The organism is Alcanivorax sp. DG881, assembly GCF_000155615.1.
Lineage (GTDB): Bacteria > Pseudomonadota > Gammaproteobacteria > Pseudomonadales > Alcanivoracaceae > Alcanivorax.
This window is the reverse complement of sequence record NZ_DS989915.1, coordinates 2,574,332-2,681,626: the sequence shown is the minus strand read 5'-3', so window position 1 is coordinate 2,681,626 and position 107,295 is coordinate 2,574,332. Positions and strand designations below refer to the sequence as shown.

At 58.9% G+C, this 107,295-nt stretch carries 96 protein-coding genes and 1 other RNA gene; 31 read left to right on the top strand and 66 right to left on the bottom strand.

Annotation, left to right across the window (positions count from 1 at the left end):
* Positions 1-272 precede the first annotated feature (272 nt).
* The 11 genes from ADG881_RS12140 to ADG881_RS12090 form a co-directional block, all read right to left on the bottom strand.
* The gene (locus ADG881_RS12140; protein WP_007149805.1) at positions 273-1,529 is read right to left on the bottom strand and encodes an RNA polymerase sigma factor; all 1,257 of its coding nucleotides are present in this window, start codon (positions 1,527-1,529) and stop codon (positions 273-275) included.
* A 16-nt stretch (positions 1,530-1,545) separates the two neighbouring features.
* On the bottom strand, positions 1,546-1,929 hold the full coding sequence (locus ADG881_RS12135; protein WP_007149158.1) for a sirohydrochlorin chelatase: 384 nt from the start codon (positions 1,927-1,929) through the stop codon (positions 1,546-1,548).
* A gap of 177 nt (positions 1,930-2,106) precedes the next feature.
* Positions 2,107-2,952, bottom strand: a complete 846-nt coding sequence (locus ADG881_RS12130; RefSeq protein ID WP_198005009.1) for a histone deacetylase — start codon at positions 2,950-2,952, stop codon at positions 2,107-2,109.
* A gap of 136 nt (positions 2,953-3,088) precedes the next feature.
* Positions 3,089-4,462, bottom strand: a complete 1,374-nt coding sequence (locus ADG881_RS12125) for an efflux transporter outer membrane subunit (RefSeq protein WP_007148796.1) — start codon at positions 4,460-4,462, stop codon at positions 3,089-3,091.
* 289 nt (positions 4,463-4,751) lie between these two features.
* On the bottom strand, positions 4,752-6,686 hold the full coding sequence (locus ADG881_RS12120; protein ID WP_007150354.1) for a MacB family efflux pump subunit: 1,935 nt from the start codon (positions 6,684-6,686) through the stop codon (positions 4,752-4,754).
* Positions 6,686-7,849: an efflux RND transporter periplasmic adaptor subunit gene (locus ADG881_RS12115; RefSeq protein WP_039926714.1), complete on the bottom strand. Its 1,164-nt coding sequence runs from the start codon at positions 7,847-7,849 to the stop codon at positions 6,686-6,688. The genes ADG881_RS12120 and ADG881_RS12115 overlap by 1 nt, the downstream gene beginning before the upstream one ends.
* Before the next feature lie 270 nt (positions 7,850-8,119).
* On the bottom strand, positions 8,120-8,800 hold the full coding sequence (locus tag ADG881_RS12110) for a DUF4336 domain-containing protein (RefSeq protein WP_039926712.1): 681 nt from the start codon (positions 8,798-8,800) through the stop codon (positions 8,120-8,122).
* Between the two features lie 59 nt (positions 8,801-8,859).
* Positions 8,860-9,075, bottom strand: coding sequence for a DUF3820 family protein (locus ADG881_RS12105; RefSeq protein ID WP_007149068.1), 216 nt, complete (start codon positions 9,073-9,075; stop codon positions 8,860-8,862).
* Positions 9,076-9,187: 112 nt separating this feature from the next.
* Positions 9,188-9,808, bottom strand: coding sequence for a cation diffusion facilitator family transporter (locus ADG881_RS12100; RefSeq protein ID WP_050760156.1), 621 nt, complete (start codon positions 9,806-9,808; stop codon positions 9,188-9,190).
* Entirely contained in the window at positions 9,808-10,734 is a 927-nt protein-coding gene (locus ADG881_RS12095; protein ID WP_039927437.1) for a cation diffusion facilitator family transporter, read from the bottom strand. The genes ADG881_RS12100 and ADG881_RS12095 overlap by 1 nt, the downstream gene beginning before the upstream one ends.
* Positions 10,734-11,075 (bottom strand): DUF3703 domain-containing protein, encoded by a 342-nt coding sequence (locus ADG881_RS12090; RefSeq protein WP_007149208.1) that lies wholly within the window; start codon positions 11,073-11,075, stop codon positions 10,734-10,736. The genes ADG881_RS12095 and ADG881_RS12090 overlap by 1 nt, the downstream gene beginning before the upstream one ends.
* A 96-nt stretch (positions 11,076-11,171) precedes the next feature.
* On the opposite strand from ADG881_RS12090, the gene ADG881_RS12085 reads away from it, so the two are divergent.
* On the top strand, positions 11,172-11,585 hold the full coding sequence (locus tag ADG881_RS12085; RefSeq protein ID WP_007149155.1) for a helix-turn-helix domain-containing protein: 414 nt from the start codon (positions 11,172-11,174) through the stop codon (positions 11,583-11,585).
* A 168-nt stretch (positions 11,586-11,753) separates the two neighbouring features.
* A complete protein-coding gene (locus tag ADG881_RS12080; RefSeq protein ID WP_007148686.1) occupies positions 11,754-12,146 on the top strand; it encodes a hypothetical protein in 393 nt (130 codons plus the stop codon).
* 194 nt (positions 12,147-12,340) lie between these two features.
* On the opposite strand, the gene ADG881_RS12075 is transcribed toward ADG881_RS12080, so the two are convergent.
* The 4 genes from ADG881_RS12075 to ADG881_RS12060 all read right to left on the bottom strand — a co-directional run bounded on the left by ADG881_RS12075 (position 12,341) and on the right by ADG881_RS12060 (position 17,452).
* The gene (locus ADG881_RS12075) at positions 12,341-13,453 is read right to left on the bottom strand and encodes a DUF1513 domain-containing protein (protein ID WP_039926710.1); all 1,113 of its coding nucleotides are present in this window, start codon (positions 13,451-13,453) and stop codon (positions 12,341-12,343) included.
* Positions 13,454-13,580: 127 nt separating this feature from the next.
* Positions 13,581-14,615 (bottom strand): imelysin family protein, encoded by a 1,035-nt coding sequence (locus tag ADG881_RS12070; protein WP_007149075.1) that lies wholly within the window; start codon positions 14,613-14,615, stop codon positions 13,581-13,583.
* A 37-nt stretch (positions 14,616-14,652) separates the two neighbouring features.
* Positions 14,653-16,047: a di-heme oxidoredictase family protein gene (locus ADG881_RS12065; protein ID WP_007150731.1), complete on the bottom strand. Its 1,395-nt coding sequence runs from the start codon at positions 16,045-16,047 to the stop codon at positions 14,653-14,655.
* 115 nt (positions 16,048-16,162) lie between these two features.
* Complete coding sequence (locus ADG881_RS12060) at positions 16,163-17,452, bottom strand: imelysin family protein (protein ID WP_007149492.1); 1,290 nt, start codon at positions 17,450-17,452, stop codon at positions 16,163-16,165.
* Positions 17,453-17,732: 280 nt separating this feature from the next.
* On the opposite strand from ADG881_RS12060, the gene nhaD reads away from it, so the two are divergent.
* Positions 17,733-18,962 (top strand): sodium:proton antiporter NhaD, encoded by a 1,230-nt coding sequence (gene nhaD, locus ADG881_RS12055; protein ID WP_007148570.1) that lies wholly within the window; start codon positions 17,733-17,735, stop codon positions 18,960-18,962.
* Positions 18,963-19,001: 39 nt separating this feature from the next.
* On the opposite strand, the gene ADG881_RS12050 is transcribed toward nhaD, so the two are convergent.
* Together ADG881_RS12050 and ADG881_RS12045 are read right to left on the bottom strand one after the other, a co-directional pair.
* Positions 19,002-19,535: a hypothetical protein gene (locus ADG881_RS12050; protein WP_007149665.1), complete on the bottom strand. Its 534-nt coding sequence runs from the start codon at positions 19,533-19,535 to the stop codon at positions 19,002-19,004.
* An 85-nt stretch (positions 19,536-19,620) separates the two neighbouring features.
* Positions 19,621-19,896 (bottom strand): hypothetical protein, encoded by a 276-nt coding sequence (locus tag ADG881_RS12045; protein ID WP_156790407.1) that lies wholly within the window; start codon positions 19,894-19,896, stop codon positions 19,621-19,623.
* A 221-nt stretch (positions 19,897-20,117) separates the two neighbouring features.
* On the opposite strand from ADG881_RS12045, the gene ADG881_RS12040 reads away from it, so the two are divergent.
* Positions 20,118-20,426 carry a hypothetical protein gene (locus ADG881_RS12040; protein WP_039926707.1) on the top strand — a complete coding sequence of 103 codons (309 nt, stop codon included), beginning with the start codon at positions 20,118-20,120 and terminating at the stop codon, positions 20,424-20,426.
* Here the strand turns inward: ADG881_RS12040 and ADG881_RS12035 are convergent, their stop codons facing one another.
* Complete coding sequence (locus ADG881_RS12035; RefSeq protein ID WP_156790406.1) at positions 20,427-21,575, bottom strand: BamA/TamA family outer membrane protein; 1,149 nt, start codon at positions 21,573-21,575, stop codon at positions 20,427-20,429.
* 122 nt (positions 21,576-21,697) lie between these two features.
* Between ADG881_RS12035 and ADG881_RS12030 the strand changes: the two genes are divergently transcribed.
* Entirely contained in the window at positions 21,698-23,266 is a 1,569-nt protein-coding gene (locus ADG881_RS12030) for a phospholipase D family protein (RefSeq protein ID WP_156790405.1), read from the top strand.
* A gap of 49 nt (positions 23,267-23,315) precedes the next feature.
* Here ADG881_RS12030 and ADG881_RS12025 read toward each other — a convergent pair whose 3' ends face one another.
* Both ADG881_RS12025 and ADG881_RS12020 read right to left on the bottom strand, forming a co-directional pair.
* Positions 23,316-23,855, bottom strand: a complete 540-nt coding sequence (locus ADG881_RS12025; RefSeq protein WP_007148367.1) for a DinB family protein — start codon at positions 23,853-23,855, stop codon at positions 23,316-23,318.
* 13 nt (positions 23,856-23,868) lie between these two features.
* On the bottom strand, positions 23,869-24,114 hold the full coding sequence (locus ADG881_RS12020) for a hypothetical protein (RefSeq protein ID WP_007151595.1): 246 nt from the start codon (positions 24,112-24,114) through the stop codon (positions 23,869-23,871).
* Between the two features lie 250 nt (positions 24,115-24,364).
* On the opposite strand from ADG881_RS12020, the gene ADG881_RS12015 reads away from it, so the two are divergent.
* Genes ADG881_RS12015 through ADG881_RS12000 form a run of 4 tightly spaced genes read left to right on the top strand, consistent with a single transcriptional unit; the run spans position 24,365 to position 28,719 of the window.
* On the top strand, positions 24,365-25,156 hold the full coding sequence (locus tag ADG881_RS12015; protein WP_232211724.1) for a DUF3348 domain-containing protein: 792 nt from the start codon (positions 24,365-24,367) through the stop codon (positions 25,154-25,156).
* Positions 25,153-27,399, top strand: coding sequence for a DUF802 domain-containing protein (locus tag ADG881_RS12010; protein WP_007151481.1), 2,247 nt, complete (start codon positions 25,153-25,155; stop codon positions 27,397-27,399). Before ADG881_RS12015 ends, ADG881_RS12010 begins: the two co-directional genes overlap by 4 nt.
* Positions 27,399-28,037 carry an OmpA family protein gene (locus ADG881_RS12005; protein WP_007149668.1) on the top strand — a complete coding sequence of 213 codons (639 nt, stop codon included), beginning with the start codon at positions 27,399-27,401 and terminating at the stop codon, positions 28,035-28,037. Before ADG881_RS12010 ends, ADG881_RS12005 begins: the two co-directional genes overlap by 1 nt.
* Entirely contained in the window at positions 28,027-28,719 is a 693-nt protein-coding gene (locus ADG881_RS12000; protein WP_007151129.1) for a DUF2894 domain-containing protein, read from the top strand. The genes ADG881_RS12005 and ADG881_RS12000 overlap by 11 nt, the downstream gene beginning before the upstream one ends.
* 213 nt (positions 28,720-28,932) lie before the next feature.
* Here ADG881_RS12000 and ADG881_RS11995 read toward each other — a convergent pair whose 3' ends face one another.
* The 13 genes from ADG881_RS11995 to ADG881_RS17760 all read right to left on the bottom strand — a co-directional run bounded on the left by ADG881_RS11995 (position 28,933) and on the right by ADG881_RS17760 (position 37,666).
* The gene (locus tag ADG881_RS11995; protein WP_007149994.1) at positions 28,933-31,017 is read right to left on the bottom strand and encodes a BCCT family transporter; all 2,085 of its coding nucleotides are present in this window, start codon (positions 31,015-31,017) and stop codon (positions 28,933-28,935) included.
* Positions 31,018-31,096: 79 nt separating this feature from the next.
* Positions 31,097-31,669 carry a DUF502 domain-containing protein gene (locus ADG881_RS11990; RefSeq protein ID WP_007151388.1) on the bottom strand — a complete coding sequence of 191 codons (573 nt, stop codon included), beginning with the start codon at positions 31,667-31,669 and terminating at the stop codon, positions 31,097-31,099.
* Between the two features lie 133 nt (positions 31,670-31,802).
* Positions 31,803-32,180: a VOC family protein gene (locus ADG881_RS11985; protein ID WP_007151050.1), complete on the bottom strand. Its 378-nt coding sequence runs from the start codon at positions 32,178-32,180 to the stop codon at positions 31,803-31,805.
* 108 nt (positions 32,181-32,288) lie between these two features.
* Complete coding sequence (map, locus tag ADG881_RS11980; RefSeq protein ID WP_039926704.1) at positions 32,289-33,062, bottom strand: type I methionyl aminopeptidase; 774 nt, start codon at positions 33,060-33,062, stop codon at positions 32,289-32,291.
* Positions 33,055-33,261, bottom strand: a complete 207-nt coding sequence (locus ADG881_RS11975; protein ID WP_028303883.1) for a ParD-like family protein — start codon at positions 33,259-33,261, stop codon at positions 33,055-33,057. The genes map and ADG881_RS11975 overlap by 8 nt, the downstream gene beginning before the upstream one ends.
* A 159-nt stretch (positions 33,262-33,420) precedes the next feature.
* Positions 33,421-33,813 carry an SMI1/KNR4 family protein gene (locus ADG881_RS11970; protein WP_039926702.1) on the bottom strand — a complete coding sequence of 131 codons (393 nt, stop codon included), beginning with the start codon at positions 33,811-33,813 and terminating at the stop codon, positions 33,421-33,423.
* Positions 33,814-33,923: 110 nt separating this feature from the next.
* Positions 33,924-34,172 carry a hypothetical protein gene (locus ADG881_RS11965; RefSeq protein WP_039926699.1) on the bottom strand — a complete coding sequence of 83 codons (249 nt, stop codon included), beginning with the start codon at positions 34,170-34,172 and terminating at the stop codon, positions 33,924-33,926.
* 95 nt (positions 34,173-34,267) lie between these two features.
* Positions 34,268-35,074, bottom strand: a complete 807-nt coding sequence (locus tag ADG881_RS11960) for a hypothetical protein (RefSeq protein ID WP_050760155.1) — start codon at positions 35,072-35,074, stop codon at positions 34,268-34,270.
* A gap of 64 nt (positions 35,075-35,138) precedes the next feature.
* Entirely contained in the window at positions 35,139-35,981 is an 843-nt protein-coding gene (locus ADG881_RS11955) for an IS3 family transposase (RefSeq protein ID WP_232211766.1), read from the bottom strand.
* An 11-nt stretch (positions 35,982-35,992) separates the two neighbouring features.
* Positions 35,993-36,361 (bottom strand): transposase, encoded by a 369-nt coding sequence (locus ADG881_RS11950; RefSeq protein ID WP_232211718.1) that lies wholly within the window; start codon positions 36,359-36,361, stop codon positions 35,993-35,995.
* Between the two features lie 103 nt (positions 36,362-36,464).
* A complete protein-coding gene (locus ADG881_RS11945) occupies positions 36,465-36,917 on the bottom strand; it encodes a hypothetical protein (RefSeq protein ID WP_039926697.1) in 453 nt (150 codons plus the stop codon).
* 61 nt (positions 36,918-36,978) lie between these two features.
* Positions 36,979-37,314 carry a hypothetical protein gene (locus tag ADG881_RS11940; protein WP_039926695.1) on the bottom strand — a complete coding sequence of 112 codons (336 nt, stop codon included), beginning with the start codon at positions 37,312-37,314 and terminating at the stop codon, positions 36,979-36,981.
* A gap of 103 nt (positions 37,315-37,417) precedes the next feature.
* The gene (locus ADG881_RS17760) at positions 37,418-37,666 is read right to left on the bottom strand and encodes a hypothetical protein (RefSeq protein WP_232211723.1); all 249 of its coding nucleotides are present in this window, start codon (positions 37,664-37,666) and stop codon (positions 37,418-37,420) included.
* A 337-nt stretch (positions 37,667-38,003) separates the two neighbouring features.
* Between ADG881_RS17760 and ADG881_RS11935 the strand changes: the two genes are divergently transcribed.
* On the top strand, positions 38,004-38,990 hold the full coding sequence (locus tag ADG881_RS11935) for an integron integrase (RefSeq protein ID WP_007148552.1): 987 nt from the start codon (positions 38,004-38,006) through the stop codon (positions 38,988-38,990).
* A gap of 389 nt (positions 38,991-39,379) precedes the next feature.
* Here ADG881_RS11935 and gcvPB read toward each other — a convergent pair whose 3' ends face one another.
* The 18 genes from gcvPB to ADG881_RS11840 form a co-directional block, all read right to left on the bottom strand.
* Positions 39,380-40,846: an aminomethyl-transferring glycine dehydrogenase subunit GcvPB gene (gcvPB, locus tag ADG881_RS11930; RefSeq protein ID WP_007150901.1), complete on the bottom strand. Its 1,467-nt coding sequence runs from the start codon at positions 40,844-40,846 to the stop codon at positions 39,380-39,382.
* Positions 40,843-42,219, bottom strand: a complete 1,377-nt coding sequence (gene gcvPA / locus ADG881_RS11925) for an aminomethyl-transferring glycine dehydrogenase subunit GcvPA (RefSeq protein ID WP_007151582.1) — start codon at positions 42,217-42,219, stop codon at positions 40,843-40,845. The genes gcvPB and gcvPA overlap by 4 nt, the downstream gene beginning before the upstream one ends.
* A gap of 146 nt (positions 42,220-42,365) precedes the next feature.
* Entirely contained in the window at positions 42,366-42,752 is a 387-nt protein-coding gene (gene gcvH, locus ADG881_RS11920) for a glycine cleavage system protein GcvH (RefSeq protein ID WP_007151349.1), read from the bottom strand.
* Between the two features lie 184 nt (positions 42,753-42,936).
* Positions 42,937-44,016 carry a glycine cleavage system aminomethyltransferase GcvT gene (gcvT, locus tag ADG881_RS11915; protein ID WP_039926692.1) on the bottom strand — a complete coding sequence of 360 codons (1,080 nt, stop codon included), beginning with the start codon at positions 44,014-44,016 and terminating at the stop codon, positions 42,937-42,939.
* Positions 44,017-44,437: 421 nt separating this feature from the next.
* Positions 44,438-47,398: an Ig-like domain-containing protein gene (locus ADG881_RS11910; RefSeq protein WP_007150101.1), complete on the bottom strand. Its 2,961-nt coding sequence runs from the start codon at positions 47,396-47,398 to the stop codon at positions 44,438-44,440.
* 18 nt (positions 47,399-47,416) lie between these two features.
* A complete protein-coding gene (locus tag ADG881_RS11905; RefSeq protein ID WP_007148683.1) occupies positions 47,417-48,775 on the bottom strand; it encodes an OmpP1/FadL family transporter in 1,359 nt (452 codons plus the stop codon).
* Between the two features lie 321 nt (positions 48,776-49,096).
* Entirely contained in the window at positions 49,097-52,339 is a 3,243-nt protein-coding gene (locus ADG881_RS11895; protein ID WP_007150186.1) for an Ig-like domain-containing protein, read from the bottom strand.
* A 12-nt stretch (positions 52,340-52,351) separates the two neighbouring features.
* Positions 52,352-53,707: an outer membrane protein transport protein gene (locus ADG881_RS11890; protein WP_007150394.1), complete on the bottom strand. Its 1,356-nt coding sequence runs from the start codon at positions 53,705-53,707 to the stop codon at positions 52,352-52,354.
* 717 nt (positions 53,708-54,424) lie between these two features.
* The gene (locus ADG881_RS11885; protein ID WP_007149871.1) at positions 54,425-57,598 is read right to left on the bottom strand and encodes an Ig-like domain-containing protein; all 3,174 of its coding nucleotides are present in this window, start codon (positions 57,596-57,598) and stop codon (positions 54,425-54,427) included.
* Positions 57,599-57,604: 6 nt separating this feature from the next.
* Complete coding sequence (locus ADG881_RS11880) at positions 57,605-58,969, bottom strand: outer membrane protein transport protein (RefSeq protein WP_039926687.1); 1,365 nt, start codon at positions 58,967-58,969, stop codon at positions 57,605-57,607.
* A gap of 427 nt (positions 58,970-59,396) precedes the next feature.
* On the bottom strand, positions 59,397-60,779 hold the full coding sequence (locus tag ADG881_RS11875; protein WP_007150006.1) for an OmpP1/FadL family transporter: 1,383 nt from the start codon (positions 60,777-60,779) through the stop codon (positions 59,397-59,399).
* Positions 60,780-60,879: 100 nt separating this feature from the next.
* Positions 60,880-64,173, bottom strand: coding sequence for an Ig-like domain-containing protein (locus ADG881_RS11870; RefSeq protein WP_007150207.1), 3,294 nt, complete (start codon positions 64,171-64,173; stop codon positions 60,880-60,882).
* A 298-nt stretch (positions 64,174-64,471) separates the two neighbouring features.
* Positions 64,472-66,007, bottom strand: a complete 1,536-nt coding sequence (locus tag ADG881_RS11865) for an iron ABC transporter permease (protein WP_232211722.1) — start codon at positions 66,005-66,007, stop codon at positions 64,472-64,474.
* Between the two features lie 42 nt (positions 66,008-66,049).
* Positions 66,050-67,060, bottom strand: a complete 1,011-nt coding sequence (locus ADG881_RS11860; protein WP_039927433.1) for an extracellular solute-binding protein — start codon at positions 67,058-67,060, stop codon at positions 66,050-66,052.
* Positions 67,061-67,120: 60 nt separating this feature from the next.
* Positions 67,121-68,389, bottom strand: coding sequence for a UbiH/UbiF/VisC/COQ6 family ubiquinone biosynthesis hydroxylase (locus ADG881_RS11855; RefSeq protein WP_007151363.1), 1,269 nt, complete (start codon positions 68,387-68,389; stop codon positions 67,121-67,123).
* A 148-nt stretch (positions 68,390-68,537) separates the two neighbouring features.
* Positions 68,538-69,710: an FAD-dependent monooxygenase gene (locus tag ADG881_RS11850; RefSeq protein ID WP_007149956.1), complete on the bottom strand. Its 1,173-nt coding sequence runs from the start codon at positions 69,708-69,710 to the stop codon at positions 68,538-68,540.
* Positions 69,711-69,821: 111 nt separating this feature from the next.
* The gene (gene pepP, locus ADG881_RS11845) at positions 69,822-71,144 is read right to left on the bottom strand and encodes a Xaa-Pro aminopeptidase (protein ID WP_007150336.1); all 1,323 of its coding nucleotides are present in this window, start codon (positions 71,142-71,144) and stop codon (positions 69,822-69,824) included.
* Between the two features lie 69 nt (positions 71,145-71,213).
* The gene (locus ADG881_RS11840) at positions 71,214-71,804 is read right to left on the bottom strand and encodes a UPF0149 family protein (RefSeq protein ID WP_007149171.1); all 591 of its coding nucleotides are present in this window, start codon (positions 71,802-71,804) and stop codon (positions 71,214-71,216) included.
* A 234-nt stretch (positions 71,805-72,038) separates the two neighbouring features.
* On the opposite strand from ADG881_RS11840, the gene ADG881_RS11835 reads away from it, so the two are divergent.
* The 4 genes from ADG881_RS11835 to ADG881_RS11825 all read left to right on the top strand — a co-directional run bounded on the left by ADG881_RS11835 (position 72,039) and on the right by ADG881_RS11825 (position 73,555).
* The gene (locus ADG881_RS11835) at positions 72,039-72,251 is read left to right on the top strand and encodes a TIGR02449 family protein (RefSeq protein ID WP_007148702.1); all 213 of its coding nucleotides are present in this window, start codon (positions 72,039-72,041) and stop codon (positions 72,249-72,251) included.
* 51 nt (positions 72,252-72,302) lie between these two features.
* Complete coding sequence (locus tag ADG881_RS11830) at positions 72,303-72,614, top strand: cell division protein ZapA (RefSeq protein WP_007149380.1); 312 nt, start codon at positions 72,303-72,305, stop codon at positions 72,612-72,614.
* Positions 72,615-72,742: 128 nt separating this feature from the next.
* Positions 72,743-72,926: non-coding RNA, 6S RNA (gene ssrS, locus ADG881_RS17395), on the top strand.
* Between the two features lie 29 nt (positions 72,927-72,955).
* Positions 72,956-73,555, top strand: a complete 600-nt coding sequence (locus tag ADG881_RS11825; RefSeq protein ID WP_007149088.1) for a 5-formyltetrahydrofolate cyclo-ligase — start codon at positions 72,956-72,958, stop codon at positions 73,553-73,555.
* Here the strand turns inward: ADG881_RS11825 and ADG881_RS17590 are convergent.
* Together ADG881_RS17590 and ilvA are read right to left on the bottom strand one after the other, a co-directional pair.
* Positions 73,536-73,685 (bottom strand): hypothetical protein, encoded by a 150-nt coding sequence (locus tag ADG881_RS17590; RefSeq protein ID WP_156790401.1) that lies wholly within the window; start codon positions 73,683-73,685, stop codon positions 73,536-73,538. The genes ADG881_RS11825 and ADG881_RS17590 overlap by 20 nt on opposite strands.
* Positions 73,686-74,024: 339 nt before the next feature.
* Positions 74,025-75,560 carry a threonine ammonia-lyase, biosynthetic gene (gene ilvA / locus ADG881_RS11820; protein WP_007149560.1) on the bottom strand — a complete coding sequence of 512 codons (1,536 nt, stop codon included), beginning with the start codon at positions 75,558-75,560 and terminating at the stop codon, positions 74,025-74,027.
* A gap of 138 nt (positions 75,561-75,698) precedes the next feature.
* Here ilvA and rpiA point away from each other — a divergent pair, with 138 nt between their 5' ends.
* Positions 75,699-76,352: a ribose-5-phosphate isomerase RpiA gene (gene rpiA, locus ADG881_RS11815; protein ID WP_007151392.1), complete on the top strand. Its 654-nt coding sequence runs from the start codon at positions 75,699-75,701 to the stop codon at positions 76,350-76,352.
* Positions 76,353-76,449: 97 nt separating this feature from the next.
* On the opposite strand, the gene ADG881_RS11810 is transcribed toward rpiA, so the two are convergent.
* Both ADG881_RS11810 and ADG881_RS11805 read right to left on the bottom strand, forming a co-directional pair.
* Positions 76,450-76,974 carry a hypothetical protein gene (locus ADG881_RS11810; RefSeq protein ID WP_007149731.1) on the bottom strand — a complete coding sequence of 175 codons (525 nt, stop codon included), beginning with the start codon at positions 76,972-76,974 and terminating at the stop codon, positions 76,450-76,452.
* A 104-nt stretch (positions 76,975-77,078) separates the two neighbouring features.
* Complete coding sequence (locus ADG881_RS11805; RefSeq protein WP_007149669.1) at positions 77,079-78,038, bottom strand: alpha/beta hydrolase; 960 nt, start codon at positions 78,036-78,038, stop codon at positions 77,079-77,081.
* Positions 78,039-78,108: 70 nt separating this feature from the next.
* Here ADG881_RS11805 and ADG881_RS11800 point away from each other — a divergent pair, with 70 nt between their 5' ends.
* Positions 78,109-78,753, top strand: a complete 645-nt coding sequence (locus tag ADG881_RS11800) for a flavin reductase family protein (protein WP_007150961.1) — start codon at positions 78,109-78,111, stop codon at positions 78,751-78,753.
* Here ADG881_RS11800 and ADG881_RS11795 read toward each other — a convergent pair whose 3' ends face one another.
* Positions 78,754-79,080 carry a hypothetical protein gene (locus ADG881_RS11795; RefSeq protein WP_039926683.1) on the bottom strand — a complete coding sequence of 109 codons (327 nt, stop codon included), beginning with the start codon at positions 79,078-79,080 and terminating at the stop codon, positions 78,754-78,756.
* 198 nt (positions 79,081-79,278) lie between these two features.
* Between ADG881_RS11795 and ADG881_RS11790 the strand changes: the two genes are divergently transcribed.
* Positions 79,279-79,707, top strand: coding sequence for an META domain-containing protein (locus ADG881_RS11790; RefSeq protein WP_039926681.1), 429 nt, complete (start codon positions 79,279-79,281; stop codon positions 79,705-79,707).
* Positions 79,708-79,839: 132 nt separating this feature from the next.
* On the opposite strand, the gene fba is transcribed toward ADG881_RS11790, so the two are convergent.
* From fba to tkt, 4 genes are all read right to left on the bottom strand, one after another.
* Positions 79,840-80,904, bottom strand: coding sequence for a class II fructose-bisphosphate aldolase (fba, locus tag ADG881_RS11785; protein ID WP_039926679.1), 1,065 nt, complete (start codon positions 80,902-80,904; stop codon positions 79,840-79,842).
* A 138-nt stretch (positions 80,905-81,042) separates the two neighbouring features.
* Complete coding sequence (locus tag ADG881_RS11780) at positions 81,043-82,206, bottom strand: phosphoglycerate kinase (protein ID WP_007149926.1); 1,164 nt, start codon at positions 82,204-82,206, stop codon at positions 81,043-81,045.
* Positions 82,207-82,272: 66 nt separating this feature from the next.
* Positions 82,273-83,310, bottom strand: coding sequence for a type I glyceraldehyde-3-phosphate dehydrogenase (locus ADG881_RS11775; protein WP_007148833.1), 1,038 nt, complete (start codon positions 83,308-83,310; stop codon positions 82,273-82,275).
* Positions 83,311-83,392: 82 nt separating this feature from the next.
* Positions 83,393-85,393: a transketolase gene (gene tkt / locus ADG881_RS11770; RefSeq protein ID WP_007149729.1), complete on the bottom strand. Its 2,001-nt coding sequence runs from the start codon at positions 85,391-85,393 to the stop codon at positions 83,393-83,395.
* A gap of 207 nt (positions 85,394-85,600) precedes the next feature.
* On the opposite strand from tkt, the gene ADG881_RS11765 reads away from it, so the two are divergent.
* The 11 genes from ADG881_RS11765 (at position 85,601) to ADG881_RS11710 (ending at position 97,387) form a co-directional block, all read left to right on the top strand.
* Positions 85,601-86,608, top strand: coding sequence for a metalloregulator ArsR/SmtB family transcription factor (locus ADG881_RS11765; protein WP_007149472.1), 1,008 nt, complete (start codon positions 85,601-85,603; stop codon positions 86,606-86,608).
* A 126-nt stretch (positions 86,609-86,734) separates the two neighbouring features.
* On the top strand, positions 86,735-87,883 hold the full coding sequence (metK, locus tag ADG881_RS11760; protein WP_007149486.1) for a methionine adenosyltransferase: 1,149 nt from the start codon (positions 86,735-86,737) through the stop codon (positions 87,881-87,883).
* A gap of 60 nt (positions 87,884-87,943) precedes the next feature.
* Positions 87,944-88,294: a four helix bundle protein gene (locus tag ADG881_RS11755; RefSeq protein ID WP_198005008.1), complete on the top strand. Its 351-nt coding sequence runs from the start codon at positions 87,944-87,946 to the stop codon at positions 88,292-88,294.
* A gap of 51 nt (positions 88,295-88,345) precedes the next feature.
* The gene (gene ahcY, locus ADG881_RS11750) at positions 88,346-89,734 is read left to right on the top strand and encodes an adenosylhomocysteinase (RefSeq protein WP_007148609.1); all 1,389 of its coding nucleotides are present in this window, start codon (positions 88,346-88,348) and stop codon (positions 89,732-89,734) included.
* Between the two features lie 69 nt (positions 89,735-89,803).
* Complete coding sequence (metF, locus tag ADG881_RS11745; protein ID WP_007150295.1) at positions 89,804-90,631, top strand: methylenetetrahydrofolate reductase [NAD(P)H]; 828 nt, start codon at positions 89,804-89,806, stop codon at positions 90,629-90,631.
* 496 nt (positions 90,632-91,127) lie between these two features.
* On the top strand, positions 91,128-91,595 hold the full coding sequence (locus ADG881_RS11735; protein ID WP_007150313.1) for an aminoacyl-tRNA deacylase: 468 nt from the start codon (positions 91,128-91,130) through the stop codon (positions 91,593-91,595).
* A gap of 415 nt (positions 91,596-92,010) precedes the next feature.
* Positions 92,011-93,504 carry a pyruvate kinase gene (gene pyk, locus ADG881_RS11730; protein ID WP_007150129.1) on the top strand — a complete coding sequence of 498 codons (1,494 nt, stop codon included), beginning with the start codon at positions 92,011-92,013 and terminating at the stop codon, positions 93,502-93,504.
* Between the two features lie 251 nt (positions 93,505-93,755).
* Positions 93,756-94,697, top strand: a complete 942-nt coding sequence (locus ADG881_RS11725) for a DegV family protein (protein ID WP_007148390.1) — start codon at positions 93,756-93,758, stop codon at positions 94,695-94,697.
* A gap of 173 nt (positions 94,698-94,870) precedes the next feature.
* Positions 94,871-95,812, top strand: coding sequence for a DegV family protein (locus ADG881_RS11720; protein ID WP_007150720.1), 942 nt, complete (start codon positions 94,871-94,873; stop codon positions 95,810-95,812).
* Positions 95,813-95,995: 183 nt separating this feature from the next.
* Positions 95,996-96,214, top strand: coding sequence for a hypothetical protein (locus tag ADG881_RS11715; RefSeq protein WP_007151188.1), 219 nt, complete (start codon positions 95,996-95,998; stop codon positions 96,212-96,214).
* A gap of 18 nt (positions 96,215-96,232) precedes the next feature.
* Positions 96,233-97,387 (top strand): hypothetical protein, encoded by a 1,155-nt coding sequence (locus ADG881_RS11710; protein WP_007148603.1) that lies wholly within the window; start codon positions 96,233-96,235, stop codon positions 97,385-97,387.
* A gap of 56 nt (positions 97,388-97,443) precedes the next feature.
* Here the strand turns inward: ADG881_RS11710 and ADG881_RS11705 are convergent, their stop codons facing one another.
* The gene (locus ADG881_RS11705; protein WP_198005007.1) at positions 97,444-97,842 is read right to left on the bottom strand and encodes a GFA family protein; all 399 of its coding nucleotides are present in this window, start codon (positions 97,840-97,842) and stop codon (positions 97,444-97,446) included.
* Positions 97,843-98,040: 198 nt separating this feature from the next.
* On the bottom strand, positions 98,041-98,913 hold the full coding sequence (locus ADG881_RS11700; RefSeq protein WP_007148345.1) for a LysR family transcriptional regulator: 873 nt from the start codon (positions 98,911-98,913) through the stop codon (positions 98,041-98,043).
* A gap of 176 nt (positions 98,914-99,089) precedes the next feature.
* Between ADG881_RS11700 and ADG881_RS11695 the strand changes: the two genes are divergently transcribed.
* Both ADG881_RS11695 and fghA read left to right on the top strand, forming a co-directional pair.
* On the top strand, positions 99,090-100,199 hold the full coding sequence (locus tag ADG881_RS11695; protein ID WP_007150147.1) for an S-(hydroxymethyl)glutathione dehydrogenase/class III alcohol dehydrogenase: 1,110 nt from the start codon (positions 99,090-99,092) through the stop codon (positions 100,197-100,199).
* Between the two features lie 187 nt (positions 100,200-100,386).
* Positions 100,387-101,238 carry an S-formylglutathione hydrolase gene (fghA, locus tag ADG881_RS11690; protein ID WP_007148479.1) on the top strand — a complete coding sequence of 284 codons (852 nt, stop codon included), beginning with the start codon at positions 100,387-100,389 and terminating at the stop codon, positions 101,236-101,238.
* Between the two features lie 61 nt (positions 101,239-101,299).
* On the opposite strand, the gene ADG881_RS11685 is transcribed toward fghA, so the two are convergent.
* From ADG881_RS11685 to ADG881_RS11670, 4 genes are all read right to left on the bottom strand, one after another.
* A complete protein-coding gene (locus ADG881_RS11685; RefSeq protein ID WP_007151141.1) occupies positions 101,300-102,649 on the bottom strand; it encodes an amidohydrolase in 1,350 nt (449 codons plus the stop codon).
* Between the two features lie 83 nt (positions 102,650-102,732).
* Positions 102,733-103,335, bottom strand: coding sequence for a glutathione S-transferase family protein (locus tag ADG881_RS11680; protein WP_007150110.1), 603 nt, complete (start codon positions 103,333-103,335; stop codon positions 102,733-102,735).
* 592 nt (positions 103,336-103,927) lie between these two features.
* Positions 103,928-104,908: a nitronate monooxygenase family protein gene (locus ADG881_RS11675; RefSeq protein WP_007150081.1), complete on the bottom strand. Its 981-nt coding sequence runs from the start codon at positions 104,906-104,908 to the stop codon at positions 103,928-103,930.
* A gap of 244 nt (positions 104,909-105,152) precedes the next feature.
* Entirely contained in the window at positions 105,153-106,175 is a 1,023-nt protein-coding gene (locus tag ADG881_RS11670; protein WP_007149523.1) for an AraC family transcriptional regulator, read from the bottom strand.
* Between the two features lie 143 nt (positions 106,176-106,318).
* Here ADG881_RS11670 and ADG881_RS11665 point away from each other — a divergent pair, with 143 nt between their 5' ends.
* The gene (locus tag ADG881_RS11665) at positions 106,319-107,242 is read left to right on the top strand and encodes a sterol desaturase family protein (protein ID WP_007148858.1); all 924 of its coding nucleotides are present in this window, start codon (positions 106,319-106,321) and stop codon (positions 107,240-107,242) included.
* Positions 107,243-107,295: the final 53 nt, after the last annotated feature.

The following is a 107,295-nucleotide window of genomic DNA, read 5'->3' as shown; positions in this document are numbered from 1 at the left end:
TGATGTTTGGTGACTCCAAATAAGTGACGAATAACGACGAGTGACGGCTTTTGGGGCTCAACCCGAAGGGCTGGTCCCTTTTCCCGCCCAGCAGTGCCATCCGCTGTTTATGTAGAATGACTACACGGCACACCGGCTGACACCACTGGACGAAAAAATGCATCCAGCAGGCGTTATCTCGATAGCGTTAACAAGCCCTAGTCGAACCTGAAACCCCGCTTTCGACAACGCACCCCATTTTTTCACGACGCCGCTGCCCGTGAAGAAAGCCGCTACCCGGAAAGGGCCGCAAGCCGTTGTTGCAGAAAGCGCTTTTCCGCCGGCTGGGTCGCCAATGCCAACGCTTGCGTGTAGGCCTGAGCCGCCGCGTCCTGATGGCCCAACTGCCGGTGCATATCTGCCAGGGCGGCATGGGCCAGGTGATACCCTTTCAGGGCCTTGTTCTCCATCAGCGGCTCCAGTGCCTGCAAGCCGGCCTCCGGGCCATCACGCATGGCCAGCGCCGCCGCCCGGTTAAGCGCCACAATGGGCGTCGGCATATGCTGCATCAACAGATCATAGAGCCCGACGATTTCCTGCCAGTCGGTCTCCGCACTGCTGGGTGACTGTGCATGCACTGCCGCAATGGCAGCCTGCAGGGTATAAGGCCCAAAGCGCCGTGACAGCAAGGCCTGGCGCACCAGTTGATCCGCGCGCTGGATTTCCTGTCGGTCCCAGAGACTGCGCTGCTGGTTTTCCAGTAACACCAGCTCGCCTTGCGCATCCGTGCGCGTCGCCCGACGGGCATGGTGAAGCAGCATCAGCGCCAGCAGGCCCTGGCATTCCGGGTCCGGCTGGTCGGTGCGTTCCGCCAGCAAGGCCAGCACCAGCTCCGCCAGACGAATGGCTTCCTCACTGAGATCATGACGCAGCGCCTGCTCGCCGGACGACGCCAGATAGCCTTCGTTGAACACCAGATAGATCACCTGCAGGACCGACTGCAGACGCTCCGCCAATGCTGCGCCTTCCGGCACCTCGTAGGGAATCTTCGCATCGCGGATCTTGCCCTTGGCGCGGACAATGCGCTGGGCCACAGTGGCGGGTTTGCTGAGAAAGGCACGGGCGATGGCTTCCGTGGTGAGCCCACACACTTCCCGTAATGTCAGCGCCACTTGTGCTTGCGGCGCCAGCCCCGGGTGGCAACAGGTGAAGATCAGGCGCAGCCGGTCATCCTCGATGGCGGCATTCTCAATCTCCATTTCCACCGTCGCCTGGGCGGCAAGGTGATCCGCCTGCTCACGCAATAGCGCGTCGTAACGGGCACGGCGGCGTAACTGATCGATGGCCTTGAAACGCCCCGCAGAGACCAGCCAGGCACGGGGGTTGTCTGGCACGCCGTCTTCCGGCCATTGCTTCAGGGCAGCGACAAATGCTTCCTGCAAGGCATCTTCTGCCAGGTCGAAATCCCCCAGCAGACGAATCAGCGTCGCCAGTACCCGGCGGGACTCGCTGGCAAAAATCCGCTGAAGCGTAGTTTCCATGTCATCCATGACAGCCGGTTCCGGGTCAGTTTTCCTGTTCCTGAAGATGCTGCACCACCAGCGGTGCGAGCCCGGCGGCACTGCCGAAATAACGCATCAATTCGATATCCAGATCCGGAAACCGCTCGCGGGCCTCTTCAATCTGTGCCGGAATATCCTTGCCCACGTGCTTGCCCTTGTTAAAGAACAACGGGTAAAGCTGCACGGTTTTCACCGGCTGATGCTCCAGCTGTTGGATCGCTTCGATCAAAGAGGGTGTCGCCAACTCGAGAAAACAGGGCAACACGGCCACGTATTCCTGCCCGGCGGCGTGGGCAGATTCCGCCACGGTGTCCACCAGCGCACGAAACTCGTCGTTGGCCGTTTCACTGCGGCTGCCATGGGCCATGATCAACAAGGCTTTGGACATGCAATAACCTCCAGGCTCTTTGCAGGAGCGTCGCTGGCAGTGCGAAATAGCAAATTCGAAATACGGGTTGCGAGAAGCGAGTTGCGAAAATCTGAAATTTCCGTTCTTTAAAACTTTGCTTTTCGAGACTCGCTTCTCGCAACTCGCGACTGCTGTTTCGCGCCGCCAGCGACGCTCCTACAAAAAGGAATGTACTTCAGACGCAGCTTCAACAACGATTGCATGGCGCTGCGCCAGCGCGTCACGATCATCATCGTAGCCGCCCCCGATCACCGTGGCCACAGGAACGTTACGCTGACGGCAGCGGGCAAGGACACCCCGGTCGCGATCGGCGATACCCTGCTCGGAAATATGCAGGCGCCCCAACGGATCGTGCTGAAAGATATCCACGCCGGCGTCATAAAAAACCAGATCCGGCTGCACCAGATCCAGCAATCGATCCAGCGTCTCAAACACCGTGTCCAGATAATCCTGATCCGTCATACCCAGCGGCAACCCCACATCCAGATCGCTTTTCATCTTGCGCACCGGAAAATTTTTCTCGCAATGAATGGAGCAGGTAAAAGCCCGGGGTTCATCGGCCAGCATGGCCGCGGTGCCATCGCCCTGATGCACATCACAATCAAACATCAGTGCTTTTTTCACCACGCCCCGGTCCAGCAACTGGCGCACCGCAAACGCCTGATCATTGAAGATGCAGAAACCGGAACCGAAATTGTAATGGGCGTGATGGGTGCCGCCGGCCAGATGACAGGCGACACCCTGCTGCAGTGCCAGCTGGGCTGTCATCAAGGTGCCCATGGGCGCAATGCAGGAGCGCTTCATCAAGGCTTCGCTCCACGGCAACCCCATGCGCCGTAGCGCCCTGGCATCCAGCGTCCCGTCCACCATGGCCGAGACGTATTGCGGGCAATGCGCCTGACTTAACAGTGTCGCCTTGGCCCGGCCGGGGCGGAACTCGTTATCGCCATGGGCAATACCCCGGCTGCGCAGATGGCCATGCAGCCGAGCAAATTTCTCCATGGGAAAACGGTGTTTGCCGGGAAAGGGAAAGCTGTATTCGGGATGATAAACAAGCGGCAGCACGGGCGACCTGACAGGCTGGAGTCGATCGCCGTATTGTGTCGGTTAGCGGGTCAAGCGGCAAACCAGGGGCACGTCAGGGTTCCGCAGACGCCTCGCCCCCTTCACCCCGTTCACCCCCTTCACCCAATACCCGGTACAGGGTGATACGCGACTGATACTGGTTGTAGATCAGATCCAGGCTGTTCTGGCGCGCACTGTTAAAGCTGCTTTGCGCGCTGAGCACGTCGGTGAGCTCGGTTTCGCCTTCCTGATAACGCACCTGCGCCACCCGATAGGCTTCCTCGGCTTGCTGGTATGCCTCTTCACGATACTGCTGCTGCTCCGCCAGCCCCTGCACATTACTCAGCGATTGTTCCACTTCCTGCAGGGCCACCAGCAAGGTGCCGGTGTAACTGGCCACCTGCTCTTGCCAGGCGGCCTTGCTCTGATCGATCCGGGCATTGCGGGCGCCGCCATCGAACAAGGTTTGCGCCAACGACACGCCCAGGCTGTACAGCGCATCGCCATTGAACAACGACGACAGGGCGCTGCTGGCATAACCGCCACTGCCGGTGAGCGTGATGGACGGCCAGTAGTCCGCCCGGGCGGCGGCCACGGAATAGTCCGCCGCCATCAGGCTGGCCTGGGCCTGGGCAATATCCGGGCGCTGGGCCAGCACCTGATCCGGCAAACCGGCCTGAATCTCCGGCAGCTGCAGATTGCTCAGGGTGCCGCCGCCCACCTGGAATGCCTGCGGCATTTCTCCCACCAATACCGCCAGCGCATAACGGCTTTGCCGCAGCTGGTGACGCAAGGACGGTAGCTGCGCTTTCACATTGGCGACCACGGTTTTCTGCTGGGCCAGATCCTGGGGAGAGACGGCACCGTTCTCTACCTTGGCCTGCACCACATCCAGCACTTGTTGGGCCAGCGCCAGGTTCTCTTCCGACAGCGCCAGGTTGTCCTGCAGATACAGCACCTGCAGATAGGTATTCACCACACTGGCAATCACGGTGAGCTGCACGGTATCGCGACTGAACTGGCTGGCCAGCAGGGAGGCCCGCGCCACATCACGGCTATTGCGAAGCTGCCCCCACAGGTCCAGCTCGTAGCTGGCACTCACGGAGGCGTTGTAGCTTTCACTGCTACCGCTTTCGCCGAATACACCACTGCGGCTGCCCCCGGCACCCAGCCCCAGGGCCGGGAACAGGGCCGAACCCGCCTGACTGAGTTGCGCATCCGCCTGCTCGACCCGCGCCGTCGCCGCCAGCAAATCCGTATTGGCCGCCAGCGCCTGGTCCACCAATTGATTCAGTTCCGCACTGTTGAACTGCTGCCACCATTGCGGGTGATGCACCATGGCTTCGCTGGCCTGCTGCTGGTTAAGCCATTGTGCCGGCATGCTTTGTTCGGGCGCCTCCAGCCCGGACTGCATGGCGCAGCCGGATAACAGAACAAAAACCGTCACCCATACCAGCCTGTTTATTGCCTTAGGGAACCTCTGAATAACTCCTTGCATGCTCAGCGTGGTCTGAAGCGTGCAGCTGTTACGTCTTGGCTCGATGGTCAGGGTGGTTCCCTTTCCGAGAGGCAAGGCGCGGCAGATGTGCGCTTCAGGCCTCGCCCTTCGGGTCTTCCAGGCTGGCCCGCACTCGTTGTTGCGCTTTTTCGATGGATGGACATACACCTTCAAAAGCGCGCCTAGATTGCGAACCAGCCTGAAAGACTGAGTACGCAAGGAGTTATTCAGAGGTTCCCTAGTCATTACTGAGTGCCTCCACAGGATTCAGACGCGCGGCCTTCAACGCGGGGGCAAAGCCAAACAACAGACCGATGCCGGCGGCACAAACAAACGCGGCGACCATCACCGGTACCGAGAACACAATGGCCATGCCGAAAGCGTCCAGCAGCCAGCCCACCAATACCCCAATCACCACACCGATCACCCCGCCCAGCGCAGACACCACCACCGCTTCGGTAAGAAACTGCTGCAGGATATTGCGCTGACGAGCGCCGGTGGCCATGCGGATACCGATTTCGTGGATACGCTCGGTGACACTCACCAGCATGATGTTCATCACCCCGATCCCCCCCACCAATAATGAAATCGCCGCGATGGAGCCCAACAGCAACGTCAGGGTGTTCTGGGTTTCCGAGACCATGTCCAGCAGGGAGGCCATATTGAAAACCCGCACATCCTCCTTGCCGTGACGCTGGGTCAATAGGTTAACCGCCGCGGTTTCGGTCTCATCGATGGCGGTAACGTCATCCACTGCCAGGGTGATGGAACGCAGATAATTCTGGCCGAACAATCGCAGGGTGCCGGTCGACAAGGGCACGAACACCACATCGTCCTGATCGTCTCCCCAGTCGGTGGCACCCTGGCTACCCATCACGCCGATAACCTGAAACGGGATGCTGTCGAGCAACAAAAACTGGCCCAAAGGATCACTGTCCGGGAACAGGTTGTCTTTCACTGTCTGCCCAATCACCGCCACCGGCGCGTAGCTGGCTTCATCACTGCTGTTGAAATACACCCCTTGCACCGGCTGCCAGTCGCGCAAGCTGGGGTAATCGGCACTCACTGCCTGCACGCTGGTAGAAATGTCCTTGCCGTTGGCCCGGGCCGTCACGCTGCCGGAAATTTCCGGCACGGCAACGCGAATATTGGGCAGGGCTTTCAGGGCTTCGGCATCCTCCGGCACCAGGGTGGCGATCACCCCGTCGGCAACACGCTGCTGACCCCGGTCCGGCCGGATCACCAGCAAGTTCACGCCGCGCTCGCCAATGCGCGCCACCACGTCTTCCTTGGCGCCCTGACCAATGGCCAGCATCACCACCACCGAGCCCACACCAATCACGATGCCAAGCAAGGTAAGCAAAGTGCGCAGCCAGTTGGCGTGCAATGAGCGCAACGCCATTACCACCGATTCCAGCACTTCACCCAGGTCAGGAAAGCGGCTTTCCTGTGGCGGTTCCGGCACCGCATGGGCCGCTTCTACCCGGTGCGGGCGGCGACGGCGATCATCAATCACGTTACCGTCGCGGATTTCCACTATCCGGTCCGCGTGCTCGGCCACCAACCCATCGTGGGTAATCACGATCACCGTGTGGCCCTGTTCCGCCAGCGCCTTGAGCTGGCCCATCACCGCCTCGCCACTGACACTGTCCAGCGCGCCGGTGGGCTCATCGGCGAGAATCACCTTGCCGCCATTCATCAAGGCACGGGCAATGGACACCCGCTGCTGCTGGCCACCGGATAATTGGTTGGGGCGGTTTTCCAGTTTGTCGTGCAGCCCCAGATCACTGAGCAGAGCCTGCGCCCGTTGCTTGCGATCATCCCGGGGCAGCCCCGCATAAATGGCCGGCAAGGCCACATTTTCCCAGGCACTGGCAGTGCCTATCAGGTGATAGCTCTGAAACACGAAACCGAACATCTCCCGGCGCAACCAGGCCAGTTGCTCGTGGTCCATGTCGGTCACCGCCCGCCCGGCAAAGTGGTAAGCACCGTCGCTGGGTTGATCCAGGCAACCCAGAATGTGCATCAAGGTAGATTTACCGGAGCCGGAGCTGCCCATGATGGCAACGAATTCCCCGGCCTCGATGGACAGATCAATGCCGTGCAACACCTCCACATCCTGCTCACCAGCCGGGTAGCGCTTGCGGATGCCCGTCAGTTCGATCAACGCCATCAGAACAACCCACCGCGACGGCGCCCGCCTTTTTCGGCCTCACCTGCCGGGCTGGCCTGTGCCTGCCCCAACACCACGATGTCACCTTCCTGCAGGCCATCTTGAATCACCGTGCGTACCCGGTTGCTGATGCCTGCTGTCACCGGCTGGTTTTGTGGCTTGCCTTCGCGGCCCAGTCTTTGCACCTGCCATTGACCGCGACCGCCACGCTTCACTGCGGCCACGGGCACATGCAGAACATCCCTGGCCGAATCCACCACGAAGAACACCTGGGCGGTCATGCCGGACATCAGTCGGCCTTGCGGGTTATCGATATCGAATTCAGCGGTGTACAGCACCACGTTGTTGACCACTTCCGGGGTGGGCAGCACCTGGCGCAGGGTACTGTCATAACGCACATCACCATTGCCCAGGGTATTGAAGTACACCGGCATCCCCGCAGAGAGGCTATCCACATCGGCCTCGGACACCTGAGTGGAAATGGTCATGGTGGTCAGATCTGCAATCCGCATCAGCGTGGGGGTGGTTTGGTTGGCGTTAAGAGTCTGCCCTTCACGGGCCTCCAGGCTGACCACGGTTCCACTGCGTGGCGCATAGATTTTTGCGTACCCCAGGTTGGCCTGGTCGCCTTCCACGCTGGCCTGCTTCTGGCGGATCTGGGCTTTCAGTACCTTGATCTGGGCACGGGTAATGGCCAGCGTTGAACGGGCACTCTGGAAGGCATCATCGCTGGTAGCATTGGCCTCTCGCAGCCGCTGCTGACGCTGATACTGCAACTCGGCCAGCTCCAGCTCCGCCTGCTGCTGTTCCCGCTGGGCACGCAGGGCTTCCAGTTCCGCCAACCCTGCATCGACCTGTGTCTGCTGTACCGACGCATCAATTTCCGCCAGCAACTGGCCCTGCTCAACGCTGTCCCCCACATCCACGTGCAGCTGCGTCAGCTGGCCGGAGACCTGCGCCCCCACGTCCACATAATCCCCCGGTTCCAGGGTACCCAGCGCGGTGACCAGCTCTTCCACATCGCCACGCTCCACCGTGGCCGTTTTCCACTGAATCGCTGGCGCCGACGCGAATCCCCAGCGCCAGCCCACAAGCAGCAAGCACACAATCAGAATGACAAACGAAAGAGCCGTTTTCGGATAACGGCGAATCCAGCGGGACATGGGCAATTCCACAAACCAGTAATGATGGTTGGGGAATATAGCGGGAAAAGTTGCAAGAAATGTGGAGGGGGCGGGCGGGGCCACTCAAGGGCCATAGGAGCGAACAGGCGGCGCGATTCAAAAGGTCGTATTTGCCGGCAAGCAAAACCTGTCGAGCACTGGAAGGCCTGCTCGCCCTGTGGTCGATTGCCTTGCTTCGCAAGGTCGCGCCGCCAGCGACGCTCCTACAGCGGCTTCGTAGAAAGCCCTTACCGCCACGCTAACTCGCCTCTAAAACAACCACTCCATCCCATGACGGACCTGGTTGCGGGCGTTGTCGGTGATCACCTCACCGTGGGCCAGACTGAGTTTTTCGAAGGGCCACTCCAGAATACGGGTAACGCTGGCGCGGGCCTTGCGACGATTCAGGTACACCAGGCGCAGCATTGGATGCCAGCCCGGGACTTTCCACAAACCGCCCAGCTTCAAATACCAGCGGGTGAAACCGTGGTCGCATTGATGAAAGTTTTCAATCAAATCCGCCGCAATCAGGGTTTTGCTGGCCTGATGGTAGAACACCGTCTCGTGCAACATGGAGCCTTCAATAAAGACCAGCTCAAAGTCATCGCCCCAGTCCGGATGTGGTGTTTCCGACAGCACCGCATCCAGCGACAGATCCTTGCGCTTGCTCGCCAGTTTCGCCGGCCCGTGCAGCACCGCCTGCGGATAGCGCTGCTTCACATCGGCGGCAAAAACATGGTGAAAAAGATTGGGGCAAACAATGTGGGTCACCTCGCCCAACGCCGCCAGCTCCTGGGCCAGAGGCTCATCCACCGGCACCGGGGAATGCAGCAGCAAACCGCCAGCAGACAATTTGACCACTGTCATGCGGGCGCCCACGTGTAGCCCCATAAAACTATGGGGAACCGAATACGCCCACACATTATTGGCAACAACATCGAGTAACGGCACAGCTGGCTCCTGAACAGGGTAATGGCCTCAGGATACCTGCTTGATTCAGCGGATACAGCCTATTTACGCAACGGTTCCAGCAGGTTTTCCGTGCCGTCCATTTTCAGCATCAAGGCCAGCGCCATCAGCCGCCCCAACTCGCCCTTCGGAAAGCCTTTTTTGGTGAACCACAGCAGATAAGGCTCAGGGAGATCAATCAGCACCCGCCCGGCATATTTACCAAACGGCATGGTGCGTTCGACCAGAGCGGTCAGGTCTTCCTGTTTGAAATCCATAGGTCTCAATCGTGATGGCAGAGGGAAAAGCCGTGGAGGCTGGCAGCGGCGCCGCCAATACGGCCATGCAGCGTACCGCCCTGCTCACTCACCGCCAAGCCCCATCGCACACTCAACCCTCGCATCGACTCTCCATCGCCGATTCGCTGCCGGCCTGACGCAGAATCGAGATGGCACTGTGGGTGAACAGGCCGGCAATCGCCACGGCCACCAGCAGGTCCGGCCAACGGCTGTCCAGCCAGAACACCAGGCTGCCAGACATCAGTACCGCCAGATTGGCCAGCGCATCGTTGCGCGAACACAACCAGGCGGAACGGATATTGGCATCCCCCTGACGGTGACGCAGTAGCAATAACGCACTGATCACATTGGCCGCCAGCGCCACACTGGCCACCCCCATCATCAGCTCACCCTGTGGCGCACTGCCCTGCAACAGCGCCCAAACGCTGTTCGACAGCACGATCACGCCCATTACCAATAACGACATCCCTTTAATGCGCGCGGCACGTACCCGCCAGGCCATCGACTGCCCCAGCGCCCAGAGGGTTAACCCATAGGTGGCGGTATCGCCCAGGAAATCCAGTGCATCGGCCTGCAACGCCCGTGAATCCGCCAGCACCCCCGATGCCGCTTCCACCACAAACATCACCGCATTAATGGCCAATACGATCCATAGCACTCGCTGGTAAGCCGGGGCCGAGTTTTCCACTATCTGGTGATCACAACACCCCATCATCCACTCCTTTCACCACTCTGCTCCAGGTTACGGCACACCTCGTCCGGCCATTCCAGTTCGATGGTGGAATGGGCAAAACCGTATTCCTTCACCAGCGCACTGAAGCGGGCTTTCAATCCCCGCACTTGCTCCATGGGCGGCTCACAGCCCAACTTGATATGGGCGCTGAACACATGCTGCTGACCGTCCAGGCTCCACACATGCACATGGTGCACCTCAGCCACCGCTTCCGGTGCCTGCAGTGCAGCAACCAGGGCCTCGGTATCTATCTCGCCAGGCACCGCTTGCAGGAAGACCTTCAACGATGCCCATACATTGCGCACCACATTGAACAGAATGAACAGGGTGAAACCGATGGACAGAATGGGATCGAGAATCGGGATTTCCCAGACCATCAGCACCAGCGACACCACCAGCACGGCCACCCAGCCCAGCACATCCTCCAGCAGATGCCAGCGAATCACACTGGCATTCAACGAGGACTGGCGCAGTAACCGCCAGGCACCAATACCGTTTACCGTCACCCCGAGAATGGCCAACGCCAGCATGCCGGTGGCATTGGGCATTTCCGGTGCCCACAGGCGGGGAATGGCTTCGCTGATCACGAAGATCGACCCGGCAATTAGCACCAGCGCATTGAGCAACGCAGCCAGCACTGACAACCGCTGGTAGCCATAGCTGAATCGCTGGTCCGCCTGTTTGCGGCTGACTTTGCCCAGCACCCACCCCATGCCGATGGCCAGGGTATCGCCCAGGTCGTGTACCGCATCGGACAGAATCGCCACCGAATTCACCATCAGCCCACCGACAAATTCGATGATGGTGAAGGTGAAATTCAGCCAGAACGCCATTCCGATGGCCCGGTCCTCATCACCGTGACCGTGGGTATGTGAATGTGGCGCATGTGAAGAGTGATCATGCATCATCGTTCCTCCATCACGTCGCGCAGCGCATCGGGAATCGGCATGGGCTGCAGCGGGTTCACATTGGCCCCACCGGTATTGCCGGTGGGCACCCACAAGCGCGACATCAGCAGGGCCGCCAGCAATCGTAGCCCCTGACCACGCATTTCCCGGCCATCCCGGCGCTGCCAACCCACTTTCAGCATCCACCAGTGAGTCAGGGTATGGGCGCCAACCCGCCGCTGACCCAGAATATGCGCCCGCTCCAGTTGCGCGAACGCCCGGCTCCAGTCCTGCCTGGCATAGGCACACCGTGCCGCTTCCATGGCGGCGTCAAACGCCCGTCGCTGTCTCTCCTGCATCGCCCTGCTCCTTGATTCTGTTTCACCTTGGCCCCATTTAAAAAGCTATAGTGACTACAGGTTCAAGTCCGATTCTCCCTTTGTAATGAGGTCATCATGTCTACCCTCTTTTCCATCGGCACCCTCAGCAGCGCCACCGGCTGCAAGGTGGAGACCATCCGCTATTACGAAAAAATTGGCCTGATGCCCGAACCCGCCCGCAGTGAAGGCGGCCAACGGCGCTATCACCGCAACCATCGGGAACGGCTGCAGTTTATTCGTCACAGCCGGGAACTGGGGTTCACACTGGAAGACATTCGTGAACTGTTAACCATGAGCGAACAGCATGGTTGCGCTGATGATATCGCCCGCCGTCACCGGGACGCCGTACAAAACCGCATCAGCGCACTGACCGCCCTGCGCAATGAGCTGGACCGGATGATTAGTGAATGCGAGCAAGGGCAACCGGGCGAATGCCGGGTGATTGAGGTGCTGAGCGACCACGAACAATGCCTGAACGACCACAGCTAATCCCACCGCAGCTCCCTGAGCGGCTGGACGCTGACACTTTTACAACAGGTTCCATACCGATATACCCCATATGGGTGAGGCGGATTTTTACCAGCTTCCTACAATTATTGTGACGGGCTCGTCGACTGAATCGATGATGTCGATAACGAAGGGAACAAGGGGAAAATCATGAAATGGACCATTGGCATTGCCGCACTATTCGCCTCACAGTTTGCTGCCGCTGATTATTATTCCAGCGTCGACGACGACACCTGCTGGGATGCCCGCAACAGTAGCGGTGGCCCCTGCATGGTGGTGCACAAAACCAAATGGAGTGAATACAGCAAGGACAACTTCATCATTACCTACCGCAACACCTGCAGCCACCGCATCTATGCCCGCTTCTGCAACGAGCGCAAGAACGGTTCCGAGGATTGCGGCGCTTCCGGCATCGGCGCGGGCAACACCAAAAGCTGGTCTACCCACAATGCCAATGGCCGCTACAGCTACAACTCCATTGGTGTGGTAAAAGGCTCCAAGGACTGGGTGTGCTCCGGCAAGGTGTCCAACTGGCACGACTGACACCCGCATGGCAGATAGTGAAAAACGATAACGTTTAAGCCCGGCTTTCCGGGCTTAAACGCATTGCCGGTTTCCCGCTCTGAGGTTCGCGCCTCAAGAGGCACTCCTACCGAAAAGCCGACGTCCCCTGACTGGTGAGAACGGTGGTCCCACCGCGATGCAAACGACGTTGGTTAAGCGGCAGGATGCACGCCTTAACTCAGCCACAGGTGGTTATCCCACCACCCCCCCGGCAATTCCAGCCACTGGCTTTGTACCTCTGCGGTGCGGCTATCGTAGTAGCGGCATTTGCCCTGCCCCGAGGTCACCGCAAAACCGCCCGGCACCGCGCCAACACCGGCACAGTCAGACATGGGCGCATCCAGCAGCGTGTCACCGCTATCCAGATCCCAGATAAAGAAACGGTTTCCCCGTGGCGCGGTCATGGCCACTTGCCGCTGCTCGCTGTGAATGGCAATGCTGGCCGTGTATTGATCCATCATCGCCAGTTGCGTCCGGCTGACCGGGAACGGTTGATAGGCTTCCCCGGGCCGCTTGATCGCCAGTAACGGCACACTGTTGTAGGCCGGGCCATGGTACTGCTGGCCGGTAATCACGGTGCCATCGGCAGCCACATCCAGGTGGCGGATGCTGCTTTGAGCGTCGGCCAAAGTTTCCTTGCTGATCAATTCGCCATGACGGCTCATGATCACCAGGCTGGGCGCCATGGCGCCCAGGTTCATTTCCTCACGGCTGCCGCCTTCGGTACGAATCCCCCCATTACCGATCACCAGGGATTCGCCGTCCGGCATCCAGGCCAGCTCGTGGGGACCTACACCGTGGGTGGTCGCCTCGCCGTCATGGACTAGCTGCAAAGCAGCGCGATCCAACTGGTACCGCCCCAGCACACCGCGCCCTGGTTCGCGGGTATCGTTTTCGGTGGTGTATAGCCACTCGCCGCGGGCATGGAATACGGCATGGCCATAGAAGTGCCGATCCGGCTGACTGTGCAGGGTTTGCAGCAGTCGGCCATCGCGCAGGTCAATCAAGTAACTTTCCCGGGCCGGGCGGCGCCCCACATACAACGCCACCGGCAGAAACGGATGGCGGGCCACCGCGTGGCAGCGCTCGGGCACCGGCGTGGCAAACGCCCGTTTGCCGTTCAGGTAGTAACCCACGGCATAGTGCTGACCGTCGTCATCGTTGCGCGCGGAAAGCAGCAGGGGTGATTCACCCGCCGTGCCGGTCCACAGTGACCAGCCACCCAAGGCGGCCAGGCCGGCCATCGCCGCACCAGCCCCCAGCAACTTCCGTCGTGTTAGTGGCATAACGCTCTCCGCAAACCCGCTATGGCATCGCAATGAAGCGCGGGCACGACGTTGAATTATCGACACACCCTCCCGCGCTTTTTTAGCTTTTAACTCGCAACTCGCAACTCGCAACTCGCAACTGACTCTAATCCCCATCGTTGGCGTTAAAACCGATCTGGATATTGAGATTGCGAGCCAACTCCGTCTGCTGACGGTTTTCCAGATTATCCAGCGCGGCATAGAGCGTCGTCAGCGTCTCGCTGTGTTGCGGCGCCTGCACCAGCTCCATCAACGGCGCAGGCAAGGCCGCAAGCTGGTTGGCCACATCCGCATAGGCCTGGTCGATGTCTTTCACCAGGGCCGCATCACTCACCAGCGAACGGACCCGCTCCCATACCGCCTGCGCACCCTGCAACGACGCCTGCAGATTTTCAATGGACTGCCGGCTACGCCACGCTTCCGCCTGGTAAGGCTGCGCCACGCCCTGATTCAGCCGCCCCATGGGGGTGCCCAATTTTTTCTTCAGCACATCCACCCCGGTGATCTGCGTGCGCAGAATTGCCGCCAGGCCTTCATCCGCCGTGGCGTAACGCTCATTGGGGAAGTCGCGCAACTGCGCCAGCATGCCGCCCGGCTCATTCCACAGCGCCAGCACCGACTCGGACAGCGCCAGCTGGTGGCGGGCAATGCCGGTGAGCAGCGGGCAGTAGCGGTCATGCTTCTCCGCCAGGGCGACCGATTGATCAAACAGCACATACTCAAACGCCGTCAGCCCCTGCACCACCACGCTGGCCTTCTCCAGCTGCTCACCGGTCAACGAATCCGTCTCGTCCAGCAACGATTCCGTCTGGCGAACCACCATGTTGCGTTTGTCCGGCCAGAACTGAACCTGCCAGCTGCGGTTGCCTTCGGATAACGGCCCGACCATTAACGGTTGCAGGTGCGACCACCGGGACTGGGCCTGATAAAACGCGGTTTCCAGATCACCCACGGATGCCTGTGGAGCTGTGCAGTACGCCTCCACGGCATCCACCAGGGCAGCATTGCTGTCGCGCCACTGCTGATGGGCCGGCAGTAGCACATCGTTGGCCAGCTGCACGGTGACTTCCTGACGTGGGTTACTGCACGCCGTCAGCAGCACCGACAAGGAAACTGACACCAGCACAATCAAAGCACGCATGATCCATCCTCAACCTTAAAACCGTTACAGAAAAAAATCACAAAGAGTTCAGAAACGCCAACAGCGCAGCCCGTTGCTCGGCGTCAAACGCCAGTACCGCGTCCCGCGACCCGGCTGCTTCGCCACCATGCCAGAGGATCGCCTCCATCAGGTTGCGGGCGCGGCCATCGTGCAAGAACTGGGTGTGGCCATTCACCGCCTCGGTGAGGCCGATACCCCAGAGCGGCGGCGTGCGCCATTCCTGACCATTGGCCAGGAACTCCGGGCGACCGTCTGCAAGCCCCGGCCCCATGTCATGCAGCAACATGTCGGTGTAAGGCCGGATGGTCTGATTGGCCAGCTCCGGTTCGGCGGCGTCGGACCCGGTGGTGAACACCGGCACATGGCAGCCCTGGCAGTTAGCCTGGAAGAACAGGCTCTTGCCCGCCAGCACCAGTGCATCATCCACATCCCGGCGGGCGGGAACGGCCAGATTGCGGGTATAGAAAGTGACGTTGTCGAGAATCGAGTCGCTCACTTCTAGCTCGCCGCCATTGGGCATGGCCAGGCAATCGGGCTGGGCCGAGGAACAGGAATCCGTCGGCACCAGATGACTGCTCAGCCCCATGTCATTGGCGAAGGCTTCCGCATTCTGCTGGCGCAAACTGGGCTGGCCGGCTTTCCAGCCGAAGCGCCCCATGGCGGTGGTGTTGTTGCTGCGATCCCAGACCCGGTTGGCCCGACCGCTGATACCATCACCGTCCTTGTCTTGCGGGTCGGCGTGGGCCAGCAGGTCCGCTTCCGGGATCGCTTCCAGCAGCCCCAGTCCAATCACTGGTGGAGCAATACGCGCGGAAAACAGGGTCGCCGGGTGCATCTCTCCATAGGCCAGGTTGCTGAAGCTCAGGCGAGGCTCGCGCAACTCCACCTGATGGCCATCCTCAAAGGTGATCGTGCGGGGGCGGTACTCCACCCGTACCCGCCCCTCCGGTTCAACACCCGGGATGGCCGCATCCTGAAACTGCCCGCCGTAGATCGGCTCAGGCATCAATCCGCCCTGGGTCAGGTCATCGTCGGCCGCCGCCGGCACGGACAACCGCACCAGCATGGAGACCGCCTGCTTGGCGTCAGGCCCGGGCGGGTGCCCGCGGCCATCCTTGATATGACAGTTCTGGCAGGCATTGGTATTGAACAGCGGCCCCAGCCCGTCACGGGCATCGGTGGATGCTGGCGCAATCACCCAGGGGTTGCGAAAAAAACTGTTGCCCACACTGAAGTCCAGCCGCCGCGACGGCGACAAATTGGCCAGCGGCAGAGAGAAGGCGTTCTGGTCGGTCTTGGTCACCGTGGCGTCGCCTGCTGATAACTGCTCGCCGGGTTCGGCCTGGGTAAAGGAGGGACCGGTGTCACACGCCGCCAGCAGGGCAGCAAACGTCAGCGGGAGATATCGCAAGAGCAGGGCTTCCTTCTTTCTTGATGGCTGGCGGGCAGCTGGCTACAGGAGCGCGCCTGCACCCCAGAGAGGCCTCTGCCCCCTTGCGTGCATGCGCGCCTTTCAGGTTCTAACGTCAGAAGCTGTGATTGGCTGTATCCGGGTTCAGGGCCTGAATGTTCAGCACCCGCGCCGCTTTTTCAATGCTGGTGGTTTGCACGACCAGGGCGTCAATGGCGGCATTCACCGTGTCGGCACCCTGCGCATTGCCCGGGGCAATCAGCTGGTCGAAATGGGTGCCCTGGTTGGCGCTGTCTACCAGCACCTGCAGCGCCGCTTCGCTGGCGTTCAGGTCGGTTTTCAGCTGGCTGTCCGCCGCCGGCTGGTTCGCCGCCACCAGGTCGCTCAGCGAAGGGCCGGCCAGGGTTTCCCCGTTGGTCCGCTGATACTCGCCCAGGTACACATTGCGAATGCCCTTGCCGTTATAGAAGTGCGACGCATGGGTGTTATCGCTGAAGCAGTCGTGCTCGTCTTCCGGGGAGTGCGCCGCCAGCGCCACTTTCATGCGCTCGCCGGCCAGCTCGCCCAAGGACAGGCTGCCCATGCCGAACAGCATCTTGCGCAGGCCGTTTTCCACGCTGTCCGCTTCCAGTTCGGCCCGGTAGTTTTCTTCACCCGGTCGCCATTCATCCACCATCACTTCCAGATCGTCGATAAGCAGATCGGTGACCACCGACAGGTATTCGCGGCGCCGCTCGTTGTGACCGCCCGTTGCGTCCGGGCCGGTGGCGAAATCCGTTGCCGGGCGCTGGCCGGCACCGGCGTCAGTACCGTTCAGATCCTGGCCCCACAGCAAGAATTCAATGGCGTGGTAACCGGTAGCCACGTTCACCTCGGAACCGCCCAGTTCGTTGAGGCTGGCCAGCAGTTCCGCGTTCAGGTCGGTCAGGTCCAGGGTCTGTTCACCGATTTTCAGTGACTCGCTGGCAATGATATTGGCGCGGGCCCCGGGGTTGCCCATCACCGCCTGATAGTCCTCGTCCACGTAATCGATCAGGCCTTCATCCAGCGGCCAGGCATTCACCTGCCCCTCCCATTCATCCACCACGGCATTGCCGAAGCGGAATACTTCAGTCTGCATGTAGGGCACCCGCGCGGCACGCCAGGCATCGCGAGCGGCGGCCAGGTTGGCCTCGGTGGGCGCCGCCAACAGGGCATCGATCTGTGTTTTCAAGGCGCGGGCACCGGACAGTGCGTCGCCAAAGGTGGCCAGCGCCACATCAGCGTAATGGCTCACCACCCGCTTGCCCTGTGCCTGGTCATAGGCCGGAGCCGTGTCGGCGTCGGTGGATTGCGGGTCGTCGCTGCAGGCAGACAAGAACAGGGAAGCCAGTAGCAGGCCCCCGGCGGACAGGCGGGTCAGCATGAAAATTCCTCGATGACATCAGGCACAATAAGCAAAATGAATAAGCAAAACGCACCGGCACACCGATGCGAAAGCAATCAGGGTGCACATAATGCGAATTATTCTCATCTTTTTAAAGGGGGACGGGCAAAATTTGCCCACCTTTGCCCGTTTTTCGTCCACAATTGGCCGGATAACCACGGATAAACAGGCCGTTTCCGGTGAACCCTGTTCACAAAACGCCTAATATAGCGCCGCCCTCCACTCTCCACCTTCTGCCTACAAGTGCGAGTCGCCCGTTATGACTACCGTTTTGCTGATCCTGGTGGCGCTGGGCTTTTTGTCCATCGTCGTCGAAGACATCGTTCATATTGATAAAGCGAAAACCACCCTGTTTTTCGGGTCGTTCGCCTGGCTGTTGTTCTTTATTGCCCCCCCGGCCCACCTCAGCCACGACGCGCTGATGGAAAGCCTGAACGAAAACCTGCTGGATATTGCCACCCTGTGGCTGTTCCTGATGGCCGCCATGACCTTTGTGGCCTACCTGTCCAGCAAGGGCATTATCGATAGCCTGGTCAACAAGCTGCTGCCCGAGCACATCAGCGAACGCAAATTGATGTTGCTCACCGGCCTGTTTGCTTTCCTGTTCTCTTCCATGGCCGACAACATCACCGCCACCCTGGTATGTATCGCCGTGCTGATGAACCTGAACCTGCCGGCCAAAAAGCTGATGCGCTACGTGGTGCTGGTGGTGTTCTCGGTGAATGCCGGCGGCACTGCCCTGATCACCGGCGACGTCACCACGTTGATGATCTTTCTGGCCGGCAAAGTGGAAATTCCGGACCTGCTGTTACTCAGCCTGCCCGCTGCCGGCGCCGTGGCCGTGCTCGCCTTCATGCTCTCGCTGGGCCTCAGTGGCGACGTGCATATACAGAAAAAAAGCAGCGCCATTGAGCGCGGCGACAAGGTCATTGCCCTGCTGTTCTTCGCCACCATTGTCGGCACCATCGCCGCCAACGTGGCGTTCGGCATTCCGCCGGTGCTGTGCTTCCTGTTCGGCCTGTCACTGATGTTCATGGTGGTGCAGTTCCTGAACAAGGACGAACCGGTTCTGGAATACATTCGCAAGATCGAGTTCGACACCCTGCTGTTCTTCCTGGGCGTATTACTGCTGGTCGGCATGCTCAAGGAGCTGGGGATGCTCGCCTACTTCCCGGCGCTTTATGAAGTGATGCCGCCGGTGGCCGCCAACTTCCTGGTGGGCCTGGCGTCGGCGCTGTTTGATAACGTTCCGCTCACCGCCGCCCTGCTCAATTCCGGCATCGAAATGAACCTGGCCCAGTGGCTGTCGCTGACCTATTCGGTGGGCGTGGGTGGTGCACTTCTTGTCATCGGCTCCGCCGCCGGGGTGATCGCCATGAGCAAGATCGAGGCGCTGACGTTCGGCAGCTACCTGCGGTACTTCGGCTATCTGTTGGTGGCGTATAGCGTTGGGTTTGTCGCTGTACTGGGGCTCGGCCAGCTGCTGTAGGCTCAGGCCCCACGCCGGACCGGGGCGGCCCGGCCCGGCCTACCAGCGGCCTTCGCGCTGTAGCTGATTTTTCCATTTTCGCCAGCGGGGTTCTGCATACGCCGGGCGTGGCTTGAGTGCCCGTAACGGCGCCCAGTCATTCTCACCCAGCCGGCTCACCCATTCCTCATCGGGCAGAACCGCCTCCCCTTCATGGGGTTGCCCATGGCAGCTATAACGGAAACGCAGCAACCACAGCGTTTCCTCTCCGTCCTCTGGCTCATTGTATTGCGTCACTGACAACACCGACCCATCCACATTGGTGCCGTGCTCTCTGAGCAAGGCCCGCTCGTAGTAATAGCCAATGCTGCTGACACTGGTGACCAGCGCCATGATCATGACCCCAATGCCGATCAGCGCAAAGAAGGCCCCGCCAAACGCCGCCCCCCAATCATCGCCACCTTCAAACCAAAGCAGGCCGACGCCAACCGCCGCAAACGGCAAGCCGAGAAAGAAGAAGAGCATGAAGAAAAGGGAAAAATGCCGGCGCGCCGACTGCAGCAGCAGCGGCCAGCTGAGCGGCCCAATGGCCATAGAGTGACTCCCGTCCCTGGAAAAACCAGACAGAAGCATACCGAAAAAGCCCCCGGCCCCCGAGGGCTAATAGGCGGTCATCGAATCAGTTGGCGCCGTAAAGATCGCTGTCCAGATCCTTCAGGTCCTTGTCCAGCTGGTGCCAGTTAGCCTGGCCATCCACGCTGTCTGCCCCGGTCAGTTCATGGTACTCATCAATGCGTTGCTGCAATTCTGTCAGCACATCCTGCAAAGCCAGCTGATGTCGCTCCGCTTCGGTGCTGCGGTCTCCAGCCCCCTGCTTTTCCAGTTGATCCAGCTCGGCTTCCAGTTCATCCAGCTTGCCTTTGATATCGGCAATCATTTGTTTACCGGTTTCCATAATCGCAACTCCTTGTTCGATCAGGGATTCACAGGTGAACCCGGTTTCAGAGTGGCCCCATTTATTGAACAGGGTCAAGTCTGTCACCGGCAACGGTACAGACGGTCAGACAATCGGGCATCAATACGTGTTCCCGGGGCCCATAATGGTTATGGTCGTTGTTAAAGGTTTCCGCTACATTGCGGAACAGTCCCTTACCCGATTGACCATGCAGGCCAACAATGAAAAAAACAGCAGAACGAGCAGAGCTGCTCAAGGACATGATTCAGGAAGCCATTGAAGATGGCGCTACCACCGTGGAAGACGTGCACCAGCATATTGCCGGGCTACCGTTTGACGCGCTGGAGAAGCTGGGCCTCTTTGAAGACAAGGCCCCGGCACTGAAAGAAAAACAGCGCAAAACCATTGGCCTGGTGTACGACACCATTCGCAAGGTGAATCAGGAAGTGGGTGCGCTGATCTCCGAACAGTTTGCGGCGCTGGAAGATGCCCGCACCGCAGCCAAAAACATGGACGAAAAAGAAGACTGATCAGCGCCAGCTGGACCCCGCCTGAATATACCAGGCGGTCTCCTCTGGCCCCCGGGCAATATCCACCCCCATTGTCATCCCGTACCGGCGAGCAATCAGATAGCGAAACCCGGTACCGTAGCTGTTGGCCACCTCGGCGTCTGACAAATCCGAAAAGCTTTCTGCGGCACGTCCACCGCCACCGAAAAAGTTGAACCGCCAACGGGGACTGGCTTTCCAGATCGCCTCCACTTCTGCCACCGCGACCGCCTTACCCTGATAGCGCACCGCCGGAATGCCGCGCATATCCACATAAGGCAACACATAAGGTGGCAATCGGGTACTGTCGCTCACATCGACACCGTCATACTGAAGGCGCAGGGCAAAATTGAAATGCTCGTTGGCATTCCAGTAATTCAGACCCTCCAGCGTATAGCTGCCAAAGTTGATATCACTGCCAACACTGTCCCCGTACCACACGTAATTACCGGCATAGTAGAGCCCGGACTGGGGGGCCAGAGGGTTATCCCGGCTATCGTATTCCGCCAGCACACCCAACCCGGAGGTATGAATCTTATCCCCCAGATTGTTGCGCAAAAAGGTATTCACCGCTTGCTCCAGGCGCGGGTTGGGTAATGAAATATCTTCCTCAAGAGACAGCTCAACCTGCCGGTAAACCTGCCTTGCCCCCAACATCCAGCGGCTTGCGCCGAGCCTGAACTTCAACTCCTGGACCGCCGCTGGCCCTTTCACATTCAGCTCGACAGGGTCACGGAGGTCACGCCCGCCCAATGAATAAAAATCCAGATTCAAATCAGGGAACAAGGCAAAGCCGCGATAGCGAATGCGGTCATTATGCCAGAAGCCCATGTGCCCCAGCCCCGCCGCGCGCGTTCCATTTTCCGTGGCACCCAGCCCCACCACACTGATGTTATTCGGCAAAATGGCCGGACTGTTACCAGACACCCGCTGCTTTTTCTGCTCTTCACTTTCGTGGAAAAAAATCGCGCCCATGCCCAGGCCCGCGCCCACTGCAGGTTCGGTGATAATCATCGGAATCGGCAAGAACCCCTGGGGCACCTCGGAAAGATAACGGCTACCATCCAGCATGCCGTCTTCCGGGTCGATCATGTAATCCTGAAAGAAATCGGCCTGGACCGTTCCCGTCATCAGACCTGCAACTATCGCCAGCATCCCTCGCTTCAACATGGCCCGTTCCCTGTTTGCGTTCAGTTTGAAATTATTGCGCTGTTGCGCTTTGATAATCGCAGACTTGCTGCGATGACTCCACCATGCCTCATATGCCACCCCTGATCGGGCTATTACTGATCACCCTGCTCTCCACCGCCTGCCAGGCACAGCCCGGCTATGACCCAGGCAGCCGCCCTGCCAGCACCGCCCTGCCCAGCCCAGCGGAGGGGCCTATCGCCGCAGGCCTGGAACAACTTCACGCAAACCCCGAGCATGAAGATCAATCCGGCTTTTACCTGTTGCACGAAGGGCTGTCCGCCTTTGTGGCACGCGTTGCCCTGATCGAAGTGGCCCAGTCCTCGCTGGATCTGCAGTACTATATTGTTTCCGACGACACCTCGTCGCGCATCATTGTCGCAAAATTGCTGGAAGCAGCAGATCGGGGTGTTCGGGTACGTCTTCTGGTCGACGATCTGGGCACGCGTGTGGCAGAGCCCCTCGTTGCCACCCTCGAACAACATCCCAACATTCATATCCGCATTTTCAACCCGGTTGCTGCCCGCAGCGGCATTAGCCGGGCGTTTCAAATGGCCAGACACTTCGGGCGCACCAACCACCGCATGCATAACAAATTGATGGTGGCAGACGGCAGCGTCATGATCACTGGCGGGCGCAATCTGGGCGACGAGTATTTTTCCAATACCAATGTGGATTTTCAGGATGTGGATGTGATGGCCGTGGGCAAGATTGTCCCTGACGGTGTTGCCAGTTTTGATCAGTACTGGAACACGCCCGCCTCGGTGCCGATCAATCGCGTTCTTGATGCCGACGATGCAGACATGGACCTGCCCACCCTGCAACGCACGCTGCTCCGCTTTCTGGATGAACAAAAGAACAGCGAATTTGCCAGCGCCCTCTCCGGCTCCAGCCTGGGCCGCCGGCTTGTGGAAGGGAAAGTGCCACTGGACTGGGGGCAGGCTACCCTCTATGCCGACCCACCGGAAAAAGCCACCGCCCGCGACACACTGAGCCGCGATGACTATCTGGGCGCCTCTCTCAAGACCATTCTCGAAAGCGCCCGGCAACGACTGCAGATCAGTTCGGCGTATTTTGTACCCGGCGATGCCGGAGTGGCATTGTTCTCGGCACTGTCTGAACGCGGCGTAAACATTGGCATTCTTACCAACTCACTCAGCACCACCGACGTGGCCATCGTGCACAGTGGTTATGTGAATTACCGCAAACCGCTACTGGAAAATGGCATCACCCTGTGGGAGCTTCGCGCCGAAGCCGGGCAACAGGAACGCATTCACTGGTTCAAGGGAAAATCCCGCGCCAGCCTGCACGCCAAAACCTTTGTGATTGATGACGACCGCACCTTCATCGGCTCCGTGAACCTGGACGGCCGCTCGATTTTGCAAAATACAGAAGTTGGTTTATTGATTGAAAGCGAATCACTGAATCAACAACTCAGCCAGCTGTTTGCCAGCTGGGTCAGCGACGATTCAGCGTGGCATGTCAGCCTTGATGACGAGGGAGAACTGCAATGGCAGGCGAGAGATGCAGACGACCACACCCCACTGACCCTGGACCACGACCCTGAGACGTCCCGCTGGCAACGCATGAAGGTGTGGATGCTGTCGTGGCTGCCCATTGAATCGCAAATTTGACGCTGACCTGTAGCAACCCGCTACGGGTTAGCGTCGTCAGCTTTTTTGTTCACTGCAACTCATCCGGAATACGCACCAGCAAGTCCGTCACGCCAACATCCACACCCGCTTGCGACAGCAACGTGGTCACCTGCCCGCGGTGATGAGTCTGATGATTGAAAAAATGCGTCAGCAAGCTACCGAACCGTCGCCGCGCCGCAACACCCTTGCTGTTACGATACGACAGCAGGTAATCCAGATCGGCGTCACGTAAATCGCCACACCAATCCACTATTTGTTGATCCAGCCATAGCCGGTGCAAATGCAGTTCGGCAAAGGTCTCCCGCACGGGGGCATCCAGCGCCGGCGGTGTGGGCAGCAGGGTGATCGGCGCAAGGCTGTCGATACACGCAGGATGCACCGCAAACCGCTTCAACCACAGCGTGTCCGCCACCAGCAAATGATTCAGCGTGTTCTCAATGGAACCGAAAAAAGCGCCCCGGTCTTCCTGGCGCACGGCCTCAGGCAGGGTGGCGGTGGCCTCATAGAGGCGCCCGTTCATCCATTGGTTATAGTCCGCCAGCATGCGGATGGCGCTCAACTCACTCATGACACCCTGCGTTTTACTGGTCTGTTGCCGAATCGGTGCAAAACGCCTCGAACCCGGCCTGGGTATTGTCGAAGCCGCGGGCCTCAGCCAGTTCCCACGGGCGCTCACAGGCCCCGGTAGCCGGGCACCACTGATAACCCGCAGAAGGCAGGCAGCCGAAACGATCACGGTCACCACCTGCCACCTTGTCCGGCTCGCAGCCGCTGAGTAGTCCCGCTACCAGCAGCAGGGCAGGCATCGCCGTCGTCATTGCCTTCATATCACACTCCTTTGCTTGTCGATTCATCGGTTTTGGCAGAGGCGCTCGTCACCTCTCTCCGCCCTGCCCCCAGTCTACGACGGATTTCGCAACTCATCTCTCAACCGACCAGCGCATTATCATCGCCGGCCTTTCCCGATTAGAATGGGCGGCTGGCCCACCGATCCATTCCAATCGGCACAGGCAGCGCCTCGCTGCGGCCACCGACAAGCCCGTTTTTACAGTACCTGCAGTCGCCATGGACAACAGTATGCATAGGACGCAAACACCCGCGCAAACCGGCCCCGCCGGCAGCCGGCTGGTACAGCTGCTCGCCAGCCTGGACCCGAAAGCCGCCGCGTCCTCTCACCCCTGTTTTGCCGAACGGCTGGGACGCCTGTTTGACCTGTCCGACACCATTGCCCTGGATGCCGCCACCCAGCACCGTCCCAACGGCCCGTTTACCCCCCGGGACGATATCACCGACACCCTGCAGGCCGACCTGCTGAAAACCCGTAACACCCTGCTGGAGAACCTGAGCCACAGCTTCGCCGGCAAACAGGCGGCTTCGGTGATCAGCCTGCCCACCGTCGATCTCGACGCCCCGGCAGACAAGCGCCCCAGCTTTGGCCCCTACGAACGCTTCCACCAGGCCCACCAGCGGCAAATGATCGCCGCACTGACCAACCTGCGCCTGCGCGCCCGCCGCCAGCTCACCGCACACAGTGCCGAGCTGGCACGGCTGGCCGAGCTGGATGCGGTGTTCGAGCACAGCCTCTCGGCCTACGTTCGCCGCTGCTTTACCGCCCTGCCCGCCTTTCTGGAAAAGCGTTACCGCACGCTCTGGCAGCAGGGCCAACACACACCACCGCAGGACTGGATGGCCGCCAACGGCTGGCTAGCGCAGTTCTGTCAGGAAATTCAAATGCTGTTGCTGGCTGAACTGGACGCCCGCCAGGAGCCCATTCTGGGCCTGCTGGGCGCAGCCACCGCCGCGTCCTGCGACGCAACCACCGGCTCCACGTTCGCCGACATTGATCACAAGGAAAGCACCACCCCATGAGACGTTTTTTATTTGCTCTGCCCTTTGCCCTTGGCGCCGTGGCCGTTATCTGGATTGGCGCCACCTTTTTGCGCAATCCGGTGGCCCTCACCGTTACCCTGCTGATCGCCGCCGTCTACGGGCTCGGCTTTCTGGAACTGCTGCGCTATCGCCGCGACACCGCCCGGCTGGATCAACAACTGCAGCAGCTCCCCGAGCCCGATGCCGGCCGGGACTCCCTGACCCGCTGGCTCACCGACCTGCCCGGCACGTTGCGCCATGCCGTGCAACGCCGCGTCGACGGCCATCCCGCCGCCCTGCCCGGCCCGGTGTTGACCCCTTACCTCACCGGCCTGCTGGTGATGCTCGGCCTGCTCGGCACCTTTGTGGGCATGATCGTGACCCTGAAAGGCGCCGCCACCGCCCTGGACGGCAGCAGCGAACTGACCGCCATCCGCAGCGCCCTGTCCGCGCCCATCGCCGGCCTGAGCCTGGCCTTCGGCACCTCCATTGCCGGGGTAGCCGCCTCCGCCATGCTGGGGCTCACCGCCACCCTGTGTCGCCGCGATCGCATGGACGTATCCCGCCAGCTCGATGATGCGGTGGATGGCCAGCTGTACCGCTTTTCCCTGAACCATCAACGTGAAGCCGCCTACGCCGCCCTGCAAAGTCAGTCACAGGTGTTCCCGGAACTGGTCACCGCCCTGCAGACCCTCACCGGGCGCATGGAGCAAATGGGCGAGCAGCTCACCGGCAATCAACAAGCCTTCCACAACGGACTCCAGGAGCAATACCAGGGACTGGCACGCTCCGTGGGCGACTCCCTGCGTGACACCCTCGCCGACAGCAGCCGCCTGGCGGCGGAAAGTGTGCAACCGATCATGGCCCAGTCACTGGCCAGCCTCAGCGAGCAGGTTCAGGGCACCCACGAAAAGCTCAACGCCATCACCGAACAGCAGCTCGGCACACTCACCGAGCGCTTCCGCGACACCACCGAAAACGCCGCCGAACAATGGCGCGCCGGCCTCGCCGAGCACCAGCAAACCAGCGCCCGGCTGGTCAACGACATCAGCACCTCCCTGGCCGCTCACCACGACCAGTTCCAGCACAACAGCAACACCCTGCTGCAACAGGTCCGCGATACCCAGCAACAACTGGGCAGTGCCAGCGAGCAACAGCTGGCCAGCATCACCGGTGAATTCCAGGCCGCCACCCGTCAGGCACTACAAGACTGGAACGCCGGACTGGAAGCCCACCGGGCCAGCGGCGCGGACCTGCTTGAACAGCTACAGAGCAGCCAACAGGCCGTAGCCGAACACAGCGAGAAGCAGTTTGCCGCCATCGCCGGACAATTCCAGGCCAGCACCGAACAGGCCGCCCAGCACTGGCAAACCGGCCTCGGCGAACAACAGCGCACCGTGGCCACGCTGGTCAGCGAGATTCGTAGCGCCCTGCACGAACACAACAGCGAATTCCGCGACAGCGCCGCCGGGCTGCTCAGCGGCCAGCAAACCGGCATGGATAGCCTGATCACCCAGCTGGGTGAACAGTTGAATGCCCTGCGCGACCAGGAAGCGGCCCGCGGGGACGCCGCCAGCGAACGCCTGGCCGGGCTGGAGGCCACCGTCACCGAGCATTTGGGCCGCTTGGGCACCGCCCTGGAAGCCCCCATGACTCGCCTTATCGAAACCGCTTCGGAAACCCCCAAAGCAGCCGCGGAAGTGATCACCCGTCTGCGCGAGGAAATGACCCATAGCAGCGAGCGGGATAACGAACTGCTGGAAGAGCGCCGCCGCATCATGGCCGAGCTGGACACCCTACTCACTGGCCAGCAAGCCGCCGCCGGCGCCCAACGCGACGCCATCGACACCCTGATCCGCACCTCCAGCGAGACGCTCAGCCAGGTCAGCGACACCTTCTCGCAGCAGGTCAGCGACCAGGCCAGCCGCCTTAATCAGGTGGCCGGCGACGTCACCGGCAGCGCCGCCGAAGTGGCCAGCCTCAGCGACGCCTTTGCCGCTGCCGTGCAGGTGTTCAGCAGCGCCAACGACACCCTGCTGGACAACCTGCAGCAGGTGGAAACCTCGCTGGAGAAATCGTCCGCCCGCGCCGACGAGCAACTGGGCTATTACGTGGAGCAGGCCCGCGAGGTAATCGAGCTGAGCATGGCCTCACAGAAAGACGTGATCGATGCCCTGACCAGCCTGCGCCATAGCGAAGCGCCTGCGCAGGATGGCCAGCGCCCGGCTTCCGAGGTCAATTGATGGACGAATTACACGACAGCGATGCCCAGGCCTCGCCGGTCTGGGCCATCTTCTCGGATCTGATGGCCGCCCTGGTGGGCATTCTGGTGCTGTTGCTGGTGTGGGTGATCGGCATCCAGCTGGAACTGAGCCAGTCCCTGGAGCAGGAAAAAGCCAAACGGCTGGCCGAAGAACAGCGCCGCATGGCACTGGAAGAAGCGCTGGCCGACCCGTTGGCCAGCGGCCGGGTGACCTTTCACAACGGCCGCATCGGCATCAGCGGCAGCGTGCTGTTCCAGCTCAACTCCGACCAGCTGCAACCGGAAGGCGAAGCCCTGCTCAGCGACCTGGTCAAACCGCTACAGGTGTTCCTCAGCCAGCATGACGACATGCTCATGGTCAGCGGCTTCACCGACGACCTGCCCATCAACCGGGGCAACGGCCGTTACGCGGATAACTGGGGCTTGTCCGCCCAGCGAGCACTTACTGTCACCCGCACCCTGATCGAACAGGGCATGCCGGCCGACCAGGTTTTCGCCGCCGCCTTCGGCGACAACCAGCCGGTGGCCCCCAACGACGACGCCGACAGCCGTGCCCGTAACCGCCGGGTGGAGCTGACCACGGTGCCAAGGCAGAGCGAGGAAGCCGATGCACCCTGATCACGTCGCGCCCTCGCCCACACTCGGCGCCCTGCTGGATCGGCTAACCGCTCTGCGTGAACAGGGCGCGGAACATTTCGAGCCTGTGCAGTTCCATTACCTAGACAGCCTGGCCCAGCGGCTGGCTGCCCTGCCTGAGCCCCCCATCGGCACACAGGGCAAACTGGCCGCCCAACTGGCCGAGTACGAAGATGCGCTGCATCAGGCAAAAGAGACCCTGCAACGCGCCGGGGAACCCACCGACAACCCCGGCCAGTTCCGTTCCCTGCTACGGCGGCGCCAGCCGGCACAAGCGTCACCGTTTGCGCCCTTACAGCAGGCTTATAGCAACCCACCAACGGATGACAGCCCGGAAGAGGGCAACACCCTGGCAGGCTTGCTGAAACAACAGGAAACCCGGGTACTGGCAGATAATGGCGCCAGCGCCCCTCCCCCGCCGCCCAGGCAGCGGGAGCTGAGCGCCCTGCGCCAGCTTCGCCACCAGCGCCAGGCACACCGGGCACGCCAGCGCATCGACGATGCCATCACCCAGACCCCCAGCGACGCCGGCCCGCTCAACTCCCACCGGCTGGTCACCCGCTCCATCGAAACCCTGCGCGAGCTGTCGCCTGCGTATCTGGAACACTTCGTGAACTATCTGGATACCCTGATGAGCCTGGAAAAACTGGCGCGCAAACGCTGAACTCTCACCCTTCGAGTTTTGACGACCCTAAATGTTGGATTACGCCTTTCAGGCTAATTCAACCTACAAAACCAGAGAGTCGTCTGGTTTTGCAGGTCAGATTTACCCAAGGGCACAGAGAGCCTAAAGGCGTAATCCGACTTCGCCCTGAAACGAAAGACGCCCCAACATGTGGGGCGTCCAGCCGATAACAGCGTTTCGGTTAGTGCCTCATTACACCGGCTTTACGCTGCCATCGTCTTCTCCGTCATTGCCTTCACTGTCGTCACCGGGCTGATCGCGCAGCAGATCGTCGTGCTCCGCCATTTCCCAGGGCAGCTTGCCCGGGGCCACATTCAGGAAGTGCAGGTAGTTTTCAAACTGGTCGAGCATGTCGCGGATGATATCCACCTCATCGTAACCGAACACATCGTAGGAACGGCCACCACGACGCAGGAACACCTCGGCGCGGCAATACTCATGGGCATCGCTCACCTTGGCCTCGCGGCTACTGTAGGCATATTCCGGCACCGGCGTGGTAATCAGGCGGATGTCATAGATAAAGCCCACATGCTCATCGCGGTTCACCACCAGCTCGGCACGGATAAACTGCTCGTCGAAATTCACCGTGGCATCCCAACCGGCCTTGCGTAGCTCTTCCACTACCTTGTTCATGCTGGACATGGCCGTTTCACGAATAAAGGATTCCACCTCCTCGCGGGTGGGGTAACGGATCATGGCGGTGAGGCGATGGCGCCACTGGCTGCCGGTCATATGCCGGCTATGGGCCATGTGCGCCTGCAAACTGGTTTCCCGATGCCCCTCGATCACCAGCGCCCGCCACATCCCCACGGCGGCCAGCAGAATGATGATCGCAAACGGCAACGCACTTACCATGGTCATGGTTTGCAGTGCGCTCAAACCGCCGGCCAACAACAGCACAGACGCGATGGCGCCTTCCAGTACCGCCCAGAAAATCCGCTGCCAGGCCGGGGTTTCCAGCACACCACCGGACGCCAGGGAATCCACAACAAGCGAGCCGGAATCCGACGACGTCACAAAGAAGGTCACAATCAGGCACACCGCCAGGAACGACACCAGCGTGGACCAGGGCAAGTGATCAAACAGCTGGAACAGCGCCACCGCCTTGTCCGCCTGCACCTGAGTGACCAGCTCGGTATAGCCTTGTTCCATGATCGCGTTCAGTGCCGTATCGCCAAACACCGAGAACCACAGGAAGGTAAAGATACTGGGCACCAGCATCACCCCGACCACAAACTGGCGAATGGTCCGGCCACGGCTGATTTTCGCAATAAACAAGCCCACGAAGGGCGCCCAGGCGATGGTCCAGCTGAAAATAAACAGGGTCCAGTTGCCGATCCAGTCACTGTGGGTGTAGGCCTGCAGGTTGAAAGTGCGCTCGACAATATTGCTCAGGTAGCTACCCGTGTTCTGCACAAAGCTTTCCAGAATATGCACCGTCGGGCCAACCACAAACACAAACAGCATCAGCACCACGGCCAGCACCATGTTCAGAATCGACAGACGTTTCACGCCCTTGTCCATCCCGGCCACCACCGACACCGTCGCCAGCGCGGTAACAATGACAATGGCGCTGATCTGCACCGTGTTGCCCACCGGAACATCCCACAGGTAATTCAGCCCGGCATTAATCTGCGCCGCAGACAGGCCCAGCGTAGTCGCAATACCAAACATGGTGCCGAGAATGGCAAACACGTCGATGGCATGGCCGATCGGGCCGTAAATTTTTTCACCAATAAGGGGATAAAACGCCGAACGCATGGACAACGGCAAACCGTGACGGAAAGCGAAATATGCCATCACCAGGCCGACCAGGCCGTAAATCGCCCAGATATGAAAGCCCCAGTGGAAGAATGCAATCTGCATGGCCTGTTTCGCCGCATCCACCGTTTGCGCAGCGCCCACTGGCGGTTCGGCATAATGCAGCACGGGCTCGGCCACACCAAAGAACAACAGCGCGATGCCATAACCCGCCGAAAACAACATGGCGAACCATTCCGGAAACGAATACTCCGCTTCACAATGGTCGGGCCCCAACTTGATGTTGCCCCAGGAAGTCAGGCTGATGCCGACGATAAAAATAAAGAACAGTGCCACCACCAGCATATAGAACCAGCCGAAGTTAACGGTGATCCAGGACTGGGCAGCCGAAAACGCCTCCCCCGCCAGCTTCGGATCACTGATGGTCCCAATAATCAGTAATAACGCAACGATAACCGCCGGCACGAACACCGGCACAAGAATGGTTGAATTTCGCAACACAGCATTCTTCGCCATACAAAACATCCCTATTCGGCAAACAGACTGGTCAGTGGTAGCCGCACAAACCCCAGGTTCTCTATGACCATACAGACCGTTAACTCGCCTTTCCAGCACCCCGCTCACGGCCCAGGTTACGAATATAACTCACCGCCTGCGGCATACTGATGGTCAGCCGTTCAACACGATCCGCGGCGACCCGAATCAGCGAACCCGACCAGGGATCCGGCGCACCAGGCAGATAAATCGTCACCTCGCCGTCATCGCCGCGCCCCACCTCAAAACACAGTTGCGAATAATCATCAAAACGCACCTGCACCGGCACCATTAATGCCTCGCCGCTTGCGTCCAGCGACAAGGACTGGGAAAAGGATTTGATAAAGGCATAACCGGGCAACAGCATTAACAGCCCATCGAGACGATGGTAAAACCGCCGCGCCACCCGGCTCATGGCAAACAGGCCAGCGAGGAAGCACACCAGCACCATCGCCAAAACGGCCACCAGGTCCGCCACCGCAACCCCGCCAATCGACTCCAGTGGCACAAAGCGCTGCACCGGCGCCGCCAGGCGCGACATAAGCTCAAACGCCTTGCCAAACACCACCATGAGCACAACAACCGGGATAAGAAATGCCACCCCGCCAATCAAGGTTGCCTTGAGAAAATGCATCCGTTCATCCTCATTGCTGAATGACTTCTGGATAGCATATTAATGGCCGGGGAACTAGCGGGGAGGGGACGTGTTCACTAAAACGAAGAATGAGGGGCCTGGCGTGCAGCCCCGTAAGTCGTATCGGCCTAATTTACGGCCCGTCTGAATCAATATCTTCACCAAACATGATCCGGTGACCGTCCGGTGTGGCTACGCCAAACTCACGCAATCCCCATGGCTTATCCGCGATCTCCTGAAAAATATCAGCGCCACGCTTCTGATAATCCTGGTAAAGGTCGTCGATGGACTCACAGTTCACATAGGCGAAATACGAATGTTCATTGGTATCACCGGCAGACATTTCGTCCGGGCAATGGCCTACCATTAGATGAAAACTGCCCAGGCTCAGGAAGGACCAACCATCCACACGAAAACGCACCGAGAATCCAAGCTTGTCCAGAAAGTAGTTTTCCGTGGCTTCGAGATCCTTGACTGCCAGCACATGCTGGGTTGCTTTTACTTTAAACACCGGTGATTCCTTTCAGGGGTTTACTTGGCGGCATAACGCCCGCAGCACGCGCGACTTTTCAGTGAAGGCGTAGCCGCAACGGAAAAGCCGTCGACGTGCCTGCGATTGTTAAATTCGTTCTTCGGCTCTGAGCGTCAGAACCTCGTAACCATCGGAGGTAACGGCGACCGTATGCTCCCACTGAGCAGATAATTTCTTATCGCTGGTGACAACGGTCCACCCATCTTTCTTCAACTTAACCTTGGCCTTACCCTGGTTAATCATGGGCTCTATTGTAAACACCATCCCTTCCTTCAGAGCCAAACCTTTACCGGGCTGGCCATAGTGCAGAACCTGTGGCTCTTCATGCATTTCTCGCCCAATTCCATGCCCACAATATTCGCGAACAACAGAATAGCCATGCTTATGGGCGTGACTCTGAATGGCATGACCAACATCACCAAGGGTCGCGCCAGGCTTTACAATCCGGATCCCCTCCCACATTGCCTCATAGGTCTTATCGACCAAACGCCTAGCGATCGGAGTCACGTTACCGATCATGTACATTTTGCTCGAGTCAGCTATAAATCCGCCCTGCTCCAACGTTATATCAACGTTGATAATATCACCTGATTTCAGCTTTTGAGTGGTTGAAGGAACACCATGGCATACAACGCGATTTACAGAGCTATTCAGAACATACTGATACCCATACTGACCTTTACTCGCTGGTCGAGCATGTAGCTGATCTATGATAAACCTCTCCGCCAAATCGTTGATATCCATCGTTGAGACACCAACTTCGATACGGCCATCAAGGTAATCAAAAACCCTTGCCAGAAGCCGACCGGACTCCCGCATTACACCCAATTCTTCGGCACTTTTCAGTTTTATGCTAGCCACCGACAACCTTCCTTAGGTCTACTTCGGCCAGCTTCATTTGGTCTCGCATGATGTCAGAAAAAGTCATGCTGGGATTCGCCTCGGCGAGCATGCCAATCTTTATCCAATACTCAGCCTGAGCATTGATAGAGCGAACCATAACTGAGCTCGCCTTGCGAATCTCCCCATGTAGTTCGTCGTCAATCTTAACTATTCCCATAGCAAGCCCTCTATATACGATATATATACGAATCATATATCGCTAATGTCTGGCTGGCAACATGGTCAGTGAGGAATTTAACGCAGAGCACAGCGGCAGCCTGCGGCGAAGCCGCGTCTAGGCTGTCCAGCCCCGAAGGGGCGATGCTGGTGCGTTTTGTTATAGCTTTTCGATTTCATTAAATGTTGCCGCTAACTCTTGCAGTTCTCCGGTTTCGTGAAGCCACAAAAACACTTTGTTTAGTAACTGGCCCGACTCTTTGATGAATACCATTTGATCGCCTAGACCGTTGTTTGCAATTGCTATCGCTCCTTCTGGGAAATTGCCAAAGCCTTTACATGACTCAGTTTCATTGATTATGTGATTGCAAGTACGTGAAAGCCTCTTTTTATCAGAGGTATCTCTAATGGGGTAAAACTCCCAATCATCCTCTTCTGTTGATGCTTCCCCGCCATTATCCAATTTCATTGCTTCACGATATTCGTACGGCAATTTTGCTCCCAATTCTTTTTCAGTTTGGGCTAATTGATCTTCTGACAAGTTAAAAGGCACTTATGTCTCCGAGGCTATAACGCCCGGCGCAGCAGGCAAATTGGAGCGACGAAGGAGCGGAAATTTGGTCTGCCTGCCGCCGCTTGTTATGTGAACTGCCTGCGTAGTATTTAGCCATTATCTTTATCTCTTTTAAGTAGCGCCCTTGATAAAGCGAGCAAAGCCACCCCGAGTAAAAGAGCCAATAGCCCCTCATTTTCAGCCATCTCCGCTGGCACAATTCGATTGTATGCACCTGGCTCACGACCTATGACGAGATCAACGGCTGACTGCCAAAAGCCAACCGGAAGAAGGCCTAAAAAATGGAGGGCTGCATAAATAATGCATAGAACTCCCAACCCAAAAGAAAACCACTTCATCAGCCTGCACCTAGCCCGAGCACACATAACGCCTGGGCTCAGCGGCCGATTTGGAGGCGCGCCGCGCCGGAAAAGCGGTCCGCTGCAGCCCCTGGTTAAGTTGCATTTTCCACCATATTCTCGAATTGGGACTGGTATTTTTCCAGTTTTTTGGGGTTACAATCCGGGCATACAAACGGCTTGCGTTTACCTATGACCATTGCCTGACCAGAGCCGCAGTTGCTGCACTTTAGTCCACTGTAGATATAGGGGGCAAAATGGGTACATTTAACGTCACCACATTTGGCTTTTAAAGCTGCATATTCTTCCGTTGGAAATTGGTTTGATACCTGTAGCTCCTTGAGACTGCGCAGATGTTCTACGAAAGCGAGACTTTCATCTGCAACTTTCAAATTGGTGATATGCAGTAATTCGAGGTGTTTCAAGTTACCAAGCGGTGAAAGCGTATCCAGCTTTAAAGCTGTATCCATACTCCCGGTCAAGCAGAGCATTTCCAGACCCTCAAGCGATGCTATCTCATCTATGCTTCTGACCTTAGGAAAGTGCTCTAACCCCAGAACACGAAGTGATTTCAGAGCAGATAATTCCGTCAGCTTGCTCGCCTTAGTATTCCCCCAGATTAGAAGCGTTCGGAGGTCCGGAAAGTTACTCAGTATTGAAAGCGTTGGCGTACGAAGGTCATGAATGATTAAGATCTCGACTCTATCCATCTTTGGTACAAGAGCTGCTTGCTTTTCATTGACCCCAGAAAGCCAGAGACACTTCAGCGCAGAGAATTTCTCTAAGGCCGCTATATTTTTGGACTTGCCAAAACAGGCAATATATCTCGAATCAAGCGGTAGCTCAGATAAATCATCTGATACGGCAGCTTCTGATTTTGTAAGCTCAAAAGGGAACTGCATTACTTTCCTTGCAACTTAACGCTGCGAGCAGCGGCGTGATCTGCTACCACTTTCGTGGACACTTTCAGGCACACGCCCGCACATAGCTTGCCGGACTTTGGTACCCAATCCCAGAGTGAAGCCGCTCGCGATTATAGAATTCGATAAACTCAACAATCCCGGCAACCGCTTCAATATCATTCTCAAACTTACGCAGATGAACCAATTCCGTCTTTAGTGTATGGAAGAACGACTCCACCATCGCATTATCCAGGGGCGTTGTCTTTCGGCTCATACTCCTGCGCAATCCCGCAGCAGCCACCAGATCTCGATATGCATGAGCGGCATATTCAATGCCCTGATCCGAGTGAAAAACACAACCCAAGCGAGGCTGCTCACGTGACAGCGCCATTCTTAACGCACTCTTGGTCAGCTCGCTGTTTCGCTTACGGCTGAATGACCAACCCACAACCCTGCGGCTATATAGATCCACGACTACCGCGTGATAAAGCCAACCCGAGCCCGTTCGGATATAGGTAAAGTCTCCGGCCCAGTGCTTGCCCTCACTGTCAGCAGATTCCTCCGCCCCCAGCACATTCCCTGCTGAACTGTAGAACTCATGCCTTCCGGGATTCCAGACGTACAATCCTTTGCTGGAAGCATGAATTCCGGCTTCTTTCATCAACCGCGATACCCGACGGACACTGCAGGTGAAGCCATTTTTGCGGAGTTGCTGGTGAAGTCGTCTAGCGCCATAGGCTCGCCGAAATCCCTGATGCAGCTCGACCATGGCCTCTTTCAGCCTTCCGTCATACTGACTTCGCTCACTCTCAGACCGTGAACGCCAGGCATAATAGCCACTCCTCGACACGCCAAGAAGCTGACATAAACGACGCACATTCCGACCTTGGCGGTTCTTCTCAACCAGCTCATAGAGCCTTACTTTTTCCGCTGGAAGAACCGCTCGGCCTTTTTTAGTAAATCGATCTCATCGTTTCGGTTTTCAAGCTCTCGCTCGAGCTTTTTGATGCGCTTTTCAGCTGCCGCGAGCTTCTCCTCTGCTTCCTTCGCAGGATCCGCTCTGCTGGCACGACGTTTCGGGGGTGGCGATGACGATTTCATGTGCTTGTTCTCCCTGAGCTCCCCTCGCCGGTGCTCCATCTGCCAGCGATAAAGCATGACCGGGTGGATACCCAGAGACTCTGCCACATCCTTGGACCTAACGTCAGGGTGATTAGCTAATTTAACGGCTTGGAGTTTATAAGCCAGGGTATAACGGTCGTAATTTCTCTTTCTTGTGTGTCCCACACTACACCTCTCTTATGAACAGAAAACTCTGTCCACAAAAGTGGTTACAGATCAGCGAGCGTTAGCGAGTCCAGCTGCGTAGCAGCGATGCAACATTGCCTTGTTAAGTGCTGACATTGGCACAATTGACCTGCAATTCTTTTGAAATAGAATCTTGGAATTTTCCCGTAAGAAACTGGCCCCATGTTCTTCCTTCGACAAATTCACCCTTCTTGGGGTCGACAAAGAAAACACTTTGTACAATTGCCCATTGGTTATCTACTTTGGCGACATAATCTTTAGGAGATAAGTTTTCTTTGGTAATGCCGGGACAAAGTATTACTACCTGAACGCCTAAGTCCCACAGCAAAGGAAAGAAACCTACCTTAAAAGCAACTCTGGTTCTTAAACTGCTTATGTAAGAATTAATATCACTTGGAATCTCTGGCAGCTGAACAACACAAACAGCCCGGTTGGTATTAATAGTTTGCCTTTTCAAAAGGCAGATACACTCGGGGATTTTATCTTTATATCCCTGAACAGCTTTGAAATCATGCTCACTTAATGATAATTGCATTGACTATTTCCTATAAGCACTTAACGCCGGCCATCATGCGCTTGTCGCATGCATGGCATTGTTAGGTGTTGAATACAATGTACGCTCCAGGTAGCTCAAGCGCCTCGGGGCTATTGGCAGCCTCACTGGTTAATGGAACAATAAATTCCACACCCGACCCAAACCGAATAATGAAGTGCAGTCCCTCAAAGAGCCCGGCCTCTTGAATTGACTGGCCAATCTGGGACACCAATTTATCGCAAAACCCCACGTCAGCTTGATCAATAGTGGCCCCTGAAGGCAGGCTAAGCTTAGGAGTATTAAAAACGGTTACCCGCTGCTCTTGAAAATGAAGCTGAATATAGTCATGAACAAAACACACTTGTGAAAGCGGCTCGCCACAATCCAGTTGATTCATCATAGACACCTAACGCCCCGCGCAGCGGGCAAATTGTAGCGAGGAACGAGCGGATATTTGATCCGCCTGCCGCGGCTTGTTATGTGAATAGCTTGCCCAATAATCACCCATTATCTTGGCCTCTTTTCAGTGGCCACCTTGATAAAGCGAGAAAAACCACCCCGAGCGAAAGAGCCAATAGCCCCTCATATCCAGCCGTCTCCGTTGGCACAATTTGATAATATGCATCTGGCTCACGACCTATGACCAGATCAATAGTTGACTGCCAGAAATCAACTGGAAGAAGGCCTAGAAAATAGAGCCCGGCATAAATAATGCAAAGAACTCCCAACCCAAACGAAAACCACTTCATAAAGCCACACCTAGCCTTCGTACACATAACAGCGTATTAGTTAGAACGTTCCGCATAACTCGGCTCCTCATAACTCTGAAACCAAGGAGCGTCGTCCCGAGGAAAATCCTGCCATAACAATAGGTTAAGATGCTATAGCCAATCTCCTACACGGAGTTATGCGGAACGTTCCTCATAACTCTGCACTCCGACAGCCAAGTCCTTTTTTTATTTTCCCCATATACATCAACAAGATAGCCATGAGGCAAGCATCATGATTTCGAAATAAACGCTGCTTCCGTTGAAAAAGGGCAGGGCAACTGCACTATACTGTCATTTTGAACAGTAAGGAGTTGTCATGGATGACATCCCTCACCCTCTTCCTGCAAAGCCAGTAAAGCTGATGGACCAGTTCCGGTTTTGGCTCAGGCAAAACCAGTACAGCTATCGTACAGAACAGACCTATGTACTCTGGGTGGTTCGATACATCCGCTATAATCAACTGCGCCATCCTTCTACCATGGGGGCCAAGGAAATACAGGCATTCCTGTCCTATATGTCTGTCCAGCGGCATTGCAGCCCCTCAACTCAGAAAATTGTTCTGAATGCTTTGAATTGTTTCTATCGTCGATTTTTGCAGCAGGATTATGGTGAATTGAATTTTCGCCAATCCAAGCGTAAACCTCGAATTCCTGCTGTTTTTTCTGAGCAGGAAGCTCAGGCGGTGATCGCCTTGCTCTCTGAACCGTCTCAACTTATCTGTGAACTGCTTTATGGCGCAGGACTAAGGGTGTCAGAAGCACTTCGCATTCGTATCAAGGATCTCGATTTTGATCGGATGATCATTACTGTGCATCAAGGTAAAGGCGACAAGGACAGGAGAACACTGCTCCCCAAGTCTTGTGAGGAGCGTCTGCGCCAGCAAATCGCAATTGCATCCAACCTTTATGAGATGGACCGAAAAAATGGCGTTGGCCCTGCCTGGATGCCGCATGCATTGAGCCGAAAATATTCAGGGGCAGGCTCGCAACGAATCTGGCAATTTATCTTCCCCTCCAAAGAGCCCGCCAGAGATCCTGAAACCGGCATTATCCGCCGCCATCACTATCATCAGGACAATGTTCGCAAGCATGTAAAGCAGGCAGCCGCTGAAGCAGAGATCACCAAACTCTGTGGCCCCCACACCTTCCGCCATTCGTTCGCCACTCACTTGCTGGAAAAGGGTTACGACATACGCACCGTCCAAGAGCTACTGGGCCACAGCGACGTGTCCACCACCGAGCGCTATCTGCATGTGATGAATCGAGGAGGCCTGGGCGTGATCAGCCCACTGGATCGGGGTTAGGCGGGCGGACTGGGTCTGACCTCCGACGGTTCTTGCCCTAAAAAAATAAAATCTTCATTGCGGGTTTGAAGGAATGTGCCACTCCAGCGCTTTACTCCACCCTGAGTGAAATCGATGCCAGGTGGGAGATTCAGCTTGCCGAACGAAGGGTCTTTGATCCTGGGTTTTGTTCGCCCCTCCAGCGGGGCTCCTACAGCGAGAACAGCAATACTCCGAAATCCACCCTCCGTGAACTCTGAGCCCTCTGTGGTAAATCCGCTTTTGATCTTTGCGTGCTGCATGTTGCGTAAAGCGTGTTGCAGCCGCGAAGCGGCATAAAAAAACCCGGCTTTCGCCGGGTTTTAATCACTTCATGCGTGTTGCACGAAGCCTGTTGCGTGCTGCGTCTCTTATTCGCTCCAGGTCAGATCCAGCTCGCGGGCCGCCTTCACATCATCCAGGCGACGGACCGGTTGGGTGAAGGGCGCTTCTTTCACCATGTCCGGTTCGGTTCGCGCTTCTTCCAGGATGGCGGCCATGGCGTCCACGAACTCGTCCAGGGCTTCCTTGCTTTCGGTTTCGGTGGGCTCGATGAGGAAGCACTCCGGCACCAGCAGCGGGAAGTAGGTGGTGGGCGCGTGCTGGTTGTAGTCCAGCAGGCGCTTGGCGATATCCATGGCGGTGACACCCAGCTCTTTCGCTTCTTTGGCAAAGGTGAGGATGAACTCGTGGCTGGCGCGGCGATCCGGGTAAGCGGCGGTGCAGCCTACGGCCTCCAGACGCTTGAGCAGGTAGTTGGCCGCCAGGGTGGAGAATTCGCCCACGCGGATCATGCCTTCGCGGCCCAGGGAGCGAGCGTAGAAATAGGCGCGCAGCAGCACACCGGCATTGCCCATGAAGGCACTGAGGTGACCAATACTGGTATCCAGAGTATCGGTATCGATCCAGTGGTAGCTGCCGTCGTCCCGCTGGCCAGCCATGGGTGTGGGCAAGTAAGGCAACAAACGCTCGGACACACCCACCGGGCCGGCACCGGGACCGCCGCCGCCGTGTGGGGTGGCGAAGGTCTTGTGCAGGTTCATGTGAATAACGTCGAAGCCCATGTCACCGGGGCGAACTTTACCGAGGATGGCGTTCAGGTTGGCGCCATCGTAATAGAGCAGCCCGCCGGCTTCGTGGACGGCTTTGGCGATATCTTCAATCTGCCGTTCGAACACGCCACAGGTGGACGGATTGGTCATCATCAGGCCGGCGGTCTGTGGGCCGCAGGCTTCTTTCAGGGCGTCCAGGTCCACGTCGCCATCCGGGCCGACCGGCACTTCACGGACCTTGTAGCCACACATAACGGCAGTGGCCGGGTTGGTGCCGTGGGCGGCGTTGGGGATCAGGATTTCAGTACGCTGATCGTCGCCACGGGCATCGTGGTAGGCACGGATCATGGCCACGCCGGCAAACTCACCCTGGGCACCGGCCATGGGGGCGAGGGAGACGCCTTTCATGCCGGTGACTTCTTTCAGGAAGTTTTGCAGTTCGAACATGCAGCTAAGGAAACCCTGGCTGTGGCTTTCCGGCGCCAGCGGGTGACGATTGAGAAAGCCCGGCAGCATGGCGGCCCGGTTGGCACCACGGGGGTTGTACTTCATGGTGCACGAACCCAGCGGATAGAACTGCTTGTCGATGGCGAAGTTCTTGCTGGACAGGTTGGTGTAGTGGCGCACCACCTGCATTTCAGACACTTCCGGCAGGCCCGGCTTTTCCTTGCGACGCAGGTGCGCAGGAATGGCGGACAGCTTGTCCTCCGCCAGCGCCTTGGGCGCCTGGGAGGTGGCGCTACGGCCCGGGTGAGACAGTTGGAAAATCAGTTGTGTCTCGCTCATGCCATTTCCCTCCACTCGTTGAGGACACTCTTCAGGGCTTGTTCGAACAGCTGCAAATCCTGCTCGGAATGGACCTCGGTGGCGTTCACCAGGATCGCATTGTTCATGTCATAGTCGCCGGCCAGGCTCACACCGCCCAGCACGTCTTTCTCGGCCAGGGCCGCCAGCACCTGATCCGCCGGTTTCGGCAGGGTCAGCACCACTTCGTGGAAGGTGGGCGCGGTGAAGGCACGCTCTACACCGTCGATGGCGGTGAGCTTGTCGGCCAGCGCCTGGGTGTTGGCATGGCAATGGGCCGCCACATTGCCGAGGCCGTCCGGCCCAAGCAGGGAGGTATAAATGGTCGCCGCCGTCATGGCCAGGCCCTGGTTGGTACAGATGTTACTGGTGGCCTTGGAGCGGCGAATATGTTGTTCGCGGGCCTGCAATGTCAGGGTGAAACCCTGCTTGCCTTCCATATCCACGGTGCGGCCGATGATCCGGCCCGGCATTTGCCGAACGTGTTTTTGCTTGCAGCACATGAAGCCGAAGTACGGACCACCGGAGGACAACGGCACACCCAGCGGCTGCCCTTCACCCACAACGATATCCGCACCTTCTGTGCCCCATTCACCGGGAGGCGTCAGCAGGGCCAAAGAGGTGGGGTTCACCACACCGATGACCAGCATCTTGTTGGCATGGGCCCAGTCGGTGAGCGCATCCACTTCTTCCAGTGAACCGAAGAAGTTGGGCTGGCTGATCACCAGCGCCGCATAGTCTTCGCCTTCAAAGTCTTTCAGGGCATCCAGCGGGGTCTGCCCGGTAGCGGCATCAAACCCGACCCTTTGCAGCGCCACGTCCTGATTCTCCACAATGGCCTGGGTGGCGCTGGTGTAGCGCGGGTTCAAGGCAGTGGGCACCAGCACCTTGCGGGACTTGCTCTTGCGATTGGCACGCAGGCTCATCAGCACCGCTTCGGCCAGACCGGAAGCACCGTCGTAGACGGAGGCATTGCTCACGTCCATGCCGGTGAGGCGAGTCATCAGGGTCTGGAATTCGTAGATCACCTGCAGGGTACCCTGGCTGGCCTCCGCCTGGTACGGGGTGTAAGCCGTGTAGAACTCACCCCGAGTGGCAATTTCCCATACCGCCGCCGGCACGTGGTGCTGGTAAGCACCGGCACCGATGAAACTGACCGCGCCGGCATCCTGGGCAGCACGGTCGCTCATCAGCCGGTTCACTTCCATTTCGCTCAGGCCTTCTGGCAAAGCATCGAGCTTGCCAGCGGCTTTCAGGTGCGCAGGAATCTCATCGAACAAATCTTCGATGCTGTCGGCGCCAATGGCGTCGAGCATGGCGCGAACGTCATCGGGGGTATGGGGGATATAGGGCATGGGGGGCTACCTGATGGTGTTGGTGTTGGCTGTCAGGCCACGGCATTCTGACGCCGGCCTGACGCTTGACGCCGAACGCCTGACGCTAAAACCCAAAGCGTCGTGCGTCCGGCGTCTGGCATCCGGCTGCGAAAACGGCTACGCCGTTATTCGCTATCGATCTGCGCCTGGTACTGGTCGGCGGTGAGCAGGTTGTCCAGCTCTCCTTCGTCGGTCAGCTGCACTTTGAACAACCAGCCGCCTTCATAGGGAACGTTGTTGACCAACTCCGGCTCATCTTCCAGTGCTTCGTTGATTTCAACGATTTCACCGGACACCGGGCTGTAGATGTCGGAGGCCGCTTTCACGGATTCCACCACACCGGTTTCATCACCGGCGGCCACCACCTGGCCCACTTCCGGCAGTTCCACATAGACCAGATCGCCCATGGCATCCTGAGCGTGGTCACTGATACCGACGGTGGCAACACCGCCTTCTACCTTGGCCCATTCGTGGCTGGCGGCATAACGCAGCTCGGCTGGAATCTCGCTCATTGTTGTCTCCTTGGTTTAACGCTTCACGCGGCATGCTGCACGCATGACGCCGAAATCTGTATGTTCTGCAGGCTTGTCGTTGAAGCCATGCCTGGGTGCCAATTTCTTCGTCATGCAAGCATGACTTCCCACAAACCCCAGTCCAGTTCAGATGCCGTGGGAAGCGATGCTTGCATCGCGAATGCTACAGCTCTTTATAAACTACCTCGCCATTACGCACGAACGGCGGCTTGACCACCTGTGCAACCTGGCGCTTGTTGCGGATTTCCACATCGACCTTGCCGGTGGCGCCAGCGGGCAACCGCGCCAGGGCGATGGATTTCCCCAGTGTGGGCGAGAAGGTACCGCTGGTGATTTCCCCTTCTTCGCCATTGGCCAGCAAGACTTTCTGGTGGGCGCGCAACACGCCCTTGCCTTCCAGAATCAGGCCCACCTGTTCGCCATGGCCGTTTTTCTGCTGGTTGAGCAGTGGCTGGCGACCGATGAATTCCCGGTCATTGAGCATCACCGTCCAGCCCATGTTGGCTTCCCACGGCGTAATGGTGTTGTCCATATCGTTGCCGTACAGGTTCAGCCCTGCTTCCAGGCGCAGGGTGTCACGGGCACCCAGGCCGATGGGGGCAACGCCAGCGGCCAGCAACTGGCCCCACAGGGTCACCGCATCCGCGTTGGGCAGCATGATTTCCACGCCGTCTTCGCCGGTGTAGCCGGTGCGGGCGATCATCCAGTCACCGTCCTGCGCGAAGGCAAAAATTTTCAGGCTGCTGACCGCCTCGGCACGGGCGCCGCTGAGCAGCTCCGCAAGGATTTCACGGGCCTTCGGCCCCTGAATCGCCAGCATGGCCAGTTCCGGGCGCTCGTGGATATCCACGGCAAAACCGCCGGCCTGCTTTTCCATCCAGTCCAGGTCGGTCTCACGGGTCGCGCAATTTACCACCAGTCGGTAGCCATTGTCCTGTTTATAGACGATAAGGTCGTCGATCACGCCGCCATTGTCGTTAAGCATGCCGGTGTACAGGGCGCGGCCCGGATCAATGCGGTCCACGTCGTTGGCCAGCAGCTGGCGCAGGTAATCACGGGCACCGGCGCCAGCAATATCCACCACGGTCATGTGGGAGACATCGAACACGCCGGCATTTTGACGCACGGCGTGATGCTCTTCGATCTGGGAGCCATAATTGATCGGCATATCCCAGCCGCCGAAGTCCACCATCTTGCCGCCAGCAGCGAGATGGGCGTCGTATAAAGCTGTGCGGTGAGCCATAAAAAGCACCATGGAACGAGTGAGTGGGGAATTATATCGACACGGGGCCGGGCGGCATAGGCTGGGCCGGGAATCCGTATCCACAAAAAGGTTCATCGCGAAATTGAGTGATAAGCGGATTTCAGGGGTTATCTCTTTGCCCGGCCCTGACAACCGCTGGACGCCGGATGCCCGACGACAGACGCTTGCATGCAAAACCTGAAAACCTTGGCATCCCTCAAAAGAGGTGCCGAATAGCGACAACCATTCAGGCTATGGGGTGTTCCGTCGGGCATCCGGCGTCGGGCGGTTGGCAAGGTGCGGGGTATTCGCGATAAACCCATCAAGCGGCCAGAAGCGTGTTACTCATTCTAATCCGCGATGAACCACAAAAAAGCCGGCCCGCAGGCCGGCTTGAGCATCACCGTCAGGGACGGTGGCGTTACTGCGGTTTCTTGATGGACCCGCTCTGGAAGGTAAGGTTCACCCCACCCTCCGGGATCTGCAGGTCAATGGTGGCCAATGCCCCGCCAATACGCACGTCGATATTCTGCGCAGCCAGGCTCACCAAACCGATGACCAGACGGCCATCGGGGAGGAAATCCACCGGACCGGACAACTGGAGGTCATCCAGCGGGTAACTGTGCAGATTGAACGGCAGCCCCAGCGGCGCTTCCATTTCCGGCGCATCGAGCAACAAATCCAGCGTGGTGTCGAACATCAACTGGTCTTCTGCCGCGTCGTAGCGGATCCAGCCGGTTAGCGGCTGCGTCCGGTTGCCACTGCCATCGTCGGCATAACGGGCACGCATGACCAACGGCTCGGTGGGCACGTTCGGGCTGACCAGACCGGCAATCTGTGCGTAGACGTCGGTGTTGGTTGTCATCAACACCGGCGGATACAGCGTCACCTCCACCGCCTGTTCAGCTTCGTTCCAGCCCACAATATCCGCGTTGATACCGCCATTGAGATAGGTGAATTTATCTGCCGGGCAGGTTTCGTTGATATTGCAGCCAATGTTTGCCTCAGTGGCGATGCCGCCGGTGTCCAGCACCGCCAGCTTGGCGGCATTGGTCGGGGTGGGATACTGGCCGCTGCCCGGTGGCTCTTCCCGGGCCTTGGTTTCGCTGTCGTCGAGCAGGAAGTTAGCATTCACATCCGCCTTGGGCAGGTTGCGCAGCGGCAACAACACATTGTCGGTGGCCGCGGCGCCAGTGAAGGCAATCGCCATATCCGGCCCGCCTTTGTCCGCATCCGGCCCCAGTAACTGGGCGGTCTGCAGAGGCATGTCATCTTGCGAACAGATCACCTCACCGGCGCAACCCGCCTGCTCATGGGATGCCAGCACATACCGGTAAAGCACTCCCTCTTCCCAGGGCTGTTGCGGGGTAATGGTCAACTTGCGGGTATCCATGCTCAGGTGAGCGGGCACCGCTTCCTGGCAATTACCGGCGGTGTCGATTTTCTCTACCCGCACACTGCCTTGCCCGCAGGCGCTGCCCAGCACCATGCTGTCGGCCGCCATGTTGCGTGAGAACTGCACTTCGATGGCACGGTTGGCGGGCATGGTGGGCACGGGCAGCAGATCACCGGCCTGATCCTGATAGGCGCTGGCGCACTCACCCTGGATACCGTTGCCCAGGTCTTCACTACCGGGATCAATGGCGCAGCCATATCCGGGGTACACCGTGGTGGTGTAGGGCGTGCGCGGGCTGTTGGTGGTCGCATCCACCATGGTGAAATCAAGAGTTTCCGGGTTCGCCGGGTTACCACTCAGGTCCTGCACGCCATCGGTGAACGCCACCTGATAGTCGCTGCCGAAGGCCAGCGGTTGGTCCGGCGTCAGCACCAGTGATGCACCATCCAGGCGCCACTGAAACGGTACATCCGCGCCCTGTTCGGTAAGCGTCACGGTGGAACCGGGGACGATGGACTCCTGGTTCGGGGTTTCGTCGAAGTTCAGCACCACCGGGTCGCCAGGGCGGAAACGGTCGGCGAAATCACCGGGCTGCCAGCTTTGCAGGCTGGGACCGGTGATATCCACCTCAGGCTCCGGGGCGGTGGTCTGGTCCGCGTAGGATTCCATGTGGAAACTCAACACCCCGTAGGCGGTTTCTACCCCTAACACTTCCGGTTCAATCACCCCGATCGCATCAATCACCATGCGCCCATCAACAACAATGGCACGCCCCACCAGCTCGACCTGCAATAGCGTCTGGGTGAAGGCACCATTGGCGCGGGAGTCAGCCGTGGAGAAGGCCAGATCCAGGGTCAGCTGCACCCGCCGCGGCGCTTCCGGGGCGGCACTGTACGGGGCCGGCGACAAATAACCGGAGGCATCGGACAGGAAGCTGACGGTGACATCACCGGAATCAAAACCCGCCGGCAACTGGCCGCCAATCAGCACCTCAAGGGGCTCACCCTTGAGCAGTGAGCCCTTGCTGATACGCAGCGGCGTGGCGTCCGGAAAGTCCGGCACAAAGGCCAGTTCCGCAAACACGTTGCCGGACAATTTGGATACCGTGGTGTCACCCAGCAACTTGGCGATCAACGGCACGCAGTTGATCGGCTCGCCACTGAGCGGCGACAGCATGACACCGTCCTCGCCACAATCCTTGGTGGGATCTGCGGCCATGGCTTCCAGCACCAGGGTTTCCCGCGGGGTGGAATCTTGCGGGGTCAGGGTAAAGCTGTTTTCTCCGCTGTAGGCGACACCGGTCTTGCTGGTCAGGGCGCTGTCCAGTTCCAGGGTGTAATCGCTGCCCGGTGTGAGGTCGTCCTGCGGGTCCAGGGTCAACCGTGTGCCGCTCACCAATAGGGTGGCAGCCACCGGATTGCCGCCGGCATCGTTAAGGCTGACCGTGGTGTTATCCACGGTGGTGCGATCCAGTGGCTGCGAGAACTGCAGGTGAACGGTGGAGAAGTCCATGAAGGGCTGGTCGTCGCCACCCGACGGCATTTTCCGGCTAATCACCAGCTGATCCGCGTTCTGCTGCTGGTCCTGCGGCCCCGTGCCGGCGGAGCCGGTGGTGAAGTTCAGGGTGCCATCACTGAAACCCTGCAAATCCATACCATTCAGGCTCAGGGTGTAGTCACTGTTGAACGCCAGCGGCAGACGCGGGGTGATCACCACGGAGCGCCCCTGATCTGCCTCACTCATGTCCACATCAACGGCACCATCCGGGCCGGTGAGAGTAATGTCGGCCAGCGTTAGATCCGGCGCCTCGGAAAACTGCACCACCAGTGGCGCATGCACCGATATCTGGGTTTGCTGGTCCGCCGGGTAGCTGTAGAACACCTGCCCGCTGTTGCGACCGCTGTAATCCACGGTCTGTTCACTGCCACCACCACCGCAGGCGGTCAGCACCAGTGCGGTGGCGAAAAGTACGCTCGTTCGCATCATTGTGTTTGCCTCCCGGGCTTAAAATTTCAGGGTGATGGAGCCGCTGATCACATTCACGTCACCGCTGGCTTCCACCTGCTCGCTGGGCTGCGGGTAGACCGCGGACTGGGTGTCGTAAATGTCGAAGGTGCGGTCTTCCAGAATCTGGTGCTGGTAGGCCAAATCAAAACGGACCGGGAAAGCCAGGAAACGCGTTTTCTTGTACTTCGCGGTGACGCCCAGGCCGATAATCCACTTGTCCGTATCCAGGTAGTTCACATCTACCGATGCATTGGATTCCAGCGGCGACTCGCTGTAAGCCACCCCACCGGTGAACGAAAAGTTTTCATTAAGACGGAACTCGGTGCCGATGCGCGGGATGATCACGTCCTGAAAGGTCAATTGCCCGGGCTGACCACTAACGGCCTGATCCTTGATGGTGTCATTCTCGAACTCCTCTTCCAGCGCGGACCATTCCTGCCACTCAATGGTCACCCCGGTGCGCCAGCGGCCGGCCTGGTACTGCACGCCACCGGCGAGAATGTTCGGCTGATAGGAATCCAGGGTGTTGATGTTGAGCATCAGGCCCGGGTTGGGAATCACCCCGGGAATCACCGCATTGGCGTTCACTTCGGTTTGGGTGTTGGAGTAACCGCGATAGGAAAACGCCGTTTCCAGGCCGTTGAACCAGCAGTCGTCGCCTTCACCGCAGAAAGTCTCGCCCCAGTCCATGTTGATACCGAAGATCGGGCGAATGGACGGTTTGGCGGAGACATCCAGTTCTTCGTACTGGGTGTTGCCGGCTAGGTCCGTGGTGGCGGACAGATCCGCCGCCGCATGCAGGGTAATCCGCGCGGTGGCGCCCACATCGATGCCTCGCCACAGCTGGGTAGCGCCGCCCAGGTTCAGGAACAGAGGCTGGCGGCCATATTCAAAATACTGGCCTTGCTGGGACGTGGAGGAATCAAACGCCAGCATTTCTTCACCGTACTTTTCTACCCCCAGCATCAGGCCAAAATAAATCGGATGGTTGTACTGGGTGAGCGAGGTCAGGTCGGTTTTCATGCCCAGCAGTATTTGCTGGGAGGGGGAATCCTGCAGCACATCACCATTACGGATCGGCGCATCCGCGCCGCCCAGGCTTTTCGCACGCAGCTCGTGCTCAGCATGCATCAGGCCGGTGGTCAGCTCACCACGGGGATCCTTGGCCAGCGCCGCCGGATTGTAGTACGTGGCGGACACCTGATCATTAAACAGGCTGAGCGCCTGCGCAGAGGCAATATCCGAGGGCAGTACGCCATAAGTGGTGCCGATATTACCCATGCTCGCCAAGGCAACAGATTGCACCAACACACCACCGACAACGGCGGCGACACGTCCCGAAAAAGACACAGTCATTTGTTGTACTCCTACACTGTTTTCTTGTTGCTTTTACGTTGTCTGTCGCCAGGGCGGCGACGGGGGGAGCTCACCCTATGCAAAAGTGAACAGACACTCACATAGGTAAAAAGCGCTATTTGGCGTCAATCACGACGGCAAACCGTAAAATTCTTTTAAACAGTGACAGGGTAGACAGAGTATCCACCGACGAGTTCGGGCACGGGCGTGCCACCTTGAGGGATTGGGCGGGGTTTCACGACAAGCGGCCGCTGGCGGCCGACAGAAAAAGCAGCGCCCCGACAAGCGGGGCGCCACATGATGCACAAAGCACGATCCGATTTACTGGATAGACGCACTCTGGTAGCTGAGGTTGATACCGCCCGGCGGGATCACCAGTTTCACTTTACCGCCTTCCAGGCCGGCCAGGGTGATTTCCAGGTCCACATTTTTCGGCTGGGCATTCTGCAAACCAATGAACAGGCGCCCATCGGGCAGGAAGTCCAACGGCCCTTCCAGATCCACATTATCGATGGGCAGGCCTTTAACGTTGTGCTCCAGGCCCAGTGGCAGGCTCAGTGCCGGGGCATCGAACAGCAGGTCGAAGGTGATGCGGAATACCGGGCCGTCCGGGGTGTCCACGATATAGCCCACCGGCGGAATGGTACGGTCGCCGTTTTCATCTTCGTTATAGCGTACCCGCATGATGTTCGGTCCCGTGGCGGTATCGATGGGCACCAGCCCCACATCACCGACCACCGACAGCAGGCTGTCCAGCACCCCGTCGCCACCGAACTCACCGGCCAGTGCCGAAACGGTGTCGTTCACCAGCCCCAGGGTGACTTCCAGTACGCCGCCCAGAATCGGGCCAAGCACCGGGATGGAATCCAGGGTACTGCCGCCATCCAGCACATTCAGGTCCAGCCCAACCACTGCCGTGGCATCCAGGTTGGTCAGCGCCACGGTGGTCGGATAAATCACCACCGGCACGCCCTGCTCCACCGGGTCGAAGTCCAGGATCTCGGTGTTCAACAACCCGCTGATATAGAGGATACGGTCACTGTCACACTGCGCCTGATCATCCGCGGTAAACGGCGGCGTCCCCTCATAGCCACACCCGGTATTCGCGGTGGTCACCAGCCCTTCACCACCGCCATCGCGGGGCAGGATCATGGTGGCGTTGGCCGGCGTATCCAGCGGATCGATTACGTCACCAGTGAGAACCGGCTCATCAGTATCAATCTGGAAGTTGTTATTTACATCCACACTGGGAAGGTTGGCCAGTTCCTGGAAAATGGTGTTGAAGGGCACGCCACCACGGAACAGGATTTCCATGTCCGGGCCGCCTTCCTTCAGACCACCACCCAACAGCGGTGCAGTCTGCAAGGGCAGGCCGTCCACCGAGCACATGCCCGCACAGCCCGTGCCGCCACCATTGGAGGCCAGCACATAGCGGTAGAGTGCATCTTCTTCCCAGGCTTGCTCAGGGGTGAAGATCAATGCCCGGGGCTCAAGCGTCAGCTCACCGTCCACATCTTCCCAGCTGCCGCCATTGTCTTTCTGCACCAGCAGGGTGTCGCCCAGAGTGATGGTGGCCGGGTCCATGTTCTGGGAGAAGCGCACCTTGATGGGCCGGTTTGCTGGCAGGTCCACAATGGGCAGCTCGTCCACTTCAACCTGTTCGCCTTCCGGGCTGGACGAAATGCAGACACCCTGGGTTCCCGCATCAATTTCACCCTGGGTAGCGGTGGAACTGGCACACGGGAAGCCGGGATACACGGTGGCCGCAAACGGGCCACGACGCACATCGCCACCATCGTCGACCACGTATTCGGGCAGGGTGAAGTCAAGCGTGCTGTCCCCTTGCAATGAATCAAGAACCTGCAGGGAATTACCTGCCAGATCCGTGATCGCCGGGGTCGTTGTCACGGCGTATTCCACGCCGTATTCCACCGGAGAATCCGGCGTAATCACCAGCGCATTACCGCGCAGCTCCCACTGGAAGGGCTCATCAAGGCCGCCCTTGGTCAGCAGCAGGGAATCACCGGCCACAATGCTGTTCGGGTCCAGCGCTTCGTTGAAGTGAATGACGATGGGCTCACCGGGCTCCATGCGATCCGCCACATTACCGGGCTGCCAGGACAGTTCCTGACCGTTGTCACCATCCAGTACCGGCACAAACGGGTTGATCGCATCCACCGGTTTCAGCGGTGCATTTTCCTGGTCCTGGTAGGACTCCATGCGGAAGCTGAGCACGCCGTAGCTGTTTTCCACACCCAGTACACGGGGCTCTACCACGGTGATCGCATCGGTGTTGAGCTGGCCATCTTCAATCAGGCCGGTGCCCACCAGTTCCAGGTGCATCAGGTTCTGGGTAAAGGCGCCATTGGCACGCGCATCAGTGGTGGACGTGGCGACGTCCATAAACAACCGCAGCTGCTTGGGCGCGTCGTCACTTTCCGCATTGGGGTTGGGGAACAGATAACCGGTGGCATCGGAAATGATTTCCACGGTCACTTCACCGGAGTCGAATCCCACCGGCACTTCACCGCCAATGAACACTTCCAGCGCATCCCCTTTCAGGATCCCGCCACGCTGCACCCGCAAGGGCGTCACGTCGGGGAAATTAGGGGTGAAAGCCAGTTCGGCGTACACGTCACCGGACTGCTTGGACACGGTCTTGTCCTGCAGCAAGGTGCCAATAACCGGGACACAGTTGATCGGCTGGCCGGTCAGTTCCGACAAGCGTACACCGTCGTCCAGGCAACCCAGCGAATCATCGGCTGGCGGTGCATTGGTTACCAGCACCGCACGCTCCCCGGTGGTGGGAGAGGTGGTGTCCTGGGGTACCGTGGAGTGCGAATAGGCGGCAATATCTTCGCCCAGCTGACTCTTCACACCGTTGACACTCAGCTCATAGGTATCACCAGGCGTCATGTCTTCCAGTGGGTCCACGGTGATAGTGGTCCGACCGACCAGCAGCAAGGCGGGCACAACCTCACCATTGTTCATCAGGCTGATGGTGTCGCCGTACACAGCGGAAGAAGCATCAATGGGATGGGTGGTACGCAGACGGAACGAAGAGAAATCCATGCTCTTGAATTGCCCGTCATCCGGGAAGATGGATTCTACTTCAAAGCTGGCAGCGGTCTTCTGGGTCTCAATGGGACCTTCCAGTGCCGCACGGGTGGTGAAATTCAGGGTGCCGTCTTTGAAGGTAGTGGTTTCACCCAGCACGGTGACACCATTCATCACCACCTTGTAGTCCGACGCCGGCTTCAGGGCATCGTCCGGCGTTAACACCACCCCCCGGCCGTCGGCCACGGATTCCAGCGTAAACGGTACCGCTTCATCATCCGGGCCCGTCACGGTGAAGTTGCTGGCGTCCGCCGTCACTTCATGGCTGAACTGCAAGGCAATGATGGCACGCGGCGCGACCTGCTGCTGATTATCCAGCGGGTAGGTGTAGTGCAGATTGCGAGCGTCAAAGGTCGGTGTATTGAAGCTCACGCTATCGTCGCTGCCGCCGCAACCGGCGACCAGTGCGGCCGCCAGTGCAGTGAGAGCCAGTTTGTTATTTTTCATGGGGCACCTCCGTTAGAACTTCAGCGTGATGGAGCCGGAAAACACATGGACATCGCCATCAGCCGTCACGACTTCGTAAGGATTGGCCACGCCAGGGCGTGTGGTCGTCAGCTCGAAATCACGCTCTTCCAGTTTCTGGAATTGGTAACCAAAGTCCAGGCGCAGCGGGTAGGCCAGGATCGGCGGATTTTGAATGATCAGGGAGCTACCCACGCCAGCAATAATCTTGTCGCTATCCAGGTAGTTCACGTCCGGAGTCTGGATACTTTCCAGCGGGCTTTCCTGATACGCCACACCCGCAGACAGAATCAGGTGTTCATTGACCGTCCACTCTGCGCCCACGCGGGGCACCACGATATCCTTGAAGGTCGCAAAGGCCTGATCTTTCACGGTGTCACGGGCTAGTTCATCTTCCAGGTCGTTCCAGTTCTGTTGCTCAACCGTCACCGCCGCGCGGAAGTTATCACTGAAGTGATAAAGAATACCGGCACTGAAAATATCGGGCTGATAGGAATCGATGGTATCGATGAGTACGGTAATACCCGGGTCAATCACGGTACCGGGGATGGTCAGGTTGGACTCCACCGAGGTGCGCGCTTCGGTGTGGCCACGGAACGCGAACGCGGTTTCCAGGCCGGTCCAGATGCCGCAATCTTCCTTGCCGCAAAACACTTCGTCCCATTCGAAGTTGATCGACAGTACCGGACGAATCACCGGCTTGGCTGTCACGTTCAATTCTTCGTATTGGGTTTCACCGGACAGATCCGCACTGGCCACCAGCTTGGCGTCGGAACGCAGGGAGATATGTGCAGAAGCCCCGGAGGTAATCCCGTTGGCCAGCTCGATGCCACCACCCAGGTTCAGGAACAATGGCTGACGACCGTAGTTGAAAAACTGCCCTTCCCGAGAATTTTCGGATTTGAAGGCCAGCATTTCTTCACCGTACTTTTCCACGCCGGCAATGATGGCGAAGTAGATGGGATGCCCAAACTGGGTCAGATCGGTGAGATCGGTTTTCAGGGCGATAATCTGTTGCTGGGAATCGGTATCGTTGAGCACATCGCCGTCACGAATAACCGCCGCGCCACCACCGTTGGGATTGCCCTGACTCACCGCCCGGAGTTCCTGCTCACCGTGCAGCAAGCCCACTGTCAGCTCCCCACGGGGATCCTGGGTCAGGTAGGCCGGGTTGTAGTACAACGCGGACGCCTGGGTGTTGAACATGGAAAGCGCTTGCGCGGTCCCCACATCCGTCGGCAACAGGCCATAGGTGCTGGCCGTATTGCCCATGGCGGCATAAACAGGACTGGACAAGGCAGTTGAGATAATCGCAGCAGCCCCCCAGCGGGACAGATTCTTGGTTGTCATAGCGCGTCTCCGGCGTTTGTTATTCGGTTTTTCGCCCAAGGTTTACCGTCTCAGGCGCTGGGAGAACAACACGTGAAGGCTATGCAGCCTCTCGCTATTCCCCCCTGTGTATATGCAATAAGTAAAACAAAACGCCCGTGCTACAGCCGTTGAGAAAAGGTTGGGATTGGTTGAGAAAGGTACGCGCAAGGGCGGGATATGCAGCGAAGTGTTATGGATCTGTAACGGGGAGTGGCCAGTGGTGAAGTCGGTTACCGGGCCGAAAAGGTAGCAGGCCGATTACGGCAGCCAGCTCAAGCGCCTGTGCGACAGGCATAAAAAGGTTCATCGCGGAATTGAGTGATCCGCCGGCTGCAGAGCTTGTCTGATTATCCCGCCTTGGCCGCCGCTGGACGCCGGATGCCCGACGACGGACGCTGGCATTCAAAACCTGAAAACCTTGCCCGCCATACTCTCTGTGCAAAATGCATTACCCGATTATTGCCTCAATGATGGCCCTGACAATTCCTCAAAATACCTCTCAAAAGAGAGGCCGGAATAACGACAGCCTCTCAGGCGATGGAGGTTTACGTCAGGCATCCGGCGTCGAGCGTTTGGCAAAGTGCCGGGTATTCGGGATAAACCAGGCTGATGGCGAGAAGCGTTTTATTCACTCTAATCCGCGAAAAACCATAAAAAAGCCGGCCCAAAGGCCGGCTGTAAAAACACAAACATCCGTTATTGCTTGATGGGCTCACCCAGGTACTGGAGTTTGACGCCACCCACCGGGATCTTCAGGTAGATCTCCGGGCTGGACAGCAACACACTCAGCACCACATTCACCGGAATCATATTGGCATTGACCTGGTTGATCACCATGCGGCCATCCGGCAGGAACGTGACCGGCCCGGAAAGCTTCATGGTAATCGGATAGCTATGCTGGTTGTGTGATCCGCCGGCGACGATATGCATGTAAGGCGCATCCAGATACAAATCCACATTGGCACGAAATTCCGGGCCATTGTCGGTCTGCACAATCCAGCCGGGGATCAATCCCTGGCGCTCGATTTCATCGTAGACATAGCTGCCATCCGGGTTCTGTTTGCCACAGTAGTTGTCGGCATCGTCCGGCCAGGGCACACAGTGATACCGCATGCGCATGAACTGGGTTTCCGTTGGCGTTTCACTGGGAATGAAGCCCAGGATTTTCACCAGCAGAGTCACCGAGGATGCCTGAATCATGGTTGGGTACAAACCAATACGAACCGCCTTCATGGGTTCATTCGTGGCGGGATCGATTACCTCTTCACCGGTCTCCAGATCGGTATAGACCGCCGAGCCGAATACTTCTGAATTCAGCGCACCCGTGACATGGATGTCGCACTGTTCCGTCACGTCGCACAACAGCTCCGGGTCGTACAAAAGCCCTTTTCCATCATAGCCGTCGAGGATGAGATCCGTGGTATTCACCCCGGGTTCATTCCCTCCGTAACCCGGCTCACCACTATCAAAGTGGCCATTACCATTGAGATCCGCGGTGGGCAGGTTTTTCAGCGGCTGGTACACCGACACCCTCGGCGCGGCCCCGATAAAGTGGTTCTCTATATCCGGGCCACCCATATCATTGGCAGGGGCTCGCAACATGGCGGTCTGCAAACGTTTACCATCGGTAGCGCAAATGGCTTCGCCGGAGGTGCAATCATCCGGCAACTGGCCGCCGGTCGCGTTCACACTTTGCAAGGCGTAGCGGTAATACACCCCTTCTTCCCAGGGCTCATCCGGGGTGAAGACCAGGCTGCGCGTCCCCACCTCCAGTGAACCGGTGACGCCGGATTCACAGCGATATTTGCGCTTTTCGCCATCGTCATAACGCATTGGCGTACCCGTGGCCGGGTTCAACTCCACTTTCTCTACCCGGAAGCTGCCCACATCACAGGCGGTGGTGTTCTCGAAGACCACAGAGGCCGGGGCAATATCGCGGGTGAAGTTAATCCGGATAGCCCGGTCTGCAGGCAGGCTGGACACCGGGTTGCGATCATCTTCGGTCTTACCGCCCTGACAGAAGCCGTGGTTGCCAAACTCGATTTCCCAATGCTCCTTGTCACTGGCGCACGGGAAGCCCGGGTAGGTCGTCAGCACACGGGGCGGCGGCAAATCACCGATACGGCTAGCCAACTCGAAACCCTGGTTGACCGGGTTGACCGGATTACCGGCCAGATCCGTCACGGAACCCTCCACCACAGCGGTATAACTTTCACCAAAGGCCAGCGGCTGGGCCGGTCGCATCACCAGGCTGGCACCGTCCAGATACCAGTCGGTGTCCACATAGCTACCATTTTGCTGCAAACCAAAACTGGTGCCGGCGAGCAGGGTTGCGCTATCCAGCGGTTCGCTGAAATTGAGTATCACTGCATCACCCGGGCGCGCGCTCATGGCCATGCCATTGCCATCCACGGCGGGCACCATGGATTGCAGTACCGGAGCGGTCATATCCGGCACCGGCTCAGGGGCGTTTTCCTGATCCTCGTAGGATTTCATGTGGAAACTGAGCAGGCCGAAGGCGGTTTCCTGCCCCAGCACCTTGGGTTCCACGATACCCACCGCGTCAATTTCCATGCGGCCATCCTGCACCAGCGCCATGCCGTTCAATTCCACGTGCATCAGCGTCTGACTCAGCGCGCCGTTGGCTTCCGGGTTTTCCGCCGTCATGGACACATCCATGTACAGCTTCACCTGTTTCGGCGCTTCATGGGCATCGCTGTAGGGGTTGGGCATCAGGTAGCCGGATGCATCGGACAGGAAGGTCACGGCAATGGCGCCGGTCTCGATACCTGCCTTCACTTCGCCGGCCACTTTCACTTCGATGTTGCTGCCGCTAAGCAGGCTGTTGCGAGGAATGCGCAGCGGCGAGACTTCCGGGTAGTTGGGCAGAAATGCCAGCTCGGCGAACACATCGCCGCCCTGCATGGTGGCATCCTTGCTGCCCAGCAAGGTGGACTGCACCGGCACACAGTTCATGGTGGCACCGGTCAGCTTGGCCACCAGCGCGCCGTCCGCGTTACAGGGATCGTCCGCCTGGTCGGTGGCACTGACCACGTCCTGCACCAGGGTTGCGCGGGGCCTGGAGTCTTTGGCCACCCAGGTCTGCTCGAAACCACCGGTAAGGCTGTCATCGGATTCGCCACGCACCGAGGTGCTGAACGACAGGGTGTAGCTCTCGCCCGGTGTCAGGTCTTCCAGTGGATCCACCGTGACCGCATTGCCTTTTACCAGCAAGGCCGCAGGCACCAGACCGTCACTGCCTTCCAGCGTTACGGAATCGCCATACACCAGGGTGCCGGCATCCAGCATCTGGTTAAAGCGCACCCGCAGAGTGGAAAAATCCATGAACGGCAGCTGTTTACCATCCGGGATCACATTACGCACCGCCAGGTCCGGGGCGGCCATGCGGCTGGACATAGGGCCATCGCTGGACAACCGGGTAACGAAATCCAGGCCGCCATCCGGGAACACCGGGGAGCCGTTTTCCGTTTCTATGCCATTCAGCACCAACCGGTAGTGGGTATGGGTTTGCAGCGGCGCATCCGGCTGCAACATGACACCCATGCCCCCATCAACCGGTTGTGGCGCCTGCAGGGCCACCTTATTATTGCCGGTATCGGGGCAATCCCCGTCCAGCTGGGCACATTCCAGCAACGTAAAGTGGCTGGCATCCACTGTGACCGGATGGGAAAACCGAATGGACAGCGGCGTCTTTGGTGCCAGATCCTGCTGACCGTCGTAGGGGAAACTGTAATAGACCTCACCGGTCTGCCAGTTTTCCAGGGTGGGCTCGTCACCGGCCTCACCGCCACAGGCCGCCAGCAAGGCAGCTGCTGTAGCCAGAGATAGCGCTTTTAATTTCATCGCCATTACCTCCTAGAATTTGAGGGTGATGGAGCCGGAGAAAACGTGTACATCGCCTTCCGCTTCCACGGTTTCGTAGGACTGCGGGAAGCTCGGGGAACGGCGGTCGTACAGATCGAACTCGCGCGAGTCGAGCTGTTGATACTGGTAGGCCAGATCAAAACGCACCGGGTAAGCCAGCACCGGGACGGACTTGTACTCTGCAGTGAGACCCAGGCCCAGAATCATCTTGTCGGCATCCAGGTAGTTCACTTCCAGTGATGCGTTGGAATCCAGAGGCGATTCACTGAACGCCACGCCGCCTGTTAGCTTGTAGGTGTCGTTGATATTGAATTCGCCACCAATGCGCGGCACCACAATATCCTTGAAACGCAGCTCGTAAGGCGCGCCGCCGGTGTTAACGGCCTGGTCCTTGATGGTGTCGCCTTCCAGCTCTTCTTCCAGGCTCGACCATTCCTGCATTTCCAAGGTTACCCCAACGCGCCAGCGCTCCCGGCCATAGGCCAGACCGGCGGCATAGATATTCGGCTGGTAGGAATCGATGGTGGTAATCGCCAGGTTGATGCCCGGGTCCAGCACGGTGCCGGGGATAGTGATAGTGGAATCCACCGTGGTGTTGGTGTTGGAGTAACCACGGTAACTGAACGCGGTTTCCAGCCCGTTGAACCAGCAGCTATCACCTTCACCGCAGAAGCTTTCGCCCCAGTCCATGTTGAGGCCGAAGATTGGTCGAATGGAGGGCTTGGCCGACACATTCAGGGTTTCGTAGCTGGTTTCCCCAGCCAGTGTGGACGTCGCGACCAGCTCCGCTTCCGAATGCAGGGTAATCCGTGCGGACAGCCCCATATCCAGGCCACGCCAGATTTGCGTACCGCCCCCCAGATTCAGGAACAGCGGCTGGCGACCGTATTCGAAATACTGGCCGGAGGTGGAGGTCTGCGAATTGAATGCCAGCATTTCCTCGCCGTATTTTTCCACGCCGAGCATAAAGCCGAAGTACAGGGGATGGTCATACTTGGTCAGGGAAGTAAGGTCGGTCTTCATGCCCAGCAAGACCTGCTGTGACGGTGAATCCTGGAGAATATCGCCATCGCGAAGCGGGGCAGACCCGCCACCGACGGAACTGGCACGCAGCTCATGGTCCGCGTGCAACAGGCCGGTGGTCAGCTCACCGCGGCTGTCCTTGGCCAGATAAGCCGGATTGTAATAAGTAGCGGATACCTGGCTATTGAACATGGACAAGGCCTGGGCGGAGGCCAGGTCGGAGGGCAGCACCCCATAGGTAGTGCCGATATTCCCCATGCTGGCCATTACCGGTGACACAGACACAGCGCCAATTCCCGCCAGAACGGCAGGAAGTAATTTCCGTATTGTCATGAAGCTCTCCACAAGACGCGCCCGAAACGGGGCCGTTGTTATTATTTGGCGGTACGCAAATTCAAGCGCACCTGACCGTTATGCTGAGCAGTTTTTTGCTCACCATTATTGGCATCATCGTGCCAAATAGTGGAAACATTTAATCACGACAATGTCGCAAAACCTCACTGGGTTTACATATATACACAGAAATATACAGATGAACCACATTCGGAATACGCCGTTTTTCGTAGAAAACAGCCGGGAAGTCACGTTTTTGTCCCGATAAACGGCAATCCCCCACGACAAGACACCGGGACGATTGCACGACTGTTAACCTCATGAGGCGCTCAACAAGCTGACACCCACGGGCCGCACCAGGCACAAAGAAGAAGGCCGCAGGTGGCACCGCCAGGACAGCGGGCCACAGGCAACCTCGAAGGGGGGTTCAGAACTTAACGGTGATGGAACCGGAAAAAATATTGGCCTCACCATCCGCCGACACGGTTTCATAGGGGTTGGTCACCCCTGGCCGGGTCGTGGTCAGCTCAAATTCCCGCTTTTCCAGCCTCTGGAACTGGTAACCAAAATCCAGCCGCAACGGAAAGGCCAGGACGGGCGGATTACGAACAATCCAGGAGGCGCCCACCCCAACAATCGTCTTGTCACTATCCAGGTAATTCACATCCGGGGTTTGCAGGCTTTCCAGCGGGCTTTCCTGCCAGGCCGCCCCGGCGGTGAGGATCAGGCTGTCGTTCACCGTCCACTCGGCCCCGATGCGTGGCACCACAATATCCTTCAACGCCACATTGGCCTGATCCTTGATGGTGTCACGGTCCAGCTTGCCTTCCAGGTCCTGCCAGTTCTGCTGCTCCACCGCCAGCGCCAGGCGGAAACGATCGCTGAGATGGTACAGCAGGCCCGCGCTGTAGATATCCGGCTGATAGGAATCCAGTGTATCGATCAACAGCGTAATGCCCGGATCCACCACGGTACCGGGAATGGTGATATTGGATTCCACCGAGGTGCGCGCTTCGGTATGCCCGCGAAAAGCCAGCGCGGTTTCCAGATCGCCAAGAAAACCACAGCGATCGTTATTTCCGCAGAACACTTTCCCCCACTCGAAGTTCACCGACACCACCGGGCGAATCACCGGCCGGGCGGTGACGTCCAGCCTTTCATACTGGGTGTTGCCGGCCAGATCCGCGCTGGCCACCAGGGTGGCATCGGAGCGCAAGGACACGTGCGCCGAGGCACCGCCGGTAATACCATTGAACAACTCGACACCGCCCCCCAGGTTCAGGAACAGGGGCTGGCGACCGTATTGGAAAAATTGCCCTTCGGTGCTGGTTTGTGAATTGAAGGCCAGCATTTCCTCACCATACTTCTCCACCCCGGCAATGAAAGCAAAGTACAGCGGGTGGTTGAATTTGGTCAGGTCCGTCAGGTCGGTCTTCATGGCGATCAACACCTGCTGGGAAGGCGCATCGCTGAGCACATCGCCTTCGCGGGTCACCGGCGAGCCGCCGCCGCTCGGGCTTCCCTGGCTGGCCGCCCGCAACTCCTGGCCGGCGTGCATCATGCCCAGGGTCAATTCGCCGCGCGGGTCGCGGGTCAGGTAGGCCGGGTTGTAATACAGGGCTGACGCCTGGGCATTGAAAAGCGACAACCCCTGCGCCGACGCCACGTCCATGGGCAGCAATCCATAGGTACTGGCCGTATTGCCCATACCCGCCTGGGCCGGGGTACTGACCCCGACGCCCAATCCTGCAGCCAGAACCACGCCGCACAGCAACGTCGCCAGCCGGCGATACGCTTTATTGATGATCATGCAACTTCTCCATTTTTTTATCTGCGGGCTGCCTGGCCTGCATCGCGACACAGAACAGGCAGCAGCGCGCTTGTTATTACTGCCGTCTCCGGCAGATGGATCAGGGCTTCACCGGCTCGCTCACATAATTGAGCTCGGTCCTGCCTGCCGGAATCTGCATGTGAATGGCATCCACCCCCTGAACCAGATCCGCCACCATGCCGCCCAGATACACATCCACCGGCAGGGCCTGGGTACTGAGTTGATGAATGTCCAGCCGGCCGTCGTCCAGAAAAGTCACCGCCCCGGATAGCCCCAGCGTAAGCGGGTAACTGTGCAGGTTATGGGTGAAGGGCTGCGCCATCCCGGCCAGCACGGCGACCGGCTCCAGTTGCGGCGCATCCAGATACAGATTCAGGCGGGTGACAAACTGCGGCTCGCTGGCGCCTTCAACAATCCAGCCTTTCACCCGGCCCTGGTCCTGGGCGGCGCAGGGTGCCGAGGCCGCGGGGTTGGCGTCACAGGCATAACGGATACGCATAAGCTGCGGACCGGTGGGTGCGGGCATCACCGCCTGGGTCAGGTTGGCGGCGATGGGGGTCAGGATCGGGTAGACGGTAGTGCCTGTGGTCACGATCCGGCTGGGGTGGATGTAGGCCAGCACGCCCCCCTGTGTCTTCACCACATCGGGAATCAACGGATCATCACCGAAACGGGCAAGCACGTCCCCTGCGCTCAGGTAGCCGTCGATCTCCGCTGTCAGGTTGCCGCTCAGGAACAGGTATTGGTTATCCGGGCAGGGTGCCTCGGGCATATCCGTATAGAGATGGCTGTACTGCGCTTCCAGGGCCGGAAACGCACTTAGGTCCGGGGTGACATAGTCGTCACTGGGGCAGCCGATATCAAAGTCGGCAATAAGCTGGCCCTGTGCCGCCGGCGTTCCTTTTTCCAGAAACGCACTGTTAAGAATGGCGCTGGCCTCCGTGGAGGGGGCTGCCTCACTGGACTCACGGATCAGGCTGGCATTCACGTCTGCCGTAGGCAGGTTCCGCAGCCCCTGCAGCACCTCACCGCTTGCCTCACTGGCGCGGAAATACACCACCAGCGATTCGCCGCCCTGTTGTGCCCCGGGTACGTTTTCCGGGCCCTGATACAGCAGCCGGGTTTGCAACGGCAGGCCTCGCCCATCGCAAATGGCGTCCACCCCACAGGCCGGATTATCGACCACAGAATGCAGGGTATAGCGGTACAACTCTCCAGCCTGCAACGCCTCCTCGGGGGTAAAGGTGAGCGTGTGCCCCCGGGCATTCAACACGCCGGGCAGCGCATTGCCTTGCGGCTGGCCCGCATCGTCGACGGCCTCCAGCACAAAGGTCTCGGCATTCACGGAATCCGCATCCAGGGCCTGGGAGAAGGTCAGCTTGATGTCGCGATTAACCGGCAAACGGGCCAGGGGAAGGTGGTCATCTTCCACCACCGGGCCCGCGCCCTCCGGCGCGGTGCCGGTGCCATCACGGCCACCGACGCAACGCCCGGCACGATTGGCAGCCAGATCCCGGCCCACGGTATTACAGGGAAACCCCGGATAGGCAGACAGCACCAGCGGCGCCCGGGCGTTCCCGGCGGCATAATCCGGCAGGGAAAAAGTCAGGGTATCGGCCAGCGCGCCGTTGCCGGCGATGTCGCGAATACCGTCGGTGAACAACACCTGATACTGCGCACCATGGGCCAAAGGCTCTTCCGGCTGCAGCACCAGGGCCGCGCCATCCACGCGCCACTGAAACGGCTCCGGCATGCCGTCGCGGGTCAGCAGCAGAGTGTCATCTGCTTCCCCGGCGGCCTGCACGCTGCCCGGGTCCAGCGGCTCACTGAAGTTGAGTACCACCGGGTCCCCCGGCCGCTGCATCAAGGTGGCTTCACCCGGCTGCCACGCTTGCAAAGTCGGGGGTGTCATATCGTCCTGCGGTGCCGGGGCATTGTTCTGGTCCGGGTAGGATTCCATATGGAAACTGAGTACCCCGTAGGCGGTTTCCACCCCCAGCACCTCCGGCTCCACCACGCCCACCGCATCGGTGACCAGGCTGCCGGTGCTGGTATTGGCCTTGGCTGTGCCGACCAGCTCCACCTGTAGCAACGTTTGGGTAAAGGCGCCATTGGCACGCGGTTCTTCAGTGGCAAACGCCACGTCGATATTCAGGCGCAGCTGCCGAGGTGCATTGGGGCTGACACTATTGGGGTTGGGAATCAGGTAACCGGTGGCATCGGACAGAAACGTCACGGTGACCTCACCGGAATCAAAACCGGCATCCACCTGCCCACCGATCATCACTTTCAGCGGATCCCCTTTCAGTAACGCACCACGGGGAATGCGCAGCGGGGTCACTTCCGGAAAATTTGGCGCGTAGGCCAGCTCCGCAAACACATCACCGGACTGCCGCGACACCGTGGTGTCACCCAGCAACCGGGCGATGACCGGCACACAGTTGATGGCCATGCCGGTGAGCATGGAGGTACTGGAAGGTGACGGCTGATCGCAGTCGTCAGCGGCGGCGGCACGCTGGACCATGGTGGCTCGCGGCTCCGTACTTCTGGCTACCCAGCTTTTCAGCATCGGGCTGTCCAGCCCATCGCCGGCCAGCCCTTTCACTCCCGGCATAATCAACAGGCTGTATGACTGACCGGGGATCAATGTCTCCTCCGGGTCGAGCACCAGTGCGCTGCCCTTCGCCCACACTGCGGCGGGCACTTGCTCACCGCCGGATGTCAGATTGACGGTATCACCATACTTCACCGTTTTCGGGTCCAGCGGCTGATTGAAGCGCACACTCACGGTGGAAAAATCCAGTAGCGGCAAGTCGCCGTCCGGCACGATACGGGTGATCGCCAGCTGCGGGTCCGGCACCTGATCCCGGATCGACCCTTCACGGGCTATCCGGGTGCGAAACGCCAGGCTGCCGTTGGGCAGGCTCACCCTCTGATCATCAATGACCAGATCATTCAGCACCAGGGAATAACCCGTGCCGGTTTTCAGTGCACCGACGTCCGGCGCAAGCACGACGCCCCGGCCGTTGCCACTGCTGTGTGGCGCTGCCAGTGCCACGCTGGCCACAGCGCTGTTCGCATCACAACGGCGGGCATCCGGGGCGCATTCGTAGAGGCTGACATTGCTGGCGTCCAGCGACACCGGGTCGGAAAAACGCAGGACGATCGGGGCATGGGGTGGCACCGCCTGCTGTCCATCATAGGGGTAACTGTAATAAAGCCCCCCTTTCCCGCTGTCATCGAATGCGGTGGCCCCCTCCTCGCCGCCACAGGCAACCAGCAAGGCCAACAAACTCACGCCCATCAGGCTCTTCAACCATGGGCACAAGCGCAGAAAAACGCGCCGATCGAGAAACACGGTCAGGGTTTGCATTGGCATCTCCGTGCACCGGCATGCCATCGTCACGACGAAGCCGGGCTTTATTGTTATTGCGGGCAGGCATCCATTGCCTGCCACCGCGCCACGGCAATTCATCCATGGCGAAAGGGGAAAGTAGCAATACAGACAGGGAAAAAAACGATGACCGGATCACACTATTGAAAATAATGCTCACAACTGTTCACAAGAGAACTAAAAACATAATGAATCAGTAGTAAGTCATTAACTAAAAACAACTTTACTACTAGAAAATGGAGGGTTAAATGTGAACGATCGTGCAAATAAAGCCTGACTAACGGCGGCGACTAAGCACGATGACAGGCACCAGCCCCAGCAACACCAGGGTCAGTGACGGGGCGGCGGCGCGTTGCCACTCCCCTTCGGCGGTAAGCTCATAGATACGTACTGCCAGCGTGTCCCAGCCAAAGGGCCGCAGCAGCAGAGTGGCAGGCATTTCCTTCATCACATCAATGCCCACCAGAAGCAGCGCGGTGAACAGCCCCGGCAGCATCATCGGCAGATAGATCCGGCGCCCCACATCGGAGGCGGACGCGCCCAGGGTACGGGCTGCTTCCACCAGGCTGGGGCGCACCTGTTGCAACGCGTTTTCCACCGGGCCGAAGGCCACCGCCAGAAAACGCACCACATAGGCCAGAATCAGCGCCGCCAGCCCGCCCACCAGCGGAATCGCCAGGCCCCACTGGTCCAGCCGGGCTTCCACGGCGCTGAAGCTGACCATGATGCCCACCGCCAGCACCGAGCCGGGTAATGCATAGCCCAGGGTGGCCAACTGCACCGAACCGGATACCGCCCGCGACGGCTGGTGACGCTTGACCCAGGCCAGCCAGCTGGCCAGCACCAGCACCAGCGAGGCGGCCATGGCGCCCAGCAGGAAGGTGCGCCAGATCAGGCTGAAGAAGCGGCTATCCAGCCCGTCGATGCCCGTGCCTACCACCCAGTACAACAGGCGACACACCGGCAGCAAAAAGGCCATGAACAGCACCGCAAAGGCGAAGGCGGAGATCAGCCAGGCAAAACGCGGTCGCACGCGCATGACCTGCCGCCCTCCCAGTTCGCTGAAACGGGCCCGGCGCCGGCCACGGCGCTCCAGCCACAGGGAGACCAGCACAAACAGCAACAACAACGACGCCAGCTGCGCCGCCGCCTGTAAATTGAACAGCCCGTACCAGCTTTTATAAATGGCAGTGGTAAAGGTGTCGAAGTTGAATACTGACACCGCCCCGAAGTCCGCCAGGGTTTCCATCAACGCCAGCGCCAGCCCGGCAGCAATGCCCGGCCGCGCCATGGGCAACGCCACTTTGAAAAAAGCACGGAGCGGGCCATCACCAAGAATCCGTGCCTGCTCCAGCACGGCACGGCCCTGGGCCTGAAAGGCCAGCCGCGCCAGCATGTACACATAGGGGTAAAGCACCAGCGAGAGAGTCACCACGACCCAGAGGGGATGGCGGGCGCTGAAGCCGGGGAAAGCACTCCACCAGCTGCGCATCTGGGTCTGGATCGGCCCGGCATAGTCGAGCAGATCCACCAGCACGAACGCCAGCACATAGGCAGGCATGGCCATGGGCAGCAGTAACGCCCATTGCAGCCAGCGACGGCCGGGGAAATCCAGGGTGGCCACACACCAGGCCAGGGTGATGCCCAGCAGCGACACGCCAATGGCCACGCCGATCATCAGAAATACCGTGTTGCCAATCAGGCGCAACAGCACCGTGTCCATCAGGTGCTGCCAGGTCGCCCATTCCTGCTGTCGCCAGGCAGCGAGCAGCACCAGAATGGGCACCACGACCAACAGGGCCAGCGCAATCACGCTGGCCCCACTGAACGAAAACGCGCCGCGCCGAATCACCGGTTAGCGGTATCCGGCGCGGTCCATCAGTTTCACCGCCTCCACCTGGAGGGCACCGGCCACACTCACGTTCAGATCATCAGACTTGAACTCGCCCCAGGAGCGCACTTCTTCCGGGGGTTTCACCGACGCATTCACCGGGTATTCCAGGTTGCGGTCGGCCAACAGTTGCTGGGCGGCGGGCTGGGTCATCCATTCCAGCAGGGCTTTGGCTTTTTCCGGATGCGGCGCATTCGCTGTAACCCCGGCACCGGAAATGTTCACGTGCACGCCGCTGCTCTCCTGGTTGGCCCAGAACAGCCCCAGCGGCAGCTGCGGGTTATCGCGCTTCATGCGGCCGTAGTAGTAGGTATTAACGATGCCCACATCACATTGGCCGGCAACGATAGCTTCCATCAAGGCGGTGTCGTTGGAGAACACATCCGTGGCCAGGTTGGCCACCCAGCCGCGCACGATTTCTTCGGCCTTTTCTTCGCCAAGACGCTCAATCATGGTCGCCACCAGCGACTGGTTGTAGACCTTCTTGGAGGTGCGCAAACACAAGCGCCCTTTCCATTTCGGGTCGGCCAGGTCTTCGTAGGTAGACAGCTCGCTGGGCTGCAACCGGTCCTTGGAATACACCAGTGTGCGAGCGCGCACGGTCAGGCCATACCATTGCTTCTTCGGGTCGGTGAGCGCATCGGGCACATTGTTTTTCAGCACCACGGATTCCACCGGGCTGAGCAGGCCTTTTTCTGCCGCATTCCACAGATTACCGGCGTCCACAGTGATCAGCATATCCGCCGGGGAGCGTTCACCCTCGGCCTGCAAACGGGCGGTGAGGGCCGAGGCATTGTCGGTGATGTAGCGGATTCGCACACCGGTGGCCTCGGTGTAGGCATCGAACACCGGTTTGATCAGGTGATCGTTGCGGGAGGTATACACCACCAGCTCTTCATCGGCGGTCGGTTCGGAACACCCCCACAGGCCAGACGCCACAACCAGGGCGCCAACTATGATGCCAAACACGCGCATATCCATTCGCTCCAATTATTCGCAAACAAGAATGATTCTTAACTTCCGCCAGTATGGCAGCTAACGCGAGTCAGCTCTAGCGCCAAACGCTGGCGGTTTTGCCCGGGCCGGCAAATCCGTGGTTCGCCCCATGGCCTGACGGGCGAAAAAACCTTTCACCGGGCCGGCCTGATTGACCCAGCGCATGCCCGTGTTCCGCAACCAGCGCACCGGCATGGCACGCTGCTCGAACAGGGACTGGAAGCCGCGCATGGCATTCTGCATCAGCAGGTTTTCGCCGCGGCGGCGGCGCTGATAACGCGCCAGGGCGGCCGGGTCGGCACAGTCTCGCCCGTGCTCACTGGCCCGCGCGATTTCTTCTGCCAGCACCGCCGCATCCAGCAAGCCCAGGTTCACACCTTGCCCGGCCAACGGGTGTATCACGTGGGCGGCATCGCCCACCAGCGCCAGACCAGCCGCCACATACTGGCTGGCGTGACGCTCCTGGATCGGGAACACCGCCCGTTCGCTGAGCAGGGTCACCGGCCCCAGGGCGTCGCCCACGGCGGCCTGCAATTCTGCCGCGAAAGAGACCGCATCCTTGTCGCGCAGTTCCGCAATTCGTTCCGGCCAGCCAGACCAGACGATGGAACACTGACGCTGATCCCCTTGCTCCGCGTCCGTGAATAACGGCAACAACGCCAGCGGCCCGCTTTCCATAAAGACCTGCCGGGCACAGGTGCCATGGGGCTGCGCGGTGGCGATGGTCGCCACCAATGCATGATGGCCACTGTCGCGCGGACCACCACTGATGCCCGCCTGTTCGCGCACCTGCGAGCGGGCACCGTCGGCCCCTATCAGCAGATCTGCCTGCCAGTGTGTATCGCCACTGCGCACCGCCCATTGGCCGGTGTCGGCATCGCGGCGCAGGGCATCCACCTGCACGCCGCACTGCCAGTCCAATGTCGGCAAGGTGGCCGCTTTCTGATACAACGCGGCGGCCAGATGCCCATTCTCCAGCAACCAGCCCAGGCTCTCGGCGCCCACCTCCTCCGCCTGAAACAGCACCTCGCCGGTGCCATCCTGGTCCCACACCTGCATGGCACTGTAGGGCTGCACCCGCGACACATCCAGATAATCCCACACCCCGGTATTACGCAGCAGCCAATGGCTGGCTTCGGTAAGCGTGGACACCCGCAGCTGCGCCTTACCCTGCGGTATGGCCGGGGCAGGCGCACCGTCCAGCACGGTCACCTTCAACCCTTGCTCCGCCAACAGCACTGCCAGCAACCCACCGGTCATGCCACCGCCAACGATGATGATGTGTTGTTGATCAACCTGTTGTGTCATGGGTGCGGCTCTCAAAGGTTGTGGCCCGGATTCGTTTATTCAGTTGCGAGTGACGAGGAGCGAGTTGCAGAAGGCAAAAGCAGTTTTCGGTTCTCGTAACTCGTCTTCAGGTAGTTCCCGCCTCAAGCGGTTTCGCTGTCCGCTGTTCTTAAAGTCCCATGGCCCGTTTGGCAAAACCACTACGCAGCCCGGGCAGGATATCCATGGCCACCAACCCCAACTGGCGACTGTGCGCAAACAGTGGCTGCTGCACCCGGAACAATTCCGGCACCCAGCGGGATGTCTGGCTGATCAGGGCCTGATCCTTTTCCCGTTTTTGTGCGTAGGCCTGCAGGGTCGCCAGGCTACCGGGATCGGCATTGCCGCCCACGGTCTGCGCCAGCGCCAGCAGATCCCGCACCGCCAGATTAAAACCCTGCCCGGCTACCGGGTGCAGGGTGTGAGCGGCATTACCGACCACCACCCCATGGGGCACCACCTGGGCACAGGCATCGGTGAGGATCAGCGGGTAACGCTGGCGCTCACCGATACCACCAAGGCGTGGCGCGTCCGCCGGACAACGGCCCTGCAGCTGCGCCAGTGCTTCGTCGTCCGCCAACGCCATCCACTGGTTCACCTGCTCCCGCGGGCCGGTCCACACCAGCGCCATGCGCTGATCGGGCAGCGGTAACAAGGCCAGTGGGCCGTCATTCAGAAAACGTTCGTAGGCAATGCCCTTGTGCGATTCTTTCAGGGACAGGTTAGCGATCAAGGCATCGTGACCGGTGTCGTGATCACGGGCGCTGATACCGAGCCACTCCCGGGTCTTGGACCGGGCGCCGTCGGCGGCGATCAACAGCGGCGTTTCCACCACCTCGCCACTGGCCAGAGTGACCTGGTAACCGCCCTCCTGCCGGCGAATACCCGACAAGGTATCCGGCGCCCGCACCTCAATGCCCTCATCCGCAAACAGTGCCCCGAGCAACACAAACCCCAGCCAGCGGTTTTCCACCACCGCGCCCAGCTGCGCCACCCCTTCTTCTGCGGCGGACATGCGAGTCATACCGAGGCGGGATTGTCGCGACACATGCACCGTACCGATGGCCGCCGCGTGCTCACGAACGGCATTGCCCAGGCCCAGGTCATCCAGCACCGCCAACGTCCCCGCGGACAAGGCGGTACTGCGGGCATCAAAACTGGGGGTCAGGGGAGGAGCGTCTGGCAGGGACAGCGGGTGACTTTCGATCAGCATCACCGACGCGGCGCCATGACGACGCAACAACAGCGCCAGCAAGGCCCCGGCCATACCACCGCCAACAATCACCAAAGGCTGTTGCGTCATTCCAACGTCCATTTTCGCTGTAGGAGCACCACTTGAGGCGCGAATCACCAAAGTGCCGAGTTACGAGTTACGAAAAACATAAAGCCCAGGATTTTCGATACTCGGCACTCGTTACTCGCGACTGCCCTTCATTATCTTTTCAATCTCTGCCACGTCCTTCGGCACCTCGTGACTAAGCACTTCGCAGCCGGTTTTGGTCACCAGCACATCATCCTCGATGCGAATGCCAATACCCCGCCATTGCTCGTCCACCGAGGTGTCATCCGGTGCCACATACAGTCCCGGCTCCACGGTCAGCGCCATGCCCGGCTCCAGTTGGCGCCATTGTTCCTGAATGCGGTAATCACCCACGTCATGCACATCCAGCCCCAACCAATGGCCGGTGCGGTGCATAAAGAATTGTCGGTAGCCTTCCGTTTCCACCAGCTCGTTGAATTCCCCTTTCAACAGGCCCAGGTCGATCAGCCCCTGAGTCAGTATATTCACCACCTGCTCGTGGGGCACGTTCCAGTGGTTGTCCGGGTGGGTAGCTTCGATGGCCGCATACTGGCTGGCCAGTACCAACTCATACAGCGCCTGCTGTGGCTTGCTGAATGTGCCGTTCACCGGAAAGGTACGGGTAATATCGGATGCATAATGTTCCAGCTCGCAACCGGCATCCACCAGCACCAGATCACCGGCTTTCAGCTTTCCGGTGTTTTCGATGTAATGAAGAATGCAGCTGTTGGCGCCGCCACCGACAATGCTCGGGTAGGCCGGGCTGCGCGAACCGTGGCGCATGAATTCGTGGATATATTCCGCTTCCAGCTGGTATTCCATCATCCCCGGCTTGACCGCCTGCATGGCGCGCACATGGGCGCCGGCTGAAATGCTGGCCGCCTTGCGCATCAGCTTGCCTTCTGCGGCGGATTTGAACAGCCGCAGGTCGTGCAGATGGTGGGCCAGCGCCACAAATTCGCCGGGCGGGTGCGCGCCACTGCGCACCCGTTCGCGAATGCTGTTGACCCAGCCCATCAGGCGTCGGTCGAATTCGCTGTCGTGCCCCAGATCGTAATAGACCCGTTCACTGCCTTCGATCAGCCCCGGGAGAATTTCATCAATATCGCTGATCGGGAATGCATCGTCCGCATCGTATTCCGATACTGCACCTTCCGGCCCAGCGCGGTAGCCGTTCCAGATTTCCATGGTGCGATCGCGGTCGCGACAGAACAGCACATACTCGCCATGTTCCCGACCCGGCAGCAGCACCATCACCGCTTCCGGTTCAGCAAAGCCGGTGAGGTACCAGAAATCGCTGTTCTGCCGGTACGGATATTCCACGTCCCGGTTACGGGTGCGCTCCGGGGCGGCGGGCAGAATGGCAATACTGTTGGGCCCCATGATGGTCATCAGTTCCTGACGACGACGGGCAAACTCCTGGCGGCTGATACTCAAAACGACTCCTTAAATAACGCAACAGGCGGCACGCTTCACGCAACACGCCAGACGTCTGACGCCCAACACTTAATGCCGAGTTGGCGGTGTTTTATCCGCTGGCGCCGACTCCGGCTTGCCCTGATGGCGCATGACCAGTTCAGTGTAAATCATCAGGGCAGACATGCGGCAGTGCTCGGCCACCTGCTCGAACATGTCTTCCTCGGCGTCGCCGTCATCATCCGGCGTGGCGACCTGGCTGATCGCCGCCAGATCCGACAGCGCTTCCTGCACGCCCGGCGACAGATCCTTGTCGTGGGTGTTGGCCGAGCCGGTGCCAAAGCCCACCAGAAAGCCTTCGCTCCACTGGGCCAGTGCCGCCACCCGCAAGCCCAGATCATCCTCATCCGCCGGCAGCAGCAGGTTCAGCTCCAGACCGGTGCCCTGATAACCGCCGTGCAACTGGTCCCGAACCGTCAGTAAGGCGCCATTCATCTCGGCACCGAAGCCCTCCGGCATATCCACGTGGGCAGCCAGCACCCCAAGCAGTTCCTCATTATGGCCGCCGTGACCGGTGGCCAGCAGGCCGGCAATCACCCCCTGCAATTCACTGGGAGAATGCTTTACGCCGGCCGCAGCCAGCCCCTGGACGAGAACCTCAAAATCAATATCGTTGGACATGCGTCTTTCCGTTTTCAACAGCCGGTGATCCGCTGGCGCGGCGGCCCCGGGAAGCAGAGTTGGGGATTACCTGAGAAGTGTGTGCTAAGTGGCTATCACACTTGAATTTCATTGACCCTTACAGACCCCACACCTATAGTACAAAAAGCCTGCAATCCGGGTGGGGGCGCCATCACCGGAAAATACCGGTAAGGTGCAGGGGAGCTACCTTAGGCGAACAGCGACCATTTTGCCATGACGACGGAACAACAACTGAGGCAACTGGAAGCCCGAGTCGATGACCTGCTGCGCATCAGCGCGCGGCTGCGTCAAGAGAACCAGGCCTTGCATGATCGCGAGAGCAAACTGGTGGAAGAACGGGCCCAGTTACTGAAAAAAAATGATGCGGCCCGCAGTAAAGTCGAGGCCATCATCTCGCGTCTGAAATCTCTCGAGCAGGAATCCTGAGCGTGATCGCCTGCCTGACTCTGACTCACAGCCAATGCGGTGTAATCCGGAATGTCTAACGAAAACTCCCTGGTAATTCATCTACTGGACAAGGAGTATCGCGTCGCCTGCCCCGCCGGGGAACAGGACAACCTGCTGGCGGCCGCCCGTTATCTGGACGAACAGATGCGCGAAGTGCGTGATGCCAATGTCATCGGCCTGGAACGCATTGCCATCATGACGGCCCTGAACATGAGCCACGAACTGCTCCGCGCCCGCCAGAGCGTCTCCCAGGATTCCGAAAGCGAAGCCCGGGTGCAGGCCCTGCTCGGCCGCCTGGAAGACGAAATCCAGGCCTTCGAAGACGCCCGCCGGAAACTGTAACTCTTCTCCGCCTCGCCTGTAGGAGCACCTCTTGCAGCGGCTTCGCATCCAGACCAAGAACCACCAACGAAATCCCTGCCCTGTCAAGACTGACCCGCCCCCCGCACCACTGATATAATGGCCTCAAGTGCTTCCTGGCCCGTGCGCCAGAGGGTCAAGTCCCCTTGCCGATAATGTACTACCCGGGGGCATATATTGCCTTGTCCGTGTGCATGTCCGCCTATTGAGCGGAAAGCCTGAGGGCAAGGCTGCTGCCGCCACCTTGAACCTTCGGTTCAAGGGTCAAACCCGCAGCGGCGGGCCGGGAAGCACCCTTTATTATCGCTGACGCCGGATACCCGATGCCTGACGCGAAAATCACCACCACGCGGCAACGCCAGCAATTACGCCGCCAGTTCCGGCAGCAACGTCGCGCCCTCAGCGTCGGCCAACGCCGCCGCGCCAGCGCCCGTTTCGGCCCAGCCCTGGCCCGAGCAATTCAGCATCGCCCTGCCCGCCACGTGGCTATCTACCTGCCCAACGACGGCGAGCTGGATGTACGCCCCGCCCTGCGCCACCCTCGCTTTCAGCAGGCCTCCACCTATCTGCCTTTTGTCGACGCCCTGCGCCCCGGACACCTGCAATTTCGCCTCTGGCGGCATCATCACCCCATGCGCGCCAATGCCTACGGCATTCACGAACCCGCTCTGCGCTATCGTGGGCGGGCCCTGTGGGCGCTGGATGTGATTATCCTGCCCGCCGTGGCCTTTGATGAGGCGGGGTATCGACTGGGCATGGGAGGGGGCTACTACGACCGCACCCTGGCACAATTGGCACGGCATCCGCGCCGGCCACGGCTGGTGGCCGCTGGGTACGATTTTCAGAAAATGGCGCGAGGTGAGATACCGGTGGCCCCGTGGGACCAACCGGTGGATAGCGTGGTTACTGCTGCGTGTGAGTAACGGTAATGCCTGCACTGTCAGCGTAACGCTGGTAATCCGGTTCATTTCCACCATGAGTCAGGCTGCTAACCAGCACACCTAACCCGAAAACAACCGCCAGTAGCACCAGGGCGTCCGGCTTTTTCTTCATTGTTCTATTCCCCAAAATGGTACAGCAATATGAAAAAAGTGACCCAAAAGTATTAACAAGATTGTCACCTTAATCTGATTTAACAGCATAAAATGCCAAGTGGGTCAAAATTTGATCATTTCCAAATGTAAAGTCAAGCAGTTAGCGCTGCTTGCTGACACTTCTTAACAGAACACCCCGCTAACTCTCCAGTGTCGCAGGGCGTATTTCACGTCAAGCTAACACGGTGCGCACACAGCAGACAATGTAAAATCAACAGGTTAGCGATCATCGAGCGAAAAGCAGGGCGCTAACGAACCAGCAACGGCTACGCCGATTAACTGACCGGTTAAACCGGCGTTAGTTCAAAAATAGCCGGTAGGCAGGGTTGTCGCTTTCTTCCACCATGGGATAGGGCACCTTCTTGAGGTCGGCCAATAGCCTGGCCTGCTTGCCCTCCTCCACCTGGAAACCCACCAGCACACGGCCATAGGCCGCGCCATGGTTGCGGTAATGGAACAGGCTGATGTTCCATTTTTCGCCCAGCGACTGCAGAAATTTCATCAACGCCCCCGGGCGCTCCGGGAACTCCACCCGAAACAGACGCTCCTGCAGGTCCTGGCGTGAGGTATGGCCTCCAACCAGATGGCGGATATGCAGCTTGGCCATTTCGTTGCCACTCATATCCACCACCGGATAACCACGCTCCTGCAATTCGCTCATCAGCGCCTGCAGCGCCTCACCGCCCGGGCGTAACTGGATACCCACAAAAATATTGGCATCGCGATCATCACTGTAACGGTAGTTGAATTCGGTGATTCCGCGCCGCCCGAGGGCCTGACAGAATGCCCGAAACGCCCCCGGCTTCTCCGGAATGGTCACCGCCAGGATCGCCTCGCGCTGCTCACCCAGCTCGGCACGCTCTGACACATGACGCAGGCGGTCAAAATTCACATTGGCGCCACTTTGAATCGCTACCAGGGTCTGGTCTCGCACATCGTGCTTCGCCACCCAGTTTTTCAAACCGGCCAGTGCCAGCGCCCCCGCCGGTTCGCAGATGGCACGGGTATCCTCGAACGCGTCCTTGATGGCCGCACAGATTTCATCGGTGCTGGCGGTGATCACCTCATCCACATGGTCACGCAGCACCTTGTAGGTTTCCTTGCCGATCTGTTTCACCGCAACACCGTCGGCAAACAGCCCCACTTCAGGCAGCGTAACCCGACGCTTTTTCTCCAGCGCCGCTTTCAGGCAGGCCGCATCCTCCGGCTCTACCGCGATCACTTTCACATCCGGGCGCACGTATTTCACATAAGCCGCCACACCGGCCGCCAGGCCACCGCCGCCCACCGGGATAAAAATCGCATCCAGATCGCGGCTTTGCTGGCGCAGAATCTCCATGCCTACGGTACCCTGCCCGGCAATCACATCCGGATCATCGTAGGGATGAACAAAGGTCAGGTTGTCACGGGCCTGCAGTTTCAGGGCCTGGGCCAGCGCTTCATCAAAACTGTCGCCGTGCAGCACCACCTTGCCGCCATGGCGACGCACGGAACTTACCTTGATGTCCGGCGTGGTGCGCGGCATTACGATGGTTGCCTTGATGCCCATGGACGACGCGGCCAGCGCCAGCCCCTGGGCATGATTGCCCGCCGACGCGCAGATCACCCCAAGGGCGAGCTGCTCTTGCGTCAGCTGACACAGCTTGTTGTAGGCACCACGCAGCTTGAAGGAGAACACCGGCTGCAGATCCTCACGCTTGAGCAGCACCCGGTTGCCAATACGTTTGGAAATCAACGGCGCTGCATGAATGGGAGTTTCCACCGCCACGTCGTAGACGCGGGATTGCAGTATCCGTTTAACGTATTTGTCCAACATGGAGGGTTCCGGGCTCATTCTGTGAAGGGAAAGGAATAGTCTAGGGGCTGGCCGCCACAAATGCGATAGGCCGGGGTCGAGTCAGGGGCGCCGCTGGCCTATAATTGGCGCACCTTTCACGGTCGACACACACCCACACTACGACAGGACAGCCACATGGATCAGGATGCGCTGAAAAAGCAGGTGGCCGAAGCCGCACTGCGTTTTGTCCCCGAAGGGGAAATCATCGGCGTGGGCACCGGCTCCACCGCCAACTTCTTTATCGACGGACTGGCCTCCCTCAAGGATCGCATCAAAGGCGCCGTAGCCAGCTCCGAGGCTACTGCCGAACGCCTCAAGCAACATGGCATTGAGGTTTTCTCGCTGAATGATGTAGGCAACCTGTCGGTGTATGTGGACGGGGCAGACGAAGTGAACAGCCACCGGGAAATGATCAAGGGCGGCGGCGGCGCACTCACCCGGGAAAAAATTGTCGCCGCCGCAGCGCGGGAATTCATCTGCATTGTGGATGCCTCCAAGCAGGTGAAACGCCTCGGCGCGTTCCCGCTACCGGTAGAAGTGATCCCCATGGCCCGCTCTTATGTGGCCCGTAAACTCGTCGCACTGGGTGGGCAACCGGAATACCGCGAAGGCTTTGTCACGGACAACGGCAATATCATTCTCGATGTGCACAACCTGGATATCACCAACCCGATTGAACTGGAAACCACGCTCAACAATATCGTTGGCGTCGTCACCAATGGCCTGTTCGCCAAGCGGCCTGCCGACGTGGTACTGGTAGGCGAAAATGGCACCGTGAACCAATACTGAGGCGCGACGGCAAACGCTAAAAACTGTTCATCAATCAACGCTTACAACAACAAAAAAAGGCCGCGAATCGCGGCCTTTTTTGATCCCGGAAAGAATATTAATCCCAGAAGTTATACCAGGATTTTTCTTTCTTCTCAGCGCCCGCCTTGGCATCCGCTTTCGCCTCCGCATTGACACCGGCGGCCCCCGCTTTCATTTCAGCGTTGGCATTGGCGCCAGCCCCTTGCGCATTATTCATGGCATCTTCATGACGCTGACGCGCGGCGTCACGGTTTTCTTCCATTTTTTTCATGTTGGCATCGTGCTTGGCACGGGCATCATCGCCCATGGCGTTTGCGTCATCCTTCATGGCATCACGCTTTGCCTTGGCGTCTTCTTTCATTTCGTCATGGCGGGCTTTGGCATCGCTCTCCATTTGATCACGCTGCGCCCGCGCATCTTTTTCTGCCTGCTTGGCATCTGTCTTGGCCGCATCTCGCTGGTCACGAACAGTCTGTTCAGCAGCATCGGCATCTGCCTGGGCATTCACGGCAGCATTGACGCCTGCATTCAGGTCTGCCACGGCAGCCTGACTCAACAAGACCGCACCGGAAGCAGCGGCCAACATCCATTTACTGTTCATTGTAGACTCCTTGTAAAAACACAAAATTCCCTGGTCAGGAACCGTGAATCCACATTGTTACAAAGCGGCAACCGGCTCAAGTAACAAAGCGTAAAAAAATGCCTTTAGGCCAGATACTCGTCAATAATCGCGAAAATTTTACGTCTGAACGCTTCATTCTCATTGGCAAGCTGGTGACGAGCCCCGGGCAGCATACGAATATCGGGGCTCTCAAACTTTTTCTTGATCATCTCCAGGTTATATTGCCAATCAACCGTTTCATCCTTGTCCCCCTGAATCACCACCGGCGACACCTTTATTCGCGACGCTTTTTCAAAACCCGGCATCCATTTCTTCAGGGCGCTCACCCAGATGGCGGAAATACGCCGCGCCTGCAAAGGGTCCCTGTTTTCCAGAAAATCGAGAAAATCCGGATCGTTGGAATTGATGGTAAAAACCCGTTTCAGGGTTTTGGCAAACGGACTGACCACGGTGTGCAACCAGCGCGCGGTTCCCCACTTGAACGGTCGCACCAGTGGCGCCAGCAGAATCACCTGCTCGAAAGGATTTTCATCACCCTCACCACGGCTGACCAGGTAATCCATCACGATAGCACCGCCGGTGCTCTGGGCAATCACATGCCAGGGCTTGGGAAAAGAATTGCTCGCCAGTGACAGACACTGCTCCAGCACGTCGCGGTAGGTACGAAAATCGTCGATCACGGCCTGCGGGCCCGTACTCAAGCCATGGCCGGGCAGATCATAGGCGAGTACCGCATAGCCCAGTTCCAGCACATGACCGATCACATGCCGGTACAATCCCACATGGTCAAAGTAACCGTGACAGATCAGCACGGTACCACGCGGCTGATGGGGCGGCCGGGGTCGCCAGCCATGCACGGAAAGCATATGCCCCGCCGCCTCGAAATAACCGAAGCCATGCTCCAGGTCCGGCAGGCGATCAGCAAAATTGAGACCGTAGTACGCCACATAGCGCTGGCTGGATTCACTCAGCGGGTCGAAAGCCTCCCAATTCAAGGGCTGCCACTGCTGAATAATCTGATCGCGATCGAAAGGGTTTGCCATAGCCGGTAACGGGTCTCCACGGTTTGCTCACGGCACCTACCGATAATACGGGCCTGGGAGGGATCACACCATGCATCTGACAACCGATACACTCAAGGATTTACCCCGCGGGGAGCGGGTCAATCTGATCAATAGCCTGTCCGGCTTCAAAAGCGCCAACCTGGTGGGCACACGCTCCGAGAGCGGACAGGAAAACCTGGCCATGGTCGGTTCCTGCTTTCATATCGGGGCCGACCCGGCATTGATGGGGATGATTTTGCGTCCGCATTCGGTGGATCGGCATAGCCTGGAATACCTGCAGGGCAGTGGCGTTTATACGCTCAACCAGGTCCATGCTGACATCCTCGAAGCCGCCCACCAGACCGCCGCCCGTTACCCCCGGGAGATCTCCGAGTTTACCGCTACCGGGCTAAGCCCGGCCTACCTGCCCGACTTTTCCGCCCCCTTCGTGGCACAGGCGCGGATAAAACTGGGCATGGCGGTGAAGGAAGTGCAGACCCTGGCGGTGAACAACACCGTGCTGGTGATCGGTGCCATCGAACATATCCTGCTACCCGACGAGGTGCTGGGCGATGATGGCCTTGTCGATATTGAACGGGCCGGGACGGTGGCCCTGTCGGGGCTGGACAGCTACCACCGTAGCCAGCGTATCGGGCGGCTCAGCTATGCCAAGCCAGACAGGCCCGCACACTGGCTGACAAGCGACGACGACTGATCAGGCAGCGGGCGCTGCCTGGGTCAATGCCAGCCAGCCCCACCAGCCGGTTAACACCAGGATCGGCAGCGCCAGCAGCAGCCCCCATAGCACCAGCCGATTGGCCCAGGGATTCAACGTCGGGTGGCGCAGCGCAAAGCACGGAGACGCCGGCACGGGTAGTAACAGAATCGCAAACCCCCATAACCAGCGCCGCTGACCGAATGCCGTCAGCATCAAACTGAGCCAGCCCATCCACAATATGCCTACCCCCACCGCGGACAACATAGCCAGCGGCAACGCCAACCACTGGTGCTCAATATAAAATTCCAGCAACGTATTCAGCATGGCCCGCCATCATTGCGATCAGAAAAGTGAAGATAAAAGAGGATTCACTGCATTGTCCTGTTCCTCCGCGACCAGTCAACGCACTCGCCCCGCACATTGCAACAACCTTGCGCCACATCAATAAACGCCAGCCTGGCCGGGAACCATATCGCCCCGCACATACACTAAGTAACCAACAACGTCTCACAAGGACACACCATGACCCCATTTCGCCTTCCGCTGCTCCTGGGCAGCGCCGCACTGTTACTGGCTGCCTGCACAGGGCAGCCGACCAACGAGGTACGCACCATGGTTGAAGAGAGCCAGCTGCGTGGAGAAGCCTGGTTCGTCACATCGCTTAATGGCGAAGACGTCACTGACGCTACCGTCACGCTGAACTTTCATCAGCCTGGGCAAGTGGCCGGCAAGGCCGCCTGCAACAACTACATGGCCACCTACGTGCAGAACGAGGACAGCTTCACCATCACCACCGGCGGAGTCACCATGATGGCTTGCCCAGCACCACTGATGGAAATGGAGCGGCAATTTATGGACGCCCTCAAGGGCGTCAATCACGCCGACATTAACAAGCAGGGCCAACTGATTCTCACCGGCAGCGATGACATCAGGATTGAAGCCAGCCGGTAAAAAAGAGGCATTACGAATTAGAGCGAGATGGCACACACCAAAGCCGCTTGATAGCAGCTCCGAAAAACAAAAGGCCGCACCCAACCGGGCGCGGCCTTTTTGTTTTGATCTACGTGTTGCCTGCTGCGTCTCTTATTTAACCCGCGGGTCCAGATCACCGGACTCATAACGCTGGAACATGGTTTCCAGGCTGATCGGCTTGATCTTGTCCGCATGGCCCGCCGTACCAAAGGCTTCATAACGGGCGATACAGATATCACGCATGGCGGTGATGGATTCTTTCAGGTACTTACGCGGATCAAACTCGGCCGGGTTCTGGGCCAAGAAACGACGGATCGCCCCGGTGGACGCCAGACGCAGGTCCGTATCGATGTTGACCTTGCGCACACCGTGCTTGATGCCTTCCTGAATTTCTTCCACCGGCACCCCATAGGTTTCCGGAATTTCACCACCGAATTCATTGATGATGGCCAGCCAGTCCTGCGGCACGGAAGAGGAACCGTGCATGACCAGGTGGGTATCCGGAATGCGCTGGTGAATCGCCTTGATCTGCTCGATGGCGAGGATGTCACCAGTGGGCGGGCGAGTAAACTTGTAGGCGCCATGGCTGGTGCCGATGGCAATCGCCAGGGCATCTACCTTGGTTTTCTTTACGAAATCCGCCGCTTCTTCCGGGTCGGTGAGCATCTGCTCATGGGTCAGTTTGCCTTCCGCACCAATGCCATCTTCTTCACCGGCTTCACCGGTTTCCAGCGACCCCAGGCAACCCAGCTCGCCTTCCACGGACACACCACAGGCGTGGGCCATGTCCACGGTGCGACGGGTCACGTCCACGTTATAGTCGTAATCGGTGGGCGTCTTGCCGTCTTCACCCAGCGAACCGTCCATCATCACCGAAGAGAAACCCAGCTGAATAGAACGCTGGCAAACAGACGGGCTGGTGCCATGATCCTGGTGCATCACCACGGGGATATGCGGAAATTCTTCCGTGGCGGCGAGAATCAGATGGCGCAGAAACGGCGCGCCGGCGTATTTACGAGCGCCGGCAGATGCCTGCACGATGACCGGGGAATTGGTTTTGTCCGCGGCTTCCATGATGGCGCGCATCTGTTCCACGTTGTTCACGTTATAAGCCGGTACGCCGTAGCCAAACTCGGCAGCGTGATCCAGCAGCTGTCGCATGCTGATAAGTGCCATTTTCACTTTCCCCTTTCTGCTATCCGTTTGCGGTGCTCTGCACCAACATCACTCCGTACGATACTGCTTGCACGCCCCATGCGTCACGCTGGCACGCCCGAGCGTGGTGCGTGGTTGCGTGGGGCGTGCAAGCGTCTTTTAATCCTTCGCCCGTGCCTCAAGCATGGCCACCGCCGGCAGTACTTTGCCTTCCACAAATTCCAGGAAGGCACCGCCGCCGGTGGAGATATAGCTGACATCATCAGTGATACCATACTTGTCCACTGCGGCCAGGGTGTCACCACCGCCGGCAATGGAAAAGGCATCCGAGTCGGCAATGGCCAGGGCCATTTCCCGGGTGCCTTCACCGAACTGATCGAATTCGAATACACCCACCGGGCCATTCCAGATAATGGTCTTGGCTTCCTTCATCAGCGCCGCCACGATGTGTGCGGTCTGCGGGCCCACATCCAGAATCATGTCGTCGTCGGCCACGTCTTCCACCTTCTTGGTGACCGCCTCGGCAGATTCGGCAAATTCCTTGGCCGTCACCACATCCACCGGAATCGGAATGTGTACTTTCTCGGCAATTTTCTGTGCGGCAGGAATCAGATCTTCTTCATAGAGAGACTTGCCCACCGGATGGCCGGCCGCCGCCAGGAAGGTGTTGGCGATACCACCACCGACCACCAGCTGGTCGACCACATCCGACAACGATTCCAGCACTTCCAGCTTGGTGGACACCTTGGAACCACCAACGATGGCCACCAGCGGTTTCGCCGGTGCGTCCAGGGCCTTGCCCAAAGCGTCAAGCTCATTGGCCAGCAGCGGGCCGGCACAGGCCACCGGTGCGAACTTGCCCACCCCATGGGTAGACGCCTGCGCACGGTGAGCGGTACCGAAGGCATCCATCACATAGATATCACACAGCGCGGCCATTTTTTGTGACAGCGCTTCGTCGTCTTTCTTTTCGCCTTTATTGAAGCGAACGTTCTCACACAACACCACCTGACCGTCGGCCACCTCGACCCCGTCCAGCCAGTCCTTGACCAGCGGCACATCACGGCCCAGTAAACCACCCAGATGATCAGCCACCGGCTGCAGGGAAAACTCGTCGGCGTATTCACCTTCGGTGGGCCGGCCCAGATGCGACATCAACATCACCCTGGCGCCCGCCTTGAGCGCATGCTCGATGGTCGGCAGGGAGGCACGGATACGCGCATCACTGGTAACCTTGCCGTCTTTCACCGGCACGTTCAGGTCTTCACGGATCAGAACGCGTTTGCCTGCCAGATCCAGGTCGGTCATGCGTTTGAAGTTCATCGTTCACTTACCTCATTAAATTCTGCCAGACGCAACACGCCTGACGCCAAACGCTAAAGCAACACGTCAGGCGCCCAGCCTTGAGCTCCCAGCCTTGTTCAAAGCCAATTCACTTACCCAGTCCAGCAAACGGTTGGCATAGCCCCATTCGTTGTCGTACCAGGCCACCACCTGCACCATGTCGCCCTGCACCCGGGTCTGGGTCACATCGACGATGGCGGATTCCGGGCGGTGATTGAAATCCACGCTGACCAGCGGGGCATCATTGTAGCCAATCAGGCCCGCAGATGCCGTTGCCTGTTGCTGCAGCCACTGGTTGAGACTGTCCTCATCCGGTGTCTGTTCCAGTCGCAACGTCAGCTCCACCATGGCCACGTTCAGGGTCGGCACACGGATGGAGTCGCCGTTGATGCGCCCGGCAAGGGCTGGCAGCACCTGCTGCACCGCACCGATGGCGCTACTGGTGGTCGGCACAATATTCTGTGCCCCGGCCCGGCCCCGGCGCGGATCCCGGTGGACATGGTCCAGCAGGGTCTGGTCCGAGGTGTAGGCATGGATTTCTTTCATCAACACCTGCTGGATGCCGTACTGCTGATCCAGCCGCTGCAACAGAGGTGCGATACAGTGCGTGGTGCAGGACGCCGCTGACAGCACCCGGCTATCGTCACGCACATCCTCGTGATTAACGCCGTACACCACGATCTGGTCAGCCAGATCAAAGGGCACCGCACCGATAATCACTTTTCCGGCACCGGCCTGCAGATGGCGCGAGGCCCCGGCGTGGCTGCGGAAATGGCCGGAACATTCCAGCACCAGATCCACACCCAGCTCGCCCCAGGGCAACAATTCCGGCCTGGGCTGCTCCAGCAGCATGGGCGCCTGCTTGCCGATACGCAGCATGCCTTCGATCAGCTCTGCCGGCTCCGCCAACCGCCCGTGGGTGGTGTCGTAGCGGGTCAGGTAGAGCAGGTCTTCCGGGCGCCCCTTGTCGTTGATCGCCGCCAGCGTAAACGGCGCCTGCCAGCCGGCGCCTTCGCGTTCGGCCAGGGCACGCACAAAAGAGCGCCCGATACGGCCATAGCCGTTAATAGCGACTCGAATCACAAGCCACACCCACGCAACACGCAACACGCTTGCACGCGGCGCACTGATTTAGCGTGTTGCGTGTTGCGTGCTGCGTGCTGCATTAAATCAACGACTCCACCGCTTCCTGCACCGCTTCAGCAGTAATATTGAAGTGCTTGAACAGGTCACCGGCCGGGGCGGAAGCGCCAAAGCTGGTCATGCCCACCACCTTGCCGTCCAGGCCCACGAAGCGGTACCAGTAGTCTGCAATCGCCGCTTCCACGGCCACCCGGGCACGCACGTCGCTGGGCAGCACGCTGTCCTGGTAGGCCTTGTCCTGGGCCAGGAATTCTTCCACGCAGGGCATGGACACCACGCGGATGTTTTTCCCGCTGAGCGCCTGGGCGGCCTTCACTGCCAACTCCACCTCGGAACCGGTGGCAATGATGATGGCGTCCGGGGTGCCTTCGCCGGTCTGCAACAGGGTGTAGCCCCCCTTCTCCACGTCGGCCAGCTGGTCGTTGCCGCGCTCCATGCAGGGCAGACCCTGGCGGGAGAAGATCAGCGACGACGGGCCATCCTGGCGTTGTACCGCCTTTTTCCAGGACACCGCCGATTCCACCGTGTCGCAGGGGCGCCAGGTACGCATGTTCGGGGTCAGACGCAGGTTGGCCAGCTGCTCGATGGGCTGGTGGGTCGGGCCGTCTTCGCCCAGACCAATGGAATCGTGGGTGTAGACCAGGATGTTCGGCTGATGCATCAGCGCCGCCATGCGCACCGCATTACGGGCGTATTCCATGAACACCAGGAAGGTGCCACCGTAAGGGCGCAGGCCACCGTGCAGACACAGGCCGTTCTGGATGGCAGTCATACCGAATTCACGCACGCCGTAGTGGATGTAGTTGCCACTGGCATCCTCCGCAGTGATCGACTTGCAGCCTTTCCAGATGGTGTTGTTGGACCCGGCCAGGTCAGCGGAGCCGCCAGCCAGTTCCGGCAGCAGCGGACCGAAAGCGTCCAGGGTATTCTGGCTCGCCTTGCGGGTAGCGACCTTGTCGCCTTTTTCCTGGCACTCACGGATATAGGCATCCGCCTTGTCGGCAAAGTCTGCCGGCAATTCACCCGCCTGGCGACGCAGAAACTCCGCCGCCAGCTCCGGGTACGCGGCCTGATAGGCGTCGAAACGCTGCTGCCATTCGCTCTGCGCTTTGGCACCCGCTTCCTTGGCGTCCCAGGCATCCTTGATGTCCGCCGGGATTTCAAACGGGCCGTGCTCCCAACCCAGCTCTTTACGGGTCAGGGCGATTTCATCTTCCCCCAGAGCAGCGCCATGGGAATCTTCCTTGCCCTGCTTGTTGGGGCTGCCGAAACCAATGATGGTCTTGCAGCAAATCAAGGTGGGTTGATCCGTGTTGGCGCGGGCATTCTCCACCGCCACGGTAATTTCTTCCGGGTTGTGGCCGTCCACATTGGGGATCACCTGCCAGCCGTAGGCGCGGAAACGCTCCACGGTATCGTCGGTGAACCAGCCTTCCACTTCACCGTCGATGGAAATGCCGTTGTCGTCATAAAACGCCACCAGCTTGCCCAAACCCAGGGTGCCAGCCAGGGAAGCCACCTCGTGGGAGATGCCTTCCATCATGCAGCCATCACCCAGGAAACAGTAGGTGTTGTGGTTCACCACGGTGTGCCCTTCGCGGTTGAACTGCCCCGCCAGCATTTTCTCGGCCAGCGCCATGCCCACGGCATTGGCCAGCCCCTGACCCAGTGGGCCGGTGGTGGTTTCAATGCCCGGCGCGTCACCGTATTCCGGGTGTCCTGCGGTGGCACTGCCCAACTGGCGGAAGTTCTTGATGTCATCCAGGCTGACACCGTAACCGGTCAGGTGCAGCAGGCTATACAGCAGCATGGAGCCGTGGCCGTTGGAGAGTACAAAGCGGTCACGGTCGGCCCAGGTCGGGTCAGCCGGGTTGTGCTGCATGAAACCGCGCCACAGCACTTCGGCGATATCCGCCATGCCCATGGGTGCACCGGGGTGCCCGGAATTGGCTTTCTGTACCGCATCCATGCTCAGGGCACGGATGGCATTGGCGAGGTCACGGCTGGCGGGGGCGCTGGGCATGCAGGGCTCCAAAACTGACTGGTGGCTGAAAAGGGGCGCTATTGTCCCTCAAGGGGGTAATAGCTACAAGCGCAAGCACCCACCGGCAGCCTGCCTCCGCCTGCTTGCGTGCCGCGTGGCACCTGTTTCAGGCAGCGAGTTAAGGCAACACCCAAACCTATATCAATTTATTTTGATTTAGTTTTGGATTGCGCTAGACTCCCCTCCATGAATGCACTGGCTCCCTCTCTAACGGATGTGACCGATCATCTGGCGGGCTTTCTCAAGGCCGCCGGGGACCCGTTACGCCTGCAGGTATTGCAGGTGCTGGGCCAGAACAGCTTCGGGGTGCTGGAGCTGTGCGAGATCATGGCCATGAAGCAATCCGGCATGAGCCACCACCTCAAGGTGCTGGCAAAAGGCGGACTGGTGGAAAAGCGCCGTGAGGGCAACTCCATTTTCTACCGTCGTCGCCTGCCCCAGGCGGATGACGCAGAGGGTGCCGTTCACAGCGCCTTGCTGGACGAGCTGGATGATGGGTCTCTCAATGATGAGGTCGCGGCGCGACTGGAGCAGGTGCAACAGCAGCGTGCCGAGCAAAGCCGCGCCTTTTTTGCCCGGCACGCCGAACAGCATGATGCCCAGCAGGAGCTGATCGCCGAGTACGGGCAATATGCCGAGCAGGCCTGCGAGCTGCTGCTGCGCGCCAGCCCGGAAGGAAAACAGGTGCTGGAAATTGGCCCCGGTGACGGGCTGTTCCTGCTGGAGCTCGCCGGGCATTTTGAACAGGTTATCGGCCTGGACAATGCCGAGGCCATGCTCAAACGGGCACGCAAGGCCGTCGCCAAACGGTCAAATGTGGAACTGATACTGGGAGACTGGCCGGAAGCCGCCAGCAACCTGCCCACGGTCGACGCCGTGGTATTGAACATGGTGCTGCACCACTTGCCCGCACCGGCCAGCGCCATCCGCGCCGCAGCAGAACAACTGCAGGCCGGCGGCACACTGCTGATCACCGACCTGTGTCGGCATGACCAGCACTGGGCCCACGAAACCTGCGGGGATTTCTGGCTCGGCTTTGATGAAACCGACCTGGTGGACTGGGCCGGCCGCGCCGGGCTTGAGTTGCAGGAAAGCCAGTTTCTGGCACTGCGCAATGGGTTTCAGGTCCAGGTAAGAACATTTGAAAAACGCGACACGCTTACACGCAGCACGCAGCACGCTGTTCGCGAATAAGTATGTGGCAAAAACGAAAACAACTTGCGCCGCGATCCTGCGCCGCATGGAGATTAACCCGGTTTTCGCGTGATGCGTGTCAGCGTGTTGCGTGCAAGCAATTAACTTTAAGGGAGCACTCCAGTAATGAGTGAATATTCCATCTTTACCTCCGAATCCGTGTCCGAAGGCCATCCGGATAAAATGGCTGACCAGATCTCGGACGCCATTCTGGATGCCATCATCAAGGATGACCCCCACGCCCGCGTGGCGGTGGAGACACTGGTCAAAACCGGCATGGCCGTGGTCGCCGGTGAAGTGCGCACCAACACCTACGTGGAGCTGGAAGACATCGTTCGCCAGGTGATCCTTGATATCGGCTACGACAGCTCCGAAAAAGGCTTCGATGGCGCCAGCTGTGCCGTCCTTAACGGCATCGGCAAACAGTCCGCCGATATCGCCATCGGTGTGGACGAAGCCGAAGAGAAAGAAATGGGCGCCGGCGACCAGGGCCTGATGTTCGGCTTCGCCACTGACGAAACCGATACCCTGATGCCCGCCCCGGTGTACTACTCCCATCGTCTGGTGGAGCGTCAGGCCGAGCTGCGCAAGAACGGCACCCTGCCCTGGCTGCGCCCGGATGCGAAAAGCCAGGTCACCCTGCGTTACGACAACGGCAAGCCCGTGGCCGTGGATGCGGTGGTGCTGTCTACCCAGCATTCCCCGGACATCAAGCTGGCCGACCTGCGCGAAGCAGTGATGGAAGAAATCATCAAACCCGTGCTGCCGGAAGAATGGCTGCACAAGGACACCCTGTACCACGTGAACCCCACCGGGATTTTCGTGATCGGTGGCCCCATGGGTGACTGTGGCCTGACCGGCCGCAAAATCATCGTGGACACCTACGGCGGCATGGCCCGCCACGGTGGCGGCGCCTTCTCCGGCAAGGATCCGTCCAAGGTCGACCGCAGCGCGGCCTACGCCGGGCGTTACGTGGCCAAGAACATTGTCGCCGCCGGGCTGGCCAGCAAGTGCGAGATCCAGGTGAGCTACGCCATCGGCGTGGCCGAGCCCACCTCCATCTCGGTGAACACTTTCGGCACCGGCAAGATCAGCGACAACGCCATCGTCGATCTGGTCCGTGAACATTTCGATCTGCGCCCGCGCGGCATTATCGAAATGCTCGACCTGCGCAAGCCGATCTATCGTCCTACCGCCAGCTACGGCCACTTCGGCCGCGAAGGCTTCAGCTGGGAAAAAACCGACAAGGCCGCCGACCTGGCCAAGGTACTTTAAAAGAAACGCTTGCACGCAACACGCAAGCACGCCAGACACCGCACGGCTCAGGGAGGAGCCATGCATAGACGCTACAAGGATCTACGGGTGTGGCAATCCGCGATACAACGGGTTATTGCCACACATCAGCTCACACGAACCTTCCCTGCGGAAGAAAAGTTCGTACTGACTCAACAAATGCAGCGCTCTACATTGAGCATTCCTTCCAATATTGCAGAAGGATACGGAAGAGGAAGTGACGCAGCTTTACGCCGCTTCCTGCTCATTGCAAGAGGCTCATTGTTTGAACTGGAAACACAGGCTCTGATCGCCGCCCAACTTGGCTATCTGAAGGTGGAATCACTTCAGGAAGCGATAGACAAAGTGTTCGCCCAACTGGCCGCACTGATTCGGCACATCGGCGAACAGTAATTTTTTCAGCGTGATGCGTGCAAGCGTGTTGCGTGCAAGCGGAGACTCACCATGAACGCAAAAACCGATACCTTTACCGACTATAAAGTCGCCGATATTTCCCTTGCAGCCTATGGCCGCTCGGAAATTCACATTGCCGAAACCGAAATGCCGGCACTGGTTACCATTCGTGAAAAATACCGTGCCGAGCAGCCGCTGAAAGGCGCCAAAATCATCGGCTGTATTCACATGACCATCCAGACCGCCGTGCTGATCGAAACCCTGGTCGCACTGGGTGCCGAAGTACGCTGGTCCAGCTGCAACATCTTCTCCACCCAGGACCACGCCGCTGCCGCCATCGCCGCTGCCGGCGTCCCTGTGTTTGCCTGGAAAGGCGAAACCGAAGAAGAGTACATGTGGTGCATCGAGCAGACCTGTCGCGACGGCAACGGCGAGCTGTGGGAAGCCAACATGATCCTGGATGATGGCGGCGATCTGACCGGCTACATCCATGAAACTTACCCGGCCATGCTCGACAATATTCACGGCATCACCGAAGAAACCACCACCGGTGTACACCGTCTCTACGAGATGCTGAACAAAGGCACATTGAAAGTGCCCGCAGTGAACGTGAATGATTCCGTCACCAAGAGCAAGAACGACAACAAGTACGGCTGTCGTCACTCTCTCAACGATGCCATCAAGCGCGGCACCGATCACCTGCTGTCCGGCAAGAAAGCACTGGTCGTTGGCTATGGCGATGTGGGCAAGGGTTCCGCCCAGTCCCTGCGCCAGGAAGGCATGATCGTGAAAGTTACCGAAGCAGATCCGATCTGCGCCATGCAGGCCTGCATGGACGGCTTTGAAGTCGTCAGCCAGTACAAGGACGGCATCAACGATGGCAGCGAAGCCTCCATCAACACCGAGCTGCTGGGCAACACCGATCTGCTGGTGACCACCACCGGTAACTTCAATGTCTGCGATGCCAACATGCTCAAGGCCATCAAGAAAGGCGCCGTGGTCTGCAACATCGGTCACTTCGACAACGAAGTGGACACCGCCTTCATGCGCAAGACCTGGGAATGGGAAGAGGTGAAGCCACAGGTACACAAGGTATGGCGTGACAAGGCCGCCGGCGATTTCCTGCTGCTGCTCTCCGAAGGGCGCCTGGTCAACCTGGGCAACGCCACCGGGCACCCCAGCCGCATCATGGACGGCTCCTTCGCCAACCAGGTCCTCGCGCAGATGTACCTGTTCGATCAGGGCTACGCCAACCACTCTGACGCAGTGAAAGAAAAAATGCTCAAGGTGGAAGTGCTGCCCAAACAGCTGGACGAAGAAGTGGCCCGTTACATGGTGGAAGGCTTCGGTGGCGTGATCACCAAACTCACCAAAGAACAGGCCGACTACATCGGCGTCGGCGTGGAAGGCCCCTTCAAACCGGAACATTACAAGTATTAACGCAGGCACGCGACACGCATCACGCAACAGGCGTGGTGCGTGATGCGTGCAGCATGAAGCGAGCTCGTTATGAAACGAATCAGTTTTGAGTTTTTCCCTCCCAAGACAGAACAGGGAAAGGAAAAGCTGCTGGCGACCCAACAAAAACTGCAAGTGAAGAACCCGGAGTTTTTTTCCTGCACCTTTGGCGCCGGTGGATCCACCCGTGACAACACCCGCGACATGATCAACAAGCTGCGCGAGCAGCATGGCGATACCGCGCCGCACCTGAGCTGCATCGGCCAGAGCCGGGACGAAATTCTCGAGCTGGTGAACGGCTACAAAGCGGCAGGCGTCACCCGCATTGTCGCCCTGCGTGGCGACCTGCCCTCCGGCATGGGCTACGCCCAGAGCGAGATCAAGTACGCCGACGAACTGGTGCAATTGATCCGTCAGGAAACCGGCGATCACTTCACCCTGGAAGTCGCCGCCTACCCGGAAATGCACCCGCAGGCACGCAGCTTTGAAGACGACATTGCTCACTTCAAGCGCAAGGTCGACGCCGGCGCCAACAGCGGCCTGACCCAGTATTTCTATAATGCCGATGCCTACGGCTATTACATGGATGCGCTGCACAAGGCCGGCTGCGATGCCCCCGTCTACCCGGGCATCATGCCGATTCTTAATGTGGCCAACCTGCTGCGTTTTTCCAGCACCTGCGGTGCCGATGTGCCACGCTGGCTGCAAAGCAAACTCAACGACATCAAGGACGACGATGTCGCAGTAAAAGCCTTTGGCGAAGAAGTGGTCACCCGGCTGTGCGAACGGCTGCTGGCCATGGGCGCACCGGGCCTGCATTTCTACACCATGAACCAGGCCGGCCCGAATCTGCGCATTCTCGATAATCTGGGAATGTGACAAGAGACGCTGCACGCAACATGCTTCACGCGGCAACGCGGGTTGGGTTAAGTGCCATACGGCAACCGCCCTGCCCGCGAAAGGTCAATTGAAAGTTCAAAGTGGAAAGTTGAAAAGCGCAAAACCCTGGAACTTTTCCAGCTTTCCTTTTCTATTTCTCGTAGCTCGTAGCTCGTAGCTCGTAGCTCGTAGCTCGTAGCTCGTAGCTCGTAGCTCGTAGCTCGTAGCTCGTAGCTCGTAGCTCGTAGCTCGTAGCTCGTAGCTCGTAGCTCGTAGCTCGTAGCTCGTAGCTCGTAGCTCGTAGCTCGTAGCTCGTAGCTCGTAGCTATGCTTTTCCGCTATAAACATTAGCGCATATTTGTATTTCTCCTCCTTCCTCACTCGCCCTACCCTTAATCAGACACACCGTCACGGAGCGTCTCCTGCGCACCCGCCACAAGCGGTTTGTCAGGCCGCTCCCCAATCCCGGTGATTCGATTCCGGGAGGAGGTTCATCATGCCCGCCCGCGCGCTGGCCGATTTTCTCGATAACAACGGCGTGAATTATCACTGCTATAACCACCCGCCCGCTGTTACCGCTTCAGAGGTAGCACAGTCCGCCCATATTCCCGGCCGGCATATGGCCAAGACCGTGATTGTGGACGTGGATGGAAAGCTGGCCATGGCCGTGCTGCCTGCCAATCAATATCTGGACCCGGAAAAATTACGCCTGGCCCTGCAGGCCAATCGCGTTGAGCTGGCCAGCGAAGACGACTTCAAGGATTGCTTCCCACTCTGCGAACCCGGTGGCGAGCCCCCCTTCGGGAATCTGTACAACATGAACGTGTATGTGGACGACACCTTGCTCAGCGAAGACTGGCTTGCCTTTAACGCGGGCACGCATACAGAAGTGATAAAAATGGGCATGGGCGATTTTCTTCGCCTCAGTCAGGCCCAGGCGTGTGCCTTTGCCATGCTGCATTGATTCCCTGCCATCGGTTTCCCCTTTCCCCGCCTTCCAGGCGGGGCTTTCTTTAGGTTCATCACGGATTAGAGTGAATAACACGCTTTTCGCCGTCTGACGGGCTTATCACAAATACCCGGCACTTTGCCAAACGCTGGACGCCGAACGCCTGACGCAAACCCCCATAGCCTGAGAGGTTGTCGTTTTTGCGCAGAGAGCATGGCGACCAAGGTTTTTAGGTTTTGAATTCAAGCGTCCGTCGTCGGGCATCCGGCGTCCTGCGGCTGCCAGGGCGGGATAATGAGACAAGTTCTGAAACCCGCTGATCACTCAATTCCGCAATGAACCTTTCTTTAAGGATTAAAGTGAACCTCACAGGCCCATGCCTCGCCGGCTGTCATCGTTCGTTCGCGTCCCCATGGTATGCTAAGGCGAAATGATTGATGGAAAGACACGCATGCCCTCTCGCACCCCTCAGCACCCGCTTCGCCGCACCAAGATTGTTGCCACCGTCGGCCCCGCCTCTGCACCGGAACCCATGCTCGACACACTGATCGGTGCGGGCGTAAACGTCTTCCGGCTGAATTTTTCCCACGGCACCGCCGATACCCACCGGGATACCGCCGACAAGATTCGCCGCTGCGCCGAGCAACGCGGCCAGCACGTGGCCATTCTGGCGGATCTGCAGGGGCCCAAAATCCGCATTGGCTGCTTCCGTGACGGCCCCATCATGCTCAGCGCCGGGCAGCCTTTTACCCTGGATACGGCCCTGCCGGATGACGCCGGCAATGCCGAACAAGTCGGCGTCAGCTACCCGCCTCTACCCACCGATTGTCAGGCCGGGGATATTCTGCTGCTCAATGACGGCCTGCTGGAACTGGAAGTGAACGCCATCAACGGCACCCGTGTGGAGTGCACCGTGCGGGTGGGGGGCGAACTGTCTGATCACAAAGGTGTCAACCGCAAGGGCGGCGGCCTCAGTGCCCGCGCCCTCACCGAAAAAGATCTGGCCGATATCCTCACCGCCGCCGACATGGACGTGGATTTCCTCGCCCTGTCTTTTCCCCGTGATGCCGATGATGTGGAAGAGGCTCGCCGCCGCTACCAGAGCGCCGGCGGCAAAGGTGGCATCATTGCCAAAATTGAGCGCGCTGAAGCGGTTGCGGATGACGACACCCTGGACGCGATCATTGTGGCCTCAGACGGGGTCATGGTGGCCCGCGGCGATCTGGCGGTGGAAATTGGCGATGCGGAGCTGGTCGGCGTGCAGAAGCACATCATCCGCCGAGCGCGGGCGCTGAACCGTTTCGTGATCACCGCCACCCAGATGATGGAATCCATGATCCACAGCCCCCAGCCAACCCGGGCGGAAGTCTCCGACGTGGCCAACGCGGTGCTGGATGGCACCGATGCGGTGATGTTGTCGGCGGAAACCGCCGTTGGCGATTTTCCGCAAGAAACCGTGCAGGCCATGGACCGCATTATTCTTGGCGCCGAACGCACCTGGCAGGAACGCAGGACCGATCGGCCCATCAATGACCGTGCGGACAACATTGATGAAGTCATCGCCATGGCCGCCATGCAGGCCGCCAACCGGTTGAGCAACGTAGCGGCCATTATCGCCATGACGGAAACTGGCAACACCCCGCGGCTGATGTCACGGCTACGCTCGGGCATGCCCATCTATGCGTTCACCCCCTACCCCTCAAGCCAGCGGCGCGTGGCGATTCTGCGCGGCGTCCATGCCATTCCCTTCGACAGCCACGCACTGGCCAGCGACACCGTGAACCGCCAGGCAGTGAGCATGCTGGAAGCCATGGGCGTGGTGCAGACCGGCGACCGGGTGCTGATCACCAAGGGCAACTACGACGACGCCCACGGCGGCACCAACACACTGAAAATCGTGGAAGTGGGCGGCAATATTCAATAAGGGGGGCGCTCTTCAAAACTAACCACACCGGTTTGATTAGCTGCCCTCCTCGCACACCCCGGCCGGCAAGACGCTTGACGCCAGATGCCCGACAAAAACCTGCAGCCTGCAGGTTTTCCAGGTCAGGCATCTGGCGCCCAGACTGCAGCGTGCAAATAACATTCCTACACCATTCCCATACGCAAAAAGACGCCAATAGCGGAACCCCCGTTCTAGACTGAAATCACACAGGCTCCGTAAGGCGTATAACAATGAAAATCGGTCTGGTTGTGGATTCAGGTTGTGACCTGCCCAAAGACTTTATTGATGCCAACAACATTCTGGTGATGCCGGTTCCGATCCGTATCGGCAAGGAAATCTATGTGGATGACCGGGACCCGCAGCGGGCCCGGGAATTCTATGCCCGCCACGAAATCGACAAGAGCCACGACGCAGAAACCGCGCCGCCCTCCGTAGAACAGATCCGCACCCTGTTACTGGACCATGCCGTGGGCGAATTCGATTACGCTCTGGTGCAAACGGTTCCCAAGAGCCGCAGCCCCATTTACGACAACGCCACCGAAGCCGCCCACGCCATACTCTCCGGCTACAAAAAAGTCCGTGAGGCCGCCGGCCGGGAAGGGCCCTTCCGCATTCGTGTCAGCGACAGCCAAACCCTGTTCGCCGCACAGGGCGTCCTTGCCGCCGAAACCGTTCGCCTGATCAATGCCGGCACCAAAATTGGCGACATTCGCCAACGCATCAGCGACCTTACCCCCAAGACCACCGGCTATGCGGTGGTGCCAGACCTTTACTACGTGCACAAACGCGCCCGTAAAAAGGGAGACAAGAGCGTTGGCTTTGTCGGCGCGCTGATGGGCTCAGCCCTGGATATCAAACCGATTCTCTGCGCCCGCCGGGACCAGACCTTTCCGGTCGCCAAGGTGCGAGGCTTTGAAAGCGCAGTGGAAAAAATGTTTGCCCACGCCTGCCAATGCGTGGAAGACGGCTTGCTGACGCCGATTGTCTGCGTCAGTTACGCCGGCGACCCGGATGCCGCCTTCCAGATGCCCGGCTTCAGCGCCCTGAAAGCCGCTACCGAGAAACACGATGTCCAGTTGCTGGTTAGCCATATGGGGCTCACCGGCGGCGTGAATATCGGCCCCGGCGCCATCAGCGTGGGGTTTATCACCGACCAGGAAAACTTCCAATAATCACCGATTACCGGCCATTCGACCGGCCAAGCCGTTTGCCCCTTTTTTCCCGCGACAAACCCGTTAGTATGTCCGCGCACCGTGCACCAATAATGACGCTGGACAGAACGCAAAATAATCCCGGCGCAGGCACACAAAAGCACGATTGCCTCATTGGCTAACGGGAGAGAACAATGCAAATTGGTCTGGTGGTCGACGCAACGTGCGACCTGCCAAAACACTATATTGATCAACATCAGATACAGGTCCTGCCCATTTCCATCCGCATCGGTGACGCTGTGTTTGTGGATAGTCGCGACCCTCAACAGCGCCAGGATTTTTACGCCGACAACCGGCTGGACAAAGGCCAGGACGCCGAATCCGTCCCCCTCGACACTGACGCGTTCCGCCAGTTTTTCCTCGACAGAATCGTCAGCCAGTACGACTATGCGCTGGTTCAAACGCTGCCCGCCAGCCGTAGCCCCATGTTCAACAATGCCACCCGCGCATCCCATGGCATCTTGCGCGACTACAAGGCGGTGCGAGCAGAAGCCGGCGTTGAAGGCCCTTTTGCCTTGCGGGTTACCGATAGCCAGACCCTGTTCTGCGGCCAGGCGGTGCTGGCTGCTGCCACCATCAACATGATTGGCAAAGGCATGCGCGTCAGCGATGTCCGCAACCGGGTTAACGCGCTGATCCCGTTCACCAGCGGTTATTCTGTGGTCGATGATCTTTACTATGTGCAGAAACGTGCGCGCAAGAAAGGCGACAAAAGCGTCAGCTGGTTAAGCGCAAAACTGGGCAGCACGCTGGATATCAAGCCCATCCTCTGCGCACGGGCAGGCGAATCGTTTCCGGCAGACAAAGTGCGCGGCTACCCGGCCGCTGTGGAAAAAATGTTCGCGCATGCCTGTGACTGCATTCGCCAGGGCCTGCTGGAACCTGTTGTCTGTGTCAGCTATGCCGGCGACGAAAACCGTATTGCCGAATTGCCCGGCTTCCGTGAATTAAAACTGTGCGCCAAACAACACGGCGTGGAACTGCTCAGCACGGGCATGAGCCTTACCGGTGGCGTCAATCTTGGCCCAGGTGCGGTCAATGTGGGCTTTATCAGCGAGACCACCACCTTCTCCTGACACCCTGGCGGCTCCGCTGGCTGCACAGGCAATCCATGCCTGCCTGTGCAGCCACACCTGCCGCTTTCTGACTTGTAAAATCTCCCCCCAGCGCTTTCTCAAGCGCCGCCCGAATACGGCTTTTCGGCAACAGTCTTCTTTCAGCTTTGCTGGCATAGTAGCGCCTGAATTGAAGGAGGAACCATGTCTGATTCCATCAGCACCTTGAAAAACAAGGGCTTGCCAGCCGATGCGCTGGCCTTTATCGAGTCCTTGCCCGCTGACCAGGCCAGCAAACTGGCGGACACCGTGCTCGCCGCACTGGAAACCAAAGACGCCCGCGTGGAAAAGGCCATGAATAATGCCTTGAACGTGGTGCCCGGGCCTTTCCGTCGCCCAGTCAAAAAGATGTTGTTCGGTTAAGTCAGCAGGAGACAGATCATGCATATTGAAACCCAGGCCGAGCTACTCAAGCTGAGCCGTCTGCTGGAAACCGACGAAGCCGACATGGCCTTTCTGGACGGCCAGGACCTGAATACCCTGGCCGCGTTCCGTAACAGCGTTTCCAGTTTTTTCTATGAACAGCACCAGGACAGCTACCAGCGCCTGGCCGGTATCAGCAAGCTGGTGCCCACCGGTGCCAGCGCCAAACTGGCGACCACCGTGCTTGGCTCCGTGCTGGCCGCCGGCATCGCCTCCGAGCTACCCGCCGAGCGTGCCATCAAGCTGGCTGACAAGCTGCCCGACGATTTTCTTGCCAAGCTGTGCATCCACCTGGAGCCGACTTATTCCCGCGCCTTGCTGGCCACCATGCCCGACAAGATTGTCGCCACCGTTGCCAAAGCACTGCTGGCCATGAATGAGCACATCACCCTGGCCCGCTTTGTCGCCGTGATTCAGCCATCCGCCCTGAAGGCCGTCACCAGCACTGTTAATGACGGTGAAGCCATGGTGAAAATCGCGCTGTATCTGGAAGACAAAAGCAAACTCGACACCCTGCTTGGGCTACTCAGCGAGACCCAGCAACGGGCCACCCTGAAAGCCGCCACGGACCATGAGCTGTGGCCCGCCGTGCTGTCACTGAATGGCCACCTGAACACCCAGCTCCGCGGCCAGATGGGCAACCTGGTGGCCGAACAGGGCGAAACCGTGCTGAGCCGTATCATTGAAGTCGCCAGTGACCAGCAGCTGTGGACCAACCTGCTGCAGGCAGTGAATGCCATGGACAATACCCATCAGCAGGCGGTGGTCAACGTGGCCAAGCTGCGCGAAGAGCACATCATGGAAAGCCTGATCACCACCGTGGCAGAAGAAAACAGCTGGGATGAATTACTGCCACTGCTGCCGCTGCTGGACCATGCCCACCTGACCCCGGCACTGGACGTGCTCACCGAACGCCAACCCCAGACCCTGGACCAGGCACTCAGCCAGGCCCACGACAGCAACCTGCTGGGGCTGTTCGGGCACTTGCCGGAAGGAGAAGAGCAGCGTGTTGCCAAGGCACTGAAAAACCACGCGACGGATAGCTGGCAGGCATTCGTTGCGCGTAACAGCGATGCCCAGGAAATCGCCTCCCTCAAAGCCCAGCTGGGCTGAGAGGCGTTAGCTGCGAGGCCGGGTTGCGGTTACCCCGCACCCGGCCCCGACGGCGATCACGAACGACCCGCCGGGTACTGCGGCAAGTCATCGTCGATGGACCACCAGTTACAGGCTGAATCCACGTAAAAGTGAAACGCCGGCCTAGTCACCAACGCCTCATTCAGCAACCCCGCCCGGATACGCACCACACCCGGCAGGCTTTCAAGGCGACTCAACACCGGCGAACCGCACTCGCGACAGAACACACGCTGCTTGCCCGGCGTTGACTCATACCCTTTCAATAAATCTTCCCCACGCACCCAGCGCAACTGCGTCGTTTCCACCGGAATATTGGTAACCAATGCAGTGCCCTGCGCCTTGCGACACTGCTGGCAGTGGCACACCTGTATCGGCTCCAGCTCACCGTCAATCTCGAACGCGACGCCACCGCAAAGACAACTGCCTGTGTACATATTCATTCCATTTTAGTTGCTGTAGGCGCGCCACTGGCGGCGCGATTACCTGAGTATCGAGTTGCGAGAAGCGAGAAGCGAGTTTCGAAATTCAAAACCTGAAAACCACATTGTTTACGGTTTTCGCTACTCGATACTCGCAACTGCTTTTATCGCGCCGCCAGCGACGCTCCTACAAAAGAATGTTTCGGCACCTTATCAACGCGCCATATGCTCCACCAGAAAGTCCACGAACTGGCGCACCTTCGGTGACAAGTGCCGATGACGGGGATACACCACCCACACCGCCGTGTGGGTGCAGGCATACTGATCCAGCACCGACACCAGATCGCCGCGTGCAAGATCGTCCGCCACATAATAATCCGGCAATTGCACCAGCCCGATGCCCTTGCGCGCTGCGTCCAGCAAGGCCACTCCGGAGTTGCCTTTCCAGTTCCCCTGCACCTTGCTGTGGCGATGCTGGCCGTCCACATCGAAGGCCCACTGCTCCGAAGAACCCTGCAGGCAATTATGGCCACCCAACTCGCCCAGGGTATGGGGCCGGGCATGGCGCTCGAAATACGCCGGCGATCCCACCACATATTCCCGCCGGGGGCAGAGCCTGCGGGCAATCAGGGAGGAGTCCGGCAAGGCCCCGGTGCGGATCGCCACATCGAACCCCTCATCCACGATATCCACCCGCCGGTTGGTGAAATCCAGCTGCACTGACAACTGCGGATGGCACGCCAGAAAGTCGTTGACCAGTGGCGCGATAAAACGCTCGCCAAAGGTGGTGGCGCAGGTCAACCGCAACACACCGGTGGGCTGCTGCTGGAAGTCACTGATCGCATTCAGTGCTTCCTGAAACCCGTCGAACAACTGGCAACAGTGATCAAAGTAAACCGCGCCGGCATCCGTCAGGGTAAGCCGCCGGGTGGTGCGGTACAGCAACTGCGTCCCCAACTGGGTTTCCAGCCGCGCCACCAGCCGGCTCACGTGAGAGCTGGAAACCCCCAGGTCCCGGGCGGCGCGCGCAAAGGATCCCAGCCGCACCACCTCCACGAAGGCCTCAATTCGATCCCAATGCTGCATTGTTGCTCCTGAGCAATAATCTATTGCCGAATTGTGCCTTATAGCCTGATTCGTGTCTGCGTATAGTGAATCCACTTACTCGTGGTTCGTTCGGCCGATCCAACGACGTAAACCGGCATCAGCCGGTCTGCGCGGGGCCCAACCACCACTCAAATGCCGTTATCGCTGGAGTCATCATGAAATCACGCGCCGCTGTGGCCTGGGAAGCAGGCAAACCCCTGGTTATCGAAGAAGTTGATGTGGCTGGCCCGAAAGCCGGTGAAGTGCTGGTGCAGATCGTCGCCACCGGTGTCTGCCACACGGACGCCTACACCCTGTCCGGGAAAGATCCGGAAGGCCTGTTCCCTTCCATTTTCGGCCATGAAGGCGCCGGTATCGTTCAGGAAGTGGGCGAAGGCGTCACCAGCCTGAAACCCGGCGACCATGTGATTCCGCTCTATACCGCCGAATGCCGTCAGTGCAAATTCTGCCTCAGCGGCAAGACCAACCTGTGCCAGGCGGTACGCGCCACCCAGGGCAAGGGCCTGATGCCGGATAACACCAGCCGCTTTTCCCTGAACGGCAAACTGCTACACCACTACATGGGCACCAGCACTTTCTCCGAGTACACCGTGGTGCCGGAAATCTCCCTGGCCAAGGTGAGCAAGGAAGCGCCGCTGGACAAGATCTGTCTGCTCGGCTGTGGCGTTACCACCGGCATTGGCGCGGTGCTCAATACCGCCAAGGTAGAAGCAGGATCCACCGTGGCGGTGTTCGGCCTCGGCGGCATCGGCCTGTCGGTGATTCAGGGTGCGGTCATGGCCAAGGCTGAACGCATCATTGCCATCGACACCAACCCGGCCAAGGAAACCCTGGCACGCCAGTTTGGCGCCACCGACTTTATCAACCCGAAGGATTACAACGACTCTATCCAGGAAGTGATTGTCGAACTCACCGACGGCGGTGTGGATTATTCCTTCGAGTGCATCGGTAACGTGAACGTGATGCGCTCTGCCCTTGAGTGCTGTCACAAGGGCTGGGGTGAATCCATCGTTATCGGCGTGGCCGGTGCCGGCGAAGAAATTTCCACCCGCCCGTTCCAACTGGTCACCGGCCGGGTCTGGAAAGGCTCCGCGTTCGGCGGCGTCAAAGGCCGCACTGAATTACCCGGTTACGTGGATCGCTACATGAAAGGCGAGATCAAGATTGATGAATTCGTCACCCACACCATGGGACTTGAAGACATCAACACAGCGTTTGATTTACTGCACGAAGGAAAAAGCATTCGCTCTGTGATTCTTTTTTGATGAAGACGCTGCACGCAACAGGCACCACGCAACAACGTGATGCCTGTTCGTGCAAGCCGAAAGTTCAACGCCACGCAGCAAGCACTGCATTGCTGCGCGGCCGCAAACATTACCTCACCTGTCACGCTGGCCCGCTTTATTGTCTGGAGCCTGTTGCGTGCCGCGTGAAACCTGAAGCGAGGTCTTCATGTCTGATATTGAATTAGTGTCCGCCACCAAATCGTTTGGCGGCTGGTTGAAGCGCTACAAACATCGCAGCCAGGTACTCAACTGCGAAATGATCTTTGCCATTTATCTACCCCCAGCGGCAGAAGCGAATGACGTTCCACTGCTGTGGTGGCTGTCCGGGCTGACCTGCACGGATGAAAATTTCATGCAGAAAGCCGGCGCTCACAAAACTGCCGCGGAACTGGGGCTGGCGATTGTCTGCCCGGACACCAGCCCACGTGGTACCGACTTGCCCGGTGAACATGAAAGCTACGACTTTGGCTCCGGCGCCGGCTTCTATGTGAATGCCACCCAGTCACCCTGGAGCCAGCACTACCGCATGTACGACTATGTGACGGAAGAATTGCCGGCGCTGGTACAGGAACATTTCCCACTCACCGGCAAGCAGGCCATCAGCGGCCATTCCATGGGCGGGCACGGTGCCCTGATCTGCGCCCTGAAAAACCCGGGCCGCTACACCTCGGTCTCCGCCTTCGCCCCGATCAGCAACCCGATGCAATGCCCCTGGGGCGAAAAAGCGTTGGCCGGCTACATGGGCGACAACAAGGATAACTGGAAAGCCTGGGATAGCTGCGAGCTTCTGAAGGAAAAAGGAAGTGCGTTACCACTGATGGTCGATCAGGGGGATGCGGATAATTTCTATACCGATGGACAGCTACGCCCGGAAGCACTAAGCGCGGCCTGCGAAGAAGCCGGCGTACCGATCACCCTGCGCATGCAGCCCGGTTACGACCATTCCTATTTCTTTATCGCCAGCTTTATCGACGACCATCTCAAGTACCACTTTCACCATCTGAGTCAGCCAGCGTAGCCGCTCGCTGTACAGGTCGACCCAGGAAAAACCTGGGCCGACCTGCCCTTCTCTCACATCACTACTTCGCCTGAAAGGCGTCCAGCAACAGGGCGCTGTTGGCTTCAACCGCCGTGGTAATCGCCAGTGCGGGATTTTCGATACGGAATTTCGGGTTGTGATTCAGAGGCGGCAACTCCCCTGTCTGCATGTAGTTCTTCATCACATCCGCGGCGCCGCCACCCACTTCCACAAACAGGGTTTCAGCACCTTCGATACCCGCCACCAGCATGGGAAAATCCTCGGACCCCATTACCGGGGGAATACCCGGCATCAACCGTTTCTTACCCAGGCTGGCGGACAGGGTGGCATTGGCCTGCTCGGCCAGGGAAGGCGCATTCACCACCGGTTCCGCATAACCGAGCATGGTGTAGGTGGGGGCTCGCTCTTCGGGAACACCCGCCGCCTCGGCGATGCCCTGGGTTTCACGCTTGATGGCATCGAGCAGGGTCTGGCGAGTGGATTTTTCATACCAGCGCAGATTCACTTTCAGGGTGCCGGTTTCGGGAATCACGTTATGGGTTTCCCCCACCTGCATGGCGCCTACGGTCAACACGGCGGGTTCCTGGGCCGGAATATTACGGCTCACGATGGTCTGATACGCCATCACCGTACGCGCCCCCATGACCACCGGATCGATGGTGCCTTCCGGCCGGGAGCCATGGCCTCCGATACCGGTAAGATGGACATCCAACTGGTCACTACCGGCCATGCGACGCCCGGCTTTTACCGCCACAGTACCCGACGGCCATACCGGGTAGATGTGTGCCGAAATCAACAACGAGGGCTCTGGTACCTTGTCGTACAAGCCGTCGTCCACCATGGCCTGAGCCCCGGCAATCAGTTCTTCCGCTGGCTGCCCCACCAACACCAGGGTGCCGGACCAGCTATCGCGGGTTTCCATCATTACCTTGGCAATACCCAGCAACCAGGCGGTGTGCGCATCATGGCCACAGGCATGGGAAACGTACTGGCTGCTGCCATCGTCGAGCGTGACCTGTTTCTTGCTGGCATAGGACAGGCCGCTGTCTTCCTTCACCGGCAGGGCATCCATGTCGCTGCGGAACATGATGACCGGCCCTTCGCCATTTTTCAGTACTGCCGCCAGCCCCGTTTGCGCAATACCGGTATGCACCTTGTAACCCATTTTTTTCAGCTTTTTGGCCACCAGCGCAGCAGTCTCGTCCAGTTGAAAGGCCAATTCCGGGTTGGCGTGAACCTGCTGGAAAATCGCCTCCAGATCCTGGCTCTGCGCCTGGGCCAGCTGGCGAACCGTCTCACTTAATGCCGGTGAAATCGCCGCGCCTGATAGGCCCGGCAGCGCCAAAGCGGCCGCCACCAGCGGCCCCCGAAGAATGTTGGCTGTGAACATGCTCTCTCCCGTGATTCATTTTTGGAATTGTATTTCATAAATGAATCACGGCGGCCCGGCCCGGTCAAGAAAAGCCCCGCCCCTTATGCCAGAAGTGGGACATGGCCCGGCTGCCCGCGGACCGCATCCAGCCAGGCCCTGACGCCGGGATAGGCCTGCAACGAAAAACCGCCTTCATCCGCCACATGGGTATAGGCGTACAAGGCAATGTCCGCAATGGAGTAGCGCCCACCCACGAAGAAAGGCTCGGCCTGTAAATGCCGCTCCATCACTGCCAGCGCCTCATGCCCCTTTTGCTGTTTCTCTTGCAAGGCATCCGCATATTTTTCCGGTTCACCCAGCACATGCAGCCAGTAACGGGAAGTCGCAATATTGGGTTCGTGGTTGTACTGCTCGAAGAACATCCACTGCAGCACCTGGGCCTGTTCGAAGGCATCAACGGGCATTAGCTGGCTGTCTCGCGCCAGATACCAGAGCGCCGCATTGGATTCCGGCAGGGCTCTTCCCTCCGGGGTTACCAGCACCGGGATACGGCCGTTAGGGTTGATCGCTAGGAAGTCGTCGCTGCGGGTTTCGCCACGAGTAATGTCTTTTTCCACTCGCTCGACAGGAACACCAAGCTGTGCCATGGCCAGGCGTAATTTGTAGCAGTTACCGGAAGAGGCAAATTCATACAGGCGATACATATCAGATCCTTCTGATAAGAAATCAAGCACCCCGGCGACAGAATTTCACCGCACCGGGAATCGGGCACAGAAACTGCCTTGTTTCAGAAAAGCGCACAACCACCGGCTTGTCGAGCCACCCTGCTAAATGCATCGCGGTACAGCCGCAAAGCAGCATACAAAAGGTTCATCGCGGAATTGAGTGATCAGCCAGCTCCAGAACTTGTCTCATTATCCCGACTTGGCAGCCGCTGGACGCCGGATGCCCGACGAAGGACGCTTGCATTCAAAACCTGAAAACCTTGGCCGCCATACTCTCTGTGCAAAGTGCATGGCCCGATTATTGCCATCAATGATAGCCTGACAGTTCCTCAAAATACCTCTCAAAAGAGATGCCGGGATAACGACAGCCTCTCAGGCTATGGCGGTTTACGTCAGGCATCCGGCGTCGAGCGTTTGGCAAAGTGCCGGGTATTCGGGATAAACCAGGCAGATGGCGAGAAACGTGTTAGTCACTTTAATCCGCGAAGAACCTAAAAAAAGCCAGGGCATTGCCCTGGCTGGCTCGGGAGAGCATAACTTTATTTCAGGAAAATAGGTCTTCAGCGCCTTCCTAGCTTTTCATGATTTCGGCCAGACGCTGATTGATGGTGCCGGTACATTCGCTGATGATGTCATCGATAATCTCTGCACAGCTCGGGTAACTGTTGATCAGGCCCTGCACCATGCCAGACGTCCAGATACCACCATCGATTTCACCGGAAGTGAGCGCAGCCTTGCCCTTCACGCCGGCAACCAGATCCACGATATAGTCGAACTTCATGTCCTGACCTTTTTCGCGTTCGATTTCATTAACTTTGGTGGCCACCCGGTTTTTGTAAACGCGGGCGGTGTTTTTCAACGGGCGGAAGATCAAAGCGGTGTCCAGTTCGGAGGCTTCGGCAATGGCCTTTTTCATGTTTTCGTGTACCGGGGCTTCTTTGGAAGCCAGGAAACGGGTACCCATGTTGATACCGTCGGCACCCAGCGCCAGACACGCCGCCATCTGCGCCCCCGTACCGATACCACCGGACGCCAACATGGGAATCTTCAACACCCGGGCCGCGGCCGGCAACAGTACCAGGTTGGGAATATCATCTTCCCCCGGGTGGCCGGCACATTCGAAGCCATCCACGGATACCGCATCCACACCCACTTTTTCCGACTTGAGCGCATGCCGCACGGACGTACATTTGTGCACCACCTTCACCCCGTATTCCTTGAACAGGGGCATGTGCGGTTCCGGGTTACGGCCGGCGGTTTCCACCACGGTGACACCGTTTTCACAAATCACCCGGGCGTATTCCTCGTAGGGCACCGGCTTGATGGTCGGCAGAATGGTCAGGTTCACACCGAAGGGCTTGTCGGTCATTTCCTTGCAGCGTTTGATTTCCTTGTCCAGGTCTTCCGGGGTCGGCTGCGTGAGGGCGGTGATAATGCCCAGACCGCCGGCATTGGAAACGGCGGCGGCAAGCTCCGCATAACCCACGTTCTGCATGCCGCCCTGAACGATCGGGTATTCAATGCCCAGCAATTCGGTAATACGTGTTTTCATCGATGTTCCTCTCTCATAGTGCCTGTCTCCACCAGCCTCTCAGTTCAGCGTCGTTTCAACGTACAGAGGGCGTCTCGCGGAGCACGATGGCGGGAAATTAATCACGCCGCACGGCGTGCCAGCAATGACCGGAATTCTCACCGGCTGGATTGGTTCGGGTAGCAACGCCGACAACCATAGCCCAACACCCGCTGAATTCGCGGCCTGCACGTTTCGCCGATCCACGTCGGCCGAAAGCACCAAACTACACAGCATTTTCTGTTTTGTATGCCATGGCGGTCTGTTTTCTGGCCCGTGCCGGAGTGTTGCCGGTCCAGCGGCGGTAGGCCCGACTGAAGGCACTGTGCTCGGAAAACCCCAGCAGCAAGGCAATATCCCCCAGGGTCAGCGACAGGTCGGCCAGATAGTGGCGGGCCAGTTGTTCACGGGTGCGATCCAGCAGCTCCCGCCAGGTTAACTGCCGCTCGGTGAGACGACGCTGCAAAGTGCGCACGGACATGTGCAGCTCCGCTGCCAGGCGCGGCAGGGTCACCGCCGCTTCCGGCATCAATCGCACCATGGCCTGTTGCAAGGCCCGGTCAAAACTGTCGGAATCCGGCAGCGCCAGCAGCATAGCCTGGGCCTGCCGATCCAGCAGGCTGCGCATGCTCGGGTCGCTGTGCGGCAAGGCAATGGCAAGAAAATGGACAGGAAAGGCAACACAGGTATGCGCCTGAGCGAACTGGACCGGGCACCCGAAGAAGGCTTCAAACGCCGCCCGGATCGACGGCCCGGGGGCTGGGAAGGCGAAGGCAACGCGGGTCGGCACCGGTGGTGTATCCACCTGCCGGCGCAGGAAGCTGACCAGGGCCGCGATAGCCACACTGTCCGCCAGCTCCCCGGTGGAATCCGCTCCGGGCCAGCGCACCAGCATCTGATCATCTTGCCCCACCACCTCCACCATATCCTGCCCGTAGAACAAGGTTTCGTAGCGCTGGTAGGCCAGCATGGCTTCGCCCAGGGTCCGGCAGGTGAGAATCAGATAGCCCAGCATGCCCACGTGGCGGGGCTGGATCATGGCGCCGATTTCCAGCCCCGGGGCCAACCGCTCCGGGCGCAACAACACCGCCTGCTGTAGCAGATCCCGCCACAGCGGCAGCGGCACCACATCCGCTGGCGAGCGGCTGTCCAGCACCGTGCGCAATGCAGGGGCAGGCAGGTTTTCCCGGTCCAGCCAGTCGGTCAGCAACTGTACCCAGGCACCGGTAACACGCATGGCAGCGGCCATGGTCTCTCCTTGTGGGTGACGTCTATCCTGTTGGCGTAAATTGTCAAAAATAAGACATGGATAGTCAATACTATCCGCCGCGCTTGTCGCACACTGCCAACATCAACGCTCCACCGCGTTCCTCACCGAGCTTCGAGGTTTCTATGGCACTGATGGACTGGTTCAACACTATCTGGCTGAACAGCGGGCTGGCACCCCTATGGAATGCCCTTCCCGACTGGCTGGCCCTGGATGCCCGACAGCTGATCTTTGTGGTGGCCACGCCGCTTTTTATTGGCTTGTTCCTGTGGGAATACCGCAAGATTCGCCACAACAACCGGCTGGTGGATGGCCGCGAGTCCTGGCTCAATTTCATGCTGGGCGCTGGCTACCAGACCACCGAGCTGCTATTCGCCGGGCTGATTGCCTTCCCACTCTATGCCTTTGCGTATCAGCACCGGTTGCTCGATATTGAGCTCAACCTCTTTACCGCCATCGCCCTGTGGTTCCTGGTAGATTTCTGCTACTACGGTTTCCACCGTACCTCACACCGGGTGCGCTGGTTCTGGGCCGCCCATGTGACCCACCACTCTTCCGAGCGGATGAATTTCTCCACCGCCATGCGCCAGAATGCCACCAACATCTTCAACGGCGGCTGGTTGTTCTACGTGCCGCTGGCCTTTCTCGGTTACAACCCGGTATGGATCGGGGTGTGCTATGCACTGTCGCTGGTGTACCAGTACTTCATCCACACCACCCTGGTGGGCAAACTGCACCCTGCCATCGAATATATCTTCAATACGCCCAGCCATCACCGGGTGCACCACGGCCGCAACCCGGAATATATCGACCGGAACTACGCGGGCGTTTTCATCATCTGGGATCGCCTGTTCGGCACTTTCGTGGAAGAGAAAGAGGAGCAACCGGTGGAGTACGGCATCACCCGCCCGGTGTACAGCAACAGCCTGGTGGTGAACTGGTGTCATGAATACGCAGACATGTTCCGGGCCATGCGGCAGAAAGGCCCGCTAACGCAGCGCCTGAAACATCTGTGGAAACCGCCGGAATGGGAGAGGGAGAGCAATTAATAGTTAATAATGAATAATTAATAACGTCACGGTCACGTTTTGTTTTACTGAAA

What these genes read in the sequence shown, in the direction of transcription:
- ADG881_RS11940 (WP_039926695.1), bottom strand. Translation starts at nt 37,314, where the DNA reads ATGAATCAACTGGATTGTGGCGAGCCGCTTTCACAAGTGTGTTTTGTT.
- ADG881_RS11905 (WP_007148683.1), bottom strand. Translation starts at nt 48,775, where the DNA reads ATGACTGTGTCTTTTTCGGGACGTGTCGCCGCCGTTGTCGGTGGTGTG.
- ADG881_RS12025 (WP_007148367.1), bottom strand. Translation starts at nt 23,855, where the DNA reads ATGAGTGAGTTGAGCGCCATCCGCATGCTGGCGGACTATAACCAATGG.
- fghA (WP_007148479.1), top strand. Translation starts at nt 100,387, where the DNA reads ATGTCTGATATTGAATTAGTGTCCGCCACCAAATCGTTTGGCGGCTGG.
- ADG881_RS12135 (WP_007149158.1), bottom strand. Translation starts at nt 1,929, where the DNA reads ATGTCCAAAGCCTTGTTGATCATGGCCCATGGCAGCCGCAGTGAAACG.
- ADG881_RS11960 (WP_050760155.1), bottom strand. Translation starts at nt 35,074, where the DNA reads ATGCAGTTCCCTTTTGAGCTTACAAAATCAGAAGCTGCCGTATCAGAT.
- ADG881_RS12130 (WP_198005009.1), bottom strand. Translation starts at nt 2,952, where the DNA reads ATGGAGAAATTTGCTCGGCTGCATGGCCATCTGCGCAGCCGGGGTATT.
- ADG881_RS11795 (WP_039926683.1), bottom strand. Translation starts at nt 79,080, where the DNA reads ATGCTGAATACGTTGCTGGAATTTTATATTGAGCACCAGTGGTTGGCG.
- ADG881_RS11990 (WP_007151388.1), bottom strand. Translation starts at nt 31,669, where the DNA reads ATGCATTTTCTCAAGGCAACCTTGATTGGCGGGGTGGCATTTCTTATC.
- pyk (WP_007150129.1), top strand. Translation starts at nt 92,011, where the DNA reads ATGATTGATGGAAAGACACGCATGCCCTCTCGCACCCCTCAGCACCCG.
- ADG881_RS12090 (WP_007149208.1), bottom strand. Translation starts at nt 11,075, where the DNA reads ATGCAGGAGAGACAGCGACGGGCGTTTGACGCCGCCATGGAAGCGGCA.
- gcvT (WP_039926692.1), bottom strand. Translation starts at nt 44,016, where the DNA reads ATGGCTCACCGCACAGCTTTATACGACGCCCATCTCGCTGCTGGCGGC.
- ADG881_RS11715 (WP_007151188.1), top strand. Translation starts at nt 95,996, where the DNA reads ATGTCTGATTCCATCAGCACCTTGAAAAACAAGGGCTTGCCAGCCGAT.
- ADG881_RS12050 (WP_007149665.1), bottom strand. Translation starts at nt 19,535, where the DNA reads ATGGCCATTGGGCCGCTCAGCTGGCCGCTGCTGCTGCAGTCGGCGCGC.
- ADG881_RS11805 (WP_007149669.1), bottom strand. Translation starts at nt 78,038, where the DNA reads ATGGCAAACCCTTTCGATCGCGATCAGATTATTCAGCAGTGGCAGCCC.
- ADG881_RS11680 (WP_007150110.1), bottom strand. Translation starts at nt 103,335, where the DNA reads ATGTATCGCCTGTATGAATTTGCCTCTTCCGGTAACTGCTACAAATTA.
- ADG881_RS11855 (WP_007151363.1), bottom strand. Translation starts at nt 68,389, where the DNA reads ATGACACAACAGGTTGATCAACAACACATCATCATCGTTGGCGGTGGC.
- ADG881_RS12045 (WP_156790407.1), bottom strand. Translation starts at nt 19,896, where the DNA reads ATGGAAACCGGTAAACAAATGATTGCCGATATCAAAGGCAAGCTGGAT.
- ADG881_RS12000 (WP_007151129.1), top strand. Translation starts at nt 28,027, where the DNA reads ATGCACCCTGATCACGTCGCGCCCTCGCCCACACTCGGCGCCCTGCTG.
- ADG881_RS12015 (WP_232211724.1), top strand. Translation starts at nt 24,365, where the DNA reads ATGCATAGGACGCAAACACCCGCGCAAACCGGCCCCGCCGGCAGCCGG.
- ADG881_RS12005 (WP_007149668.1), top strand. Translation starts at nt 27,399, where the DNA reads ATGGACGAATTACACGACAGCGATGCCCAGGCCTCGCCGGTCTGGGCC.
- ADG881_RS12140 (WP_007149805.1), bottom strand. Translation starts at nt 1,529, where the DNA reads ATGGATGACATGGAAACTACGCTTCAGCGGATTTTTGCCAGCGAGTCC.
- ADG881_RS11830 (WP_007149380.1), top strand. Translation starts at nt 72,303, where the DNA reads ATGTCTAACGAAAACTCCCTGGTAATTCATCTACTGGACAAGGAGTAT.
- ADG881_RS11945 (WP_039926697.1), bottom strand. Translation starts at nt 36,917, where the DNA reads ATGCAATTATCATTAAGTGAGCATGATTTCAAAGCTGTTCAGGGATAT.
- ADG881_RS11725 (WP_007148390.1), top strand. Translation starts at nt 93,756, where the DNA reads ATGAAAATCGGTCTGGTTGTGGATTCAGGTTGTGACCTGCCCAAAGAC.
- ADG881_RS12120 (WP_007150354.1), bottom strand. Translation starts at nt 6,686, where the DNA reads ATGGCGTTGATCGAACTGACGGGCATCCGCAAGCGCTACCCGGCTGGT.
- ADG881_RS11670 (WP_007149523.1), bottom strand. Translation starts at nt 106,175, where the DNA reads ATGGCCGCTGCCATGCGTGTTACCGGTGCCTGGGTACAGTTGCTGACC.
- ADG881_RS11700 (WP_007148345.1), bottom strand. Translation starts at nt 98,913, where the DNA reads ATGCAGCATTGGGATCGAATTGAGGCCTTCGTGGAGGTGGTGCGGCTG.
- gcvH (WP_007151349.1), bottom strand. Translation starts at nt 42,752, where the DNA reads ATGAGCGAGATTCCAGCCGAGCTGCGTTATGCCGCCAGCCACGAATGG.
- ADG881_RS11910 (WP_007150101.1), bottom strand. Translation starts at nt 47,398, where the DNA reads ATGATGCGAACGAGCGTACTTTTCGCCACCGCACTGGTGCTGACCGCC.
- ADG881_RS12095 (WP_039927437.1), bottom strand. Translation starts at nt 10,734, where the DNA reads ATGCATGATCACTCTTCACATGCGCCACATTCACATACCCACGGTCAC.
- ADG881_RS11675 (WP_007150081.1), bottom strand. Translation starts at nt 104,908, where the DNA reads ATGAAAACACGTATTACCGAATTGCTGGGCATTGAATACCCGATCGTT.
- gcvPA (WP_007151582.1), bottom strand. Translation starts at nt 42,219, where the DNA reads ATGCCCTATATCCCCCATACCCCCGATGACGTTCGCGCCATGCTCGAC.
- ADG881_RS11665 (WP_007148858.1), top strand. Translation starts at nt 106,319, where the DNA reads ATGGCACTGATGGACTGGTTCAACACTATCTGGCTGAACAGCGGGCTG.
- ADG881_RS12070 (WP_007149075.1), bottom strand. Translation starts at nt 14,615, where the DNA reads ATGCGTGCTTTGATTGTGCTGGTGTCAGTTTCCTTGTCGGTGCTGCTG.
- ADG881_RS11720 (WP_007150720.1), top strand. Translation starts at nt 94,871, where the DNA reads ATGCAAATTGGTCTGGTGGTCGACGCAACGTGCGACCTGCCAAAACAC.
- ADG881_RS11800 (WP_007150961.1), top strand. Translation starts at nt 78,109, where the DNA reads ATGCATCTGACAACCGATACACTCAAGGATTTACCCCGCGGGGAGCGG.
- ADG881_RS11890 (WP_007150394.1), bottom strand. Translation starts at nt 53,707, where the DNA reads ATGACAACCAAGAATCTGTCCCGCTGGGGGGCTGCTGCGATTATCTCA.
- ADG881_RS12030 (WP_156790405.1), top strand. Translation starts at nt 21,698, where the DNA reads ATGCCTCATATGCCACCCCTGATCGGGCTATTACTGATCACCCTGCTC.
- ADG881_RS11835 (WP_007148702.1), top strand. Translation starts at nt 72,039, where the DNA reads ATGACGACGGAACAACAACTGAGGCAACTGGAAGCCCGAGTCGATGAC.
- fba (WP_039926679.1), bottom strand. Translation starts at nt 80,904, where the DNA reads ATGGCACTTATCAGCATGCGACAGCTGCTGGATCACGCTGCCGAGTTT.
- ADG881_RS11880 (WP_039926687.1), bottom strand. Translation starts at nt 58,969, where the DNA reads ATGACAATACGGAAATTACTTCCTGCCGTTCTGGCGGGAATTGGCGCT.
- ADG881_RS12040 (WP_039926707.1), top strand. Translation starts at nt 20,118, where the DNA reads ATGAAAAAAACAGCAGAACGAGCAGAGCTGCTCAAGGACATGATTCAG.
- ADG881_RS11885 (WP_007149871.1), bottom strand. Translation starts at nt 57,598, where the DNA reads ATGGCGATGAAATTAAAAGCGCTATCTCTGGCTACAGCAGCTGCCTTG.
- ADG881_RS11895 (WP_007150186.1), bottom strand. Translation starts at nt 52,339, where the DNA reads ATGAAAAATAACAAACTGGCTCTCACTGCACTGGCGGCCGCACTGGTC.
- ADG881_RS11860 (WP_039927433.1), bottom strand. Translation starts at nt 67,060, where the DNA reads ATGCGCGTGTTTGGCATCATAGTTGGCGCCCTGGTTGTGGCGTCTGGC.
- ahcY (WP_007148609.1), top strand. Translation starts at nt 88,346, where the DNA reads ATGAACGCAAAAACCGATACCTTTACCGACTATAAAGTCGCCGATATT.
- ADG881_RS11735 (WP_007150313.1), top strand. Translation starts at nt 91,128, where the DNA reads ATGCCCGCCCGCGCGCTGGCCGATTTTCTCGATAACAACGGCGTGAAT.
- ADG881_RS11810 (WP_007149731.1), bottom strand. Translation starts at nt 76,974, where the DNA reads ATGAACAGTAAATGGATGTTGGCCGCTGCTTCCGGTGCGGTCTTGTTG.
- ADG881_RS17760 (WP_232211723.1), bottom strand. Translation starts at nt 37,666, where the DNA reads ATGAAGTGGTTTTCGTTTGGGTTGGGAGTTCTTTGCATTATTTATGCC.
- ADG881_RS12060 (WP_007149492.1), bottom strand. Translation starts at nt 17,452, where the DNA reads ATGCTGACCCGCCTGTCCGCCGGGGGCCTGCTACTGGCTTCCCTGTTC.
- metF (WP_007150295.1), top strand. Translation starts at nt 89,804, where the DNA reads ATGAAACGAATCAGTTTTGAGTTTTTCCCTCCCAAGACAGAACAGGGA.
- ADG881_RS11705 (WP_198005007.1), bottom strand. Translation starts at nt 97,842, where the DNA reads ATGTACACAGGCAGTTGTCTTTGCGGTGGCGTCGCGTTCGAGATTGAC.
- ADG881_RS12080 (WP_007148686.1), top strand. Translation starts at nt 11,754, where the DNA reads ATGAAATGGACCATTGGCATTGCCGCACTATTCGCCTCACAGTTTGCT.
- ADG881_RS11780 (WP_007149926.1), bottom strand. Translation starts at nt 82,206, where the DNA reads ATGAACTTCAAACGCATGACCGACCTGGATCTGGCAGGCAAACGCGTT.
- ADG881_RS11850 (WP_007149956.1), bottom strand. Translation starts at nt 69,710, where the DNA reads ATGACGCAACAGCCTTTGGTGATTGTTGGCGGTGGTATGGCCGGGGCC.
- ADG881_RS12010 (WP_007151481.1), top strand. Translation starts at nt 25,153, where the DNA reads ATGAGACGTTTTTTATTTGCTCTGCCCTTTGCCCTTGGCGCCGTGGCC.
- ADG881_RS11765 (WP_007149472.1), top strand. Translation starts at nt 85,601, where the DNA reads ATGAATGCACTGGCTCCCTCTCTAACGGATGTGACCGATCATCTGGCG.
- ADG881_RS11840 (WP_007149171.1), bottom strand. Translation starts at nt 71,804, where the DNA reads ATGTCCAACGATATTGATTTTGAGGTTCTCGTCCAGGGGCTGGCTGCG.
- ADG881_RS11710 (WP_007148603.1), top strand. Translation starts at nt 96,233, where the DNA reads ATGCATATTGAAACCCAGGCCGAGCTACTCAAGCTGAGCCGTCTGCTG.
- ADG881_RS17590 (WP_156790401.1), bottom strand. Translation starts at nt 73,685, where the DNA reads ATGAAGAAAAAGCCGGACGCCCTGGTGCTACTGGCGGTTGTTTTCGGG.
- metK (WP_007149486.1), top strand. Translation starts at nt 86,735, where the DNA reads ATGAGTGAATATTCCATCTTTACCTCCGAATCCGTGTCCGAAGGCCAT.
- ADG881_RS11685 (WP_007151141.1), bottom strand. Translation starts at nt 102,649, where the DNA reads ATGTTCACAGCCAACATTCTTCGGGGGCCGCTGGTGGCGGCCGCTTTG.
- ADG881_RS11870 (WP_007150207.1), bottom strand. Translation starts at nt 64,173, where the DNA reads ATGCAAACCCTGACCGTGTTTCTCGATCGGCGCGTTTTTCTGCGCTTG.
- ADG881_RS12075 (WP_039926710.1), bottom strand. Translation starts at nt 13,453, where the DNA reads ATGCCACTAACACGACGGAAGTTGCTGGGGGCTGGTGCGGCGATGGCC.
- ADG881_RS12020 (WP_007151595.1), bottom strand. Translation starts at nt 24,114, where the DNA reads ATGAAGGCAATGACGACGGCGATGCCTGCCCTGCTGCTGGTAGCGGGA.
- ADG881_RS11935 (WP_007148552.1), top strand. Translation starts at nt 38,004, where the DNA reads ATGGATGACATCCCTCACCCTCTTCCTGCAAAGCCAGTAAAGCTGATG.
- ADG881_RS11965 (WP_039926699.1), bottom strand. Translation starts at nt 34,172, where the DNA reads ATGAAGTGGTTTTCTTTTGGGTTGGGAGTTCTATGCATTATTTATGCA.
- ADG881_RS12105 (WP_007149068.1), bottom strand. Translation starts at nt 9,075, where the DNA reads ATGGATTTCAAACAGGAAGACCTGACCGCTCTGGTCGAACGCACCATG.
- ADG881_RS11995 (WP_007149994.1), bottom strand. Translation starts at nt 31,017, where the DNA reads ATGGCGAAGAATGCTGTGTTGCGAAATTCAACCATTCTTGTGCCGGTG.
- ADG881_RS11825 (WP_007149088.1), top strand. Translation starts at nt 72,956, where the DNA reads ATGCCTGACGCGAAAATCACCACCACGCGGCAACGCCAGCAATTACGC.
- gcvPB (WP_007150901.1), bottom strand. Translation starts at nt 40,846, where the DNA reads ATGAGCGAGACACAACTGATTTTCCAACTGTCTCACCCGGGCCGTAGC.
- ADG881_RS12085 (WP_007149155.1), top strand. Translation starts at nt 11,172, where the DNA reads ATGTCTACCCTCTTTTCCATCGGCACCCTCAGCAGCGCCACCGGCTGC.
- ilvA (WP_007149560.1), bottom strand. Translation starts at nt 75,560, where the DNA reads ATGAGCCCGGAACCCTCCATGTTGGACAAATACGTTAAACGGATACTG.
- ADG881_RS11695 (WP_007150147.1), top strand. Translation starts at nt 99,090, where the DNA reads ATGAAATCACGCGCCGCTGTGGCCTGGGAAGCAGGCAAACCCCTGGTT.
- ADG881_RS11755 (WP_198005008.1), top strand. Translation starts at nt 87,944, where the DNA reads ATGCATAGACGCTACAAGGATCTACGGGTGTGGCAATCCGCGATACAA.
- ADG881_RS11875 (WP_007150006.1), bottom strand. Translation starts at nt 60,779, where the DNA reads ATGATCATCAATAAAGCGTATCGCCGGCTGGCGACGTTGCTGTGCGGC.
- ADG881_RS12035 (WP_156790406.1), bottom strand. Translation starts at nt 21,575, where the DNA reads ATGACGGGAACGGTCCAGGCCGATTTCTTTCAGGATTACATGATCGAC.
- rpiA (WP_007151392.1), top strand. Translation starts at nt 75,699, where the DNA reads ATGGATCAGGATGCGCTGAAAAAGCAGGTGGCCGAAGCCGCACTGCGT.
- nhaD (WP_007148570.1), top strand. Translation starts at nt 17,733, where the DNA reads ATGACTACCGTTTTGCTGATCCTGGTGGCGCTGGGCTTTTTGTCCATC.
- ADG881_RS11975 (WP_028303883.1), bottom strand. Translation starts at nt 33,261, where the DNA reads ATGGGAATAGTTAAGATTGACGACGAACTACATGGGGAGATTCGCAAG.
- ADG881_RS12115 (WP_039926714.1), bottom strand. Translation starts at nt 7,849, where the DNA reads ATGTCCCGCTGGATTCGCCGTTATCCGAAAACGGCTCTTTCGTTTGTC.
- ADG881_RS11790 (WP_039926681.1), top strand. Translation starts at nt 79,279, where the DNA reads ATGACCCCATTTCGCCTTCCGCTGCTCCTGGGCAGCGCCGCACTGTTA.
- ADG881_RS12100 (WP_050760156.1), bottom strand. Translation starts at nt 9,808, where the DNA reads ATGGGGTGTTGTGATCACCAGATAGTGGAAAACTCGGCCCCGGCTTAC.
- tkt (WP_007149729.1), bottom strand. Translation starts at nt 85,393, where the DNA reads ATGCCCAGCGCCCCCGCCAGCCGTGACCTCGCCAATGCCATCCGTGCC.